This is a genomic window from Xanthomonas sp. 3498 (assembly GCF_014199795.1).
GTDB lineage: Bacteria > Pseudomonadota > Gammaproteobacteria > Xanthomonadales > Xanthomonadaceae > Xanthomonas_A > Xanthomonas_A rydalmerensis.
Map to the genome: position 1 here is coordinate 227,607 of NZ_JACHOH010000005.1, position 110,124 is coordinate 337,730.

General features: G+C 70.9%; 95 protein-coding genes and 1 pseudogene (1 of these 96 cut by a window edge). 59 read left to right on the forward strand and 37 right to left on the reverse strand.

All coding sequences use genetic code 11. From position 1 onward, the window contains the following. The 3 genes in view from GGR66_RS15555 to GGR66_RS15565 are tightly spaced (each overlapping or abutting the next) and all read left to right on the forward strand, a layout consistent with a single transcriptional unit that may run on beyond the window. Positions 1-384 carry the 3' end of an enoyl-CoA hydratase/isomerase family protein gene (locus GGR66_RS15555; protein WP_184448899.1) on the forward strand. It extends 804 nt beyond the left edge of the window, so only the last 384 of its 1,188 coding nucleotides appear in the window; its start codon lies off the left edge, out of view; it ends in the stop codon at positions 382-384. After that, positions 381-1,271, forward strand: coding sequence for a 3-hydroxyisobutyrate dehydrogenase (gene mmsB / locus GGR66_RS15560; protein WP_160969136.1), 891 nt, complete (start codon positions 381-383; stop codon positions 1,269-1,271). The genes GGR66_RS15555 and mmsB overlap by 4 nt, the downstream gene beginning before the upstream one ends. Further along, a complete protein-coding gene (locus GGR66_RS15565) occupies positions 1,268-1,930 on the forward strand; it encodes an epoxyqueuosine reductase QueH (RefSeq protein WP_184448900.1) in 663 nt (220 codons plus the stop codon). The genes mmsB and GGR66_RS15565 overlap by 4 nt, the downstream gene beginning before the upstream one ends. Positions 1,931-1,972: 42 nt before the next feature. Here GGR66_RS15565 and GGR66_RS15570 read toward each other — a convergent pair whose 3' ends face one another. Both GGR66_RS15570 and acs read right to left on the reverse strand, forming a co-directional pair. Next, complete coding sequence (locus GGR66_RS15570; RefSeq protein ID WP_010342764.1) at positions 1,973-2,638, reverse strand: response regulator transcription factor; 666 nt, start codon at positions 2,636-2,638, stop codon at positions 1,973-1,975. Between the two features lie 139 nt (positions 2,639-2,777). Continuing rightward, complete coding sequence (gene acs / locus GGR66_RS15575) at positions 2,778-4,721, reverse strand: acetate--CoA ligase (protein ID WP_184448901.1); 1,944 nt, start codon at positions 4,719-4,721, stop codon at positions 2,778-2,780. Between the two features lie 215 nt (positions 4,722-4,936). Here acs and GGR66_RS15580 point away from each other — a divergent pair, with 215 nt between their 5' ends. The 11 genes from GGR66_RS15580 to GGR66_RS15630 all read left to right on the forward strand — a co-directional run bounded on the left by GGR66_RS15580 (position 4,937) and on the right by GGR66_RS15630 (position 16,290). Beyond that, positions 4,937-6,349: a DcaP family trimeric outer membrane transporter gene (locus tag GGR66_RS15580; RefSeq protein WP_184448902.1), complete on the forward strand. Its 1,413-nt coding sequence runs from the start codon at positions 4,937-4,939 to the stop codon at positions 6,347-6,349. Positions 6,350-6,381: 32 nt separating this feature from the next. Continuing rightward, positions 6,382-6,699, forward strand: coding sequence for a DUF485 domain-containing protein (locus tag GGR66_RS15585; protein ID WP_184448903.1), 318 nt, complete (start codon positions 6,382-6,384; stop codon positions 6,697-6,699). Next, positions 6,696-8,426, forward strand: coding sequence for a cation acetate symporter (locus GGR66_RS15590; RefSeq protein ID WP_184448904.1), 1,731 nt, complete (start codon positions 6,696-6,698; stop codon positions 8,424-8,426). The genes GGR66_RS15585 and GGR66_RS15590 overlap by 4 nt, the downstream gene beginning before the upstream one ends. A gap of 182 nt (positions 8,427-8,608) precedes the next feature. Further along, positions 8,609-9,106 (forward strand): M35 family metallo-endopeptidase, encoded by a 498-nt coding sequence (locus GGR66_RS15595; protein ID WP_160969544.1) that lies wholly within the window; start codon positions 8,609-8,611, stop codon positions 9,104-9,106. A 123-nt stretch (positions 9,107-9,229) separates the two neighbouring features. Next, a complete protein-coding gene (gene yjjG / locus GGR66_RS15600; protein ID WP_184448905.1) occupies positions 9,230-9,913 on the forward strand; it encodes a pyrimidine 5'-nucleotidase in 684 nt (227 codons plus the stop codon). Positions 9,914-10,127: 214 nt separating this feature from the next. Beyond that, a complete protein-coding gene (locus tag GGR66_RS15605) occupies positions 10,128-11,564 on the forward strand; it encodes a coniferyl aldehyde dehydrogenase (protein ID WP_184448906.1) in 1,437 nt (478 codons plus the stop codon). Positions 11,565-12,068: 504 nt separating this feature from the next. Next, the gene (locus GGR66_RS15610; RefSeq protein ID WP_184448907.1) at positions 12,069-13,172 is read left to right on the forward strand and encodes a glycerophosphodiester phosphodiesterase family protein; all 1,104 of its coding nucleotides are present in this window, start codon (positions 12,069-12,071) and stop codon (positions 13,170-13,172) included. Between the two features lie 99 nt (positions 13,173-13,271). After that, entirely contained in the window at positions 13,272-14,156 is an 885-nt protein-coding gene (locus GGR66_RS15615) for a peptidylprolyl isomerase (protein WP_184448908.1), read from the forward strand. Positions 14,157-14,167: 11 nt separating this feature from the next. After that, positions 14,168-15,007 (forward strand): hypothetical protein, encoded by an 840-nt coding sequence (locus GGR66_RS15620; RefSeq protein ID WP_184448909.1) that lies wholly within the window; start codon positions 14,168-14,170, stop codon positions 15,005-15,007. Positions 15,008-15,085: 78 nt separating this feature from the next. After that, a complete protein-coding gene (gene xth / locus GGR66_RS15625; RefSeq protein ID WP_184448910.1) occupies positions 15,086-15,862 on the forward strand; it encodes an exodeoxyribonuclease III in 777 nt (258 codons plus the stop codon). Next, positions 15,859-16,290, forward strand: a complete 432-nt coding sequence (locus tag GGR66_RS15630) for a GFA family protein (RefSeq protein ID WP_184448911.1) — start codon at positions 15,859-15,861, stop codon at positions 16,288-16,290. Before xth ends, GGR66_RS15630 begins: the two co-directional genes overlap by 4 nt. 64 nt (positions 16,291-16,354) lie before the next feature. On the opposite strand, the gene GGR66_RS15635 is transcribed toward GGR66_RS15630, so the two are convergent. After that, positions 16,355-16,606: a GlsB/YeaQ/YmgE family stress response membrane protein gene (locus GGR66_RS15635; RefSeq protein WP_184448912.1), complete on the reverse strand. Its 252-nt coding sequence runs from the start codon at positions 16,604-16,606 to the stop codon at positions 16,355-16,357. A 129-nt stretch (positions 16,607-16,735) separates the two neighbouring features. Here GGR66_RS15635 and GGR66_RS15640 point away from each other — a divergent pair, with 129 nt between their 5' ends. From GGR66_RS15640 to GGR66_RS15690, 11 genes are all read left to right on the forward strand, one after another. Beyond that, entirely contained in the window at positions 16,736-17,377 is a 642-nt protein-coding gene (locus GGR66_RS15640; RefSeq protein WP_184448913.1) for a 4'-phosphopantetheinyl transferase superfamily protein, read from the forward strand. Between the two features lie 46 nt (positions 17,378-17,423). Then, the gene (gene rsmG / locus GGR66_RS15645) at positions 17,424-18,068 is read left to right on the forward strand and encodes a 16S rRNA (guanine(527)-N(7))-methyltransferase RsmG (protein ID WP_184448914.1); all 645 of its coding nucleotides are present in this window, start codon (positions 17,424-17,426) and stop codon (positions 18,066-18,068) included. A gap of 89 nt (positions 18,069-18,157) precedes the next feature. Further along, positions 18,158-18,955, forward strand: a complete 798-nt coding sequence (locus GGR66_RS15650; RefSeq protein WP_160969525.1) for an AAA family ATPase — start codon at positions 18,158-18,160, stop codon at positions 18,953-18,955. Next, complete coding sequence (locus GGR66_RS15655) at positions 18,955-19,875, forward strand: ParB/RepB/Spo0J family partition protein (RefSeq protein ID WP_160969523.1); 921 nt, start codon at positions 18,955-18,957, stop codon at positions 19,873-19,875. Before GGR66_RS15650 ends, GGR66_RS15655 begins: the two co-directional genes overlap by 1 nt. 36 nt (positions 19,876-19,911) lie before the next feature. Further along, complete coding sequence (locus GGR66_RS15660) at positions 19,912-20,220, forward strand: helix-hairpin-helix domain-containing protein (protein WP_017908743.1); 309 nt, start codon at positions 19,912-19,914, stop codon at positions 20,218-20,220. 40 nt (positions 20,221-20,260) lie between these two features. Next, the gene (locus GGR66_RS15665) at positions 20,261-20,986 is read left to right on the forward strand and encodes a suppressor of fused domain protein (protein WP_184448915.1); all 726 of its coding nucleotides are present in this window, start codon (positions 20,261-20,263) and stop codon (positions 20,984-20,986) included. A gap of 59 nt (positions 20,987-21,045) precedes the next feature. Continuing rightward, on the forward strand, positions 21,046-22,011 hold the full coding sequence (locus GGR66_RS15670) for an NAD-dependent epimerase/dehydratase family protein (protein ID WP_184448916.1): 966 nt from the start codon (positions 21,046-21,048) through the stop codon (positions 22,009-22,011). Positions 22,012-22,097: 86 nt separating this feature from the next. Then, positions 22,098-22,820 (forward strand): glycosyltransferase family 2 protein, encoded by a 723-nt coding sequence (locus GGR66_RS15675; protein ID WP_010342743.1) that lies wholly within the window; start codon positions 22,098-22,100, stop codon positions 22,818-22,820. 1 nt (position 22,821) lies between these two features. Then, a complete protein-coding gene (locus tag GGR66_RS15680; protein ID WP_152181456.1) occupies positions 22,822-23,163 on the forward strand; it encodes a lipid-A-disaccharide synthase N-terminal domain-containing protein in 342 nt (113 codons plus the stop codon). Between the two features lie 254 nt (positions 23,164-23,417). After that, the gene (locus GGR66_RS15685; RefSeq protein WP_184448917.1) at positions 23,418-23,897 is read left to right on the forward strand and encodes a transposase; all 480 of its coding nucleotides are present in this window, start codon (positions 23,418-23,420) and stop codon (positions 23,895-23,897) included. Between the two features lie 305 nt (positions 23,898-24,202). Beyond that, positions 24,203-26,017, forward strand: coding sequence for a DUF885 family protein (locus GGR66_RS15690; protein ID WP_184448918.1), 1,815 nt, complete (start codon positions 24,203-24,205; stop codon positions 26,015-26,017). 57 nt (positions 26,018-26,074) lie between these two features. Here the strand turns inward: GGR66_RS15690 and GGR66_RS15695 are convergent, their stop codons facing one another. From GGR66_RS15695 to GGR66_RS15710, 4 genes are read right to left on the reverse strand one after another with little or no spacing between them, the layout of a single operon-like run. Next, on the reverse strand, positions 26,075-29,284 hold the full coding sequence (locus GGR66_RS15695) for a CusA/CzcA family heavy metal efflux RND transporter (RefSeq protein ID WP_184448919.1): 3,210 nt from the start codon (positions 29,282-29,284) through the stop codon (positions 26,075-26,077). Positions 29,285-29,294: 10 nt separating this feature from the next. After that, positions 29,295-30,497: an efflux RND transporter periplasmic adaptor subunit gene (locus tag GGR66_RS15700; protein ID WP_184448920.1), complete on the reverse strand. Its 1,203-nt coding sequence runs from the start codon at positions 30,495-30,497 to the stop codon at positions 29,295-29,297. After that, positions 30,494-31,747, reverse strand: a complete 1,254-nt coding sequence (locus tag GGR66_RS15705) for a TolC family protein (protein ID WP_184448921.1) — start codon at positions 31,745-31,747, stop codon at positions 30,494-30,496. Before GGR66_RS15705 ends, GGR66_RS15700 begins: the two co-directional genes overlap by 4 nt. A 56-nt stretch (positions 31,748-31,803) precedes the next feature. Continuing rightward, positions 31,804-32,142, reverse strand: a complete 339-nt coding sequence (locus tag GGR66_RS15710) for a hypothetical protein (RefSeq protein ID WP_184448922.1) — start codon at positions 32,140-32,142, stop codon at positions 31,804-31,806. 301 nt (positions 32,143-32,443) lie between these two features. Between GGR66_RS15710 and rpmB the strand changes: the two genes are divergently transcribed. The 4 genes from rpmB (at position 32,444) to GGR66_RS15730 (ending at position 35,975) form a co-directional block, all read left to right on the forward strand. Continuing rightward, positions 32,444-32,680, forward strand: a complete 237-nt coding sequence (gene rpmB / locus GGR66_RS15715; RefSeq protein ID WP_160969509.1) for a 50S ribosomal protein L28 — start codon at positions 32,444-32,446, stop codon at positions 32,678-32,680. Positions 32,681-32,690: 10 nt separating this feature from the next. Further along, entirely contained in the window at positions 32,691-32,858 is a 168-nt protein-coding gene (gene rpmG, locus GGR66_RS15720) for a 50S ribosomal protein L33 (protein ID WP_169411268.1), read from the forward strand. 160 nt (positions 32,859-33,018) lie between these two features. Beyond that, positions 33,019-34,437: a cardiolipin synthase gene (gene cls / locus GGR66_RS15725; protein ID WP_160969507.1), complete on the forward strand. Its 1,419-nt coding sequence runs from the start codon at positions 33,019-33,021 to the stop codon at positions 34,435-34,437. A gap of 113 nt (positions 34,438-34,550) precedes the next feature. Beyond that, on the forward strand, positions 34,551-35,975 hold the full coding sequence (locus GGR66_RS15730) for an FAD-dependent oxidoreductase (RefSeq protein ID WP_184448923.1): 1,425 nt from the start codon (positions 34,551-34,553) through the stop codon (positions 35,973-35,975). Between the two features lie 185 nt (positions 35,976-36,160). Here GGR66_RS15730 and GGR66_RS15735 read toward each other — a convergent pair whose 3' ends face one another. Further along, positions 36,161-37,654: an MFS transporter gene (locus GGR66_RS15735; RefSeq protein WP_184448924.1), complete on the reverse strand. Its 1,494-nt coding sequence runs from the start codon at positions 37,652-37,654 to the stop codon at positions 36,161-36,163. A gap of 184 nt (positions 37,655-37,838) precedes the next feature. Here GGR66_RS15735 and GGR66_RS15740 point away from each other — a divergent pair, with 184 nt between their 5' ends. Both GGR66_RS15740 and uvrD read left to right on the forward strand, forming a co-directional pair. Further along, positions 37,839-38,720 (forward strand): LysR substrate-binding domain-containing protein, encoded by an 882-nt coding sequence (locus tag GGR66_RS15740; RefSeq protein ID WP_184448925.1) that lies wholly within the window; start codon positions 37,839-37,841, stop codon positions 38,718-38,720. A gap of 70 nt (positions 38,721-38,790) precedes the next feature. Next, complete coding sequence (gene uvrD / locus GGR66_RS15745; RefSeq protein ID WP_184448926.1) at positions 38,791-40,992, forward strand: DNA helicase II; 2,202 nt, start codon at positions 38,791-38,793, stop codon at positions 40,990-40,992. Positions 40,993-41,029: 37 nt separating this feature from the next. Here uvrD and GGR66_RS15750 read toward each other — a convergent pair whose 3' ends face one another. From GGR66_RS15750 to GGR66_RS15780, 7 genes are all read right to left on the reverse strand, one after another. Further along, positions 41,030-41,575: a hypothetical protein gene (locus GGR66_RS15750; protein ID WP_184448927.1), complete on the reverse strand. Its 546-nt coding sequence runs from the start codon at positions 41,573-41,575 to the stop codon at positions 41,030-41,032. 48 nt (positions 41,576-41,623) lie between these two features. Next, positions 41,624-42,130, reverse strand: coding sequence for a hypothetical protein (locus GGR66_RS15755; RefSeq protein ID WP_184448929.1), 507 nt, complete (start codon positions 42,128-42,130; stop codon positions 41,624-41,626). Between the two features lie 216 nt (positions 42,131-42,346). Continuing rightward, the gene (locus tag GGR66_RS15760) at positions 42,347-43,282 is read right to left on the reverse strand and encodes a YbhN family protein (protein ID WP_221236470.1); all 936 of its coding nucleotides are present in this window, start codon (positions 43,280-43,282) and stop codon (positions 42,347-42,349) included. Beyond that, positions 43,279-44,484 (reverse strand): cardiolipin synthase ClsB, encoded by a 1,206-nt coding sequence (gene clsB / locus GGR66_RS15765; RefSeq protein ID WP_184448933.1) that lies wholly within the window; start codon positions 44,482-44,484, stop codon positions 43,279-43,281. The genes GGR66_RS15760 and clsB overlap by 4 nt, the downstream gene beginning before the upstream one ends. Further along, complete coding sequence (locus GGR66_RS15770; protein ID WP_184448934.1) at positions 44,481-45,221, reverse strand: endonuclease/exonuclease/phosphatase family protein; 741 nt, start codon at positions 45,219-45,221, stop codon at positions 44,481-44,483. The genes clsB and GGR66_RS15770 overlap by 4 nt, the downstream gene beginning before the upstream one ends. A 119-nt stretch (positions 45,222-45,340) precedes the next feature. Then, the gene (locus tag GGR66_RS15775; RefSeq protein WP_184448936.1) at positions 45,341-47,278 is read right to left on the reverse strand and encodes a M61 family metallopeptidase; all 1,938 of its coding nucleotides are present in this window, start codon (positions 47,276-47,278) and stop codon (positions 45,341-45,343) included. A 459-nt stretch (positions 47,279-47,737) separates the two neighbouring features. Further along, complete coding sequence (locus GGR66_RS15780; protein WP_160969556.1) at positions 47,738-48,007, reverse strand: hypothetical protein; 270 nt, start codon at positions 48,005-48,007, stop codon at positions 47,738-47,740. Positions 48,008-48,245: 238 nt separating this feature from the next. Here GGR66_RS15780 and GGR66_RS15785 point away from each other — a divergent pair, with 238 nt between their 5' ends. The 3 genes from GGR66_RS15785 to GGR66_RS15795 all read left to right on the forward strand — a co-directional run bounded on the left by GGR66_RS15785 (position 48,246) and on the right by GGR66_RS15795 (position 50,320). Then, on the forward strand, positions 48,246-48,806 hold the full coding sequence (locus GGR66_RS15785; protein ID WP_184448938.1) for a sugar O-acetyltransferase: 561 nt from the start codon (positions 48,246-48,248) through the stop codon (positions 48,804-48,806). An 84-nt stretch (positions 48,807-48,890) separates the two neighbouring features. Next, the gene (locus GGR66_RS15790) at positions 48,891-49,337 is read left to right on the forward strand and encodes a universal stress protein (RefSeq protein WP_184448940.1); all 447 of its coding nucleotides are present in this window, start codon (positions 48,891-48,893) and stop codon (positions 49,335-49,337) included. A gap of 593 nt (positions 49,338-49,930) precedes the next feature. Next, complete coding sequence (locus GGR66_RS15795; protein WP_160969485.1) at positions 49,931-50,320, forward strand: hypothetical protein; 390 nt, start codon at positions 49,931-49,933, stop codon at positions 50,318-50,320. 154 nt (positions 50,321-50,474) lie between these two features. Here the strand turns inward: GGR66_RS15795 and GGR66_RS15800 are convergent, their stop codons facing one another. Beyond that, on the reverse strand, positions 50,475-50,768 hold the full coding sequence (locus GGR66_RS15800) for a DUF2782 domain-containing protein (RefSeq protein WP_160946949.1): 294 nt from the start codon (positions 50,766-50,768) through the stop codon (positions 50,475-50,477). 735 nt (positions 50,769-51,503) lie between these two features. Between GGR66_RS15800 and polA the strand changes: the two genes are divergently transcribed. Continuing rightward, positions 51,504-54,275, forward strand: a complete 2,772-nt coding sequence (gene polA / locus GGR66_RS15805) for a DNA polymerase I (RefSeq protein WP_184448942.1) — start codon at positions 51,504-51,506, stop codon at positions 54,273-54,275. A 520-nt stretch (positions 54,276-54,795) separates the two neighbouring features. Here the strand turns inward: polA and GGR66_RS15810 are convergent. The 4 genes from GGR66_RS15810 to GGR66_RS15825 all read right to left on the reverse strand — a co-directional run bounded on the left by GGR66_RS15810 (position 54,796) and on the right by GGR66_RS15825 (position 59,454). Continuing rightward, positions 54,796-55,062 (reverse strand): DUF2164 domain-containing protein, encoded by a 267-nt coding sequence (locus GGR66_RS15810; protein ID WP_160969481.1) that lies wholly within the window; start codon positions 55,060-55,062, stop codon positions 54,796-54,798. Beyond that, a complete protein-coding gene (gene hemF, locus GGR66_RS15815; protein ID WP_184448944.1) occupies positions 55,059-55,958 on the reverse strand; it encodes an oxygen-dependent coproporphyrinogen oxidase in 900 nt (299 codons plus the stop codon). The genes GGR66_RS15810 and hemF overlap by 4 nt, the downstream gene beginning before the upstream one ends. 75 nt (positions 55,959-56,033) lie before the next feature. Further along, positions 56,034-56,594: a hypothetical protein gene (locus GGR66_RS15820; RefSeq protein ID WP_184448946.1), complete on the reverse strand. Its 561-nt coding sequence runs from the start codon at positions 56,592-56,594 to the stop codon at positions 56,034-56,036. Between the two features lie 475 nt (positions 56,595-57,069). Continuing rightward, positions 57,070-59,454 carry a S9 family peptidase gene (locus GGR66_RS15825; protein WP_184448948.1) on the reverse strand — a complete coding sequence of 795 codons (2,385 nt, stop codon included), beginning with the start codon at positions 59,452-59,454 and terminating at the stop codon, positions 57,070-57,072. Positions 59,455-59,935: 481 nt separating this feature from the next. Here GGR66_RS15825 and GGR66_RS15830 point away from each other — a divergent pair, with 481 nt between their 5' ends. The 3 genes from GGR66_RS15830 (at position 59,936) to GGR66_RS15840 (ending at position 63,824) form a co-directional block, all read left to right on the forward strand. Then, the gene (locus GGR66_RS15830) at positions 59,936-61,336 is read left to right on the forward strand and encodes a cytochrome ubiquinol oxidase subunit I (protein ID WP_160970493.1); all 1,401 of its coding nucleotides are present in this window, start codon (positions 59,936-59,938) and stop codon (positions 61,334-61,336) included. Continuing rightward, positions 61,336-62,352: a cytochrome d ubiquinol oxidase subunit II gene (cydB, locus tag GGR66_RS15835; protein ID WP_160970495.1), complete on the forward strand. Its 1,017-nt coding sequence runs from the start codon at positions 61,336-61,338 to the stop codon at positions 62,350-62,352. The genes GGR66_RS15830 and cydB overlap by 1 nt, the downstream gene beginning before the upstream one ends. A 107-nt stretch (positions 62,353-62,459) precedes the next feature. Beyond that, positions 62,460-63,824 carry an AMP-binding protein gene (locus GGR66_RS15840; protein WP_184448950.1) on the forward strand — a complete coding sequence of 455 codons (1,365 nt, stop codon included), beginning with the start codon at positions 62,460-62,462 and terminating at the stop codon, positions 63,822-63,824. Between the two features lie 119 nt (positions 63,825-63,943). Here GGR66_RS15840 and GGR66_RS15845 read toward each other — a convergent pair whose 3' ends face one another. From GGR66_RS15845 to GGR66_RS15855, 3 genes are all read right to left on the reverse strand, one after another. Continuing rightward, a complete protein-coding gene (locus GGR66_RS15845) occupies positions 63,944-64,480 on the reverse strand; it encodes an AAA family ATPase (protein ID WP_184448952.1) in 537 nt (178 codons plus the stop codon). 198 nt (positions 64,481-64,678) lie between these two features. Next, positions 64,679-65,695, reverse strand: a complete 1,017-nt coding sequence (locus GGR66_RS15850; protein WP_184448954.1) for a pteridine-dependent deoxygenase — start codon at positions 65,693-65,695, stop codon at positions 64,679-64,681. Further along, positions 65,692-67,053, reverse strand: a complete 1,362-nt coding sequence (locus tag GGR66_RS15855; RefSeq protein ID WP_184448956.1) for an NAD(P)/FAD-dependent oxidoreductase — start codon at positions 67,051-67,053, stop codon at positions 65,692-65,694. Before GGR66_RS15855 ends, GGR66_RS15850 begins: the two co-directional genes overlap by 4 nt. 131 nt (positions 67,054-67,184) lie before the next feature. On the opposite strand from GGR66_RS15855, the gene xanC reads away from it, so the two are divergent. The 10 genes from xanC to fabG all read left to right on the forward strand — a co-directional run bounded on the left by xanC (position 67,185) and on the right by fabG (position 75,438). After that, positions 67,185-67,454: a xanthomonadin biosynthesis acyl carrier protein XanC gene (gene xanC, locus GGR66_RS15860; protein ID WP_003470209.1), complete on the forward strand. Its 270-nt coding sequence runs from the start codon at positions 67,185-67,187 to the stop codon at positions 67,452-67,454. After that, complete coding sequence (locus tag GGR66_RS15865) at positions 67,429-68,160, forward strand: ketosynthase (protein ID WP_160970503.1); 732 nt, start codon at positions 67,429-67,431, stop codon at positions 68,158-68,160. Before xanC ends, GGR66_RS15865 begins: the two co-directional genes overlap by 26 nt. Positions 68,161-68,214: 54 nt before the next feature. Next, the gene (locus GGR66_RS15870) at positions 68,215-68,964 is read left to right on the forward strand and encodes a lysophospholipid acyltransferase family protein (protein ID WP_184449017.1); all 750 of its coding nucleotides are present in this window, start codon (positions 68,215-68,217) and stop codon (positions 68,962-68,964) included. Positions 68,965-68,973: 9 nt separating this feature from the next. Then, on the forward strand, positions 68,974-69,261 hold the full coding sequence (locus GGR66_RS15875; RefSeq protein WP_017914445.1) for a hypothetical protein: 288 nt from the start codon (positions 68,974-68,976) through the stop codon (positions 69,259-69,261). Then, entirely contained in the window at positions 69,258-70,232 is a 975-nt protein-coding gene (locus GGR66_RS15880; RefSeq protein ID WP_160970505.1) for an acyltransferase, read from the forward strand. The genes GGR66_RS15875 and GGR66_RS15880 overlap by 4 nt, the downstream gene beginning before the upstream one ends. Next, complete coding sequence (locus GGR66_RS15885; protein ID WP_304943939.1) at positions 70,156-70,803, forward strand: LolA-related protein; 648 nt, start codon at positions 70,156-70,158, stop codon at positions 70,801-70,803. The genes GGR66_RS15880 and GGR66_RS15885 overlap by 77 nt, the downstream gene beginning before the upstream one ends. 100 nt (positions 70,804-70,903) lie before the next feature. Then, positions 70,904-73,261: an MMPL family transporter gene (locus GGR66_RS15890; protein ID WP_184448958.1), complete on the forward strand. Its 2,358-nt coding sequence runs from the start codon at positions 70,904-70,906 to the stop codon at positions 73,259-73,261. Between the two features lie 4 nt (positions 73,262-73,265). Next, a complete protein-coding gene (locus GGR66_RS15895; protein WP_184449021.1) occupies positions 73,266-73,700 on the forward strand; it encodes a phosphotransferase in 435 nt (144 codons plus the stop codon). A 96-nt stretch (positions 73,701-73,796) separates the two neighbouring features. Next, complete coding sequence (locus GGR66_RS15900) at positions 73,797-74,513, forward strand: MgtC/SapB family protein (RefSeq protein ID WP_184448960.1); 717 nt, start codon at positions 73,797-73,799, stop codon at positions 74,511-74,513. A gap of 187 nt (positions 74,514-74,700) precedes the next feature. Continuing rightward, the gene (gene fabG / locus GGR66_RS15905; protein WP_184448962.1) at positions 74,701-75,438 is read left to right on the forward strand and encodes a 3-oxoacyl-ACP reductase FabG; all 738 of its coding nucleotides are present in this window, start codon (positions 74,701-74,703) and stop codon (positions 75,436-75,438) included. 61 nt (positions 75,439-75,499) lie between these two features. Here fabG and GGR66_RS15910 read toward each other — a convergent pair whose 3' ends face one another. The 5 genes and pseudogenes from GGR66_RS15910 to GGR66_RS15930 all read right to left on the reverse strand — a co-directional run bounded on the left by GGR66_RS15910 (position 75,500) and on the right by GGR66_RS15930 (position 81,807). Further along, positions 75,500-77,176, reverse strand: a complete 1,677-nt coding sequence (locus tag GGR66_RS15910) for a tannase/feruloyl esterase family alpha/beta hydrolase (RefSeq protein WP_184448964.1) — start codon at positions 77,174-77,176, stop codon at positions 75,500-75,502. Between the two features lie 281 nt (positions 77,177-77,457). Next, positions 77,458-79,008, reverse strand: a pseudogene (locus GGR66_RS15915) (tryptophan 7-halogenase); the annotation flags it as partial. Then, on the reverse strand, positions 79,005-79,826 hold the full coding sequence (locus GGR66_RS15920; protein WP_184448968.1) for a glycosyltransferase family 2 protein: 822 nt from the start codon (positions 79,824-79,826) through the stop codon (positions 79,005-79,007). The pseudogene GGR66_RS15915 and the gene GGR66_RS15920, both read right to left, overlap by 4 nt. Continuing rightward, positions 79,823-80,599 carry a beta-ketoacyl synthase chain length factor gene (locus tag GGR66_RS15925; protein WP_184449023.1) on the reverse strand — a complete coding sequence of 259 codons (777 nt, stop codon included), beginning with the start codon at positions 80,597-80,599 and terminating at the stop codon, positions 79,823-79,825. The genes GGR66_RS15920 and GGR66_RS15925 overlap by 4 nt, the downstream gene beginning before the upstream one ends. Positions 80,600-80,607: 8 nt before the next feature. Continuing rightward, positions 80,608-81,807 carry a beta-ketoacyl-[acyl-carrier-protein] synthase family protein gene (locus GGR66_RS15930; RefSeq protein WP_184448970.1) on the reverse strand — a complete coding sequence of 400 codons (1,200 nt, stop codon included), beginning with the start codon at positions 81,805-81,807 and terminating at the stop codon, positions 80,608-80,610. Positions 81,808-82,024: 217 nt separating this feature from the next. Here GGR66_RS15930 and GGR66_RS15935 point away from each other — a divergent pair, with 217 nt between their 5' ends. Together GGR66_RS15935 and GGR66_RS15940 are read left to right on the forward strand one after the other, a co-directional pair. Next, positions 82,025-82,285 (forward strand): YcgL domain-containing protein, encoded by a 261-nt coding sequence (locus GGR66_RS15935; RefSeq protein ID WP_160970521.1) that lies wholly within the window; start codon positions 82,025-82,027, stop codon positions 82,283-82,285. After that, positions 82,278-85,595, forward strand: coding sequence for an ankyrin repeat domain-containing protein (locus GGR66_RS15940; protein ID WP_184448972.1), 3,318 nt, complete (start codon positions 82,278-82,280; stop codon positions 85,593-85,595). Before GGR66_RS15935 ends, GGR66_RS15940 begins: the two co-directional genes overlap by 8 nt. A 301-nt stretch (positions 85,596-85,896) precedes the next feature. Here the strand turns inward: GGR66_RS15940 and GGR66_RS15945 are convergent, their stop codons facing one another. Together GGR66_RS15945 and GGR66_RS15950 are read right to left on the reverse strand one after the other, a co-directional pair. Then, positions 85,897-87,786, reverse strand: a complete 1,890-nt coding sequence (locus GGR66_RS15945; protein WP_184448974.1) for a S8 family peptidase — start codon at positions 87,784-87,786, stop codon at positions 85,897-85,899. Between the two features lie 64 nt (positions 87,787-87,850). Then, positions 87,851-90,196: a YadA-like family protein gene (locus GGR66_RS15950; protein ID WP_184448976.1), complete on the reverse strand. Its 2,346-nt coding sequence runs from the start codon at positions 90,194-90,196 to the stop codon at positions 87,851-87,853. 210 nt (positions 90,197-90,406) lie between these two features. On the opposite strand from GGR66_RS15950, the gene GGR66_RS15955 reads away from it, so the two are divergent. Next, positions 90,407-91,762 (forward strand): HAMP domain-containing sensor histidine kinase, encoded by a 1,356-nt coding sequence (locus GGR66_RS15955; protein ID WP_184448978.1) that lies wholly within the window; start codon positions 90,407-90,409, stop codon positions 91,760-91,762. Between the two features lie 51 nt (positions 91,763-91,813). On the opposite strand, the gene GGR66_RS15960 is transcribed toward GGR66_RS15955, so the two are convergent. Continuing rightward, a complete protein-coding gene (locus GGR66_RS15960; RefSeq protein ID WP_184448980.1) occupies positions 91,814-92,524 on the reverse strand; it encodes a response regulator transcription factor in 711 nt (236 codons plus the stop codon). Positions 92,525-92,645: 121 nt separating this feature from the next. Between GGR66_RS15960 and GGR66_RS15965 the strand changes: the two genes are divergently transcribed. Together GGR66_RS15965 and zwf are read left to right on the forward strand one after the other, a co-directional pair. Then, positions 92,646-94,436, forward strand: coding sequence for a glycoside hydrolase family 15 protein (locus tag GGR66_RS15965; RefSeq protein ID WP_184448982.1), 1,791 nt, complete (start codon positions 92,646-92,648; stop codon positions 94,434-94,436). Beyond that, positions 94,433-96,226: a glucose-6-phosphate dehydrogenase gene (gene zwf, locus GGR66_RS15970; protein WP_184448984.1), complete on the forward strand. Its 1,794-nt coding sequence runs from the start codon at positions 94,433-94,435 to the stop codon at positions 96,224-96,226. Before GGR66_RS15965 ends, zwf begins: the two co-directional genes overlap by 4 nt. A gap of 471 nt (positions 96,227-96,697) precedes the next feature. Here the strand turns inward: zwf and GGR66_RS15975 are convergent, their stop codons facing one another. Next, positions 96,698-98,527: a monovalent cation:proton antiporter-2 (CPA2) family protein gene (locus tag GGR66_RS15975; RefSeq protein WP_184448986.1), complete on the reverse strand. Its 1,830-nt coding sequence runs from the start codon at positions 98,525-98,527 to the stop codon at positions 96,698-96,700. Positions 98,528-99,142: 615 nt separating this feature from the next. Between GGR66_RS15975 and GGR66_RS15980 the strand changes: the two genes are divergently transcribed. The 4 genes from GGR66_RS15980 to GGR66_RS15995 all read left to right on the forward strand — a co-directional run bounded on the left by GGR66_RS15980 (position 99,143) and on the right by GGR66_RS15995 (position 103,281). Next, positions 99,143-101,839, forward strand: a complete 2,697-nt coding sequence (locus GGR66_RS15980) for a bifunctional acetate--CoA ligase family protein/GNAT family N-acetyltransferase (RefSeq protein ID WP_184448989.1) — start codon at positions 99,143-99,145, stop codon at positions 101,837-101,839. A gap of 14 nt (positions 101,840-101,853) precedes the next feature. Next, positions 101,854-102,264: a hypothetical protein gene (locus tag GGR66_RS15985; protein WP_160968397.1), complete on the forward strand. Its 411-nt coding sequence runs from the start codon at positions 101,854-101,856 to the stop codon at positions 102,262-102,264. 113 nt (positions 102,265-102,377) lie between these two features. Further along, complete coding sequence (locus GGR66_RS15990; protein ID WP_184448991.1) at positions 102,378-102,758, forward strand: VOC family protein; 381 nt, start codon at positions 102,378-102,380, stop codon at positions 102,756-102,758. A gap of 172 nt (positions 102,759-102,930) precedes the next feature. Continuing rightward, positions 102,931-103,281, forward strand: coding sequence for a hypothetical protein (locus GGR66_RS15995; protein ID WP_184448993.1), 351 nt, complete (start codon positions 102,931-102,933; stop codon positions 103,279-103,281). A 93-nt stretch (positions 103,282-103,374) separates the two neighbouring features. On the opposite strand, the gene GGR66_RS21245 is transcribed toward GGR66_RS15995, so the two are convergent. The 3 genes from GGR66_RS21245 to GGR66_RS21255 form a co-directional block, all read right to left on the reverse strand. Beyond that, positions 103,375-103,716: a hypothetical protein gene (locus GGR66_RS21245; protein WP_255421724.1), complete on the reverse strand. Its 342-nt coding sequence runs from the start codon at positions 103,714-103,716 to the stop codon at positions 103,375-103,377. A gap of 186 nt (positions 103,717-103,902) precedes the next feature. After that, on the reverse strand, positions 103,903-104,043 hold the full coding sequence (locus GGR66_RS21250; RefSeq protein WP_255421725.1) for a hypothetical protein: 141 nt from the start codon (positions 104,041-104,043) through the stop codon (positions 103,903-103,905). Beyond that, the gene (locus tag GGR66_RS21255; RefSeq protein ID WP_255421726.1) at positions 104,034-104,720 is read right to left on the reverse strand and encodes a hypothetical protein; all 687 of its coding nucleotides are present in this window, start codon (positions 104,718-104,720) and stop codon (positions 104,034-104,036) included. The genes GGR66_RS21250 and GGR66_RS21255 overlap by 10 nt, the downstream gene beginning before the upstream one ends. 737 nt (positions 104,721-105,457) lie before the next feature. Here GGR66_RS21255 and GGR66_RS16005 point away from each other — a divergent pair. Together GGR66_RS16005 and GGR66_RS16010 are read left to right on the forward strand one after the other, a co-directional pair. Further along, positions 105,458-106,021: an excalibur calcium-binding domain-containing protein gene (locus GGR66_RS16005; RefSeq protein ID WP_184448995.1), complete on the forward strand. Its 564-nt coding sequence runs from the start codon at positions 105,458-105,460 to the stop codon at positions 106,019-106,021. Positions 106,022-106,106: 85 nt separating this feature from the next. After that, on the forward strand, positions 106,107-106,487 hold the full coding sequence (locus GGR66_RS16010; protein ID WP_160968402.1) for a hypothetical protein: 381 nt from the start codon (positions 106,107-106,109) through the stop codon (positions 106,485-106,487). 7 nt (positions 106,488-106,494) lie between these two features. Here the strand turns inward: GGR66_RS16010 and GGR66_RS16015 are convergent, their stop codons facing one another. Together GGR66_RS16015 and GGR66_RS16020 are read right to left on the reverse strand one after the other, a co-directional pair. Further along, complete coding sequence (locus GGR66_RS16015) at positions 106,495-107,235, reverse strand: DUF6065 family protein (protein ID WP_184448997.1); 741 nt, start codon at positions 107,233-107,235, stop codon at positions 106,495-106,497. A gap of 79 nt (positions 107,236-107,314) precedes the next feature. After that, a complete protein-coding gene (locus GGR66_RS16020) occupies positions 107,315-109,324 on the reverse strand; it encodes an acetyl/propionyl/methylcrotonyl-CoA carboxylase subunit alpha (RefSeq protein WP_184448999.1) in 2,010 nt (669 codons plus the stop codon). Positions 109,325-110,124: the final 800 nt, after the last annotated feature.

Sequence of the window (110,124 nt, forward strand, 5' to 3'; positions counted from 1 at the left end):
CACCCCACGCTGGACGCGGTGGTGGCGGCGATCGCCGGCCTCGACGTCACCGATCCGTGGATCGCGACGGCGCAGGCGACGTTGGCGGCCGGCGCACCGGGTTCGGCACGGCTGGCCTTCGAGCTGCAGCAGCGCGCCGCATCGCTGTCGTTGGCCGAGGTGTTCCGCCTGGAGTACACCGTCGCCTTGCACTGCGCCGCGCATGGCGATTTTGCCGAAGGCATCCGCGCGCTGCTGATCGACAAGGACCGCGCCCCGCACTGGCAGCCGGCCACCCTCGAGGCCGCGTCCGCCGCGTGGGCGCGCGATTTCTTCCACGCGCCCTGGCCGCCGCAGGCCCACCCCCTGGCCGATCTCGGCCGCCACACGGAGACCCGCGCATGAGCCGGATCGCCTTCATCGGTTTGGGCAACATGGGCGGCCCGATGGCCGTCAACCTGGTCAAGGCCGGGCACGTGGTCCGCGTGTTCGACCTCAACCCCACCGCCCTCGCGGCCGCGGCCGCCGCGGGCGCGCACGCGGCCGATAGCGCGGTGGCCGCGGTCGCCGAGGCCGAGGTGGTGATCTCGATGCTGCCGGCCAGCCGTCATGTCGAAGACCTGTTCCTCGGTGCGCAGGGGCTGCTCGCGCACATTCCCGCAGGCGCGCTGCTCATCGACAGCAGCACGATCGCTCCCGCCTCCGCACGCGCGCTGGCCGCTGCGGCCGAGGCCCGCGGCCTGCAGCCGCTGGATGCGCCGGTGTCCGGCGGTACCGCCGGCGCCGCCGCCGGGACCTTGACCTTCATCGTCGGCGGCCCCGCCGCGACCCTGGAGCGCGCGCGGCCGGTGCTGGAGGCGATGGGCCGCAACATCTTCCACATGGGCGAGGCCGGCGCCGGGCAGGTCGCCAAGCTGTGCAACAACATGGCACTGGGGGTGATCATGGCCGCCACCGGCGAAGCGCTCGCGCTGGGTGCCGCGCATGGGCTGGATCCGGCGGCGCTGTCGCGGATGATGGCGGTCAGCACCGGCCGCAGCTGGGCCACCGAGGTCTGCAACCCGTGGCCGGGCGTGCTGGAACAGGCGCCGGCCTCGCGCGGTTACAGCGGCGGCTTCGGCAGCGACCTGATGCTCAAGGACCTGGGCCTGGCCGCGGAAGCGGCGATGGCCACCGGCGCGGCGATCCCGCTCGGCGAACTGGCGCGCAACCTGTACGCGCTGAATCGCCGCCAGGGCCGCGGCGGCCTGGACTTCTCCAGCGTCGTGCAACTGCTGGCGGATTCGCCATGAGCAATGTCCGCGAGCGCCTGACCCTGCCCGGCGGCGGCGGACGCCTGCTGCTGCACTCGTGCTGCGCGCCGTGCTCGGGCGAGTTGATGGAGTCGTTCGTCGCATCCGGCATCGACTACACGGTGTTCTTCTACAACCCCAACATCCACCCGGCCAGGGAATACGAACTGCGCAAGCAGGAGAACATCCGCTTCGCCGAACAGCATGGCGTGCCCTTCGTCGACGCCGACTACGACACCGACAACTGGTTCGCCCGCGCCCGCGGCATGGAGAACGAGCCCGAACGCGGCATCCGCTGCACGATGTGCTTCGACATGCGCTTCGAGCGCACCGCGCTGTACGCGCACGAGCACGGCTACGCGGTGATGACCAGTTCGCTGGGCATTTCGCGCTGGAAGGACATGCGCCAGATCACCGACAGCGGCATCCGCGCGGCCGCCCCGTACCCGGCGCTGACCTACTGGGACTACAACTGGCGCAAGCAAGGCGGCGCCGCGCGCATGGTCGAGATCAGCAAGCGCGAGCGCTTCTACCAGCAGGAATACTGCGGCTGCGTGTATTCGCTGCGCGACACCAACCGCCATCGCCGCGCGCAGGGCCGCGAGCGGATCAAGCTCGGCGTGGTGTTCTATGGCGACGAGGACGGGACATCGGGCTGAGCGTGGCCTGCAGGCCGGGGCGTGCGCGCTCCCGGCGGCGGCTCAGTCCTCTTCCGGCGGCAACACGATGGCGTCGCTGTCGATGGCCAGCTTGCCGGCCAGCAGCACCGCCTGGGTGCGGTTGGTGACGCCGAGCTTGCGCAGGATCGCGGTGACGTGCGCCTTGATGGTGGCCTCGGACACGCCCAGGTCGTAGGCGATCTGCTTGTTGAGGCTGCCGGCGCCGAGCATCTGCAGCACCCGGAACTGCTGCGGGGTCAGTTCGCGCAGGCGTTGCCCGACCTCGCGCTCGGCGCGGTCGGTGGGCGGCACGTTGTGCGCCTCCGGCGGCGCCCAGTGTTCGCCGTCCAGCACCGTACCCAGGGCCAGGCCGATGGTGTCCGAGTCGGCCGACTTGGGAATGAAGCCGAACGCACCGTGGTCCAGCGCGCGCCGCATCACCGTCGGCTCCTCGCGTGCGGACACCACCACCACCGGCAACTGCGGATGCAGCGCGCGCATGTGCACCAGCGCGCTGAAACCCTGCGCGCCGGGCATGTTGAGATCCATCAGCAGCAGATCGGCATCGGCGTGGCGATCGGCCAGCGCGTACAGCGCCTCCACGCTGTCGGCCTCGTACAACTGCACCCCGGGCATCACCCGCTGCACCGCCCCACGCAGCGCCTCGCGGAACAGGGGATGGTCGTCGGCGATCAGCAGGGTGGGCATGGGGCGCGGATTCGGGATTTGGGATTGGGGATTCGTAGAGCAACAGCAACAGCGGAGCGTGACGTCGTCAGGAGATTGGACACGGACAGGGGACCGCTTTGGCGAATCCCCAATCCCGACTCCCGAATCCCGGCGCGCGTCAGCGCGTGAGTCGTTCGTTCACCAACGAATCCACCACCGACGGATCGGCCAGAGTCGAGGTGTCGCCGAGTTGGTCGGGGGCGTTCTCGGCGATCTTGCGCAGGATGCGGCGCATGATCTTGCCCGAGCGGGTCTTGGGCAGGCCCGGCGCCCACTGCAGGTGGTCGGGAGCGGCGATCGGGCCGATCTCCTTGCGCACCCAGGCCACCAGCTCCTTGTGCAGGGCCTCGCTCGGCTGCTCCTCGGCGACCAGGGTCACGTAGGCGTAGATGCCCTGGCCCTTGATGTCGTGCGGGAAGCCGACCACCGCCGCTTCCGCCACCTTGGGGTGGGAGACCAGCGCGCTCTCCACCTCGGCGGTGCCGATGCGGTGGCCGGAGACGTTGATGACATCGTCGACGCGGCCGGTGATCCAGTAGTAGCCGTCTTCGTCGCGGCGGCAGCCGTCGCCGGTGAAGTAGCTGCCCGGGTAGGTGCGGAAATAGGTGTCGATGAAGCGCTGGTGGTCGCCGTAGACGGTGCGCATCTGCCCCGGCCAGGAATCGCGCAGCACCAGGTTGCCCTCGGTGGCGCCTTCCCGGATCTCGCCGTCGGCGCTGACCAGCGCCGGCTGCACGCCGAAGAACGGCAACGTCGCCGAGCCGGGCTTCAGGTCGATGGCGCCGGCCAGCGGCGTGATCAGGATGCCGCCGGTCTCGGTCTGCCACCAGGTGTCCACGATCGGGCAGCGGCCGTCGCCCACCACGTCGTAGTACCAGCGCCAGGCCTCGGGATTGATCGGCTCGCCGACGCTGCCGAGCAGGCGCAGGCTCGTGCGCGCCGTCTTCTTCACCGGCGCCTCGCCTTCGCGCATCAGCGCGCGGATCGCGGTCGGGGCGGTGTAGAAGATCGTCACCTGGTGCTTGTCGATGACTTCCCAGAAGCGCGACACGCTCGGGTAGTTGGGCACGCCTTCGAACATCAGCGCGGTGGCGCCGTTGGCCAGCGGCCCGTAGACGATGTAGCTGTGGCCGGTGACCCAGCCGACGTCGGCGGTGCACCAGTAGATGTCGTCCTCGCGCAGGTCGAACACGGTCTCGTGGGTGTAGGCCGCGTACAGCAGGTAGCCGGCGGTGGTGTGCAGCACGCCCTTGGGCTTGCCGGTGGAGCCGGAGGTGTAGAGGATGAACAGCGGATCCTCGGCGTTCATGCGCTCGGGCTCGCATTCGGCCGGCTGGGTGTCGACCACGTCGTGGAACCAGCGGTCGCGTGGGGCCTGCATATCCACCGCACCACCGGTGTGGCGCACCACCAGCACGGTTTCCACGCTGGTGGTGCCGGGCAGCTTCAGTGCCGCGTCCACGTTCGCCTTCAGCGGGATCTTCTTGCCGCCGCGCAGGCCTTCGTCGGCGGTGATGATCAGCTTGCTGCCGCAGTCGATCACGCGGTCGGCGATCGAGTTGGGCGCGAAGCCACCGAACACCACCGAGTGGATCGCGCCGATGCGCGCGCAGGCCAGCATCGCCACCGCCGCGTCCGGGATCATCGGCAGGTAGATGGTGACGCGGTCGCCCTTCTGTACGCCGAGCGCGCGCAGCGCGTTGCCGAGCCGGCACACGCGTTCGTACAGCTCGCGATAGGTGACGCGGTAGGACGGCGCGTCCGGGCTGTCCGGCTCGAACAGCAGCGCGGTCTTGTCGCCGCGGGTGGCCAGTTGCCGGTCCAGGCAGTTGACGCTGGCGTTGAGTTCGCCGTCGTCGAACCAGCGGATATGGAAGTCGTCCAGGGCGAAGCTGACGTCCTTGATCCGGGTCGGCTTCTTGAACCAGTCCAGGCGCTCGGCCACCTTGCCCCAGAACGCCTCCGGCTGTTCCACCGATGCCTTGTACTGGGTCTGGTACTGGGTCTTGTCGACCCGCGCCCGGGCGGCGAACTGCGGATCGACGGGATAGAGATCGGCCATGGTTCCCTCTGCAATGAACGGGGCGCCGCATGCGGCGGCGCGTCAATGCGAAGTGTGCCGCATCCGGCGTTAAGCGCACACGCGCGGGGCCTTAGACGATGGTCGTAACTCAGCCGACGTTCGACTAATGGCCAATAGGCGCGGCCAGCGCGGTCGCGCACGCTGCGGTTCGGCCGCGCCTGTGCGTGCGGCGATCCATTATTCGGGAGGGAGTAATGAGCAACCGCATCGCATCCTTGGCGCGTCGCCCGTTGGCGGCCGCGCTGTTGGTGGCCCTGGTCGCGCCTGGCGCGGCCTTCGCCCAAGGCAAACCCTCGGCGCGCGAACAGGCGCTGGAGACCCGCGTGGCCGAGCTGGAGCGGCAGGTACAGCAACTGCTGTCCGCGCAGCAACAGCAGCAGGGGCAGATCGCGCAGACCCAAACCGAGGTCGCCGCGGTCCGCTCGACCCAGGCCGCACCGCCGCCGCCCGCCCCGGCACCGCCGGCCGGCAAGGCGCCGATCCAGGTCACCACGATCACCCCGGGGGCCACGCCCGGCACCACCTTCAAGGTCGGTGGCTTCATCAAGGCCGACTTCCTGGCCACCCGCACCGGCGACGGCCAGCTCGCCGACGACGCCACCGGCCGCGCGCTGTACCTGCCCGGGCAGACGCCGGTGGGCGGCGCCAAGTCCGGCACCGACTACAACGCCCACGCCAAGTTCTCGCGGATCAACTTCGGCGTGGACAGCGTCACCGACGGCGGCAACAAGGCCGGCGCGCTGGTGGAGCTGGATTTCTTCGGCAATTCCCTGGGAACTCAGACCGCCACCAACACCTACGGCGCCACCCTGCGCCATGCCTACATGTACTGGAACCACTGGCTGGCCGGCCAGACCTGGTCCAACTTCATGGATCCGGCGGCGCTGCCGGAAGCGGCCGACTTCATCGGCCCCACCGATGGCGTGGTGTTCGTGCGGCAGGCGCAGGTGCGCTACACCAACGGCGGCTTCAGCATCGCCCTGGAGAATCCGGAAACCACCCTGTACACGCGCAGCGTGGCTGGCGTGGTCAGCACCACCAGCTCCGACCGCGGCGCGCTGCCTGACCTGACCGTGCGCTACGGCTGGAAGGGCGACTGGGGCAGCTTCGGCGTCGCCGGCGTGGTCGGCCAGCAGAAGGTCGACAACCGCGCCACCGGTGCCGACGCCAGCAAGGCCTCCGGCGGCCTGACCCTGGGCGGCAAGTGGGTGGCCAGCGACAGCGACAGCCTGTTCTACCAGCTTACCGGCGGCGAAGGCATCGGCCGCTACATCGGCCTGGGCATCGCCCAGAACGCGGTGTACGACGCCGCCGACCGCGACCTGGACACGGTCGGGGTGGTCGCCGGCTATGTCGGCTGGCGCCACGCGTTTTCGCCCAAGCTGCGCACCAACCTGATCTACGCGCGCAGCGACTACGACAACGACACCGCGCGCACCGGCCTGGGCGTGACCAAGAGCGTGCAGAGCATCCGCGGCAACGTCTTCTACTCGCCGTTGCCCAAGGTCGATATCGGTGCCGAGCTGATGTACGGCAAGCGCGAGATCGAAAGCGGCGCCAAGGGCGACATCACCCGCCTGCAGTTCACCACCAAGTACAGCTTCTGATCCGCGCCGCGGCCACTTTCCGGAGTCACCACATGACCCTCTCCAACGACGCGCTGATCGCCAAGATCGACGTCAATCCGAAGTACCACGCGCTCAAGCGCCAGCGCAACGCGCTGGGCTGGACGCTGACCATCCTGATGTTGCTGGCCTACTTCGGCTTCATCGGCCTGATCGCCTTCGACAAGGCGTTCCTGGCCCAGCCGATGGGCAGCGGCGTCACCACCATCGGCATTCCGATCGCGATCGGGGTGATGGTCTTCACCATCGCCATCACCGCGATCTACGTGCGTCGCGCCAACACCGTGTACGACCAGCTGACCGCCGACATCCTCGAGGACGCCCGCCAATGAGCAAGCACCTGCGCTTCCTTCTGCTGCTGCTGGCCGCGCTGCTGCCGGCCGGCGCGGCCCTGGCCGCGGGCGGCGATGTCGGCCAGACCGACAAGCAGCCGACCAACTGGGTGGCGATCGGAATGTTCGCCTTCTTCGTCGCCGGCACGCTGTGGATCACCAAATGGGCGGCGAAGAAGACCCGCTCGGCATCCGACTTCTACACCGCCGGCGGCGGCATCACCGGCTTCCAGAACGGCCTGGCGATCGCCGGCGACTACATGTCGGCGGCCTCGTTCCTGGGCATCACCGCGGCGGTGATGACCAACGGCTACGACGGCCTGATCTACGCCATCGGCTTTTTGGTCGGCTGGCCGATCCTGACCTTCCTGATGGCCGAGCGCCTGCGCAACCTCGGCAAGTACACCTTCGCCGACGTGGCCGGCTACCGTTTCGCGCCGACCGCGATCCGCAGCTTCGCCGCCTCCGGCACGCTGGTGGTGGTGCTGTTCTACCTGATCGCGCAGATGGTCGGCGCCGGCGCGCTGATCAAGCTGCTGTTCGGCCTGGACTACTGGGTGGCGGTGAGCCTGGTCGGCGTGCTGATGATGGTCTACGTGCTGTTCGGCGGCATGACCGCCACCACCTGGGTGCAGATCATCAAGGCGGTGCTGCTGCTGACCGGCGTGACCTTCATGGCCGTGGCGATCATGTGGCACTTCAACTTCAGCTTCGAGGCGCTGTTCGCCGAGGGCGTGCGGGTGAAGACCGCGGTGGCGGCCAACGGCGGCGCCTCGCCGGAAGAGGCGGCCAGTGCCGGCTTGTCGATCATGGGCCCGGGCGGCTTCGTCAAGGATCCGATCTCGGCGATCTCCTTCGGCATGGCGCTGATGTTCGGCACCGCCGGCCTGCCGCATATCCTGATGCGCTTCTTCACCGTCCCCGACGCCAAGCAGGCGCGCAAGTCGGTGCTGTGGGCCACCACCTGGATCGGCTACTTCTACATCCTGATCTTCATCATCGGCTTCGGCGCCATCGCCCTGGTGCTGACCAACCCGCAGTTCGCCGACGTCGCCACCGGCACCATCCACGGCGGCAAGGGTGCGGCCAACATGGCGGCGGTGCTGGTCGGCAACGCGGTGGGCGGCAACGTGTTCATGGGCTTCATCTCCGCGGTGGCCTTCGCCACCATCCTGGCGGTGGTCGCCGGCCTGACCCTGTCCGGCGCCTCGGCGGTGTCCCACGATCTGTACGCCACGGTGATCAAGAAGGGCAATCCGGCCCCGGGCTCGGAGCTGAAGGTGTCGCGCGTCACCACCATCGCGCTGGGCATCATCGCGGTGCTGCTGGGCATCGTGTTCGAGAAGCAGAACGTGGCCTTCATGGTGTCGCTGGCCTTTGCCATCGCCGCCTCGGCCAACTTCCCGGTGCTGATCCTGTCCTTGCTGTGGAAGGACTGCACCACCCGCGGCGCGGTGATCGGCGGCTTCCTGGGCCTGATCTCCTCGCTGGTGCTGACGGTGCTGTCGCCGTCGGTGTGGGTGGACACGCTGGGCAACCCGACCGGCTCGGCGCCGTTCCCGTACACCTCGCCGGCGTTGTTCTCGGTGACGATCGGCTTCGTCGGCATCTGGCTGTTCTCGGTGCTGGACCGCAGCGCGCAGGCCGGCAAGGAACGCGCCGCGTTCAAGGCGCAGCAGATCCGCGCCGAGACCGGGCTGGGCGCCTCGCGCGGGTCGGGTCACTGAGCCATCGACACGGCGGTCATCGACAGGACGCCGGCCTCGTGCCGGCGTCCTGCGTTGGAGCGATCGTGACTTTTTGGCATCAGTATCTGCGCCTGCCGATCTGAGGCGCTGACCGAGTGCCGGCTCGTGCTGGTCGCCGCACGCTTGCGTCACGGCCACGTGGCCGATGACGAGGCAGAACGATGACACGCCCATTGAATCCACAGGAATTCCAGGTTGCCGACAAAGCGCTGGCAAACGCCGTGGCCCTCTGCAACCACGTCCTCGGGCTGTCCGATCAGGCGCTCGCCGGCCTGGTCGGCAAGCACTTCGACAGCCGCGGCACCCCCGCGCATCTGGACGGCTACCGTCGAGACTACCGACAGATCGTCGAGGCGCTGCAGCGGCTGGACCGCAAGGCCGCGTTCGAGTTCGACGAGCACGAGGCCGAGGACACGATCGCGTACGTGTGGCCGAACAATCCGCAGCGGATCTACCTGTGCGCGGCGTACTTCACCCTGGATGCGGTGGAGCAGGCGGGGACCCTGGTTCACGAGGCGTCGCACTGGGCGGTGGTGCGGGGCACCGACGACCATGCCTATGGCGAGCGGCAGGTCCGGGCGCTGTCCTATACGCTCAAGCGCAACACCGCCGATGCCTACGAGTTGCTGGTCGAGGACCTGGCACGGACGGGCGGATGACGGCGCCAGGCGGCAGCGCAGTGCTGAGTTGCCGCACACGACGCCGGCCCGAGGGCCGGCGTCGTCGTCTGCACGGCGAGGTGGCGCTACCATGAGCGCCCGCCGCCTTCGTCGTGCCGCCACATGCGCTACCGCTGGATCCTGTTCGACGCCGACGACACCCTGTTCCACTTCGACGCCTTCGCCGGCCTGCAGCGCATGTTCGCCGGCTACGGCGTGCAGTTCGGCGAAGCCGAGTACGCCGCCTATACCGCCTGCAACCGGCCGCTGTGGGTGCAGTACCAGAACGGCGCGATCACCGCGCTGCAATTGCAGCAGCGCCGTTTCGCGGACTGGGCGCAGCGATTGCAGACCGCGCCGGAAACCTTGAACACCGCCTTCCTGGCGGCGATGGCCGAACTGTGCACGCCGCTGGACGGTGCGGTGGATCTGCTCGACGCCTTGCGCGGGCGCGCGCGTCTGGGCTTGGTCACCAATGGCTTCGGCGCACTGCAGAACGCGCGCCTGCAACGCACCGGCCTGCACGATCGCTTCGAGGTCATCGCCATTTCCGAGGTGGTGGGCGTGGCCAAGCCGCACCCGGGGATCTTCGCGCACGCGCTGGCGCAACTGGGCGATCCGCCGCCGGCGCAGGTGCTGATGGTCGGCGACAACCCGCAGGCGGACATCGGCGGCGGCCTGGCCGCGGGCCTGCACACCTGCTGGTTCAATGCGCACGGCGCGGCGGCGGCGGAGGGCATCGTGCCGCACCATGAAGTCGCCTCGCTGGCGCAGTTGCAGGCGTGGTTGCTGGAAGAACCGGCGTAGCCGGAGCACAGCGTCTCGCGTGCCCAGCTCCATCGGGCCGGGACTGAAGTCCCTCCCACAGGTGGCACTTCAGTCCGCGGCGATGCTGGCGCGCCCCTTGTGGGAGGGACTTCAGTCCCGACGCGACCCGCTGTGAAACCTCAGGGTCTCGGTCGTGCCGCTGCCCTGCGACTGACGCGCACGACACCCGCAACCGCCATCGTATAGTGCGCCCATGCCGACCCCCGTTGCCGATGCCGCTTCCGCCGACACGCCGCTGGCCGCCCTGCCAGTCACCCTGCAGCGCCTGCGCGCGGCCTGGCAATCGGCCAAGCCGGAGCGGACGCAGCGCCGCGAGGACCTGCTGCGCTTGCGCGCGGCGCTGAAGCGGCGGCTGCCGGAGATGGCCGATGCCATCGCCGCCGATTTCGGCCACCGTTCGCGCCATGAATCGCTGCTCGCCGACGGCATGACCGTGCTTGGCGAGATCGACCACCTGCTGCGCCACCTCAAGCGCTGGATGCGCCCGCAGCGGGTCGGCGCCGGCTGGCGGCTGTGGCCGGCACGCGCGGAAGTGCGGCCGGTGCCGGTCGGCGTGGTCGGGGTGATCGCGCCCTGGAACTACCCGGTCAACCTGGCGCTGATCCCGCTGGCCACCGCCATCGCCGCCGGCAACCACGTCTACCTGAAACCCTCCGAGCACACCCCGCGCAGCGCGCAGTTCCTGCAGTCGCTGCTGGCCGAGGTGTTCCCGCCGCAGCGCGTGGCGGTGGCGCTGGGCGGTGCCGAAGTGGCGTCGGCGTTCGCCGCGCTGCCGCTGGACCACCTGGTGTTCACCGGCTCCACCGCGGTCGGGCGCAAGGTGATGGCGGCCGCCGCCGCCAACCTGACCCCGCTGACCCTGGAACTGGGCGGCAAGTCGCCGGCCATCGTCTGCGCCGACTACCCACTGGAACAGGCCGCCGCGCGCCTGGCCACCGGCAAGTGGTTCAACGCCGGGCAGACCTGCATCGCCCCGGACTACGTGCTGATCGACGCCGGCCGCGAGGCGGCGCTGGTGCAGGCGCTGCGCGCGCAGGTGCTGGCGCGCTACGGCGATTTCGCCAGCGCCGAGGACTACACCCGCATCGTCAACGAGGGCCAGTACCGGCGCCTGCGCAGCTATCTGGACGATGCCCGTGCGCGCGGTCTGGAGGTCATCGAACTGGCCACGGTGGAGCGCGAACGTGCCGAGCGCGAGCGGTTGATCGTGCCCACGCTAGTGCTGCAGCCGGGCGACGACGCGCTGCTGATGCAGGAGGAGATCTTCGGCCCGATCCTGCCGGTGCGCAGCTACCGCTCCCTGGATGCGGCCATCGCCGAGATCAACAGCCGCGACCGGCCACTGGCGCTGTATCCCTTCAGCCACGACCGTGCGCGGATCGAGACCATCCTGCACGCCACGATCGCCGGCGGGGTCACCGTCAACGACAGCCTGCTGCATTTCGCCGCCAACGCGCTGCCGTTCGGCGGCATCGGCCCCAGCGGCATGGGCGCCTATCACGGTCGTGCCGGCTTCGACGCCTTCAGCAAGGCGCTGCCGGTCCTGTGGCAGTCGCGCCGCGCCGGCAGCGACCTGCTGAAACCGCCGTATGCGCGGATCGCGCGCATGCTCTCGTTCCTGGTGCGGTGAGCGGGGCGCAGCCGACGTCCAGGTGCGGGTGCAGGGCGGGGCGATTTGGCTTCACCGCGACAGCCTGGCCGGTAACGCCTCGTCACGGCTGAAGCCGCTCCCACAACGTAACCACGTGTCTCGCCATGTCGCGGCAACAGCGGCGATGACTGGAGGCGTGCTTCAGCCGCGACCGGCACGTCCTCGATGCAGCTAGCGCGCTCCCGACGGCAGCGCGCGCACAAGGCGGTGTCCGAACTCCCGCCACCAGGGCCCATCGCGGGACCGAAACTGCACCAAATCGGGGCGCAGTCCACAGTCCCGCACCGGGTCGCACCATGGAAATAAATAATTCACAGTAAGTTATTAGGTTCTCGCCCGACGCCGCCGCCGATCACGGTGGCTCAGGCTCCTGCGCGAGACGTCCGTGCGGAGCGCAACACACGAGATGCCGCCATGCGTCGACCTGACCGGCGCTCGTCCCCCCCGTGTCTCCCCCTTTCCTTCAGAACCGGACGCAGCCCAATGAAGATCGCATTCGTTCCCTCGCCCCTGGCGCGCGCCTGCCGCGTGCTCGGCGCCCTGGTGACCCTGGCCGTCGTGCCGCAGCTGGCGATGGCCAACTGCAACGACACCGTCGGTACCAAGATGAGCAACATCCTGTTCGGCGACAGCAGCGGCGACAGCGTCGTGCTGGCCCACCGCGGTCTGTGGGGCAAGTACGGCAACTTCCCCGACATGCCGGAAAACTCGCGCGGTTCGCTGCAGCTGGCCAACGACCAGTGCATGGACGGCGTGGAGCTGGACATCAAGATGACCAGCGACGGCGTGCCGGTGGTGCTGCACGACTGGAACCTCGGTCGCACCACCAACGTGTGGACCAGCCGTGCCGGCGAAACCAAGTACGACCCGATGAGCAACCAGGGCTACAACCCGTCGATCACCGTGACCCCGTGGTCGGTGGTCAGCGGCCTGTTCCTGCTGACCCCCGACCGCCGCACCACTACCGGCTACCACGTGCCGCGCGTGGACGAGCTGTTCTCCTACTTCAAGCAGCACGGCCTGAAGACCCCGATCGTGTTCGACATCAAGGACGCCGCCTCGGTGCGTGCGGTGTCGCGTGCGGCCGATGCCGCGTTCTCGGTGGGTGCGTCCAACTTCGTCGCGGCCAAGGTCAATGCCACCCTGTACCCGAGCCGCTCGGCGTTCCGCGCCGACACCACCAGCATGGTCGGCATTCCGGTGTTCACCACCAACATGCTGACCAAGATCAATGTCGACAACGCCATATCGGCCTGGAGCGATACCAAGGAGGCGATGGAGATCAACGTCAAGCAGCTCGGTGGCCTGCTGCAGGGCCAGGCCGACCGCGTGCGCGAGCGTGGCGTGCGCGTCGGCGTGTTCCAGGCGATTCCGGACAGCCCGCTGGCCGGGAAGTTCTACCAGAACAGCGGCGCCTGCTGCTATCAGCTGTCTGACCTCTATTTCTCCTACTCCGGCGGCCGCGACACCGCCGACAACCGTGGCGATCTCAACTTCATCGTCAACCAGGAGGCGTTCAGCCTGATCACCTCCGACGACCCGAAGGCGGCGATCGCGTACCTGAAGGCGCGCGGCAAGCACGACTGAGTCCTTGCAGGTCCTGGCGGCCGGCCCCGTGTCGGCCGCCTCGTTGCGGCCGCGACGCTCCGGCGTCGCGTGCCGCCCTCTTCACTCCTGGAGAAGCGCATGTCCCTGTCTTTCGCAACGTCCGCCGTGGCCAGGTCCATCACCCTGGTCACGTGCGCGGTGGCCGCGTTCGCCGTCCTGGCCGCGCCGGCCGCCGAGACCGCCACCGCCGATCCGGTGGTGCTGCGCGTCGGTGCGCAGCAGTTCACCGCCAGCGAATACCGCGCCCTGGCCGGCGACGCCACGCGCGGCGACGCCGGCATCGACGACGCCTCCGTGGTGCGCCGCTTCGCCGACCGCGCCATCCTGCTCGACCAGGCCCGGCAACAGCATCTGCAGGACGACCCGGTGGTGGCCGCGCGCCTGCGCCGCGCCGCCGATGCGATCCTGGCCGAGGCCGCGCAGGCGCGGCTCGGCGCCGACGCGCACATCGACGAGGCGATGCTGCGCCGGCAGTTCGCCGCGCATCCGGACGACTACACCGAGTACCACCTGCGCCACCTGTTCGTTGCGCTGCACCCGCAGGGCGGGCCGCGCAGCGGGCACATCCTGACCGAGGCACAGGCGTTGCAGCGCGCCGAGGCGCTCAAGCGCCAGCTCGATGGCGGCGCCGACTTCGCCACCCTGGCGATGCACGAGTCCGACGACACCGCCACCGCCGGCGAGGGCGGGCAGCTGTCGCCGACCTTCGGCCGCTATCTGGCCGATGCGTTCGATGCGCCGATCCGCCAGCTGGCGGTGGAGCGGGTCTCCGCGCCGGTGCGCGGACCCGACGGCTATCACCTGATCCGCCTGGATGCGAAGACCGCGGCGCGCTTCGAGGCGGTGCGCGGGCAGATCGACCTGCAGTTGCGCGAGCAGGCCGCGGCCGACGCCATGCAGCGCCTGCGCCAGGCGCAGCCGATGGCGTTCGACCGCGACGCCTACACGGCGGCGGCGCACTGAGCATGGCGGCGATGCGGCGTGCGCTGCTTTGGTTCGGCGGCGCGGTGGTGGTGGGGGTGGCCGCGCTCACGCTCGCGGCGAAGCTGATACAGCCGACGGCCGCGCCGGCCGTCGCCGCGAACAAGGCGCAAGCGCCGGCGCTGCCGCGGTCTGCAGCATCGTCGCCGCTGCCGACGTCCGCGACCACGCCGCCCGGTACGGCACTGGCGGCCGGCACCAGCGAGGCGCAGCGCCTGTCCGCCATCGCGCTGCTGGCGCTGGATTGCCGGCAACGCGCGCAGGCGCCGCCGTCCCGTCCGGCATTGCTGCCGGGCGCAGACGCCGAGGACGCCGCGGCCGCTGCGGCGAGACGGGCGGCCGAGCGGCAACGTCTCGCCGCCTGCCGTGGCGTTGCCGGGCTCGATGCCGCGCAGGTCGAGGCGATGCTGCGCAGCGCCGCGGCGCGCGGTGATGCCGATGCGCAACGCCAGTTGCTGGCGCAGCGGGTGGCGCAACTGCTCGCGCGCGCCGGCAGCGTCGACGCGGACGGGCACCGCACGCCGCTGTCGGCCGCCGACGAGCACGATGCCGAGGACGTGGTGACGCAACTGGAAGATCGCGCGCTGCATGGCGACCGCACGTCGATCGACGCCTTGGCGCAACTGCTGCGCGCGCCCTGGCTGGCGGTGGCCGATCCGCCGTACGCCGCGGCCTGGCAACTGGCCGCGCGGCAGGCGCCGGAGCGGCCGTTCCCGCCGCCGGACCAGGCGCTCGGTGCCGAGGAGCTGCTCGACGGCTTGAACGAGGCGCAGCGGCAGCAGGCGCTGAACCTGGCGCCTGCGCTGTTCGCGCAGTGCTGCGCGCGGCGCTGAACGGCCTGGTGCCCGCGGTTTGGCCGCCGCGGCGGCTGCGGTCAGAATAGCGGCCGGCTTCCCCGTCCCGGATTTCCCTTGAAGATCGCCAGCTGGAACGTCAACTCGCTCAACGTGCGCCTGCCGCACCTGCAACAGTGGCTGGCCGCGTTCGCGCCGGACGTGGTCGGGATCCAGGAGACCAAGCTGGAAGACCACAAGTTTCCCGACACCGCGCTGGCCGAGGCCGGCTACCGCAGCGTGTTCGCCGGGCAGAAGACCTACAACGGCGTGGCGATCCTGTCGCGCCTGCCGATCAGCGACGTACAGATCGGCGTGCCGGGCCTGGAGGACGAACAGAAGCGCGCCATCGCCGCCACTGTCGGCGACCTGCGCATCGTCAATCTTTACGTGGTCAACGGCCAGGACGTGGGCACCGACAAGTACGCCTACAAGCTGCGTTGGCTGGAAGCGGTGCACGCCTGGCTGGCCGACGAGCTGCAGCGGCATCCGCGGCTGGTGGTGCTGGGCGACTTCAACATCGCCCCGGACGCGCGCGACGTACACGATCCGCTGGTGTGGAGCGACAACCACATCCTCACCTCCACCGCCGAGCGCGGCGCCCTGCACAAGCTGCTCGCGCTCGGCCTGCACGACGGCTTCCGCCTGCACCACGCCGACGGCGGCATCTTCAGCTGGTGGGATTACCGCCAGGCCGGTTTCCGCCGCGACCTGGGCCTGCGCATCGACCTGACCCTGGTGTCCGAGGCGCTGAAGGCGCGCACCCGCGGCGCCGGCATCGACCGCGAGCCGCGCAGCTGGGACCGCCCCAGCGACCACGCGCCGGCCTGGGTCGAGCTGGAGCCGGCGGCATGAGCGAGCGCCATGTGCGCCGCTGCATCGACAAGGTCGGCGACACCGCGATCGCGCCGCTGCATCGGCTCAGTTGCCACTGCGGTGCGGTGCAGATCGACCTGGAACTGCCGCACGGCATCGTCGACCCGCGCCGCTGCAACTGCTCGCTGTGCCGGCGCCGCGGCGCCATCGTCGCCTCGGTGCCGCTGGCGGCCCTGCATGTCCGCCAGGGCGAGCAGGCGCTGCGCTTGTACCAGTTCCACACCCACACCGCGCAGCACTACTTCTGCGGCACCTGCGGGATCTACACGCATCATCGGCGCCGCTCCGATCCCAGCCTGTACGGCTACAACGTTGGCTGCCTGGAGGGCGTGGACCCGTACGCGCTGACCATCGCGGTGCCGGTCGAGGACGGCGTGCGGCATCCGGCCGACCGCGCTGCGCCGTGAGCCGGGCCGAAAACGCAAAACGCCCGGCGAACCGGGCGTTTGCGCAAGCGGCGAGGGCGCTGCGTCAGCGCGCGCGGCCGCGGGTGAACAGGTTGACGATCGCCAGCAGGATGATGGCGCCGATCAACGAGTACAGGAACGTCCACAGGGTGATCGCCTGGTTGATGCCGCCGCCGAACAGCCAGCCGGCGATCATCGCGCCGACGATGCCGACCACGATATTCAGGATGATGCCCTGCTGTGCGTCACGGCGCATGATGATGCTGGCCAGCCAGCCCACGATGCCGCCGACGATCAACCAGATGATGATGCCCATGCGTCAGACTCCTCGGTTCGGTCCGCACCAGAAGCGGTGGGGTGGGCGCCATTTAAGGAGCGCCGCCGTGAAGCGGCCGTATAACGCCGGAGGCACCGCGCAGTGGCCATTACAGTTTGTGGCGACGGCGTGAGCGAGTCCGCACCCCCGCCTGTCGCCGTTGCCGCCGAAGCACCGGACTGGCGTGTCGGCCCGGTGGCGCTGTGGTTGCGCCTGCATCCGCCGCGCACCTCCGGCGAGGCGCAGGCGCGGCGCCTGCTGGCCGGCGAGCTGGCGGTGCCGGCGGCGCAGCTGCCGCTGCGCCGCGACGCCCGCGGCCGGCCCGGGCTGCACGCACCTTTGGCGCACGTCGACACCGGTTGGAGCCACAGCGGCGACTATCTGCTAGTGGCGGTCGCCACGCACGCGCGGCTGGGCGTGGACATCGAGCGCCAGCGGCCGCGGCCGCGCCTGCTGGAACTGGCGCAGCGCTTCTTCCACCCTGAGGAGGTCGCGCTGCTGGCCGCGCTGGCGGCGCCGGAACGCGAGGCGGTGTTCTTCCGCCTGTGGTGCGCCAAGGAGGCGCTGCTCAAGGCGCACGGCCACGGCATCGCCTTCGGCCTGCACCGGCTGCGCTTTGCCGAGGACGCCAGCGGCTTGCTGCGCCTGGTCTGGTGCGACCCGGGGCTGGGCGCGGCCGAGGCCTGGCACCTGTACGAATGGGAGGCCGCGCCCGGCTATCGGGCTGCGCTGGCCTGGTGCGCGGAGGTGCCGGTCGAGACCGCGTCCTAGCGCAGCGCGCGTCTCGGGCAGCGGCGCCACCTGCGATAATCCGCCGATGACCGATGCCTCTCTTCCCGATTCCGTCCGCCTCGCGCTCGAGCAGGGCCTGCACGCGCAAGGCCTGGACGCTGCCGCGCTGGCGCCCCCGCTGCTGGCCTACCTGGCGCTGCTGACGCGCTGGAACCGCACCTACAACCTGACCGCGATCCGCGACCCGCACGAGATGGTGACCCGCCATCTGCTGGATTCGCTGGCCATGCAGCCGTTCGCCCAGGAGGGCGCGCTGGCCGACCTGGGTACCGGTCCCGGACTGCCCGGGATCCCGCTGGCGATCGCGCGGCCGCAGTTGCGGGTGACCCTGGTGGAGAGCAACGGCAAGAAGGCGCGGTTCCTGCGCGAGGCGGTGCGCCAGCTGCGCCTGGACAACGTGCGGGTGGCCGAGTCGCGCGCCGAGGCGCTGGACGAGCCCGGCGCCTACGACCTGCTGACCGCGCGCGCGCTGGATACGCTGGCCGGCATCGTCGCCGTCGGCGGCCACCTGCTGCGCCCGGGCGGGCGGCTGCTGGCGATGAAGGGCGTACGCCCGGACGAGGAGATCGCCGCGCTGCCGCCGGGCTGGGTGGCGCCGACGGTGCACCCGCTGCAGGTCCCCGGCCTGGGGGGCGCCGACCGCCACCTGGTGGTGGTCGAGCGCGGTTGAGCGGCGGCCGCGGCCGGCCCCGATTTCCGCCATGGGGGGCTGTGACCGCATAATGCCCGGTCCCACCCCATCGCCGACGAGGCTCCCGCATGGCCCGCATCATCGCCATCGCCAACCAGAAGGGCGGCGTCGGCAAGACCACCACCGCGGTCAACCTGGCCGCGTCGCTGGCGCGGCAGTCGCAGCGCGTCCTGCTGGTGGACCTGGACTCGCAGGGCAATGCGACGATGGGCAGCGGCATCGACAAGCGCGAGCTGGCTGCCTCCACCTGCGACGTGCTGCTCGGCGAGAGCAGCGCCGAACAGATCCGGGTGACCGCGCCGGAGGGCTTCGACCTGCTGCCGGGCAACATCGATCTCACCGCCGCCGAGATCCAGCTGATGGACCAGCCGGCGCGCGAGCAGCGGCTGAAGACCGCGCTGGCGCCGCTGCGCGAGGCCTACGACTTCATCCTGATCGACTGCCCGCCGGCGCTGTCGCTGCTGACCCTGAACGCGCTGACCGCCGCCGATTCGGTGATCGTGCCGATGCAGTGCGAGTACTACGCGCTGGAAGGACTGACCGCGCTGCTGGAAACCATCGAGGCGCTGCGCGCCGAGCTGAACCCGGCGCTGGAGATCGAAGGCGTGCTGCGCACCATGTTCGACGTGCGCAACAACCTGGCCAACGCGGTGTCGGCGGAGCTAACCAACCACTTCGGCGACAAGGTGTTCCGCACCATCGTGCCGCGCAACGTGCGCCTGGCCGAGGCGCCCAGCCATGGCCAGAGCATCGTCGGCTACGACCGCACCTCGCGTGGCGGCGTCGCCTACCTGGGACTGGCCGGCGAGATCGTGCGCCGCCGCAACGAACGCAATCGGCCGGTGCCGGCCATGGAGACGTACTGATGAGTGCCAAGCCCCCCGCCCTCGGAGCGAAGAAGCGCGGCCTCGGCCGTGGCCTGGAAGCGCTGCTGGGGCCGAAGGGCGCGGCCGCGCCGGCGCCCACCGCCGAGCTGCAGCCGGGCGAGAGCCTGCGCCGCCTGCCGGTCGGGCAACTGCAGCCGGGCAAGTACCAGCCGCGCCAGGAAATGGACGAGGCCAAGCTGCAGGAGCTGGCCGAGTCGATCAAGGCGCAGGGCGTGATCCAGCCGATCGTCGCCCGCGAACTGGCGCCGGGCAGCTTCGAGATCGTCGCCGGCGAGCGCCGCTGGCGCGCCTCGCAACTGGCCGGCCTCAGCGACGTGCCGGTGGTGGTGCGCGAGCTCGACGACCGCACCGTCATCGCCATGGCGCTGATCGAGAACATCCAGCGCGAGGACCTCAATCCGCTGGAAGAGGCGCAGGCGCTGCAGCGGCTGATCGACGAATTCTCGCTGACCCACGCCGAGGCCGCCGAGGCCGTCGGCCGCTCGCGCGCCTCGGTGTCCAACCTGCTGCGCCTGCTGGAACTGCCGCCGGCGATCCGCGCGCTGCTGGAAGCGCGGCGCCTGGAGATGGGCCATGCGCGTGCCTTGCTGACGCTGTCGCCGGAGCTGGCCAGTCGCCTGGCCTCCGACGCCGCCGACCAGGGCTGGTCGGTGCGCGAGGTCGAGCACCGCGCGCAGCAGTTCGCCGCCGGCAAGGTGCCGAGCAACCGCAAGGCCAAGCCGGCGCGCACCGCGCCGCAGGCCGACATCGCCTCGCTGGAGACCGAGCTGTCCGAGTCGCTGGGGACCAAGGTGTCCATCGCCCACGGCCGCGGCGGCAAGGGCAAGCTGGTGATCCACTACACCGACCTGGACACGCTGGACGGCGTGCTCGAGAAACTGCGTCCGCGGCAGGCCTGAGCGCCGCCGCCCGCGTCCGCCAGGACCGCCTCCGCCATGCATCCCAGTAAGGTCGACCGCCACCATCTGCTGCGCCTGACCGACCTGCCCAACGTCGGGCCGGCCTGCGAGAAGGACCTGCGCCTGATCGGCATCCGCGTGCCCGCGCACCTGCAGGGCCGCGATCCCTACGATATGTACGCGCAGCTGTGCCTGCGCACCGGCGTGGTCCACGACCACTGCGTGATCGACGTGTTCCTGTCCATCGTGCGCTTCATGCAGGGCGAGACGCCGCGCCCGTGGTGGGAATTCAGCAAGGAGCGCAAGGCGGCGCTGGCCAAGGACGCGCCGCTGACCTTGCGCTGAGGCCGCGCGCCGCGGCGCTGGCCAGCAACCGGAGCATTGCATGAGCAACGAGGACACGCAGATCAGCCCGGGCGGTAGCCCGATCCTGCAGCATCGCGAGGAAAAGCCGTTCGCACCGGCGCGCGGCGACTCCTGCATCGAGCAGATCGGCGCGCACATCGAACGCCACCTGGGGTCGGTCGCCGGCGTGCTGCACGAGATCATCTCCGACACCGTGCACCTGGACGTGCACGTGGTGCCGGCGACGGCGGAAGCGCCGTACCTGCGGCTGGTGACCTCGGGCATGAGCGACCTGCCGATGGTCCTGCCCGAGGGCGTGGAGGCGCCGCGCTTCATGGAGCTGATGCTGACCCTGCCGCCCGACTGGCCGATCACCCAGGACGACTTCCAGGACGAGCGCCACTACTGGCCGGTGCGCCTGCTCAAGACCCTGGCGCGACTGCCGCACAAGTACGACACCTGGCTGGGGTTCGGCCACACCGTGCCCAATGGTGACCCGGCCGAGCCGTACGCGCCCGGCGTCGGCTTCGACGGCGCGATCGTGCTGCCGCCGGTGAGCACCCCGGAGGCGTTCGCGGAGCTGGTCATCGATGCCGACAAGACCATCGCGTTCATGACCCTGGTGCCGCTGTATCCGGAGGAAATGGCGCTCAAGCTGAAGAAGGGCGCCGAGGCGCTGCTGGACCGCTTCGACGCCAAGGGCCTGCAGGACGTGATCGACCCCGCCCGGCCCAATGTCGCGCGCAAGCGCTTCGGGCTGTTCTGACCCGCTGCTCCGCCCCCGCGCCCCGCGCACGCCGTTCCACGCTTTCCAGGATCTCCGCCATGCCCATTCTCGTCACCGGCGCCGCCGGCTTCATCGGCGCCCATACCGTTCGCGCGCTGCGTGCCGCCGGGCAACTGGTGGTAGGCCTGGACAACTACAACGACTACTACGACCCGCAGCTCAAGCACGACCGCGTTGCCGCGCTGTGCGCGAACGCGGACATCCGGACCCTGGACCTGACCGATCGCGACGGCCTGGCCGCGCTGTTCGACGAGGTGCAGCCGACCCGCGTGGTGCACCTGGCCGCGCAGGCCGGAGTGCGCTATTCGCTGCAGAACCCCTACGCCTATGTCGACAGCAATCTGGTCGGCTTCGTCAACATGCTGGAGCTGTGCCGGCACCGTGGCGTGGAGCACCTGGTCTACGCGTCCAGCAGCTCGGTGTACGGCGATTCGGCGACGCCGCCGTTCTCCGAGGACCAGCGCATCGACCAGCCGCGCTCGCTGTACGCGGCGACCAAGGCCGCCAACGAGCTGATGGCGCACACCTATGCGCAGCTGTACGGCCTGCGCGCCACCGGGCTGCGCTTCTTCACCGTGTACGGCCCCTGGGGCCGCCCGGACATGGCGCCGCTGCTGTTCAGCCGCGCGGTGCTGGCCGGGCGCCCGATCGAGGTGTTCAATCACGGTCGCATGCGCCGCGACTTCACCTTCGTCGCCGACATCGTCGCCGGCGTGCTCGGCGCCCTCGAACACCCCTCCACCGAGCCGGTGCCGCACCGCGTGTTCAACCTCGGCAATCACACCCCGGTGGAACTGGAGCACTTCATCGCGGTGATCGAGGCCGCCGCCGGGCGCAGCGCCCAAAAACAGTACCGACCGATGCAGCCGGGCGACATGATCGAGACGATGGCCGATACTGCACGGGCCCAGGCCGCGTTCGGCTTCGATCCGAGCACCCCGATCGAGGTCGGCCTGCCGCAGGTGGTGGCCTGGTGCCGGGAGTACTTCGGCGCCGCCGCCTGACGCTTCATCCGCGGATCATCGGTCCGCGGCACAATGCCTGCCGCTTTTTCCCCCACGCGCGCCCCGCGCCCAGCCTTGCCGAATCCATGAGCCAGCTTTCCCTCTCCGTCGTCGTCCCGGTGTTCAACGAGCGCGACAACGTGCCGCCGCTGGTCGCCGAGATTGTCGCCGCGCTGCGTGGCACGATCGATTTCGAGATCGTCTACGTCGACGATCATTCGCGCGACGACACCCTGGCGGTGCTCGAAGGGCTGAAGGCGTCCACGCCGGAGCTGCGCGTGCTGCACCACGTCAGCCAGAGCGGGCAGAGCACGGCGGTGCGCAACGGCGTCAAGGCCGCGCGCGGGCTGTGGATCGCCACCCTCGACGGCGACGGCCAGAACGACCCGGCCGACATTCCCAAGCTGCTGGCCGCGCGCCAGGCAGCCGAGCCGCTGGTCAAGCTGTTCGCCGGCTGGCGGGTGTCGCGGCAGGATTCGGGCAGCAAGCGCTGGGCGTCGAAGTGGGCCAATGCGATCCGCGCACGCATGCTGCGCGACGACACCCCTGACACCGGCTGCGGCATCAAGCTGTTCGAGCGCGAGGCGTTCCTGGACCTGCCGTACTTCGACCACATGCACCGCTATCTGCCGGCACTGATGCAGCGCGCCGGCTGGCAGACCCTGAGCGTGCCGGTGAACCATCGCCACCGCACCTCGGGCGTGTCCAAGTACAACAACCTCAACCGCGCCCTGGTCGGCATCCGCGATCTGCGTGGCGTGGCCTGGCTGATCGCACGCAGCCGCCGCACCGCGGTGCAGGAGCGCTGAGATGGACGCGCATTTCCTCAACGAACCGATCCAGGCGCTGTACTGGACCGGGCTGCACGTCACCGGCTGGAAGCTGATCGGCTACGTCGGCGCGCTGATGTTCGGCGGCCGCTGGCTGGTGCAGTTCGTCGCCTCCAAGCGCGCCGGCAAGCCGGTGATTCCGCGCCTGTTCTGGTACATGAGCGTGGTCGGCAGCCTGATGACGCTGAGCTACTTCATGTTCTCGGCCAAGCAGGACTCGGTGGGCGTGCTGCAGAACCTGTTCCCCGCCTTCACCGCGTTCTACAGCCTGTACCTGGACATCAAGCACCGCGGCTGGCACCGCGACCGCGCCTCGCATTGAGCGCGGCGCGCCGGCGCGGCATCGCAGACGGCGCGTAACACCTTCCGATCGCGACCGGCCCTCTCGTAGGAGCGGCTTCAGCCGCGACCCGGACCCTGCCGCCCTCAGTGGCAAGGATCACGGCGCAGACACCGCGGCAAGCACGCGCCCCGCCGTTGCCGGCACCAATCCGACATGGATTCGCGCACTATTCCGACAAGCGCGCCAGTCAAGCGCCGCTGTTGCCATGGTGCGATGAGCTGGATGCTGGTGCCATGCACATCGAACCAACCAAAGGCCATCGCGCGTTGCGCGCTGGACGCCATGGCGACACGGGGCAGCTCTACTTGCTGACCGCTGTGACGTTCGAGCGCGCGCCATTGTTCGCGGATTGGCGGTGCGCCCATGCGGCTGCGGCGTGCCTGGCAGAGCGAAGCAGCTGGCCCGGTGCTCGCCTGCTGTGCTGGGTGTTGATGCCCGACCACTGGCATGGCCTGATCGAACTACATGCCGCCATGACGTTGGCGCAGGCCATGCAGCGGGCCAAGGGGCGGTGCGCCCGCGCAGTGAATCTCGCGCGCGGTCGTGGCGGCTGTGTCTGGTCGCGTGGCTTCCATGATCATGCGCTGCGGCGCGACGACGATGTCCTGCGTGTTGCCCGTTACATTGTGGCTAATCCATTGCGTGCCGGCCTGGTGCCGCGTCTGGGCGACTATCCGTATTGGGATGCGGTATGGCTGACTTCTCCTTCGTGAAGTGGCAGTCGCAACCGAAGCCAACGGTGGAGGTGCATGTGTATCGGTGGTCTCAGGGGCTTCTAATCGGTGGGGAAGGCCCACTGTAGGAGCGGCTTCAGCCGCGACCGGCATTGTCGGTAACGCCCGTCGCGGCTGAAGCCGCTCCTACGAATGACGACATGCCACGTTGGTTCCGGCAAAGAGCGGGTTATCAGATACCTTACGCCGTCACCGCATCATCGCTCCACACAGGACTTCCGGCCCACCCGCCAAGCAGGGTGGGGATGCGATGATCGACGATCCGTTCCTGCCCTGTGCCGCCCATGCCGATGTTCGCCAAGACCCCACTGGCCGCTTCCCTGCTCCTCGCGTTCGCCGTCGCTGCGCCCGCGCTGGCCGCACCGCCGGCGTCGCCGACGTCCGGCGCAGTGCCGGCCACGGCCGCTGCCAGCGCCGCCGATGCGCGCTTCCAGGCCATCTACGAGAAGGAGTGGGCCTGGCGCCAGGCGCAGCTCGGCCAGGCCGACGAGGACAGCGACAGCAGCGGCGACAACCGTCGTCTGCCCGACGTCGGCGCCGCCGCGCAGGCAGCGCGCTTGCAGGTGTGGGAGGACGTGCTGCGGCAGTTGGACATGCTCGATGCGGCCCAGCTTTCGCCGGAGAACCAGGTGAACCTGGCGGTGTACCGGCCGCAGGTGGAGAACCTGGCCGCCTCGGTGCGGCTGCGCGCCTACGAGATGCCGTTCAACTCCGACAGCGCGTTCTGGTCGGACCTGGCGTTCATGGCCCGGCGCAACCTGCGCACTGCAGACGAGTACCGCGCCTATATCGCGCGGCTGGAGGACGTGCCGCGCTACTTCGCGCAGCAGACCGACAACATGCGCGCCGGGCTCAAGCGCGGCTTCAGCGTGCCGCGTGCGGTGCTCGATGGCCGCGACGGCGCCATCGCCAATGTGGCCGAACTGAAGGATCCGACCGCGGCGGTGCTGTACACGCCGTTCAAGCAGATGCCGGCGCAGATTCCCGCCGCCGAGCAGGCGCAGCTGCGCGCGCAGGCGCAGGCGGCGCTGCGCGACAAGGTGATCCCGGCCTACGCGCAGCTGCTGACCTTCTATCGCCAGGAGTACATGCCGCAGGCGCGCACCACGCTGGCCGCCGAAGCCCTGCCCGACGGCAAGGCCTTCTACCGGCAGCAGATCCGTGAGTACACCACGCTGGACATGGACCCCGAGCAGATCCATCAGCTCGGCCTGCGCGAGGTGGCGCGGATCCAGAAGGAGATGGACGCGATCATCCAGCAGGTCGGCTTCCAGGCGCCGGCCGGGCAGAAGACCTTCCCGGCGTTCCTGCAGTTCCTGCGCACCGATCCGCAGTTCTACGTGAAGACCCCGCAGGAGCTGCTCGATCGCGCCGCGTGGATCGCCAAGCGGGTGGATGGCGAGGTCGGCAAGTTCATCGGCACGCTGCCGCGCGGGCGCTTCACCATCGTGCCGGTGCCGGCGGACATCGCCCCGTTCTGGACCGCCGGCCGCGGTGGTGTCGGCACCTACTGGCTCAACACCTACGACCTGCCGTCGCGGCCGCTGTACAACCTGCCGGCGCTGACCCTGCACGAATCTTCGCCGGGCCATTCGCTGCAGGGCGCGCTGGCCGAGGAACAGGGCGCGCAGCCGGCGTTCCGCCGCGAGAACTACATCTCCGCCTACGGCGAGGGCTGGGCGCTGTACACCGAGAAGCTGGGCAAGGAGATGGGCATCTATGCCACGCCCTACGAGGACTTCGGCCGGCTCAGCTACGAGATGTGGCGCGCCTGCCGTTTGGTGATCGACACCGGCGTGCACCACAAGGGCTGGACCCGCGCGCAGGCGCAGGCCTATCTGCGCGAGCGCACCGCGCTCAGCGAGCACGAGGTCACCACCGAGGTCGACCGCTATATCTCCTGGCCCGGCCAGGCGCTGAGCTACAAGCTCGGCGAGCTGACCATCCTCGACCTGCGCGCCGAGGCCGAGCGCGAACTCGGCCCGGACTTCGACATCAAGTCCTTCCACGACGCGGTGCTGCAGCAGGGTTCGGTGCCGCTGCCGGTGTTGCAGCAGCAGATCCGCGCCTACATCGCCGCGCGTAAGAAGAAGGCCTGACGTCCGCCGCGCGGGCCGGCGCCGCTTCCCGCGGGAAGCGCGCCAGCCTGTGCGGGATCAGCCGGCCACGCGCGGCCCGGCGATGCGCGCGGCGAACGTCGGCAGCACCAGCAGGGTCAGCGCGGTGGCGGTGAGCAGTCCACCGATCACCACCGTCGCCAGCGGTTTCTGCACCTCCGCCCCGGCGCCGCTGGCGATGGCCATCGGCAGGAAGCCGACGATCGCCACCAGCGCGGTGGTCAGCACCGCGCGCAGGCGGCTGGCCGCGCCGTCGATCGCGGCCTGCCACGGCGCCTCGCCAGCCTGGCGGCGCTCGCCGATGGCCTGCATCAACACCAACCCGTTCAAGGTCGCCACGCCGGACACGGCAATGAAGCCGACCGCCGCCGAGACCGAGAACGGCATGCCGCGCAGCAGCAGGGCGAGGATGCCGCCGACCAGCGCCAGCGGCACGCAGCCGAACACCAGCAACGCTTCCCTGGCGTTGCGCAGGGCCATGAACAGCAGGCTGCCGATCAGCAGGAACACCACCGGCACCACCATCGCCAGGCGCCGTTCGGCACGCTGCAGGTTCTCGAACTGCCCGCCCCAGCGCAGGTAGGCGCCCGGCGGCAGCGCTACTTCGGCCACCGCCGCCTGCGCTGCGGCGACGAAGCCGCCCAGGTCGCGACCGCGCACGTTGGCCTGCACCACCACGCGGCGGCTGCCGTTGTCGCGGCTGATCTGGTTCGGTCCTTCGCTGACGTCGATGCGCGCCACCGAGGACAACGGAATCGCCTGCCCGGCCGGCGTGGCGATCGGCAGTGCGGCCAGCTGGTCCGGATCGTTGCGCGCGGCGTCGTCCAGCCGCACCACCACGTCGAAGCGGCGGTCGCCCTCGAAGATCCGCCCGGCCGCGGCGCCGCCGATGCCGGTACTCACCGCCTCGCTGACGTCGGCCGCGGTCAGCCCGAGTTGCGCGGCCGCGACGTGGTCGATGCGCACGTTGAGCGTGGGCAGGCCGGCGACCTGTTCCACCCGCACGTCGGCGGCGCCGGGCACCGCACGCAGTTTCAGCGCCACCTGGTCGGCGGTGGCGCGCAGGCGCTGCATGTCGTCGCCGAACACCATCACCGCCAGGTCGGTACGCACGCCGGAGATCAACTCGTTGAAACGCAGCTCGATCGGTTGGCTGAACTCCACGCCGTTGCCCAGCTGCTGTCCGGCCAGTTGTTCCAGGCGTTCCACCAGCGCTTCCTTGTGCAATGCCGGATCGGGCCACTGCGCGCGTGGCTTCAGCATGATCAAGCTGTCGGAGATGTTGGTCGGCATCGGGTCGATCGCCGCCTCGGCGGTGCCGGTGCGCGAGAACACCGCCGCCACCTCAGGCTGCCGGGCGATGGCCGTCTCCAGTGCCAGCTGCATCGCCAGCGACTGCTCCAGCGAGGTCGAGGGCACGCGCAACGCCTGCATCGCCACGTTGCCTTCGTCCAGCGTCGGCATGAACTCGCGGCCCAGCAGCGCGAACGCGCCGACGCCCAGCACGCCCACCAGCGCCACGCCAGCGGCCACCGTGCGCGGACGCGCGACCGCGCCGCCGATCAGCGGTTGCAGGCGCCGCCGCAGCCAGCCGATCAACCAGGTCTCGTGCTCGCCGGCGTGGTCCGGGGCCGCATCGGCGCGCGGCGCCGGCTCGCGCACCAGCAGCGCGGCCATCGCCGGCACGAGGGTGAAGGAGAACAGGAACGCGCCGACCAGGGCCAGCATGAAGGTCGCCGCCATCGGCTGGAACGTCTTGCCCTCCACGCCCTCCAGGGTGAGGATCGGCGCGAACACCAGCAGGATGATCAACTGCCCGAACGCCGCCGGCCGCGCCATCTTGCGCGCCGCCTCCGCCGCCACGCCCAGCCGCTCGGCCGCGGTGAGGGCGCGGCCCAGCGCGGCGCGGCGCTGGCCCAACAGCAGCAGCGTCGACTCGACCACGATCACCGCGCCGTCGACCAGGATGCCGAAGTCCAGCGCACCCAGGCTCATCAGGTTGCCGCTGATGCCGAAGCGCTGCATGCCGATCACCGCGAACAGGAACGACAACGGGATCACCAGCGCGGCGATCGCCGCCGCGCGCAGGTTGCCCAGCAGCAGGAACAGCACCACCACCACCAGCAACGCGCCTTCGGTGAGGTTCTTGGCCACCGTGCGGATGGTGGCGTTGACCAGCACGCTGCGGTCCAGCACCGGCATGGCGACGATGTCCGGCGGCAGCGTGGCGTTGACCTGCTGCAAACGCGCGGCCGCGGCCTGTGCCACGGTGCGGCTGTTGTCGCCGGCGAGCATCAACGCCGTGCCCAGCACCGCCTCGTGGCCGTTGCGGCTGGCCGCGCCCAGGCGCGGTGCGCGGCCGGTTGCGACCTCGGCCACGTCGGCCACACGGATCACCACGCCATTGCGGGTGGCCACCGGCGCCTGGGCGAGATCGTCGGCGCCCAGCGCCAGGCCGTCGGCACGCACCACCAGGCCTTCGCCGGCGCGCTGCACGAAGCCGGCGCCGGCCTGCACGTTGGCGCGCTGCAGGGCCGTCACCAGATCGGCCAGGCCCAGGCCATGTGCGGCCAGCCGCGCGGTGTCCGGATGCACGGCGTATTCCTTGACGTAGCCGCCGATCGTGTCGACGCCGGCCAGGCCTGGGCTGGAGCGCATCTGTGGCGCGATGATCCAGTCCTGCACGGTGCGCAGGTAGGTGGCGCGTTCCTGCGGGGTGCGCAGCAGTTCGCCTTCCGGCGTGCGGTAGACCGCGCCGGCCTGCCAGCCTGCCGCGCCCGGCCGCGCCAGCCGGGCCGGGTCGAACGCGGTGAAGTCCACCGTCCACATCAGCACCTCGCCCAGGCCGGTGGTCACCGGCGACAGCCGCGGCGTCACGCCGTCGGGCAGATCCTCGGCCGCCTCGCGCATGCGCTCGGCCACCTGCTGGCGGGCGAAGTACAGGTCGGTGGCATCGCTGAAGATCGCGGTGACCTGCGAGAAGCCGTTGCGCGACAGCGAGCGCGTGGTGACCAGGCCGGGAATGCCGGCCAGCGCCGTCTCCAGCGGATAGGTCACCTGGCGTTCGATCTGCTCGGGGGTCAGCGCCGGGGCGACGGTGTTGAGCTGCACCTGGCGGTTGGTGATGTCCGGGACCGCGTCGATCGGCAGCCGGCCCAACTGGTAAAGGCCCCAGCCGGCGATCAGCGCGGCCAGGAACAGCACCAGCCAGCGCAGGCGCACCGCCGTGTCGATGATGAGAGTGAACATGGTCGCCTCCTCAGTGGCCGTGCTCGGCGTCGCCCTTGGCCAGTTCGGCCTTGAGCAGGAAGGCGTTGCGGCCGGCGATGCGTTCGCTGCCGCGCAACCCGTCGAGGATCTCGATGCGGTCGCCGGCGCGGCGTCCGGTCAGCACCGGCTGCGCGCGGAAGCCCTCGGCGACGGCGACGAACACCGCGCTGCGGCCTTCCACGGTCTGCACCGCGTCGGCCGGCACGCTCAGCGCGGTGTCCTGGCCTTCGGTGACGACCACCGCCGACACCGGCGACCCCGCCGGCGGCAGCGGCGCGGCGACCGGCATGGCGCGGATCACCGCGGCACCGCCCGGGGCGCGCAGGTCGGCGGTCGCCGCAGTGACCGTGGCGGCGAAACTGGCGCCTGGCGCGCTCACCTCCAGCGTCGTCCCCGGTGCGACCTGCGCCGCCAGTGCCGGCGGCGCGGCGAACACCAGTTCGTTCATGGCCGGATCGGTGACCTCGGCCACCACGCTGCCGGCCGCGACCACGCTGCCCGGGGTGACCTGCACCGCGCCGACCCGCCCGTCCAGCGGGCTGACGATGCGCACGCGGCCGCTGGCGTCGGGCGCGCCGTTGGCCGCAGCCTGCGCCTGTGCCGCCGCGGCCTGCGCACGCGCCGCCACGGCCCGCGCATGCGAGCTTTCCAGCTCCTGGCGGGCGACCACGCCCTGTGCGACCAGGGTCTGGTCGCGCGCATGCGCCAGTCGCGCGGCCTCGGCCTCGGCGCTGGCGGCCAGCGCATTGGCGCGGAACACCGCGGCCTCGCCGCTGACCACGATCGCCAGCGGCTGCCCACGGCGCACCGTGCTGCCGGGCGCGACCAGCACGCGCTCGACGCGGCCGGTGATGCTCGCCGCCACCGCGGCGCGCGCGCCCACCGCCGGTTCGACCCGGCCGGCCAGGCGGGTCGATGCGCCACCGCCGCGGCCGACCGCGACCACCTCGATCCCGGATGCGGCGCGTTGCTGCGGGGTCAGCCTTACCGTATCGCCGGCATCGGCATCGGCATCGGCATCGGGCGTGTCGGCGCGCTCGCGCGCGGCGTCCTCGCGTTCAGTGCCATGGCCGTGGGCATCGTCGGCCGCCGGGGCGGCCTGCTTGTCGCCGGCGCACGCGGCCAGCAGCAGTGCCAGCAGGAGCCCCAGCAGCAGGCAGCCGGCGCGGAAGATCGGACGGGGCAGGTTCATTGGACCTCCATGAACGGCGCGCGCCCTTCCAGGCGGGCCAGTTCGATTTCTGCCGTGACCCGCGCCAGCCGGGCGTCCACGGCGATGCCGCGGGCGGCGATGAGCGCAGCACGGGTGCTGCGCAGTTCCAGTTGTGCGATGCGCCCGGCATCGAAGCCGATGCGGGCCAGGCGATAGGCCTCCTCCGCGGCCGCCACGCCGTCGTCGGCCGCGCGCGTGCGGCTACCGGCGGCCTTCAGCGTGGCGAGCGCGGCCAGGCGGTCGGCGGCGCTGGCGCGGCGTTGCTGGTCCAGCCGCGCCTCGGCCGCGCGCTGTTCGGCGCTGGCGGCACGGATGCCGCCGCGGTTGCGGTCGAACAGCGGCACGCTGAGGCTGACGCCGAGCGTGTAGGCGTGGGCGCGGTCTTCGCGGAAGCGCGTCTGCCCGGCGGTCAGGCTCAGGTCGGGCAGGGCGCGCTTGCGCTCCACCTCGACCAGGCGCGTGGCCGCCTCGGCCTCGGCGCTGGCGATGCGCACCGGCAGCGCCGCCGCCTCGCGCGCGCGCGGCAGTGGTGGCGCGCGGTCGAGCAGGCCGGCGTCGATGGACTGCACCGGCGTCTCCAGCAGGGCGATCGCGGCCAGGCGCGCCAGCGCCGCGTCGCGGAACGCCTGCGCCTCGTCCACGGCGGCGCTGGCATCGGCCACCTCGCTGCGCGCCTGCACCGCACGCAGCTGCGGCTCGCGGCCCTGCGCGACCATCGCGGCCATGGCCGCCGCATCGTCGCGGGTCAGCGCCAGCGCCTGTTCGGCCAGGGCGGCGCGGCGCAATGCGGCCTCCGCCTGCGCGTAGGCCAGCGCCAGTTCGCCGGCGGCATCGCTGCGGCTTTGCGCGCCGCGCAATGCAGCGCTGTCGGCCTCGGCGCGGGCCGCGCGCACGCGTGCGCCGCGCTGGCCCCAGAGCTCCAGCGGCTGCGACAGGCTGAGTGTGGTTTCGGCCCGGCCCGTGCCGGCATAGGCGCCGGTGCCCCAGGCGTTTTCGGTGGAGTAGGACAGCGACGGGTTGGGCAACGCCCGGGCCTGGTCGGCGCGTGCGTCTGCGGCCTCGGCCAGCGCCGCGCCCACGCGGGTGCCGGGCAACTGGTCGAGGCGTTCGAGCAAGGTGTCGTAGGAAGGGGCGATCTGCGCCATCGCCAGCGCGGCCGGGGCCAGGCCCAGCAGCACGGCGACGACCCGCCCGGCCGCGCGCGGCGGCCGACGTGTCGGAGTCGACATGAAGAAATTCCAGAGGTGAGGGAAACGGAAACCCGCGATCGCGGGACACGCTCAACTCACGCTCGGGGAGGTCGCTTCAATCCGTCCTGGACGAGACCGTCGGGTGCGGCCTCGCCGGCCTGCATCCAGCGCGCCGGTCGTGGCGCGCCGAGCACGGCGAGGGTGCTCGCCGGCAGGCTCAGATTCGAGTGGTGGCAATGATTGTGGCTGCAGCTGCCGGCGTGCTTGCCGTCGCTGTCGTCGCCATCGGCATGCGCCGCGGCGGGCGTGTGCACGGCGTCGGCGGACTCCGGCTCCAGCGCGCAGGCCAGCGCATCGGCCACCGGCACGACCACGAATGCCGCCAGCAGCAGCATCAGCAGGGAGGTACGCAGTGGTCGGAACAGGCGGCGCATGAGCGGGGCAGGCTAGCAAGCCGATTCGGCCGGATACAATAGCAACGCCTGCCTGGTCCAGCGGCCCGGACCCGCACACCGTGCCCGGCCCCTGTGGACAACTTGCACAAGTGCTTGATCGCCTGCATAATGCGCGGCTCGCTGTGCCCGGCTCCGGTCGGAACGGCGGCCGGATGCGCGATCTCCGGCCGGCCTCTTGCAGCGTAACCGCTTGATTTCCCACGTCGCGTGGTGGCCGCAGGGCTGCCGGGGCCGCCGTCTCCCAGGCTATGGGCGACTCAAACTACTATCGAGGTGCGCAATGTCCCGCGTATGCCAAGTGTCCGGCAAGCGTGTGCAGACGGGTAACAACGTCTCCCACGCCAACAACAGAACCCGTCGTCGCTTCCTGCCCAACCTGCACGAGCGCCGCTTCTGGGTCGCCAGCGAGAACCGCTGGGTCAAGCTGAAGGTTTCCGCGCACGCGCTGCGCACCATCGACAAGAACGGCATCGACAGCGTTCTGGCTGAGCTGCGTGCGCGCGGCGAAAAGGTCTGAGGAGTAGAGCATCATGGCAGGCAAGCGCGATAAGGTCCGTATGATTTCCTCGGCCGGTACTGGCCACTTCTACACCACGGACAAGAACAAGAAGAACACCCCGGGGAAGATGGAATTCCTCAAGTACGATCCGGTCGTGCGCAAGCACGTCCTGTACAAGGAAGGCAAGATCAAGTGATCGGCTGATCCTCGGATCGCTGCTCACGCTGGACACGGAACCCGCCGCAAGGCGGGTTTCGTGCGTCTGGGGGCATGGAAAAACCCGCCGTTGATGCGGCCATGGTTGCGTTTGTCGGCGCAGTCCGCAGAATCGGGCGACCTGGGTTGCGAGGATCGCGATGCTGCCGGTCTGGTTGGAAGGCACGTGGCTGCTGGCGCTGGACTGGTTGATCCGGCTGGTGGCGCTGTTGTGGATCCCCACCCGCACCACGCCGGGCGCGGCGCGCAGCTGGCTGCTGCTGGTGGGCTTCGTGCCGTTGCTGGGGCTGCCGCTGTACCTGTTGCTCGGCCACCCCTGGCTGTCGCGCGAGCGCATCCGCCGCCAGGCGCTGGCCTCGCAGGTCATCCGCGAGCAGCAGGTGCCGCTGACCGCGCTGCGCTGGGCGCCGCCGGCCGACACCGTGGTCGCCGAGGTGGTGCCGCTGGTCGAGCGCCAGGGCGACTTCATGCCGACCCACGGCAACAGCGTCGAGCTGCTCGACCGCTATGCGTCCTCGTTGCAGGCGCTGATCGACGACATCGACGCGGCGGTCGAGCGCGTGCACCTGCTGTACTACCTGATGTTCGACGACGCGGTCGGCGATGCGGTGAGCGCCGCGTTGCTGCGCGCCGCCGCGCGTGGCGTGCACTGCCGGTTGCTGCTGGATGCGCGCGGCGGTCGTCGTGGCCTGTGCCGCTACCGCAGGCGCCTGCACGCGGCCGGGGTCGAGGTGCAGGCGCTGTTGCCGGGCGGGCTGCGCTGGCGCCGTAGCGGCCGCATGGATCTGCGCAACCATCGCAAGATCGCGGTGATCGACAACCGCGTCGGCTACATCGGTTCGCAGAACCTGGCCGAGCCGCAGTTCGTCCCCGGCCATCCCAATCGCGAACTGGTGGCGCGGGTGCAGGGACCGGTGGTGGCGCATCTGGAAGCGGTGTTCGCCAGCGACTGGTTCATCGAGACCGGTCAGCGCCTGAGCGTGGTCGCCCCGGCCTCCATCCACGGCGGCGGCGTCGCCACGCAATTGTTGCCCAGCGGGCCGGCGTACCCGTTCGAGAACGCGCGCGACACGGTCAACGCGCTGATCCACCTGGCGCGGCGGCGCATCGTCATGGTCACGCCGTACTTCGTGCCGGACGAGGCCACGCTCAGCGCGCTGCGCATCGCCGCGCTGTCCGGGGTGGACGTGCAATTGATCGTGTCCGAGAGCAACAACCAGCGGCTCACCGCCTGGGCGCAGGAGGCCTATTACGACGAACTGCTGCGCAGCGGGGTCAAGATCGCGCTGTACCGGCCGTGCTTCCTGCACGCCAAGCACCTGAGCGTGGACGAGGGCATCGCCCTGGTGGGGTCGATCAACCTGGACATCCGCTCGTTCGCGCTGAACGCCGAGGTCGGCATGCTCTGCTACAGCGCCGCGGTGGTGCAGCGGCTGCGCGCGGTGGAAGCCGACTACCTGGCCGATGCGCGGGTGCTGACGCTGCAGGACTGGCGCAAGCGGCCGGCCTGGCGACGCAGCCGCGAAGGTATCGCGCGCCTGGCCGATGCGCTGATGTGAAGCGCATGCCGATGACAGGCGCATGACGCGCTCATGCGCGATCGGTGCCGGCACATGCGCGACGGTTCTCAGCCACGGGCCGGGCCGGTGGGGGCTTCCCTTACAATCGCCGCATGAATGAGCTTGTGCCCAGCGAACCGGCCGACGACGACTGCGATATCGCCATCGTCGGCGGCGGCGCGGCCGGCGTACTGGTCGCGTTGCAGTTGCTGCGCCGGGCCGGCACCCCGCTGCGCGTGCAACTGATCGAGTCGCAGCCGGCGCTGGCGCAGGGCGTGGCCTATGCAACGCCCTGCGCCGAGCACCTGCTGAACGTGACGGCCGGGCGCATGAGCGCCTTCGTCGAGGCACCCGACGATTTCCTCGACTGGCTGCAGCAGCAGGCGCTGTACCCGCAGCTGTCGCGCGGCGAACTGGCCGAGGCCTACGTGCAGCGCCGCCATTACGCCGCCTATCTGCGCGCGCGCCTGCTGCAGGCGCAGGCCGCCGGGCCGGGGCGTCTGCAATGGCGCCAGGCGCGGGTGCTGGCGTTGCACCCGCAGCCGACGGGCGGACAACGCCTGCAGTTGCACGAGGGTGGCCAGTTGCATGCCGGCGCCACCGTGCTGGCGCTGGGCAACAGCCTGCGCCCGCTGCCTGCGCGCGGCGCCCCCGGTCTCGATGCGCCGGCGCGAGTGGAGGCGTGGGATTACGCGCAGTTGCAGGCGATTCCGCGTGAGGCGACGGTGTGCATCGTCGGCTCCGGGCTGAGCATGGCCGACAGCGTGCTGACCCTGCTGGCCAACGCGCACCGTGGCCCGGTGCACGTGGTGTCGCGGCATGCGTTGTTGCCGTTGCCGCACGCCGCGCATGGCGCGCCGGCCGACTTCGATGCGCAGGCGCTGCTGGCGATGCCGCTGCGCCAGCGGATGCGCGCGCTGCGCCGCCACGCCGCCGCGGCGCAGGCGCAAGGCCAGCCCTGGCAGAGCGTGATGGACCGGGTGCGGCCGCTGAGCCAGGCGCTGTGGCAGTCGCTGTCGGTGGTCGAGCAGCGCCGCTTCCTGCGCCACGTGGTGCGCTACTGGGACGTGCACCGCCATCGCATCGCCGCACCGGTCTTCGCGCAACTGCAGGCGATGCGCCGGGTCGGCCAGTTGCGCCTGCACCGCGCGCGGTTGGACACGGTGTTCCCGGTCGGCGCCTGCGTGCAGGTCAACGGCACGGGCGCCGATGGCGTGCCGCTGCAGCTCGATGCGCACTGCGTGATCAACGCCACCGGCGTCGAACTGCGCGCGCAGACCATGCGCAATCCGCTGCTGCATCAGTTGCTCGGCTGCGGCCATGCGCAGCCGGGGCCGCACGGCATCGGCGTGGGCAGCGCCGCCGACGGGGCGCTGCTCGACGCCGACGGCCGCGCCACGCCACGCATCCGCGTGCTCGGCAGCCTGCGCATCGGCAGCCTGTGGGAAAGCCTGGCGATCCCCGAGCTGCGGGCGCAGGCGCAGCAGACCGCGCAAGCCTTGCTGACGTTGGAGTTGCCGGTCGCCGCCGTGCATTGAGCGCCGCGGCGCATGCCGGCCGCCGTTGCGCGCGGCGCAGCCGCGACCTCCTTTTGTAGGAGCGGCTTCAGCCGCGACCCGGGATTTCGGGAAAGCCCGTCGCGGCTGAAGCCGCTCCTACAGGGACAGGACCTTCGCGTCGTTTCTAGCCGCGACCGGCATTGCCGGTCCTGCAGGCGGGTCTCCTATCGCGATCCGCGGCTTCCCTCCACCGCGTCCTGCGGCGTGCGCCCGAGCAGCACGCAGATCGCGATCGCCGCCAGCGCGGTGATCGCCGCCAGCACCCGGATCAGCGTGCCGAAGGCCGCGGCGTAGGCCAAGCGCAGTTGCGCTGCGGACAACGCGCCTTCCTGTAAGGATGCCGGCAGATCGCCGGCGACCAGCCGCTGTGCGGTGTCCGCCAGGGCCGCGTGCGGCAGCAGCGGCGCAAGCGCGGCCAGGCGCACTTGCAACAACGTCGCCAGCAAGGCCGCCACGCTGGCCAGGGCGATGCCTTCGCCGGCCACGCGCAAGGTGCCGAACAGGCCGGCGGCCATGCCGGCGCGTTCGGTCGGCACCACGCTGACCGACAGTGCATCCATCAGGCCCCAGGGTAGGGCGGTGCCGGCACCGATCAACAGCAGCGCCGGCAGCGCCTGCGCCGGTGGCCGCGCGCCCAGCCAGCACAGGCCGGCCGCGGCCACCGCCAACCCGGCCGCGGACAGCCTGGCCGGGGCGATGCGCTGCGCCAGTGCGGCAGCCAGGCTCGGCACCAGCAGCATCGGCGCCGACAGCGCCAGCAGCGTCAGCCCGGCGCTGGCGGCCGGCGCGCCATCCACGCCGATCATGCGCAGCGGCAGCAGCACCAACAGCACCACGTAGCTGTAGCAGGTGGCGACCGGCAGCAGCTGCACACCGACGAAGCGCCTGTAGCGGAACAGGCTCAGGTCCAGCAGCGGATGGCGGCGGCGCCGTTCGATCCGCACGAAAGCGAGCAGCAGCAGCGCGGCGGCACCGAGCAGGGCCAGCGTCGCGGCGCTGCTCCAGCCGCTGTGCGGCCCCTGGATCAGGCCGGCGGTGAACAGCGCCAGCGCCGCGCTGAAACACAGCGCGCCGGCGCGGTCGGGCGGCCCCGCGGCCGGAGCGCGCGAGGCGGGCAGCCAGCGCGCGGCCAGTGCCCACGCCAGTGCCGCGACCGCGGCCACGCCGAAGAAGATCGCGCGCCAGCCCAGCCGTTCGCTCAGGGCGCCGGCGGCCAGTGGGCCGAACGCCAGGCCGGTGCCGAAGGTGGTGCCGAGCAGGCTGAACGCGCGCGTGCGCGCCGCGCCGGTGTACAGCTGCGCCAGCGCCGCGGTGCCGGCGGCGAGCGCGGCGGCGGCACCGACGCCTTGCAGCGCCCGCCACAGGTCGATCGCCGCGACCGAGCCGGCCACGGCCACGCCCAGGCTGGCGATGGCGAACAGTGCCAGGCCGCCGAGGAACACCCGACGACGTCCATGCCGATCGGCGAGCGCGCCCGCGGCCAGCAGCAGGCTGCCGAAGCTGAGCATGAACGCGTTGGTGATCCAGGCCAGGGCCAGCGCGCTGCCGCCCAGGGCCGCGCCGATCGCCGGGGTGGCGACGGCGCCGCCGGAGAAGTTCAGCGGCAGTGCCAGGGCGGCCAGGCACACCGCGGCCAGGGCGGCGCCGCGGCGCGGCACGGGAGTGGAGCGGGAGGGCGAAGCGGAGGTTGAAGCGGAGGTTGAAGCGGAGGTTGAAGCGGAGGTCATCGGAGCGACTCTTGCGGCGGAGATCGGGACGCCACTAGAGATACCGAGGCGGCAATCCGCGAAAAAGGCCGCAGTCCTCCGCGCTTTGCGGAATGAAACGCTCTAATATCCCGGCATGGACCGCCTCACCGGCATCGTTGCCTTCGTCCGCACCGCCGAACAGCGCAGTTTCGTCGGCGCCGGCCGCGTGCTCGGCATCTCGGCCTCGGCGGTGGGCAAGAGCGTGGCCGCGCTGGAGCGCGCGCTCGGCGTGCGCCTGCTGCAGCGGACCACCCGACGCATCGCGTTGACCGCCGAGGGCGCGCTGTTCCTGGAGCATTGCCAGCGCGTGCTGGCCGACCTGCGCGAGGCCGAGGATGCGCTGGCGCAGACCCGGCAGGCGCCGCGCGGACGGCTGCGGGTCGGCCTGCCGACCATCGGCTACCGCTTCCTGGTGCCGCTGCTGCCCGAGTTCCGCCAGCGCTATCCGGACGTGGAACTGGACCTGGCGTTCGACGACCGCGTGGTCGACCTGCTCGAACACGGCCTGGACGCGGTGATCCGCAGCGGCGTGCAGGCCGACTCGCGGCTGCTGGCGCGGCGCCTGGGGCCGTTCCGTTTCTGTCTGTGCGCCGCGCCGGACTACCTGCGCCGCCGCGGCATGCCGCAGACCCCGGCGCAGCTGGCCGCGCACGACGGCGTGCTGTTCCGCGTTCCCGGCACCGGCAAGCCGCAGGACTGGCCGCTGGCGGAACCGGCGCCGCTGCCGCCGGCGGTGCTCACCTGCAACAACATGGAAGCGGTGCGCGCGGCGGCGATCGCCGGCATGGGCATCGCCTGCATGCCGGCGTTTCTGGCCCGGGACGCGCTGGCCGACGGCCGCCTGCAGTCGGTGCTGGGCGCGCACATGGCCGACGGGGGCGCGTTCTTCGTGGTGTGGCCCTCGAGCCGGCAACTGTCGCCGAAGCTGCGCGTGTTCGTGGATTTCCTCGCCGATCGGCTGTTCCGCGCCGACTAAAGCGATGCCGCACGCCGATCGGCGCGCGCTGTCGCAGCCGCTGCGCCGCTGCACCGGCTAAAATGCGCGGGTGGATGTCTCTCATTTGCTCGACGATCTGAACCCCGCCCAGCGCGAGGCCGTTTCCGCACCGCCCGGCCATTACCTGGTCCTGGCCGGCGCCGGGTCCGGCAAGACGCGCGTGCTCATTCACCGCATCGCCTGGCTCAACGAAGTCCAGCGCGTGCCGGTGCACGGCATCTTTGCGGTCACCTTCACCAACAAAGCGGCCGGCGAGATGCGCCAGCGCACCGACCTGCAATTGCGCAACGGCAGCCGCGGCATGTGGATCGGCACCTTCCACGGCCTGGCGCACCGGCTGCTGCGCCTGCACTGGCAGGACGCGAAACTGCCCGAGAGCTTCCAGGTGCTCGATTCGGATGACCAGCTGCGGCTGGTCAAGCGCGTGGTGCAGCAGCTGGAGCTGGACGAGGGCAAGTTCCCGCCCAAGCAGATCGTGTGGTGGATCAACCAGCAGAAGGACGAGGGCCGCCGCGCCCAGCACATCCAGCCGGAGCCGCGCGACGAGTGGGTCACCACCCTGCGCAACGCCTATGCGCTGTACCAGGAGCGCTGCGACCGCGCCGGCCTGGTCGACTTCGCCGAACTGCTGCTGCGCGCGCACGAACTGCTGCGCGACACCCCGGCGCTGCTGGCGCACTACCGCGCCCGCTTCGGCGAGATCCTGGTCGACGAGTTCCAGGACACCAACGCCATCCAGTACGCGTTCGTGCGCGTGCTCGCCGGCGACAGCGGCCACGTGTTCGTGGTCGGCGACGACGACCAGGCGATCTACGGCTGGCGCGGGGCCAAGGTCGAGAACGTGCAGCGCTTCCTCACCGATTTCCCCAGCGCGCAGACCATCCGCCTGGAGCAGAACTACCGCTCCAGCGCCAACATCCTCAACGCCGCCAACGCGGTGATCGCGCACAACCCCGACCGCATCGGCAAGCAGCTGTGGACCGATTCGGGCGATGGCGAGCCGATCGACCTGTACGCGGCCTACAACGAGGTGGACGAGGCGCGCTACGTGGTCGAGCGCGTGCGCCAGTGGGTGCGCGACGGCGGCAGCTACAGCGAGGCGGCGGTGCTCTACCGCAGCAACGCGCAGTCGCGCGCGTTCGAAGAGGCGCTGATCGCCGAACAGGTGCCGTACCGCGTCTACGGCGGCATGCGCTTCTTCGAGCGCGCCGAAATCAAGGACACCCTGGCCTACCTGCGTCTGGTCGCCAACCGCGCCGACGATACGGCGTTCGAGCGTGCGGTGAACACGCCGGCGCGCGGCATCGGCGACCGCACCCTGGACGAGGTGCGGCGGCTGGCGCGCGCGCAGTCGCTGTCGCTGTGGGCGGCGGCGCAACAGGCCGCGCAGCAGGGCGGCGAACTGGCCGCACGCGCGCGCAACGCGCTGGGCCAGTTCCTGGGCCTGATCGAGCAACTGGCCGCGGAAGTGGCCGGGCTGCCGCTGCCCGAACAGATCGACCAGGTACTGGCGCGCTCCACCCTGCGCGAGCACTGGAGCAAGGAGAGCCGCGGCGGGCTGGATTCGGAATCGCGCACCGACAACCTCGATGAACTGGTGTCGGTGGCCTCGCGCTTCGTCCGCGCCGACGGCGACGAGGACGCCGACGAAGGCCGCCAGGCGATGACCGAACTGGTCGCGTTCCTGGCCTATGCCTCGCTGGAGGCCGGCGAAGGCCAGGCCCAGGCCGGCGAGGAGGGCGTGCAGCTGATGACCCTGCACTCGGCCAAGGGCCTGGAATTCCCGATCGTGTTCCTGGCCGGCATGGAAGACGGCCTGTTCCCCAGTGCGCGTTCGCTGGAAGAGAGCGGGCGCCTGGAGGAAGAGCGGCGCCTGGCCTACGTCGGCATCACCCGCGCCCGCCACAAGCTGGTGCTGAGCTATGCCGAATCGCGGCGCATCCACGGCCAGGACAACTACAACGTGCCCTCGCGCTTCCTGCGCGAGATCCCGCGCGAGCTGCTGCACGAAGTGCGGCCGAAGGTGCAGGTGTCGCGCAGCGCATCGCTGGGCGCGCCGCGCAGCATGGGACACGGCGTGATCGAGGCGCCGGCGGTCAAGCTCGGCGCCAACGTGCAGCACCCCAAGTTCGGCGGCGGCGTGGTCATCGACTACGAAGGCAGCGGCGCGCACGCCCGCGTGCAGGTGCAGTTCGACGAGGCCGGCGCCAAGTGGCTGGTGATGGCGTACGCCAATCTGACGGTGCTGTAGCCGCGGCGACGGCGCTGCGCCAGATGCCGCGCCGCACTCAAGGCGTGCGCTTGTGGGCGATGCAGATGCCGTCGTTGCCCGCGTTTTCAGCCTGATTGCACAAGGTCCAGCAGCGTTGCGCCGGCCGGGACCAAGCGGTGGCGATGCGCTCGCATTGGGTGATGGCATCCTGCAGGTCGCTGGCGGATTGCCACCCGCATTCCATCGTGGGCAATGAAACGTGAGGTTCGCTGATCGCAGTGTCGCCCACTACCAGAATTGCGCGCCGCCCCTGGTTTTCCCGAAAGAACGTCGCTGCCTGCTGCGGCGATGCACACTGCAACAGCAATGCGGCGACCTCATTGCGGTAAGCGATGATACGCAGCGCATCCGGGCGGTAGTCCAGGCGCGCCGCACCACGATCCACGCAGATCCTCGCACCGTCGGCAGGCGATGCGACCAGTTGCCGATCCTGACCCCGTGTCGTTGCCGAACACGGCATCCCGATCCAGACCGGCGGCGGCTCGCTGCGCGAGGTGTGCGACGGCGCTCCCGCCGCGCCGCATCCGCCGAGCAGGCTTGCCCAGATGGCCGCGGCTGCCATCGTTCGCAGCCTGCGTTTCGATGTGTGAGGCCTTAGCTTGCGCATGCGTCAGCGCGACGACGGCGTGGCAGACGCCACGACCCGGGTGAAGTAATTGGTGCGCATCGTCGGCGTGCCGTCCGGCGCAAACGCGGACACGGTCTCGGTCATCGAGCGTCCGTCCGCGGCGACGGTGTAGATGCGGGTCGAGGCCACGCTCCTGTCCTTGGACAGCATCATCACCAGCACGTTGGGCGCGGGCATCTGCAGCGCAAAGACATCTGCCTCGAAGTTGTTCTTCACTAGCGTGGCGCGGCCATCGAGCGCGGCGATGCCTTCGTCATGCATGGTGCCGCCGCCCTGTTCGGCGATGTCGACCTTCACCGCCCACTTGCCCTTGTCCGCCTCGCTGAAGCGCAGGGTGACGGCCTTGGGCCGATCCTTGGGGAGCCCGATCCAGGCGCGCCACGTCCACGGCCCAGTGCCGAGCAGGGGCGAGGGCGCAGCAGGTGCGGCGGATGCTGACAGAGACGGCGGCAGCAGCGTCGCGAGCGTGACGACGAACAGCAATTTCATGCGACCTCCCGGAAGTGAGCGGCGATGAGCACAACCAATGGTGTGTGTGCTGCGCGCGTTCGCTCGGTCGACCGTGCCGGGGGTGCCGAAGAGCGCGTCCGTGCGGCGGCGTGACCGTCCTGCGCCAGGACGCGTGCGCTGCGACGCTAGCACCGGTGGCGTACCGCAACAAGTGCGGTAGTCACCGGTCTGGATCCGGTGCGTGCATGGCTTCGCTCAGCCCGCGCCGCGCCGTCGCCGCGCCTCCAACACCGCGTAGCCGGCGCAGGCGAGCAGCAACGGGCCGAGGTAGTAGAAGGCGCGGTAGGCCAGCAACGCCGCCAGCAGCTCCGCTTGCGGCGCCTGCGATCCCAGCAGCGGCAGCACCACCGCCTCGAGTACGCCGATACCGGCCGGCACGTGCGCGATGGCGGTGGCCACGGCCGCCGCCAGCAGTGCGCCGAGCACCGAGGTATAGCCGACACCGGCCGGCATCAGCACGTACAGCAGGGCGCCCATCAGTGCCCAGTTGCCGGTGCCCAGACCGAGTTGCAGCAGGGCCAGCGGCAACGGCGGCAGGTGCAGGACATGGCCGCGCACCTGCAGGGTGTGCCCATGCGCACGCTGGCAGCCGATCAGATACGCCAGCACTGCGGCCAGCATCGCCGCGCCGAACCACGGCAGCGCCGCACCACTCAGTGGCCACTGCGCCGGCATGCGCAGGCGGCCGCTGACCAGCAACACTCCGGTCAGCAGCAGATAGCCCATCCAGTTGGTGGCGATGGCGAAGCCGATGACGCGACTGATCGTCGCCAGGCCCAACCCGGTGCGGCCGTACAGGCGGTAGCGGATCGCGGTGCCGCCGATCAGCGCACCGATGTTCAGGCTGAAGGCGTAGGCGATGTCCGCGATCGCCATGACCCGCGGCGTCGCCACCGCATGCGCCGCGTAGCGACGCGCGGCCAGGTCGTAGCCGCCGTACAGCAGGTAGCTGGCCAGGCTCAGTCCGGCCGCGGCGGCCAGGGTGCCGGTACCGTAGCCGGCCAGGGTGGTGCCGACCTGCGCCCAGTCCACCGTGCGCGCCGCGCGTACCAGCAATACCGTCACCAGCACCAGGAAGGCCAGATAGGCGAAGCGGCGCAGCATGCGCCAGCGCGGACGCGCACGGCTCATGGTGCGTGCCGATTGCGTCGCAGCACCGCGGTGCGCGGCGTGCGCGCTGGCAATCGGCTGGCCCACTGCGGCACGTTGCGCAGCACGTGGAACAGCAGCGGCCGCAGCAGCGGTTGCCAGAAGCGCCCGCGCGGTACCTGTGCCGGCACGACTTGCCGGCAGTGCCGCTGCATCAGCCGCTGCAGGCGCCCATGCAGGTCGCGCGCGAAGGCAGCGTCGCGGATCACCAGGTTGGCTTCCAGGTTCAGCGCCAGGCTCAGCGGATCCAGGTTGCTCGATCCCACCGTGCTCCAGTGGCCGTCGATCACCGCGACCTTGCCGTGGAACGGGCGCTCGCAGTATTCGAAGATCTGCACGCCGGCGTCGACCAGATGCCGGTACAGCGCGCGTGCGGCGAACAGCGCCAGCGGCGTGTCCGGTTGTCCCTGGAAGATCAGCTTCACCGCCACCCCGCGGCGCGCGGCGGCGCACAGGTCGCGCAGGAAACCATAGCCGGGGAAGAAGTACGCATTGGCGACCACGATCTCCTGCCGGGCGCCGCGGAACGCCTGCCGGTAGGCGCGCTCGATGCTGCGCGAGCGGCCGGCATTGTCGCGCGGCAGGAAGCACACTTCGGCCTCGCCAGCGGGCGGCACATCGACCTGCGCCTGCGGCACCCAGCCGGCACCGGTGCCGTGCGTGTCCTGGGTCCGGCGCACGAACGCGACCATGTCCGCCACCACCGGGCCGTGCACCTCCACCGCGTAGTCCTGCTTGGCCTCCGGTCCGAAATCGGCCAGGTGATCGGCCGACCAGTTGATGCCGCCGATCATGCCGATCCGCCCGTCCACCACCAGCAGCTTGCGGTGCATGCGCCGGAACACATTCAGGCGCACGCCGAGCAGGGTCGGCTGATGGTCGAACAGGCGCAGCTCGGCGCCGGCTTCGGTCAGTTCGCGCACGAACCCGGGCGAGAGATCCGGCGAGCCGAACGCGTCCACCAGCAGGTGCACGCGCACGCCGCGGCGCGCGGCGGCGACCAGGTGGTCCTTCAGCGCCAGGCCGACCTTGTCCTCGAACCAGATGAAGGTCTCCAGCAACACCTCGTGCCGGGCCGCGTCGATCGCGGCGAAGGCGCGCGGGAAATACGCATCGCCGTTCTCCAGCAACTGCAGGCGGTGGCCCTGGCGCCAGCGCGTGTCCCGGTTCGCCGCGCGGTTCACAGCACGATCCTGGCATGCAGCGGGGCGTGGTCGGACAGGTGCGACCACGGGCGGCCGGTCAGCACCCGCGCGGCCTCGATGCGCACATTGCGCAGGTAGATGCGGTCCAGCGGCAGCAGCGGCCAACGCGCCGGGAAGCTGCGCGCCACGCGTCCGTGCAGGTGCGCGAAGGCCTCGGTCAGGCCATGCCGCTGCAGCAGCGGATGCCCGCGCTGGCGCCAGTCGTTGAAGTCGCCGGCGACGATCAGCGGCGCCTGTGCCGGCAGTTCGGCGATCAGCGCGCCGAGCAGACCGATCTGCCGACGCCGGTGCGCCTCGCGCAGGCCCAGGTGCACGCAGATCGCATGCAGCGCCACGGCATGCCCGGGGATTTCCAGCACTGCATGCAGCAGCCCGCGGTGCTCGTGGCCGGCGATGGAGACATCGCGGTTGACGAAGGAGGCGATCGGGAAGCGCGACAGCAGCGCGTTGCCGTGGTGCCCGTGCGGATACACCGCATTGCGGCCGTAGGCGAACTGCGGCCACAGCGTATCGGCGAGGAATTCGTACTGGCTCTGCGCTGGCCAGTCGGCGTGGCGGCCAGCATGCACCTGATGCTCGCCCAGCACCTCCTGCAGGAACACCAGGTCCACGGGCAGGGCACGGATCGCCGCGCGTAACTCCGGCAGCATGAAGCGCTGCTTCAGCACGCTGAAGCCCATGTGCGCATTGATGGTCAGCAACTCGATCGCAGGCATGCCGGGGCAGGACGGAAATTACGCCTGCCATTGTCGCCAGCGTCCGCGTGCGGCGTGTGACGGTGTCACCTCGCGCACCTGCCGCCGCTGCATTGCCAGCAGCGGCGGCGAGCGTGTGCTCAGCGCCGTGCGGCGATGATCTTGCTCAGGTAGTCCGGCGTGCCCTCGACCCGCACCAGGTGCGGATACTGCAGGCCGTCGTGATAGTTCACCGGCACGTCGCGCACGCCGCCCTGGTACTTGAGCGTCAGCACGATCGGCGCGCTGCCGCCCTTGGCGTCGGCGATGGCCTGCTTGAGCGTGTCGCGGGAGTAGTCCTGGCCGTTGACCGCGAGCACCGTGGCGCCACTGCTGACCCCGGCCTTGAACGCCGGGCCGTCCCACAGCACGTCGTTGATGCTGGCGTCGTCGTTCATCACCAGGCCGATCGACCAGGCGAAGTTGTAGCGGTGCCGCGCCGACTGGTGGCGGCCGTCGTACTGCTTCTCGAATGCGCTGGGCTGGTCGGTGTACACCAGCTTCCAGCCGCTGGCCTGCAGGCCTTCCAGCAGCGGCGGATCCACCTGGTACACGCGCCGGTTGATGTAGTCGGCCCAGTCGTAGTGGACCACGCCGTCGAGCGCGGCGACGACGTCGTCGAAGGTGTAGGTCTTGACCGCGAAGCTGCCGTCGTCGACGCCGAAGAACGCCTTGGCCACGTCGTCCAGCGACTTGCGCCCGCCGCTCATCGCACGCAGCTTGGCATCCACCGCCAGCCACACCATCTGCCCGCCGCTGTAGTAGTCCTCGCTCATCTGCCAGCTGCGGTAGGGCAGCGGTGCGCGGTGCGCGGCGGTGGGATCGTTGGTGGTGTCCTCCAGCGAGCGCCAGCGGAAGCCGGCGCGGTTGCGGTCGTAGTTGGCCGCGGTCATCGCCAGCGCGTCGCGGAACTGCTGCGGCGTCCACATCCCGGCGCGCGCGGTCAGCACATAGCCCCAGTATTGGGTCTGGCCCTCGTACACCCACAGCAGCGAGTCGCCCATCGGCACGTTGAAGGTGGGCGTCCACAGGTCGGCCGGGCGCCGGAACTTGCCGTTCCACGAGTGCGTGTACTCGTGCGCCAGCAGGTCGCGGTCGGGCGCGTTCTCGTCCCAGGCGCTGAAGTAATCGGCGCCCAGCCCGTTCTCGCTGGACTGGTGGTGCTCCAGGCCGTTGCCGCCGAGCACGTCGGACAGCGAGAACAGGAAGTCGTAATGCGCGTAGTGGTGCGAGCCGAACAGCTTGATCGCCTGCACCGGCAGGTTGCGGTGCACCTGCAGCTGCTCGGCGCTGATGTCCAGGAACCGCGGCGCGTCGGCGACCACGTCCAGATGCACCGGCGCACCGCCGGCCGGGGTCAGGTCCACGCGCTTGAAGTAGTGCCCGGCGTAGATCGGCGAGTCGACCAGCGTGGTGAAGTCCACCGGCTTGAAGGTGGTGGTGGCGCCGTCGCGGCTGGCGGTCTCCAGCGCCGTGCCGAACTCCCAGCCGGCCGGCAGGGTCACGCTGGGCGTCACGGTGATGCCGCGGGTGTCGTGGCCGGCCGGGTACAGCGCCACCTTGTTCCACTCCAGCTGCAGCATCTTGTCGGTCATCTCGAAACCGTCGTCGCGCGGCGACAGATACTGGAAGCTGGCGTCGATCGCGCTCACGCCCTGCGGCACGTCGACGTGGAAGCTGTACACGTCGAAGGTGTCGCGGCGCCACGGCAGGGGCTTGCCGTTGGCGGTGAGGGTGAGGCCGGCCAGCATCGCCACCGGCCCACTCGGCGAATGATCGCCGGGGATCCACTGCGGGTACTGCAGGGTCAGCCGCCCGGCGCTGACCGGGATGGTCTCGTGCACGCGGTAGATGCCCTGGCGCACGTCGCCGGCGTCCACCTGCAGGGTCAGGGTGCCGGGGTAGGGCGTGTCCTGCGGCGCCGGCACGTCGGGCGCGCGCACCACCTGCGCCTGCGCGGCGCCGGCGAGCGCCAGGCCGATGCCGAGGACCAGCGCCCGATGGGCGCGACGGGAGGCGGGGAAAGCGGTGGCGGACATGCGCGGCTCCGAGGCAACATGAGGTACGGAAGCGCGGAACGTTAGCACTTGCCGGCATCGCCGGCGTACCGGGTCTGCCTGGCCGCGCAAGCGCCAGGCGATGCCGTTCATGCGGGCACCGGGTGGGCTGATGGCGGTCGGGGCGCGGGGTGCAAAATGACCTCGGCGACCTGTTGCATCGCCAGCGGCTGAGTTGTTCTTGGTCCGCGGCGGCCACAGCGGTGCCTGCGGGCGATCGGTCGCCCGGATCGCGCAGACCGGGAAGGCGTCCTCCATGCCGACCGTGGTCTTGTGAGAGCGGCTGCAGCCGCGCCGCGCGGTGATTGAACTTGCGATCACACCCTCAATGGAACCGGCGTTTTGCTCGAGGACACAGGCATGCCCCGGCAAGGGCATGCGTTCGATGCCAGGCGGCGCGGTCGATCGTCTGTACGCCGCCGTGTCCGTGTCGTCGCGCGACTAGTCCTTCAGCGCCCCGTCGCTCGGATCGCTGGCGGCATAGGTCGAGGTCGGCAGTTCCGCAGCGTGCGGATGCCGCAGCGCCTCGCGCAGCGGCGCCGGCAGATGTTCGACCGCCAGGATCACCTTGCCGAAATGCACGTCGCGCACCGCGCTCGACGGCACCACGAAATCGCCGCCATTCTCGATGTTGATGACAAACGTCGCACCGCCGTCGCGCACTTCGCGCACCGCGCCGACACCGACCTCGCCGTCGGCGACGAAGACCATCTGACCTGCTTCCACACGCTCGGACATCGCGCACCGCCTTGTCTGGGAGAGAGCCCGCGCGGCCAGGCATGGGCGGCACGGTCGTTCGATCATCGGCTGCATGTGTGTTGCTGGACGGTGAATGCCGCGTGGCCTGCAAGTCACGACGTCGCCGCGCCGCCCGCGTCGTGACCAGGCTACGCGCCGTTACGCAGCGCGATGCGATCATGCCGGCTCGACCGATGCCTGGGAGGGCAGAATGCGAAGCGAGAAAGAGAAGATGCTGGCCGGCGAGGCCTATCGGCCTAACGACGCGCAGCTGCAGGCCGAGCAGGACGCGGCCAGTGCCTGGATGCTGCGCTACAACGCGGCGCTGGCCGAGCCGCCGGCGCGTCGGCACGCGCTGCTGGTCGAGGGACTGGGTTCGGTCGGACACGGCGCGGTGGTCCGGCCACCGTTCCATTGCGACTACGGCTACAACATCCATCTCGGCGAGGACGTGTTCCTCAACTTCAACTGTGTGATCCTGGACGTGGCGCCGGTGCACATCGGTGCCGGCACCCAGATCGGGCCGGCGGTGCAACTCTATGCCGCCGATCACCCGCGCGATGCCGCGCAGCGCGCCGAGGGGCTGGAACTGGGGCGGCCGCTGACGATCGGGCGCAACGTCTGGATCGGCGGCGGCGCGATCGTGCTGCCGGGGGTGACCATCGGCGACGACGCGGTGATCGGCGCCGGCAGCGTGGTCACCCGCGACGTGCCCGTCGGCGCGCGCGTGGCCGGCAATCCGGCACGCCTGCTGAAGCCGCACAGCGACTGAATTTGATCCGGGTCAAGGAAGGCGCTGCGGATCGGGTGTGCAATGCTCTCCCAGCCGCCGCGCGCGGCGTCACCGGAGCACCCCATGTACCAGCGCATCCTGATCGCCATCGATGGTTCCGAGTTGTCCGCCAAGGGCTTGCAGCAGGGACTGGCGCTCGCCGCCACGCTCGGCGCGCAGGTGGATATCGTCACCGTGTCCGAGCCGTGGGCGATGGGCATGTACGACGCCATGGGGTGGAGCGTGGGCTACGAGGCCAGCCCCGAATACCGCCAGGACCGCGAAGCCGGCGCGCAGAAGATCCTGGCGCCGGCGCTGGCCGCCGCGGCGGCCACCGGGGTGACCGCGCACGGCCGCCACGTGCTCGACCGCTACGCCGCCGAGGGCATCATCGACATGGCCGCGGCCTGCAACAGCGACCTGATCGTGATGACCTCGCACGGCCGCCGCGGCATGAGCCGGGTCCTGCTCGGCAGCCAGACTGCGGAAGTGCTCGCCAACAGCCAGGTGCCGGTGCTGGTGATCCGCTGAGGCGTTGACCGGCCCACGCCGGGGGCGGCGCGGGCGCTGAAAGTTCAAGGCCCGCGTTCGGTGGTTGCCGGCGCTGCGGCGTCGTCGCGCACCGTGCACAGCGATCAGGTGGTGGTTGACCAGGCAGGTGACCGCTACCGCGAATGACGCCTCGCGGCGCGGCGCAAGCCGCCGCGATGCAATTGCCCACGCATGGCTTCCGCCGCGTCCGGCCTCCTGTCGTCGCCAAGCACCGATCGCGTTGCTTCCGGCGCGCATCATGCTGCTGCCCAGGGACGTCGATTGCGTGCGTCGCAGCCATGGCGCGACCGCGACCCGTTCGCGCCGTAGCGCGTCTTCTCTCGGCCACGTTTCCCTGCGAGCGCGTGTCATCGCGCCCTCCCCGCAGGATCAGGCTTGCGCCGATGGTCCGCTGTGCCGCACGCGGCGACGCTGTTCCCGCCGGTTCCGCCGCGACCATTCATAGGCCTGGATCCGCACGCGTTCGAAGGGAAGCGTGGCGGTTGTCATGCGCCCACGAACGCGGCGGACGACGGCGCATGGATCGGCGCGGCGCCGCCGGCGCTCATCACACACGACTGAGGAGAACGTGCATGACCATCAACACCGAAGGCTATTACGTCAACGGCGGCAAGTGGAAACTCGGCGCCGAAGGCCAGATCACCGGCCAGGGCAAGCAGCAGCACTCGGAGATCGGCGTTTACAACGCGCTCGGCAAGAAGGCCGCCGCGGGCCCGTACCTGATCGTGCAGGATGCCTTTCCCTGCGCCGTCTGCGATGCCACCTTCAAGAAGCAGGCGCTGCCGGTGCTGGTCAAGGTGACCGCGAACAACGGTTCCTACTCGGCCGACCAGGGCCTGGGCCTGAGCCCGCCGGCCAGCATCTATCCGTACTACCTCTGGTACCACAAGGGCACAAAGACCGCCGGCACCGCGACCGCACCGGCCGGGTTCCCGGCGATTCCGGCCTTCGCCGACGTCTAGGAGGCGGCTGTTGGGTTGCGGCCAGCGCATATGCCTGGCCGCGCCTGGTTTGGGCTGTCGGCGGGCTTGCGACGTTTGCGGTTGTCATCCGGCCGTCGTCGGATGCGCACGCATGCCGCAGCGCGCTGCCGTTCCGCAGCGCGCTTGGCATGTGTCACCAGCTGTAGAGCTTCCAGTACACCGGCGACACATTGTCCTTGCTGCCGTCCACTTCCATATGGCCGTCGCCGTTGCGGTCGTACAGGTAATAGGCCGGGCCGCGCGCCGGCGTCACCTTGACCATGCGCAACTGGCCGCCCACCCGGTACTCGTCGACGGTGTCGCCGTTCTCCATCTTGCGTTGGGTCGTCTCCGCGCCGCGTACGTCCACCGGCGCGCCATCCGGGCCAAGGCCGGTGGAGGCGCAGCCCGCCAGCAGCAACAACGGGACCAGGATCAGGGCTTTCATGACGGTGTTCTCCACGGGTAGGGCATGACGCAGAGTATGCGCCGAGTAGTCGCATGCGGTGTGCGAATGGCAAGGGCGGATGGCAGGCTTGTGTGTCAAGTCAGCGAGTCGCTTTGCGCCGGACCCTCACCCCAACCCCTCTCCCGGTGGGAGAGGGGCTTTGGCTTGTCCTTCTCCCCTCGGGAGAAGGTGCCCCGCAGGGGCGGATGAGGGTACGGGCGCAGCCGCGTGGAGCAAGTCAGCGCGTCGCTTCGCGCCGACCCTCACCCCAACCCCTCTCCTGGCGGGAGAGGGGCTTTGGCTCTCCCTTCTCCCGTCGGGAGAAGGTGCCCCGCAGGGGCGGATGAGGGTACGGGCGCAGCCGCGTGGACCAAGTCAACGCGTCGCTGCGCGCCGGACCCTCACCCCAACCCCTCTCCCGGGGGGAGAGGGGCTCTGGCTTGTCCTTGTCCCATCGGGAGAAGGTGCCCCGCAGGGGCGGATGAGGGTACGGGCGCAGCCGCGTGGACCAAGTCAGCGCGTCGCTTCGCGCCGACCCTCACCCCAACCCCTCTCCCGGTGGGAGAGGCGCTCTGGCTTGTCCTTCTCCCCTCGGGAGAAGGTGCCCCGCAGGGGCGGATGAGGGTACGGGCGCAGCCTCGTGGACCAAGTCAGCGAGTCGCTTCGCGCCGGACCCTCACCCCAACCCCTCTCCCGGTGGGAGAGGGGCTACACGCCACAGCGTAGAATTGGCCGATGAGCCGATTAGTCCTGATCGACGGGTCCAGTTACCTGTATCGCGCGTTCCACGCGCTTCCGCCGCTGACCAATGCCGCCGGCGAGCCCACCGGCGCGCTGTTCGGCGTGGTCAACATGTTGCGCGCCACCCTCAAGGAGCGCCCCGAGTACGTGGCCTTCGTGGTCGATGCGCCGGGCAAGACCTTCCGCGACGACCTGTACCCGCTGTACAAGGCCAACCGGCCGCCGATGCCCGACGAACTGCGCGCGCAGGTGGAGCCGATGTGCCAGATCGTGCATGCGCTGGGTATCACCATCCTGCGCGAGGACGGGGTCGAGGCCGACGACGTGATCGGCACGTTGGCCCTGCAGGGCGCCGGCGACGGCCTGGACGTCACCATCTCCACCGGCGACAAGGATTTCGCCCAGCTGGTGCGCCCCGGCGTGCAACTGGTCAACACCATGAGCGGCAGCCGCATGGATTCGGACGCGGCGGTGATGGAGAAGTTCGGGGTCTGGCCGCACCAGATCGTCGATCTGCTGGCACTGATGGGCGATGCCATCGACAACGTGCCCGGGGTGGAGAAGTGCGGCCCCAAGACCGCCGCCAAGTGGCTGGCCGAATACGGCTCGCTGGACGGGGTGATCGCCCATGCCGACAGCATCAAGGGCAAGATCGGCGACAACCTGCGCGCGGCGCTGGAGCGCCTGCCGCTGAACCGCGAACTGGTCACCATCAAGACCGACGTGGCGCTGGCCGGCGGGCCGCGCACCCTGGGCCTGCGCGAACAGGAGCCGGAGCAGCTGCGCGGCCTGTACCAGCGTTATGGCTTCACCCAGGCGCTGCGCGACCTGGACGGCGGCGTGGCCGCGCCGGAAGCCGCCAGCGAGGCCACGCCCAGCCTGCGCGGCACTGCCGCCGGCTATGCCCGGGCCGCGGCGCCGGCCGCCGATACGGCGCTGGACCCGGCATTGGCCGCCAAGGGCGACTACACCGCGGTGACCACTCCCGAGCAGTTCGAGGAACTGCTGGTGCGCCTGCGCGCCGCCGACGGCTTCGCCTTCGACACCGAGACCGACGCGCTGGACGCGATGCGCGCCAACCTGGTCGGCCTCAGCTTCGCCACCGAGCCGGGCCGCGCCGACTACCTGCCGCTGGGCCACGACTATCCCGGTGCGCCGGTGCAACTGGACCGCGCGCTGGCGCTGGCGCTGCTCAAGCCGCTGCTGGAAGACCCGGCCAAGGCCAAGGTCGGCCAGCACGGCAAGTACGACCTGCACGTGCTGCGCCGCCACTGCGTGGAGGTGCGCGGCTATGCCGACGACACCATGCTGGAGAGCTTCGTGCTCAACTCCACCGCCAGCCGCCACGACATGGACTCGCTGGCCAGGCGCTACCTGGGCTACGACACGGTCAAGTACGAGGACGTGGCCGGCAAGGGGGCCAAGCAGATCGCCTTCTCGCAGGTGGCCATCGACGATGCCACCCGCTACGCCGCCGAGGACGCCGACATCACCCTGCGCCTGCACCGCACCCTGTCGGCGCAGCTGGACGCCGAGCCGGCGCTGGCGCAGGTCTACCGCGACATCGAGATGCCGCTGGTGCCGGTGCTGGCGCGGGTCGAGGCCAACGGCGTGTGCGTGGACATCGCCGAGCTGCGCAAGCAGAGCCAGGACCTGAGCCAGCGCATGCTGGCCGCGCAGCAGAAGGCCACCGCGCTGGCCGGGCGCAGCTTCAACATGGATTCGCCCAAGCAGCTGCAGGCGGTGCTGTTCGACGAACTGAAGCTGCCGGCGGTGTTGAAGACCCCCAAGGGCCAGCCCAGCACCAACGAGGAGGCGCTGGAGGCGATCGCCGACCAGCACGAGCTGCCGCGGGTGATCCTGGAGTACCGCGGCCTGGCCAAGCTGCGCAGCACCTACACCGACAAGCTGCCGGAGATGCTCAATCCCGACACCGGCCGCGTGCACACCAGCTACCACCAGGCGGGCGCCGCCACCGGCCGGCTGTCCTCCTCCGATCCCAACCTGCAGAACATCCCGATCCGCACCGACGACGGCCGCCGCATCCGCCGCGCCTTCGTCGCCCCGCCCGGGCGCAAGCTGATCGCCTGCGACTATTCGCAGATCGAGCTGCGGATCATGGCCCACCTGTCCGAGGATCCGGGCCTGCTGCGCGCCTTCGGCAGCGGCGTGGACGTGCATCGCGCCACCGCCGCCGAGGTGTTCGGGCGCAAGCTCGAAGAGGTCACCGGCAACGAGCGCCGCGCCGCCAAGGCGATCAACTTCGGCCTGATGTACGGCATGAGCGCGTTCGGCCTGGCCCGCAACCTGGGCATCGGCCGCGGCGAGGCGCAGGACTACGTGGCGCTGTACTTCAGCCGCTACCCGGGTGTGCGCGACTTCATGGAGCGCATGCGCGAGCAGGCCCGCACTCAGGGCTACGTGGAGACCCTGTTCGGCCGCCGCCTGTACCTGAACGACATCAACGCCCGCCAGCAAGGCCTGCGCGCCGGTGCCGAGCGCGCTGCGATCAACGCGCCGATGCAGGGTACCGCCGCCGACATCATCAAGCGCGCCATGGTCGGCGTGGACGCCTGGCTGCAGGACCACCGCGACCGCGCGCTGATGATCCTGCAGGTGCACGACGAACTGGTGTTCGAAGCCGATGCCGACTTCGTCGACACCTTGCTGCCGGAAGTGACGGGGCGGATGTCCGCCGCGGCGGAGCTGAAGGTCCCGCTGGTGGTGGACAGCGGCGTGGGCGACAACTGGGACGAGGCGCATTGACCGCCCGGGTCCTGGACATGCTCCAGGACCCGGCCTGGTGTTGCGGTGTGTTGCGTAGACAGCGTGCGCGTCGCCCGCTGCGAATGGAATCCGGTTTTCGGACGGATTATCCCGCCAGTGATTTTCGCTTTCCCATTCGCGCTGTTTTTTTGACCCGATCGCGCGCTGAAAGCCCTGAAATGCCAACTGGCGTCACACCCTGAAACACCCGGCACTGCAGCGTTTGAACGGAATTTTGACGCGGTGTATTTCGGGCGAAGTTTTGGGAATGAATCCGTCCTTAATCTGACAAATTTTTAACTTAAATCTTCACGAACGAGCAAGGTGGGAAATGTTCTTATATCCCTCGACAGGCGCAATACCTGTCGCGGATCTCCTCCCATCCCCTGGAGCAGATCCAGGAACGGCGACTCCTCCCCAAGTCTCCGTTCCCTGGCCCCGCCGACCTCCCCCTGGTCCGCGGGGCTTTTTTATGCCCGCAGTTTTATTGACGCCGCGCCGGCGGCGTGCGCTGCCGTGCTCAGCGGCGCGCGTCGGTGGGCTGTTGCAACTGGTAGAGCGCGTCGTCCAGGGTATCCAGCTGCGTGGCCAGCAGCGCGCGGGCATCGTGCAGGCCGCGGTTGTAGTAATGCGCGCCGATGCGCTCGGCGACGAAGTCGAGCAGGAATTCGGCCTCGAACGCGCCGACCTGCTGCTGCAGCTCGGTGCGCAGGTAGGCCTGCAGTTGTTCGGCGATGGCGCGCTTGTCCTCGCGGCCCAAAACGGCAGTGCGCGCTGGCGTGCTCATGCCAGCCAGTCGCGCGGCACCAGGTACTCGGCCAGGCGCGCCTCGGCGCTGCCCGGTTCGGGCTGGAAGCCGTATTCCCAGCGCACCCGCGGCGGCAGGCTCATCAGGATGCTCTCGCTGCGGCCGCCGCTCTGCAGGCCGAACAGGGTCCCGCGGTCGTAGACCAGGTTGAATTCGACGTAGCGGCCGCGCCGGTACAGCTGGAACTCGCGCTCGCGCTCGCCCCAGGGCAGGCCGCGGCGGCGTTCGACGATCGGCAGGTAGGCGTCGAGGAAGCCGTCGCCGACCGCGCGCTGGTAGGCGAAGTCGCGCTCGAAATCGGCATGCAGGTCGTCGAAGAACAGGCCGCCGACGCCGCGGGTCTCGTTGCGGTGCTTGAGGAAGAAGTACTCGTCGCACCAGCGCTTGTGCGACGGATAGCGGTCTTCGCCGAAGGGCGCGCACAGGTCGTGTGCGGTCTGGTGCCAGTGGCGGGCGTCTTCGTCGAACGGGTAGTACGGGGTCAGGTCGAAGCCGCCGCCGAACCACCAGGCCACGGTGGCGCCATCGCGCTGCGCTTCGAAGTAGCGCACGTTGGCGTGGGTGGTGGGGATGTACGGGCTGAGCGGGTGGAACACCAGCGACACCCCGACCGCGCGCCAGGAGGCGCCGGCCAGTTCCGGGCGGTTGGCGCTGGCCGAGGGCGGCAGGCGGGTGCCGGCGACGTCGGAGAAGCCGATGCCGGCCTGCTCGAACAGCGCGCCGTCGCGCAGGATGCGGGTACGGCCGCCGCCGCCCTCCGCGCGCTGCCACAGGTCTTCGGCGAAACGGGCCTGGCCGTCGGCGGCCTCGACCGCCGCGCAGATGCGGTCTTGCAGGTCAGTGAGATAGTCGCGGACACGGTCGAAGGTATGCATGCCGCCATTCTAGAAGCTGCCTGTGTCAGGCGTCAGCGCCGGGCTGCGCGGACCGCGCAGGCCGGTCGGCGTGCGTCAGCGGTGGAACTCGGCGCGGATCGCGGGGCGGCACAACTGGTAGACCAGCCAGCCGTGCAGGCCGGCGAAGACCAGGGCGGTCAGCGCGCCGCTGACCATGAGGGTGATGCGGCTCAGGGCCAGGTCGTGCTGGAGCTGTTGCGGGTCGAAGGCGTGCTGCGGCGCCCAGGCCTGCAGCAGGTCGAGCAGTTGCCATAGCAGCGGCAGCACCGCGAAGTTGGCTGCGGCGGTGACCACCAGGAACACGATGAAGGCCCGCCGCGCCCAGTCGCGCCGCTGCAGCAGCGCCCACGACGCCGCAGACAGGCCCGCGGAAAGCAGCGCCGACAGCCAGGACAGCGCCAGCGCATGGGCCACGCACCACTGCAGCAGCGGCGGCAACGGCAGGCCGGCCTGGCGCAGCACGCCCTCGATCGCTCCGTCCGGCAATGCCATCAGCAGCAGCGCCTGGCCCAGCGAATACAACAGCGACAGCACCCCCAGCAGCAGCGAGAGCTTGGCCATCGCATCGATGGTCTGGTTGCGGGCGGCGGTCAGGGGCAGCGGCGGGGGCGGCATCGGCGGTCCTTCGGGGAGGGGCGGCGCTGGTGCCATCGCGCCGGCGGCCGTCCGGCAAGGATAGGGACGACGGACCAGGGCGCAAGCCGGGTGGTGCGCGAGGGGGGGAGGCCGCGCGCATATGCTGAGCGCGCGGTCTTTGTCGCGATACGGTCAGGGCAAGGCGGATGCGGTGCCGCCAGGAGCGGCGCCGACAGCAAGATCGTGCCGGTGTTGCTCGGGCCGGACGCAGCGGCGGCCAACGCCGCCATGCCACGGGCATCACCGGGCCCGGGCAGCTGTGGGCGCTCGCGTAGGAGCGGCTTCAGCCGCGACTGGGCATTCGCGGTAACGCCTCGTCGCGGCTGAAGCCGCTCCTACGGGACGGCGTGATGCGTGGCGGACGCCGGTGGTTGGCGGGGTCCTGCGGGCGCCGCGCGGTGGCTCCCGGGCGCCTGCCGCACGTCGATGGCAGGCGCCTCGGCGTGCGGCAGGCTCAGCGCAGCTCGCGCTCGAACAGCTTGAGGATGCGCTTGTACTCGTCCAGCCAGGAATCGGCGCGGGTGAAGCCGTGCTTCTCCAGCGGGTACGGCGCGATCTCCCAGTTGTCCTTGTGCAGCTCGATCAGCTTCTGGGTCATGTCCACCGAGTCCTTGAAGAACACGTTGTCGTCGACCATGCCGTGGGCGATCAGCAGGTGGTCGCGCAGCCCGCTGGCGTACTCGATCGGCGAGGAGGTGCGGTAGGCCTCCGGGTCCAGGTCCGGGGTGTTGAGGATGTTGGAGGTGTATTCGTGGTTGTACTGGCTCCAGTCGGCCACCGGGCGCAGTGCGGCGCCGGCCTTGAACGTGCCGGGGCTGCGGAACAGCGCCATGTAGGTCATGAAGCCGCCGTAGGACCCGCCGTAGATGCCGGCGCGGCCGCGGTCGCCCTGCTTGCTGTCGACCAGCCAGTCCAGGCCGTCCAGGTAGTCCTCCAGCTCCGGATGGCCCATGTCGCGGTAGATCGCGGTGCGCCAGTCGCGGCCGTAGCCGGCGCTGGCGCGGTAGTCCAGGTCCAGCACGATGTAGCCCTTCTGCACCAGCAGGTTGTGGAACATCTGCTCGCGGAAGTACGGGGTGTAGCGCGACGACACGTTCTGCAGGTAGCCGGCGCCGTGCACGAACATCACCACCGGATAGCGCTTGCCCGGCTCCGGCTGCGCCGGACCGTAGTACTTGCCCCAGACGGTGCCGGCGCCGTGCTTGGACGGCACCTGCACGAACTGCGGCTGCACCCACTGGCGTGCCTTGAACGCCGCGCTGCGGGTGTCGGTGAGCACGCGCGCGTTGCCGCCGGCGGCCGGCAGCACCGCCAGTTGCGGCGGCAGGTAGGGGCCGGAGTAGTGCACCAGCAGCTGCTGGCCGTCCGGCGACAGCGCGAAGTCTTCCACGCCGTCCAGCGAGGTCAGCTCGGCGACGCTGTCGTTGCGCAGGTCGAGCTTGCACACCTCGTAGTCGCCCGGCCACTTGCGGTTGCACAGAAACAGGAAGCCCTGGCCGTCGGCGCTGACCACCGGCGCGGACACTTCCCACTTGCCGGAGGTGCGCTGGCGCGGCTTCTCGTTGCCGCGCTGGGTGTACAGGTGCGAATACCCTGACTGCTCGGACAGCAGCCACAGCGTCTGGTTGTCCGGCATCCAGCCGAAATCGTTGAAGCTCCAGTTGATCCAGGCCGGATCGGTCAGGCGGTGGCGCGGCTGCAGCACCGCCTTGTCCAGGTCGACGCTGGCGATCCAGCGGTCCTTGTTGTCCACCGCGCGCAGCAGCACGGCGACGTTGCGGCCGTCCTCGCTCCAGTGCATCGAGGCGCCGCTGCCGTCGCCGTCGGTTTCCACGCGCACCGCGCGCGGGCCCTGCAGCGGCTCCTGCTTGGCCGCCTTGCGCAGCGCCGCCAGCGGATCGGTGCCGATGCCGGGCAGCACCGACAGGTCGAGCTTACGCGCGCTGCCGGCCACCGCATCGACCAGCCACAGGGTCTGCGCCACCGGCGAATTACGCCCGACCAGGGTGCGCGCTTCCTGGAACTCGGCGTAGCCGGATTCGGTCACGTAGCGCGGCATCTTGCTGTCGCGGCCCTCCTCGGCGCCTTTGGCGTGGGTGACCACCAGCAGGTGGCGGCCGTCCGGCGACAGCGCGCTGTCGTCGACCACCACGTCGTCGCCCAGGTACACCGGCGCCGGCGCGCGGCTGCTGTCGGCGCGGCGCCAGGCCTGCTCCTGCTGGCGCAGCAGTTCGCGCTGCGCGCGATCGCGGGCCAGGGTCTCCAGGGTGCGCAGCTGCTGGTCGCGCAGCACGTCGGGCTTGGGTGCAGCGTCGGGATCGCGCTCGGCCTTGAGCACCGCGGCCTGCTGCACGCCGCCGCCGGGGCTCCAGCGGTACCAGTCGTTGCCGACCCGCCACAGCGCACCGCCATCGGTGGTGAACTGCGGCCGCGCCGCGGCCTGGTTGCTGCGGGTCAGCTGGGTCAGCGCGCCGCTGCGCAGGTCGCGCAGGAACACGTCGCCGTTGCGCACGAACAGCATGCGCTGGCGGCGTGCGTCGTAGACCGGATTGGCCGCGTCCAGGGTGCTGCGCTGCGCGTCCTCGACCCGCTGCGCGGCGCCGCCGTCGACGCCCTGGCGGTAGGTGTCGCGCACCGGGCTGCCGGTGCGCTTGAGCTGGTACTGCACCTGGTGCCCGTCCCAGGCCCACCAGGCGTCCTCGACCGGCGGCCCGATCCAGTCCGGATCGGCCATGGCCTGCTCGATGGTCAGCGGGGCGGGGGCATCCTGGGCCGCGGCCAGCGGCGGCAGGCAGGACAGGGACAGCAACGCAACAGCGCTCAGGGCGAGACGACGCATCTGGAATTCCGGGCGAACGGCAAACCGCAAGCGTAGCAGCCACCAGGGCGGCGGCGATTGCGCCATCGGTCATGGGCGGGTTGCGGCAGGGCGATCCGGGCGCGTCGCTGCCGTGTATCGCAATCCGGCCATGGCAGCGCCAATTCAGGGAGCGGCGCCTGCTCGAGGTCGCCGATTATGCTGTCGGCACTGCCGGCTTGCGCTGGCAGTCCTGCCGCAACTGCATCGGTGTGATGCAGACGCGGTCCGCAATTCGCAGCGCGTTGCACGCACGTTTCTGCCACGTGCGCCGCTACGCTGGATCGGCGCCGTTGGCGTCCGCCCGATCGCGTGAGTGTCGTTGTGCTGGACGTGCCTGGGTGCATGCGCAATCCCGCACCGCAGCGGCTGCAACAAGACGCCGCTGCGACAAACCGTCACATCCCATTTCGCCGCGCCGCACCAACAATAGGCATCGTTTCCGCTGCCTCAGGCGCTACTCATGGACGCCCTGCTGCTGTCGCGCATCCAGTTCGGATTCGTCATCAGTTTCCACGTGCTGTTCCCGGCCTTCACCATCGGCCTGTCGAGCTGGCTGGCGTTCCTGGAATGGCGCTGGCTGCGCACCCGCGACACGGTGTGGCGCGATCTGTACTTCTTCTGGCTGAAGATCTTCGCCGTGTCCTTCGGCATGGGCGTGGTCAGCGGCATCGTGATGAGCTTCCAGTTCGGCACCAACTGGGCGGTGCTCAGCGAACGCGCCGGCAACATCCTCGGCCCGCTGCTCAGCTACGAGGTGCTGACCGCGTTCTTCCTGGAGGCCTCTTTCCTGGGGGTGATGCTGTTCGGCTGGCACAAGGTGCCGGAGAAGCTGCACTTCCTGGCCACCTGCCTGGTCGCGATCGGCACGCTGATCTCCACGTTCTGGATCCTGTCGGCCAACAGCTGGCTGCAGACGCCGGCCGGCTACGCCGTGGTCGAGGGCGTGTTCCAGCCGGCCAACTGGCGCGAGGTGATCTTCAACCCGTCGTTCCCGTACCGGCTCACGCACATGGTGCTGGCCGCGTTCATCACCACCTGCTTCGTGATCGGCGGCGTCAGCGGCTGGTACCTGCGCCGCGGCGAGCATCTGGACGCGGCCGGGCGCATGCTCAAGCTGGCGGTGGCCTTCGCCGCGATCGCGCTGCCGCTGCAGATCGCCGCTGGCGATGCGCATGGCCTGAACACGCTCGAGCACCAGCCCATCAAGGTGGCGGCGATGGAAGGGCACTGGCACGGCGAGGCGCCGGGGCAGGGCGTGCCGCTGGTGGTGTTCGCGGTACCCAACGAGGCCGCCGAGCGCAACGACTACGAAGTCGCCATTCCGCGCCTGGGCAGCGTGATCCTGACCCATACGCTGGATGGCGAGATCGCCCCGCTGACCTCCGTGCCGGCCGACGAGCGGCCGCCGGTGAAGCCGGTGTTCTACGCGTTCCGGGTGATGGTCGGGCTGGGCATGGCGATGTTGCTGCTGGCACTGGTGTCGCTGTTCTTCTGGTGGCGCGGCACGCTGCTGCGCCGGCGCGTCCTGCACCTGGCCTGGAACGCAATGCTGCCGGCCGGGTTCGTGGCGCTGGTCGCCGGCTGGTTCGTCACCGAGATCGGGCGCCAGCCGTACGTGATCTACGGCCTGCTGCATACCCGCGACGCGGTCAGCCCGGTCAGCCCGGCGATGGTGTGGATCTCGCTGAGTGTGTACGTGCTCGCCTATGCGCTGGTGTTCGGGTTCGGCAGTTGGTACATCCTGCGCATGCTGCGCCACGGGCCGCTGCCGCACGAGCCGGCGCCGCGCATGCAGGAGGGCGACAAGACCCCGGCGCGGCCGCTGTCGGCGGCCGACGACGACATCGAGGAGACCCGCTGATGGACATGGCGACCGTATTGCCGGTGATCTGGTTCGGCGTGATCGGTTTCGGCGTGCTGATGTACGTGCTGCTGGATGGCTTCGTGCTCGGCCTGGGCATCCTGGCGCCGTTCGCCGAGGACGAGGACCAGCTCGATCTGATGATGAATACCGCCGCGCCGATCTGGGACGGTAACGAGACCTGGCTGGTGCTGGGTGGCGCCGGCCTGCTGGCGGCGTTCCCGAAGGCCTATGCGATCGTGCTGTCGGCGCTGTACCTGCCGGTGCTGATGATGCTGATCGCGCTGGTGTTCCGCGGCGTGGCCTTCGAGTTCCGCTTCAAGGCGCGCAGCTCCAAGTACCTGTGGGGCTGGGCGTTCGCGCTGGGCTCGCTGTGCGCGGCGTTCTGGCAAGGGGTGATCCTGGGCGCGCTGGTGGAAGGCATGCCGCTGCAGGACGGCAAGTACCTGGGCGGGGTGCTGGCCTGGTTCAGCCCGTTCTCGATGCTCACCGGCGCGGCGGTGGTGTTCGGCTACGCGCTGCTCGGCGGCAGCTGGCTGATCCTGAAGACCGAGGGCGCGATGCAGCACATCGCCCGTACCCTGACCCGGCCGCTGGTGCTGGTGGTGGTGGTGTTCATGGGCCTGGTCAGCGCCTGGCTGCCGTTCCTGGACTCGCGGATCATGGCGCGCTGGTTCCACGACGGGAACTTCTGGTGGCTGTCGCCGGTGCCGCTGCTGGTGCTGGTCAACGCGGTGGCGCTGTGGCGCGCGGCGATGGCGCAGGGTCGCGATGCGCGCCCGTTCGTGCTGACCCTGTGCTTCTTCGTGCTCGGCTTCTTCGGCCTGGTATTGGGCATCTGGCCGAACATCGTGCCGCCCGGGTTGACCATCTGGGAAGCGGCCTCGCCGCCGTCCTCGCAGGGTTTCGTGCTGGTCGGGCTGGCGGTGCTGCTGCCGGTGATCCTGGGCTACACCGCGTGGTCGTACCGGGTGTTCCGCGGCAAGATCACCGCCGACACCGGCTACCACCACTGACGGCGGCCGCCGCGGCGGCCGGCCGGCTTGCCAGCGGCGGCGGTGGCGGCCAAGCTACCGGCTTCCCGCGCCGTGCGGGTCATCGCCCGCCCGAGCCGCCGCCCCGCATGTCCGCCGTTTCCTCCGAGATTCCCGCCGCGCCCCTGCTGCACCCGCTCGCCGTCGGCGACGCGCACCGTCCGCTGGCCTTCGCCAACGGCGAGCACATCGATCTGGCCACCTTTCTTGGCCACGTGCGCGGCCTGGCCGCAGTGCTGCCGGCCGGCCGGCATGCGCTGAACCTGTGCGAGGACCGCTACCGTTTCATGGTCGCGTTCTGCGCGGTGGCGCTGCGTGGGCAGACCTCGCTGCTGCCGTCCTCGCGCGCGCCGGCGGTGGTGGCCGAGGTGCAGCGCACCCATGCCGACTGCTATTGCCTGGGCGACCTGGCGCTGGCCGAGCCGCCGCCGCGCTACTGGCAGTTGCCGGACGTCTTGCCGTCGCTGGACGGGCCGATGCCGCAGCTGGCCGACGATGCGCTGGTCGCGATCGGCTTCACCTCCGGCAGCACCGGCGTGCCCAAGCCCAATCCCAAGACCTGGGGCAGCTTCCTCACCAGCACCCGCCAGGACCTGCTGGCGCTGGTCGGGCTGTGGCCGGACACCGCGGTGCCGCAGGTGGTGGCGACGGTGCCGCCGCAGCACATGTACGGCATGGAGCTGTCGATCCTGCTGCCGCTGGTGACGCCGCTGGCGGTGCACGCCGGGCGCCCGTTCTTTCCCGAGGACGTGGCCCGCGCGCTGGCGCAGTTGCCGGCGCCGCGGCTGCTGGTGACCACGCCGGTGCATCTGCGCGCGCTGGTCGAATCCGGCGTCGCCCTGCCGCCGCTGGCCGGCATCGTCTCGGCCACCGCGCCGCTGGCGCAGGAGCTGGCCGCCGCCGCCGAGGCGCGCTTCGGCGGGCAGGTGCGCGAGATGTTCGGCTCCACCGAGACCTGCGTGTTCGCCAGCCGCCGCACCGCCTGCGAAGTGCCGTGGACGCCGTTGCCCGGCGTGCGCGTGGCGCCGCAGCCGGACGGCACCCTGGTGCACGCGCCGCATCTGCCGCAGCCGGTGCTGCTGGCCGACCTGATGGAAGTGGACGCCGACGGCCGGTTCCAGGTGCGCGGCCGTCAGGCCGACCTGCTGGAGATCGCCGGCAAGCGTGCCTCGCTGGCCGACCTTACCCGGCGCCTGCTGGCCCTGCCGGGCGTGGTCGACGGCGCGATGCTGCAGCTGGAGCCGGAACCCGGCCAGGCGGTCGGCCGCATCGCCGCCGTGGTGGTCGCGCCGACCCTGGACGAAGCCAAGATCCTGGCCGCGCTGCGCCGCGAGCTGGACCCGGTGTTCCTGCCGCGCCGGCTGCGCCTGCTCGACGCCCTGCCGCGCAACGAGACCGGCAAGCTGCCGCGCGATCGGATGCTGGCGCTGTTGGCTGGAGAGCGCGACGCCTGAGGCGCAGGCAGGTTGCATCGGTCACCAGGCCGATCGGATTGTCGACCCGTTAGGACGGGCTGCGCATGATGGAGCCTGTGTGTGCCAGGCGTCGCTCGCGTTCGAAGCGACGGCTCGCTTCACTCGGACAAGCGTCTCGACACCTCGGCGACGAGGCGCTCCACGTCCACCGGCATGCGCGTATCCACCGCGACGACGGCTCCTAGCCCGACCGGTCCGGCGTACTCGGCGAGCATGTCCGGCGGCAGTGCTTTCAACGGATGCGCTGCGTGATGCGTGCTGGCCGCGGCGCGCTCCCGAAAACGTCGGGCGGTTTCGTCGGGGCCGCAGTCGCAGTGCACTTCGACGATGACGGCGTCCAGGCTGACCAGTTTGTCGCGTTCGTACGCGCTGCGCGGCCGGAAGTTGGCTTCCAGCACCGCCTGCGGCGCATGGCGCGCCAGCGACCAGAGCAGTTCCATCGCCGCGCCGCCGATCCGGCGCGATGCGGCCAGATCGCCGCCGCTGTCGCCGAGGGCGTCGGTCAGGGTTTCCTTGATGACATCCTTGCAGAACAGCGGAAATCCGAGCCGTTCGGCGAGCGGGACCGCCAAGGTGGTTTTCCCTGCGCCAGGCGCACCGGACACGATCACGATCTTGCGGCGACTGTCGGACATGGCATGCCAGTGCAAAAGGTCTGGAACGGGCGCCACCGATCATCCGGCGACGCGACTTGGAAATCGGTGCGCGTCTTTGCAAGCGGCGAACCGCGGCAGCAGTGATGGCCTAACACCTCGCAGCGTTCGACGCCTGATCGAGCCAACCGCAGCGCCGGCGCGGCGATGGCGAGCTCGCGCACGCAGCGACGCGCTGCCTCAGCCGTGCACCCCGTCGATCTCCACCGCCAGTTCGTCGCGGCAGATCACCGCATGCAGCAGCAGGCGCGGCACGCGGTCGCCGAAGCGGGCGTCGAGGGCATTGGCGACCAGCGGCAGGTCGGCGGCTTCGCGCACGTAGACCTTCAGGCGGGTGCCGTCGCCGAACTGCGGCGGCAGGTCCGGGGCGTGGCTGCGGGCGGCTGCCAGCAGGGCGTCGAAGTTGGCGAAGGTCTCTTCCAGTTGCGCCAGCAACTGGCCCTGGTGCATGGAGGCGTGGCCGACCACGCTGGCGGTGCCCGACAGCAGCAGCGGCATGTCGCTGCCGGCCGGCGGCAGCATCGCGCGGGCGAAACTGGGCGGCTGCGGGCCGTACTGGCGCGGGTAGCGGTAGGCGCTGACCTGGCGCGGGTTCTCCAGCGGGGTGCCGGCCTGCGCGGCGGCCAGCCAGTAGATCTGCATCACCCGCGCGTCGTCGCAGCGGCCGACCGCGGTCGCCGCGGGCAGCTGGGTGGCGTCGAAATCGCCCAGCCCGCGCGCGCGGCCGACGCAGAAGCGCCGGTAGCGCTCGCGGTCGCCGCTGCCCAGGGTGATCGCGTCGAGGTAGTTCCAGATGCGCAGCAGGCGCGGGGTGGCGCTGCCGGACACGAAGGCGGTGATCTGCGCGTAGGCGAGCGCGGCGGCTTCCTCGATGTCCAGGTCGACCTGGCGTTCGTCGATCTCGATGACGCCGAACTGCAGGCGGCCGTCGCTGGCCCAGGCGATGTCGCCGTCGCGGCCGCTGTGCACCGGGGCGTCGGTACGCCATACCTCGAGCATGCGCGGACCGTGCGGCTGCAACGGCACGCGCAGGTAGCGTGGGTCGTCGTGATAGGGCGCAGTCTCGCCGAAGCCGAACACCGCCAGCACCCGGTCCTCGCCCAGCAACGGGCTCGGGTCGGTCTCGGCGATGTAGTCCACCTGCAACTGCGGATGGCCCTGCGTGTGGTGCGGAAACTGCAGGTGCGGGCGGCTCATGGGGTGGTGTCTCCGTGCAAGGTGTCGCCGTGGAACGATTCGCGGGCCTGGCGGCGGCGGTGGCGCCAGGCGCGCCAGGCCCGCGGCAGCATCGCCACCGCGGACAGCGCATAGATGGCGCGGAACACGCGCAGGCGGCGCAGCACCGCGCGGTTGTCGAAGACGTCGCCGGCGAGCATCGCCACCACCGCCTGTTCCACCTGCAGCACGTTGCGCGGCTGCGCGAACAGCTCGCGCATGGTCGGCGAGGTGAAGCGGTAGATGAACCACTTGAACTCGTCCAGGCCGCCGCGCAGGTGCCGTTCCAGGCGCCGCTGCAGCCGCGCCTCGCTGGCCGGCTCGCGCAGCACCGCGTCGACCATGGCCGCGCCGCGCTCGGCGCTGTGCATGGCCAGGTACACGCCGGAGGAGAACATCGGGTCGACGAAGGCGTAGGCGTCGCCGAGCATCAGCCAGCGCGGCCCGCTCATGCGCGTGCATTCGTAGGCGTAGTTGCCGGTGGCGTGCACCGGCGCCACGCGCTGCGCGCCGGCCATGCGCTCCACCACGTCCGGATTCAGCGCCAGGGTGCGCAGCAGGAACGCCTCGCTGTCGCAGCCCTGGCGGGTCTTCATGTACTCCGGGTCGCACACCGCGCCCACGCTCATCACATCGTCGGGCAGCGGGATCAGCCACATCCAGCCGTGCGCGTGGCGGTAGATGCTGATGTTGCCGGCGTCCTCGCCCGGGCGCCGCGCCACGCCGCGGAAATGGCTGAACAGCGCCGCCGACTGGTGCCGCGGGTTGGACCGCTTGAGCTTGAGCTTGTTGCCGAGGAAAGTGTCGCGGCCGCTGGCGTCGATCAGGTAGCGCGGCCGGTAGTGGCGCACGCCATCGGCGCTGCGCGCCTGCACCGTCGGCGTCTCGCCGTCCAACTGCACTGCCTCGACCCGGATGCCCTCGTGCACGTCGGCGCCGACTGCGCGCGCATGCGCGAACAGCACGCGGTCGAAGTCGGCGCGCGGCACCTGCAGCGCGAAGTCGGACTGCGCGCCCAGCGCGTGGGCGAAACGGAAGGTGTTGTAGCCGCCGGCATCGTTGGGGAAGTCGGCGCCGAGCTTGAGCACGCCGATCGCCCGCACCTGCTCGAGCACGCCCAGCCGCTGCAGGATCGGCATGTTCATCGGCAGCAGCGATTCGCCGATGTGGAAGCGCGGGTGGTGGTCCTTTTCCAGCACCGTCACCCGCCAGCCGCGTTGCGCCAGGACGATCGCCGCCGCGCAGCCGGCCGGCCCCCCGCCGATCACCAGCACGTCGGGCGTGTCTGCCGCGGCGGCGCTTGCGGTGGGGGGAAGGGAAGCAACAGCGGGGGACGTCATCCTGAGGGAACCTGCGGGCGCAACGGCGGGGCGAAACGGCATGATAGCGTGCTGTTCGCGGGCCGATGGTTGCGCCGCAGCGCCCGATGCACCATCTTGTCGCACCCGTCCTTTCGCCTGGAAGCCCCTGGATGTCTTCGCAAACCGCCGCCGAACGTGAACTGGCCGAGCTGCTGGTCGAGAGCCTGAACCTGGAAGACGTCCAGCCCGGCGACATCGATCCGGAGGCACCGCTGTTCAATACCGGCCTGGGGCTGGACTCGATCGACGCTCTGGAACTGGCGCTGGCGATCAGCAAGCGCTACGGCTTCCAACTGCGCTCGGACAACGACGAGAACCGCCGCATCTTCGCCTCGCTGCGCGCGCTGTCGGCGCATGTCGAAGCCAACAAGACCAGCTGAGCCGGCCGACGCCGCGCCCTGGGCGCTGGCCCTGGGCGTGCTGCTGGCGCTGGCCTACTCGCCGCTGGCGCACTGGGCTAACGCCGCGCACCGCCCGGATCTGGCGGTGCTGGCCGGGGCGGCGCTGGTGCTGATGGTGCTGGTGGAGCCGATGGCGCGCTGGCGGCCCTGGGCCTGGGCGTTGGCCATCGCCGCGACGGCGGCGCTGGTGCCGCTGTGGCGCTCGCCGCACGCCCTGCTGCTGCTGGCCGCGCCGCCGGTGCTGTTCACCGCCTGGGTGGCCTGGTTCTTCGGGCGCAGCCTGCAGCGCGGGCGCACGCCGCTGATCACCCGCATCGTCGAGGCCCTGTACCGGCAGGCCGGCATGCCGATCACCCCGGAGCAGTTGCGCTACACCCGCCGCCTGACCCTGGCCTGGACCCTGCTGCTGGTGGGGCTGACCCTGCTCAACCTGCTGCTGGCGCTGTGCGCCCAGCCCAGCGGGGTGCTGGCGCAGTTGGGCCTGGCCGCGCCGCTGCCGATCAGCGACGCGCGCGCCTCGCTGTTCGCCAACCTGCTGGGCTACGGGGTCATCGGCGGCTTCTTCGTCGGCGAGTACCTGATGCGCGGGCGCTGGTTTCCGCAGCGTCCCTACCGTAATCTGCCCGACTTCCTGCACCAGCTGGCGCGGCTGGGGCCGGTTTTTTGGCGCGATCTATTGCGCTGACGCGCGAAGTGCAGGGGACGCTAGGTCGTGCAGATCATCAAGGAAAACACCAAGTTGCCGCAGGCAGGGATGCCCTCGCGCATGGTTTGGGCCGTGTGGAACGCCCTGCAGCTGGTATTCACCCTGGCGTTCACCGCGCTGGGCATCGTCGTCGCGCTGGTGCTGCTATGGCTGACCGGGCCGCGCCTGCCGTTGCGCATGGGCGCGCGCTTCTGGGCGCCGGTGCTGCTGTTCGGCGCCGGTGCGCGGCTGCAGGTGGAGGGCCAGGAGCGGGTGGACTGGTCGCGCAACCACCTGTTCGTCAGCAACCACCAGTCGATCATCGACATCTGCGCGCTGTTCATGGCGCTGCCGGTGCCGCTGCGCTTCCTGCTCAAGGACGAGATGCTGAAGGTGCCGTTCGTGAACTGGTATGCGCGTGCGACCGGCATGCTGTTCCTGGACCGCGACAGCCGCCGCGCCGGGGCGATGATGCGGCGCGAGGCGGCGGCGCTGCTGCGCCGTGGCCAGGACCTGTGCCTGTTCCCGGAAGGCACCCGCAGCCGCAGCGGCGCACTGGCCGACTTCAAGGCCGGGCTGCTGCAGGCCGCGATCGACGCGGGGGTGGACGTGGTGCCGGTGGCGCTGGACGGGGCGGGCAAGGTGCTGCCGCCGACCAGCCTGTTCCGGGTCCGGCCCGGCGTCATCCGGGTGCGGATCGGCGTGCCGATCCGGGTGAACGGCGAGGACGGCCCGCTGAACCGCCAGGAATTGACCCAGCGCGCGCACCAGGCCGTCCGTGCGATGCTCGAACCCAGGATATGAGTCGCCCGTATGCAATTCGTCGTACCGCATGATCATCCCAGCCTGCCCGGCCACTTCCCGGGCCGCCCGGTGGTGCCCGGCGTCGTGGTGCTGGACCACGTGCTGCAGGCCGTCGAGGCGGCGCACGGCGCGCGCGCGCCGCTGCGCCTGCCGCAGGTGAAGTTCGTGCAGCCGCTGTTTCCCGGCCAGCCGGCGCGGGTGGAACTGGACGGCGCCGCGCCGCGCTGGCGCTTCCGCGTGCTGCGCGGCGAGGACCTGCTGGTCAGTGGCGAACTGAACGCCGAGGCGGCGCCGTGAGCGCCGGCTGGAAGCAGCGCCCGGAAGGCGGCGGCCGCTTCGCCCTGTGGCTGATCCGCAGCATCGCCCGCTACGGCGGCCGTGCCGTCGGGCGCCTGCTGCTGTATCCGATCACCCTGTACTTCCTGCTGGTGCGCGGCCCGGAGCGGCGCGATTCGCGGCACTACCTCAGCCGCGTGTTCGACCGCCCGGCCACCTTGCTGGAAGTGGCGCGGCACATCCACACCTTCGCCTCGACCATCCTCGACCGGGTGTTCATGCTGTGCGGGCAGATGCACCGGTTCCGGGTGGACATCCGCGGCCTGGACCAGTTGCACACGCAGATGGACCGCGGCCGCGGCGTGCTGATCTTCGGTTCGCACCTGGGCAGCTTCGACGCGCTGCGGGTGCTGGCCACCGAGCGTCCGGACGTGCAGGTCAAGGTGGTGCTGGACAAGGCGCACAATCCGGCGATGACCGACCTGCTGGGCGCGCTGAACCCGCAGCTGGCCGCCAACATCATCGACGCCGGCATGGACAGCACCTCGATCGTCATGGCGATCAAGCAGGCCGCCGACGAGGGCGCGCTGGTCGCGCTGCTGGTGGACCGGCCGCGCCCGGAGGATCCGGCCTTGCCGGCCGCCTTCATCGGCCAGGGCGCGCTGTTCCCGACCTCGCCGTGGCTGATCGCCGCCGCGCTCAAGGTGCCGGTGGTGCTGGCGTTCGGCCTGTACCGCGGCGGCAACCGCTACGAGCTGGTGTTCGAGACCTTCAGCGAAGGCCTGGACCTGCCGCGCCGGCAGCGCGCGCCGGTGCTGGCCGCGCTCATCCGCGATTACGCCGCCAGGCTGGAGCATTACACCCGCTCCGCGCCCTACAACTGGTTCAACTTCTACGACTTCTGGAACAACCGCCATGCCGATGCGCCGCACCTTGCCGTGGATGCTGATACTGCTGTGCAGCGCCGCACCGCTGTGCGCCGCATCGCCTGAGGCGCCGGACGCCGACTGGATCCTGCAGAAGCTGGCGCGGCCGGCGCCGGTCAGCACCGCTTTCGTCGAACTGCGCGGCTCGGCGCTGCTGAAGACCCCGCTGCGCGTGCAGGGCGAGTACCGCCGCCCGGACGCGCAGACCCTGGTGCGCGAGGTCACCGCGCCGTACCACGAGACCACCACCCTGCGCGGCGGCGAAGCCACGCTGGAGCGCGACGGCAAGCCGCCGCGGCGCTTCTCGCTGGCGCGGGTGCCGGAACTGGCCGGCCTGCAGAGCGGCTTCGGCGCGCTGCTGTCCGGCGACCGCGCGCTGCTGCAGCAGCAGTACACCATCAGCAGCACCGGCACCCGCGAACGCTGGCAACTGGAGCTGCAGCCCAAGGACCCGGCCGTGGCCGCGCACGTGCGCAGCCTGCGCCTGTACGGCCGTGGCGCCGAACTGCGCTGCATCGAGACCATCCCGGCCAAGGGCGATGTCCAGCGCACCCTGCTGGCCGGTGCTGCGCAGGCTGCCGGTACACTCGTCGACGGGGCTGCACTGACCGCGCTGTGCCACGGCGACGCGGCGTGAACCACGCATCAGATGATGGGCGCCGGCAGCGCGCTGCCGGGCTGACGGCTGCGCGTGCCGCCGCTGATCGCGCAGGGCAGGCATGCATGGGAACGCGGCAATGAAGCGTGCCCTCAGTTCGAAGATGCGCATCTCGCTGGCGCTGCTATGGCTGGCGCTGCTGACCGTGGCCGGGATCTGGCTGGGCAATGCGCTGCAGGTGTCGGGGGACTTGCGCAAGTTCATGCCGGAAGCCCGCACCCCCGCGCAAAAACTCCTGCTCGACGAACTCGGCGAAGGCCCTGGCTCGCGGCTGCTGCTGATGTCGCTGTCCGGGGCCGATCCGGCCACGCTGGCGCAGCAATCGCAGGCGCTGCACGCCGAACTGGTCGCGCAGCACGATGTGTTCGAACTGGTCGCCAATGGCGCCGATGCCGGCCTGGACGCGATCCCCGCGCGCCTGCTGCCGTACCGCTACCTGCTCAGCGACAGCTTCGACGCCAGGCCGCTGGATGCGCCGACCCTGCGCGATGCGCTGCAGGCGCGGCTGCAGGACCTGGGCTCGCCGGCGGCGGCGATGGTGGAGCCGCTGCTGCCGCGCGACCCGACCCTGGAGGTGCTGCACCTGGCCGAGAGCCTGCAGCCGGCCGGCGGCCCGCAGCAGCGCGAGGGCGTCTGGTTCGACCGCGCCGGCAAGGACGCGCTGCTGGTGGCGCAGACCCGCGCCGCCGGCTTCGATCCCACCGGCCAGCAGCGTGCGGTGGACGCGATCCATGCCGCCTTCGCCAAGGTCTCCGCGGGTAGCGCGAGCAAGCTGACCCTGACCGGTCCGGGCGCGTTCTCGGTGGAGATCGGCGGGCGCACCCAGAACGAGGCGCAGTGGATCGGCACCCTGGATACGGTGGGGCTGATCGTGCTGCTGCTGGTCGCCTACCGCAGCTGGAAGATCCCGGTGCTGGGCGTGCTGCCGCTGGCCAGCGCCGGCCTGGCCGGGCTCGGTGCGGTGGCGCTGCTGTTCGATGGCGTGCACGGCATCACCGTGGCGTTCGGCTTCACCCTGATCGGCGTGGTCCAGGACTATCCGATCCACCTGTTCAGCCACCAGCGCCCGGGCCTGGATCCGCGCGAGAACGCGCGCCATCTGTGGCCGACCCTGGCCACCGGTGTGGTCTCCACCTGCATCGCCTACGTCACCTTCCTGTTCTCCGGCGTGGACGGCCTGCGCCAGCTGGCGGTGTTCACCATCGCTGGCCTGCTGGTGGCGGCGCTGACCACGCGCCTGTTGCTGCCGGCGCTGATCGATCCCTCGCCGCGCGACCATGCCGATTCGCCGATGCTGGAGCGGCTGTGGCGCGGCATCGCGCGGCTGCCGCGGCCGCGCTGGTCGCTGCTGCCGCTGGCCCTGCTGGCGGCCGCGATCATCGTGTTCGCGCCGGGGCCGTTCTGGCAGAACGACCTGTCCAAGCTGACCCCGGTGCCGGCCGATGGCCTGGCCCGCGACGCGCACCTACGCCAGGAACTGGGCGCGCCCGACGTGCGCTACGTGCTGGCCCTGCCGGCCGCGTCCGCCGACGCGGCGCTGGTCGCCTCCGAACGCCTGCGCCCGCGCTTGGACGCGTTGGTGGCGCAGGGCGAGCTGGCCGGCTACGACATGGCCGCGCGCTACCTGCCCAGCGCCGCCACCCAGCGCCGGCGCCAGGCCGCCTTGCCCGATCCGGCGCAGGCGCAGGCGATCACCGCCGCCGCGGTGGCCGCCACGCCGTTCCGCGCCGACGCCTTCGCGCCGTTCCTGGCCGACCTGCAGGTCGCGCGCACGGCGCCGCTGCTGACCGCGCGCGCGCTGCATGGCACGCCGCTGGCGACCCCCGTCGGTGGCCTGCTGCTGGAGCGACCGGATCGCACCACCGCACTGGTGTCGCTGACCGGGCTGCGCGATCCGGCGCAGCTGGCGCGCGCGGTGCAGGGCAGCGGTGCGCAACTGCTGGACCTCAAGGATGCCTCCGAATCGCTGGTCGCCGCCTACCGCGGCCGTGTGCTGGCCGCGCTGGGCGTGGCCGCGGTGCTGCTGGCGCTGACCGTGGCGATCGCCTTGCGCACGCCGCGGCGGATCGTGCGCGTGCTGCTGCCGATGGCGCTGACCACGCTGCTGATCCTGGCGATCCTGCGCGGCTGCGGCGTCGAACTGAACCTGTTCCACCTGATCGCGCTGATCCTGGCCGCCGGGCTGGGCCTGGACTACGCGCTGTTCTTCGACCACGCCGGCGACGATCGCGCCGACCAGTTGCGGACCCTGCATGCGCTGATCGTGTGCAGCCTGATGACCTTGCTGGTGTTTGCGCTGCTGGCCGCTTCCAGCATCCCGGTGTTGCGCGCGATCGGCAGCACCGTGGCGTTGGGCGTGCTGTTCAATTTCGTGCTGGCGCTGCTGATTTCGCGCGAGACCGCCAGCGAAGCCGAGGAGACCCGCCATGCACACTGAGCCATTGCACGGACGCGACGCCATCGCCGCCCTCGTCCCGCACCAGGGCCTGATGTGCCTGTGGGAGGAGGTGGTGGCCTGGGACGCGCAGCGCGTGCGGCTGCGCAGCGGCGCGCATCGCCAGGCCACGCATCCGCTACGCAGCGGCGAACGCCTGCGCGCGTTGCACCTGTGCGAGTACGGCGCGCAGGCGATGGCGGTGCACGGCGGCCTGCTCGGCCGTGCCGCCGGCACGCCGGTGCGGCCGGGCATGCTGGTGGCGCTGCGCGGGGTGCAATTGCACGTCAGCGAGCTGCAGGACCTGGCCGGGCCGATCGAAGGCGAGGCCGAGGTGCTGCTGCAGGCCGACGACAGCCAGCAGTACGCCTTCCGCATCACCCATGCCGGGCAACTGCTGGCCGAGGGCCGCGCCACGGTGGTGCTGGGCGCGGCCGGCTGAGCCGGCGCCTGCCGCCGGCGTCAGGGCGCCGCAGCACGGGTGTGGCAAGGTAGCGCCACGTCGATCGCGACGGGATGGGAACAACGGAGCTTGTTGATGCGGTCCATCGAAACCTTCCATGCCGCCGCGTTCCTGGACACGGTGGTCAGCCTGGTGGCGGCGTTCCTGCTCGGCACCCTGATCGGCGCCGAACGCCAGTACCGCCAGCGCACCGCCGGCCTGCGCACCAACGTGCTGGTGGCGCTGGGCGCGGCGGCGTTCGTGGACTTGGGCATGAGCATCGCCGGCAGCGCCGAGGCGGTGCGGGTGATCTCCTACGTGGTCTCGGGCATCGGCTTCCTCGGCGCCGGCGTGATCATGAAGGAAGGCATGAACGTGCGGGGGCTCAACACCGCCGCCACGCTGTGGTGTTCGGGCGCGGTCGGCTGCTGCGCCGGCGCGGACATGCTGGCCGAGGCCGCGCTGCTCACGGTCATGGTGATCGGCGGCAACACCTTGTTGCGGCCGCTGGTCAACGCGATCAACCGCTTCCCAATCACCGCCCAAGCCACTGAGATGCACTATGCGGTGCGCCTCACCGTGGCGACGTCCGCCGTGCCCGAACTGCGCGAGCGCCTGGTCGAGGAACTGGAGGCGGCCCACTACCCGGTGAGTGCGGTGGACCTGATCGAGCGCGGCGACGAGCAGACCGAGCTGGTGGCTTCGCTGGTCAGCAGTGCGGCGCACCCGGACGAACTGGATGCGGTGATCGCGCGGCTGGAACGCAAGGGCGAGGTCGTGCACGGCACCTGGGAAACCAGCACCCGCGACTGAGTCGAACGGCCGCGGGGCGGCCGCAGGCGCTGGCTATGCCGGTGCGACATCGCGATTGATGCGCGCAGCGCCGCGGCGCCGCCGGCGGCTGCGGCAGCGAGTACCCATGGCGCAACGCGTCCGGGTTTGCTCTACGATGGCGGCCCCTTGTCTGCGGCCGCCGCCGGTCGCCAGCGGAGCCTTGCCGATGACAGCTTCCTCTTCTTCGCGTCGTGCCCTGGTCACCGGCGGCAGCGGCGATCTCGGTGGCGCGATCTGCCACGCCCTGGCCACGCAGGGCCTGCACGTGATCGTGCACGCCAATGCCAACGTCGCGCGGGCCGCGGCGGTGGTGGAGGCGATCGTCGCCGCTGGCGGCAGCGCCGAGGCGGTGGCGTTCGACGTGGCCGACGCGCAGGCCAGCGCGCAGGCGCTGGCGACGTTGCTGGAGGCCGGGCCGATCCAGGTGTTGGTCAACAACGCCGGCATCCACGACGACGCGCCGATGGCGGGTATGACCGCGGCGCAGTGGCACACCGTCATCGACGTGTCGTTGCACGGCTTCTTCCACGTCACCCAGCCGCTGCTGCTGCCGATGGCGCGCACGCGTTGGGGCCGCATCGTCAGCGTGTCCTCGGTGGCGGCGGTGCTGGGCAACCGCGGGCAGACCAACTATGCCGCGGCCAAGGCCGCGCTGCACGGCGCCAGCATGTCGCTGGCGCGGGAAATGGCCAGCCGCGGCATCAGCGTCAACGTGGTCGCGCCGGGCGTGATCCAGGGGGCGATGGCCGAGAGCGCGTTCCCGCCGGAGGCGATCAAGCAGATGGTCCCGGCCGGGCGCACCGGCAAGCCGGAGGAAGTGGCCGCGCTGGTCGCCTTCCTGTGCTCGGACGCGGCCGCCTACATCAACGGCCAGGTCATCGGCATCAACGGCGGCATGGGCTGACCGCGCCAAAGACGACGCGGCTGTCGCGCCGCCACGCCGGCGGCGCAACGGCGATCCGCGCTCAGCGGCAGACGAAGCTGGACGCTGCCTCCACGTCGCCGCCGACGTAGCGCGCCACCTGCGGATACGGGCACAGCGGCCGGCTGCGCTGGCTGCTCCAGCTGGCCGGCACCTCGTTGTTGGGCGCGGCGCTGCCGCTGCCGCGTGCGTTGGCGACGATCGCGGCCGGCGCCTGGCCCTGCTCGACCCAGGCCACCAGCGGGGTCAGCGCATCGAACTGGTCGGTGGCCGGTCCGCCGGCGCAATGGGCCATCGCCGGCACCGCGAACAGGCGCGCGTAGCTGGCGGCGTCGGCATCGGCCGTGCGCAGGCGGTCGTACCAGGCCGCGGTGTCGGCGAAGGAGAAGATGCCGTCGCCGGTGCCGTGGTAGATCAGCAGCTTGCCGCCGCGCGCCTTCAGCGTGGTCAGCCGGGTCTCGTTCGGCGGGGTCATGTACGACCAGGCGGATTCGCGAAAGGCGCCGGACGTGGCGAAGATCTTCGGCGCGTCGCGGTCCATGTCGAACTGCAGCGCGTACCGCTTCAGGTCTTGCAGCATCGCCGGGTCCTCCGGCGGGGTGACGAAGCCGAAGGCCACCGATCCGGGCACCAGGGTCAGCGAGGCGTCCTGCCGCCAGCCGGCCCAGTCGCCGCTGGCGATGCCCGGGTCGTAGGGGAAGGGTGCGTACAGCGGCGTTCCGGCGCTGTTGCGCACGCCGGCGTGGATGGCGACCAGCGCGCGCTTCTGCGCCGGAGTCAGGCATTGGCCGGTGCGCCCGGCGCTGCCGCAGGTGGCGACGTCGCGGTTCAGGTCGAAGCGGCGCTGGCAGGCGAGCACGTCCTGCACCATGCCGTCGCGCACGCCGTCCAGCGCATCGCAGGTGGCGACGATGCGCTCGGCCACCAGGCTGCGCTCGGCCGCGTTCAGGCCGCTGCGCGTGTCGCTGCCGCCGGCCAGCGCCGCCAATTGTTGGGCCGCGGCCAGGTCCGCGATCGCCGCCTTGGGCAGGTGGAAACCGGGGTCGCCGACCAGGATGCCGTCGTAGTCCTGCGCATCGCGCGCGGCGGCGACCATGCCGTGGCGGCCGCCGTTGGAGCAGCCGCCGAAGTAGCTGTAGTCCGGCGCCTTGCCGTAGGCGATCTGCACCACGCGCTTGGCCATCGGGGTCAGCGCCTGCACCGCCTGGTAGCCGTAGTCCAGCCGCGCCTGCGGGTCGCGGCCGAACAGCGGGTTCTGCGCGTTGCTGTGCCCGGCATCGGAACTGATGACCGCAAAGCCCATGCGCAGCGGGTTGTCGCGCTCGCCGCCGCCGCCGATCTCGCCGAGCGCGGGGACCACGTTGCCGTCCAGGCCGCCATTGGCCTGGTAGAAGAAGCGTCCGTTCCATGCGACCGGCAGGCGCATCTCGAAGCCGATCGCATAGGACTGGCCGTCCGTGCCGACGCGTTCGTGCATCAGCCCGGTGATCTGGCAATGCGCGCCGATCGGTTGGCCGCCTACCTGCAGGGCGCCGGCGGCCACGCTGCGCACCGCGGTGAAGCGGGTGCCGGGATAGGCGAGCCGGCCCGCCAGCGCGTCGCACGACTGCTGCAGCGGTGCCGGCGACGCCGGAGCACGCTCGGTCGTCTGCGCGTGTGCGGTGGAAGCGGTGGCCAGAGCGGCCAGGGGAAGGGCCAAGGCGAGCAGCGTGGAGCGCATGCGGTTCTCTCCTGAAAGGCGCGGGCGCGGCGGGCCTGTGTCGCGCCGGCGGCGCGGGGCGTCAACCGCGGTGCGTGCGAAAACGCGAATGTACGGGCGATATTCGCCCCATGTGACGCAGGCCGCGTAATTGCGGCGCCCGCTGGCGGCGCGCGGCGCTGTGCGGAGCGCGCGTTGTTGCAGGGCGGCATGGCCCTGCGCGTGGATCAGGCGGCGTCCGCGTACCAGTCCGGCGACAGCACAGGCAGCGGCGTCTGCGCCTCGCGGCAGGCATCCAGCAGGCCGTGGTCGGCCAGCGCCGGATGCTGCTGGCGGGCGCGGGCCAGGATTTCCCCGGCCAGTTCCGCCATGCGCGCGACATTGCCGTGCAGGCGGGCGACGAAGGCCGCGTCGTCCAGCCGGTCGCTCAAGGCGCGGTTGAGTTCGTGGAACCAGCCGATCAGGTACTGGTCCAGCAGGCGCCCGTCGGCCACCGCCGCGGCCTGCACGCGATTGGCCGCGCCCCAGTCGCGCAGCAGCGCCTGCACGCCCAGGTTGAGCGCGCTGGCGTGCTGCAGCGCCGGGCGCAGCCGGCCCAGCACCGCCAGGTCGGCGATGCGGTCGGTGCAGTACAGCGGCGCCAGCAGCGACCAGTAGTAAGTGTAGTCCCAGATCACCTTGACCGGCATCACCTGGGCGTCGCCGAACAGCGGGTACTGGTCCTGGTAGAGGGTCATGGTGTTCTCGTAGAACGAGAAGTACAGCTGCTGGTACAGCTCGGCGTAGGGCGCGATGTCGCGCCCGGCACGCTCGCGCCCGATCAGCTCGCAGATATAGGTATTGCTGATGGCGATGAAGTCGCTGCCCGGCGAATAGAACGGGTCCAGGAACACGCCGGCTTCGCCGGTCAGCGCCCAGCGCTGCGCCGAGAACACCTGCTTGCAGCCGTAGGAGAAGTCGCGCAGGAACAGGAAGTCCTGCACCGTGTGCTCGCTGCGCTCCAGCGTGCTGGCCACCTGCGGCTGGTGCGTGCGCAGCCAGTCCATCGCCTTGGCGTGGGTGTTCATGGTCTCCAGCGGATGCATGGCGGCATCGCAGACGATGCCCAGCGAATGCGCGCCGGAGGACAGCGGGATCAGCCAGAACCAGTAGCCGGGGCCGCACATGTGGTTGGTCGAGCGCCAGCGGTCCGGCGGCGTGCAGCGCTGCAGCCAGGCGCTGTCCTGCGACCAGCCGTTGGGATCGACCAGCCCGTCCACCCGCCACCACACCGCATTGGCCTGGTGCGCGTTGTCCTGCGCCAGGCCGAGCTTGCGCTTGAGCAGGCCGGCGCGGCCGCTGGCGTCGATCACCCAGCGCGCCTGCAGGCGGGTTTCGGCGCCGTCGCGGCCGTAGCGCACGCAGTGCTCGCCATCGTCCTCGGCCAGGTCGACGCCGCGCACCGTGCTGCCGTCGAGGAACTCCACCCCCAGGGCGCGCGCGCGTTCGCCGAGGAAGTTCTCGAAGCGGCCGCGGTCGATCTGCCACGACGGGGTAGGCAGCAACTGGCTCACCCCCAGCTCGGTGCACTGGTCGATGTCGGCGCGCCCGTCGGAGAAGAAGAAGCGGAAGCCGAACTTGCGGATCTGTTCGGCGTCCAGGTGCTCGCGCAGGCCCAGCACCTCGGCGAAGTAGTGCGCGCCGATCTCCACCGAGGATTCGCCGACCTTGAAGGCGGCCTCGCGCACGGGATGCGCGCGCCGTTCCAGCACGCGGATGCGCAGCTGCGGGTCGCGCTGGCACAATTGCAGCGCCAGGGTCAGTCCGGCCAGTCCGCCGCCCAGAATCGCCACATCCGCCTGCGCTGCATTCATGTCGTCTTTTCCTTGCCGACGGCCAGGGGTGCCGTGTCGAGGGTGCCGTCGACGTCGTCGATCAGCACCGGGTTGGCGCGGGTGCGCCGGTACTCGCGCACCACGTGCCCGTAGGTCCACACCTGCACGATCACGTGCGAGGTGATCTTCCACAGATCGCGCACCAGCCGGAAGTGGCTCTTGCGGAACGTGCCGGGAGTCTGGCTGGCGTAGCGGGTCTCGATCGGCACCGCCACCACCCGCGCGCCGGCCTGGCGCGCGGCCGAGATCAGCAGCTGTGCCTCGAACACGAAGCCTTCGCCGGGCACGTCGGGCAGGGTGTAGACCGACTGCGGGTACAGGCGCTGGCCGCTCTGGCTGTCGACCAGGCGGAAGCCGCAGCCCCAGGCGATGCCCCAGTCGCCGAAGTCGTTGCCGATGCGGCGGATCGGCGGCTGGCTGGCGCGCTTGCGCAGGCGCGCACCGACGATCACGCAGCCGGGGTGGCGGTTGGCCGCGGCCAGCAGCCGCGGGAAGTCGGCGGCGCTGTGCTGGCCGTCGCCGTCCATGGTCATCACCGCGCGCGCGCCCTGGCGCTGCGCCTCGGCGAAACCGCTGCGCAGCGCCGCGCCCTTGCCGCGGCGCTGCGGGTGGCGCAGCAGGGTCACCGGCAGGTCGGCGATGCAGTCGCTGGTGCCGTCGTCGGAGCCGTCGTCGACCACGATCACCCGCGGGCAGTGCGCCAGCGCGTCGCTGACCACCTCGCGGATGCGCAGCCGTTCGTTGAGGGCCGGAATCAGGATCGTGGCGTCGGCGGCGGTCAGTGGCGTGCGGCTCATGCGCGCAGCTCCACCTGCAGGCAGCGGCCGCCGCCGGCATCGAGCGTGCAGCCGCTGCCACCCAGCGCCAGCGCGTCGAACAGCGGCAGCATCGGTGCCATCGCATTGCCCGCGGCATGCCGTGCCAGCGGGCCGTCGCCGATCGGTGCGGTGCCGTCGCGCAGTTGCACCTGCAGCTGCGGCTTGTCGTCGCGCGTGCCGGCGCTCAGCACCAGCGCGCCGCCGAGCAGGCCCTCGCTGCGCGCGATGCGGCCCAGCGCGCCCACCGAGCGGCTGTCGTAGCCGACCAGCAGCACCGCGTCCTCGCCCGCGGCCAGCTGCGACAGCGCTTCCAGCAGGCCCTGCGCGAAGCTGCCGCTGTGCGCGCTGATCGCGGTCGCCGCGGCGGTGGCGCCGGCGCCGATGGTCCAGTAGCCGGCGGCGGCGTTGTGCACCGAGTTGTGGAACTTGGTCGGCGAGATCGCCAGCGGCTCGCTGGCCAGGGTGGTGCACATGTAGTCGGTGATCGCCAGGTCGCCGTGGGTGGAGGTGAACACCGACGGCAGCGTGGCCGGGTCGCGGCCGGCGTCCTGGCAGGCGGCCAGCGCCGCGTCCAGCGACACCGCCACCGTGTCCGGCGCGCGGCGGCGCTCGTTGGGCGCCAGCAACTGCGGCGACGGCCGTGCCGGCGTCTCCAGCAGCGCGCCGTCGCCGCGCGCGAACGCCTGCGCCAGCGCCCACCCGGGCAGCCCGGGCGCCCAGAAACCGATGCCTTCGATCGTCGCGCGCAGCATGGGCGTGCTCATGCGCGGCCGAACAGCAGCGAGCAGTTGTTGCCGCCGAAGCCGAAGGAGTTGTTCATCGCGTAGCGGACCTGTGCATGGGCGGTGGCGAAGCGGATCTGCGGGCCGCAGGCGGGATCGGGCAGTTCGCTGTTGAGGGTGCCGGGCAGCAGGCCGTCGCGCAGCGCCAGCAGCGCGAACACCGACTCGACGATGCCGGCGGCGCCGAGCGTGTGCCCGGTCCAGGCCTTGGTCGAACTGGCGTGCAGGGTCGGCGGGAACAGCGCCGCCACCGCGGCGGCCTCGACGCTGTCGTTGGCCGGGGTCGCGGTGCCGTGCAGGTTGAGATAGCCGACTTCGGCCGGCTCCACCCCGGCGCGCTGCAGCGCACCGCGCATCGCCAGGCCGGCGCCCAGCCCCTGCGGATGCGGCGCGGACATGTGGTGGGCATCGCTGGATTCGCCGTAGCCGCACAGCAGCGCCTGCGCCGGCGGCGCATCGGCGGCATCGGCGCGTTCCAGCAGTGCGTAGCCGCCGGCCTCGCCCAGCGACAGCCCGACCCGGCGCACGTCGAACGGCCGGCACGGTTCCGGCGACACCACCTGCAGCGAGTTGAAGCCGAACAGCACGCTGCCGCACAGCGTGTCCACACCACCGACCAGCGCCGCGTCGACCACGCCGGCGGCGATCAGCCGTGCCGCCTGGGCGAATACCTTGGCGCTGGACGAGCAGGCGGTGGCGACGGTGATGCACGGCCCGCGCAGGCCGGTGGCGGCGCGCACGAAATCGCCGAGCGAATGCGGGGTGTGCACGATCGGCCGGTCCAGGTCGGCAGGCAGGCGCGGGCCGTCCGCGTCGTGCTCGAGCCGGGTATAGGCCTCCTCGCTGGCACCGATGCTCGAAGTGGAGGTGCCCATCACCACCGCCACCCGTTCGGCGCCATGCCGCTGCGCCGCGGCGGCCACGGCGGCGGCCATGCCGTCCTGCTGCAGGGCCAGCCAGGCCAGGCGGTTGTTGCGGCATTCCCACGCGGCCAGGGCGTCCGGCAGCGCGGCGGTTTCCAGCCCGTCAACCCGGCCGATCCAGCATTCCAGCGGTTGCGGACCGAAGTCGTTGCGGCGCAGCCCGCTGCGGCCCTCGCGCAGCGCCGCGGCCTGGGCCTGCAGTCCGCTGCCGAGCGCGTTGGTCGCGGTGTAGGCACGGATTGCCACGGGAGCCATGCGGGGCGACGGGGACGCTTCGGTCACGCGGTATTCCATACAAGGTCAATCAACGGAGTATATCGACGCATTCGGTCATGCCGTGAAACGCCCGCAATGCGAACGTGAATAGCGCTCCGGCCCGGATCCGTTCAGCGCAGGGCCGGCGTGCGCTTTCGCCGCTGGCGCATTTCCTCCACAATCGCTTGCCTTTCCACGCCAGGCGCACGCCACGGGCATGCAAGCCTACGTCTACAAAAGCCAACGCAAGCCGGACACCTATCTGTATCTCGCCGCCCGCGACGACTTCGGCCGTCTGCCGTCGGACCTGCTGGCGTCGCTGCAGCCGCTGGCGTTCGTGCTCGAGGTGGCCTTGACCGCCGAGCGCACGCTGGCCCGCGCCGATCCGGCCGCGGTGCGCGCCAACCTCGCCGGCTGCGGCTTCCATCTGCAATTGCCGCCGCGACTGCCCGGCACCACCGATCGACACGATGACTGACTCCTTTCTCCGCGCGCGTGCGCCGATGCTCGCCGCCGCGCTCGGCGCGGTGCTGGCGCTGGCCGCCGGATTCGGCCCGCTGGCCGCCGCGCTGGGCGCATGGCTGGCGCAGCCGGCGTTCGCGCTGGCGCTGTCCTGGCACCGCGGCAGCCGGCCGCGTCCGCGCGCGGCGCGCGAGCTGATCGGCGCGGCGGCGCCGCTGCTGGTGCTGTGGGCCGGCGGCATGGCGCTGGTCGCGGTGCTGGTGGCCTGGCCGCTGGCGGCGCTGCACGACAGCGGCAGCCTGGCCGCGGCGCTGGCGCTGAGCGTGGCCGCCAGTGCCGCGTTGCTCGGCCTGTGGCGGACCTGGCCGCTGTGGCACGGCAGCGACAGCGAGGGCGGCCCGCTGGGCGCGCGCTGGCACACGCTGGCGCAGCAGGACGTGCAGGCCTGGCGCGGGCTGGCGGTGGCCGCGCTGGTGCTGGTGCTGGCCGGGCTCGGCGTGGTGCTGGCCTGGCCGGGATTGCTCGCCGAGGCCGCGCGCTGGCCGCTGGCGCTGGCCTATGCGCTGCTGTCGCCGCTGCTGCATGCCGGCCTGCAACGGGTGGCGCCGCCGCAGGCGCTGACCCCGCCGGTGTCCTCCGCCGACCTGTTCGCCGAACTCAGCGCCACCGCCGCGCCGCGCGCGGACGAGCCGCCGCCGGCGCAGGACGAACTGCATGCGGCGCTGTACGACGCCGCCCGCGGTGGCCGCGTCGATCGCGCGCTGCAGTTGCTGCAGGCCGGTGCCGATCCGCACGCGCTGCCCGCCGCCGAGTGGCGCGACCAGCGCAGCCTGCCGGTACTGGCCGCGGTGCTGCCGGACCTGCGCCTGCTGCGCGAACTGATCGTGCGCGGCGTCGACGTCAATCGCCCGCACCTGGGCATGACGCCGCTGCTGGCCGCCACCCGCGACAGCTGGCATGGCCGCCCGGAGGCGGTGATGACCCTGCTCGCCAACGGCGCCGACCCGCGCGCCAGCGACGGCGACGGCAACACCCCCCTGCATCACGCCGCGCGCAGTTCCGATCCGGGCGTGGCCGCGCTGCTGCGCGACGCCGCCGCCGAACTGGACGCGGCCAACCGCGACGGCCTGACCCCGCTGGCGGTGGCCTGCCAGGTCGGCAACTGGCGCATGGCCAAGTTCCTGCTCGAGCGCGGCGCCAAGCCCGAACCGGCCGAGGCCAGCCCGGTGCTGCTGGCCGCGGCCGGCACCGAGGAAGACGATCCGGCCGGCGTGCAGTTGCTGCTCAAGCACAAGGCGCGGGTGGACGCGCGCGACCGCCAGCGCCGCAGCGCGCTGCACGAGGCCGCGCAGGCCGGCCACGTGGAGATCGTGCAGGCCCTGCTTGGTGCCGGCGCCAACCTGGAAGCGCGCGACGCGCTGGGCCGCACGCCGTGGCTGGAAGCCGCCCGCCACGGTCGTGTGGCGGTGCTGGAACGGCTGTTGCCGCACAAGCCCGACCTCACTGCGGTCGATGGCGACGGCCGCAACGCGATCCTGCTGGCCTGCACTGCCGACCACGTCGCCACCGGCCTGATCCGGCGCCTGCTCGACCTGGGCGTGGCGCCGGCGCAGCCGGACCAGAGCGGCCGCCGCGCGGTCGACCTGGCCGCCGAGGCCGGGCGCTGGGCGATCGTCTCCGCGCTGGACCCGGACTACCCGCTGCCGGCCGCGGTCAGCGACGGCCAGGGCGAGACCGGCCCGGCCGGCCTGCCCGACCGGCCACCGCTGGAACTGCTGCGCGAGGGCCTGCAACTGGGCCAGCCGCGCGACGGCCTCGCCGCGCTGGCGCGGCTGTGTGCGGCCGAGGAACTGGGCGCGCTGCTGCACGATGCGCCGCTGGCGTTGAACGCGCAGGCGGTGGACTGGCTGCTGGCGCACGGCGCCGAGCCGGAGGTGCTCGATGCCTGCGGCGACACCCCGATGTTCGCGCTGCTCTCGCGCGGCGTGGAGGCGGTGCCCAGCCTGCAGGCGATGCTGCGCCACGGCGTGTCGCCGGCCGGCCGCGGCGGCCTGACCCGGCTGCTCGCCGCCTGCGCCCAGCACGATCACGCCTCGCGCGCGCTGGAACAGTTCGCGCTGGAACTGCTCGAGCGCGGCGCCGATCCGTTCGCGCCGTCGCCGGCCGGCGACCCGCCGCTGTCGCTGGCGGTGCGGCTGGGCTGGCTGCGGCTGCAGTTGCAGTTGCTCGAACGCGGCGCCGACCGCGAGGCGCGCGACAGCCACGGCATGACCGCGCTGCACCTGGCCGCCGCGCTGGGCCGCGAGGCCTCGCTGAAACTGCTGATCCAGCAGGGCGCCTCGCCGGATGCGCGCGCCGCCGACGGCCAGACCCCGCTCGGCGTGGCCCTGGCCAGTGGCCGCCGCGACCTGGCCGACTGGCTGGACTGGCGCACCTGGCCGCTGCCGCGGCGCCCGCTGCGCGAGGCCGACGTGCCGGCCGCGGCGATGGTCGGCGACGCCGAGGCGATCCGCCGGCTGATCGATCTGGGTTTGCCGGTGGATGCGGTGGACGCGCAGGGCTGCACCGCGCTGCTGCGTGCCGCCGGCGGTGGCCATGCCGCGGCCGTGAAGCTGCTGCTGTCGCGCGGCGCCGATCTGCAGCACGCTGCGGCCAGCGGCGCCACGCCGCTGTCGGCGGCGGTGAGCATGCGCCAGACCGAGATCGTCGCCGCCCTGCTGCAGGCCGGCGCGCAGATCGAACACCGCCTGCCGGGCGGCGTCACCGTGCTGATGCTGGCCTGCGCGCTGGGCTTGCCGGACATCGCCGCGCGGCTGCTGGCCGCCGGCGCCGACGTGCATGCCGGCGACGCCCAGCAACTGGCGCCGCTGCACTGCGCCGCGCTGTACGGCTTCACCGCGCGCGACAAGACGCGCCTGCTGGCCCTGCTGGACACCTTGCTGCTGGCCGGTGCCGAGGCCGACCGCGGCTCCGCCGGCGGGGTGACGCCGCTGCTGTTGCTGCTGGGCGCGCGCGCCGAGCCGGGCACGGCCTGCGAGGAGCCGGTGGTGCTGGCCGGCGTCGAGCGCCTGCTCGACGAGGAGGTCAGCCTGGAGGTGCAGGATCCGCGCGGCTTCGGCCCGCTGCACCTGGCCGCGTTGCACGGCCTGCCGCTGCTGGTGCAGCGCCTGCTGCGCGCCGGTGCCGATCCGGAACTGCGCGATACCTTGAATCGCACCCCGCGCGAGATCGCGGTGATGCGCGGTTTCGTCGACGTCGCCGGGCAGTTCCAGCCGGCGCTACCGGGGGTGTCGTCGATGGCCCGCTTCCTGCGCGAAAGCCGCTAGCGCTCTTCCTTCTCCCACCGGGAGAAGGTGGCCCGGAGGGCCGGATGAGGGTAGGGCGCCGCCTCGTGTCGCCCTTGCACCGCGCCTTGTGCCGCACCCTCACCCCAACCCCTCTCCCGGTGGGAGAGGGGCTTGCGGCATCGCGCGGCATCGGCGTGCGCCACCAAGCAAAAAAAATGCCCGCCGGAGGGCGGGCGAATTGCGTCATGGTGGGCACGTCGCTGCTTTCGGAACCGCTGCGGGAGGATGTCCTCCCGCGCACGGTGCGCGGCGGCGAACGGCGCCGCCGCGCGATCGGGCCTTACTGCCGGCCGACCACGGTCAGGCCGCTGTAGCTGCCGCTCAGACGCACGTAGTAGGTCGTGGCGCTGGACGGGGTGAGGCGGACCGTCTGGGTGGTGGTGCCGGGGCGGGTGGAGCGGGCGTCGGCGCTGCTGCTGGTCGGCACCTTGCCGGCCGACACGTACATCGCCACGTTGCCGGTGCCGCCGAAGGTCATGAAGCTGACCGTGCTCCCGGCCGCGGCCTGGAAGCTGTACAGCGCGTCGCCGCCCTGGCTGCTGAGGCCGCGCATCTCGACCTTGTTGGTCATCGTCTTGGTCGGCGGCACGCAGCTGCTGTCCGACGGATCGCACGGCGGGTTGGTGACCATCTGCAGCAGCATGTCCACGTCCAGGATGCCGGTGCCGATGGGGGTATTGGTGGCGATGGCGACCGGGAACGGCCGCGCACTGGCGCGCAGCAGCTCGCGCATGCCGGTCCAGGTGAACGGGGTCTTGGCGATGCTCTGCACCAGCGCCACCGCCGCGGCCACGTGCGGGGAGGCCATCGAGGTGCCGGCCATGCCGCCGATCTGCCAGTCGCTGGTCGGGCTCTGCGTGCCGCCGTTGATCACCTGGAAGATGTAGCCGCCGGGGTTGCCGTCGACGTCGCCGCCGCCGCCCGGCGCGGCGAGGTCCACGCGGGTGCCGTAGTTGGAGTAGCTGGCGCGGCCGCCGTTGATGCGCGAGGCGCCGACGCTGATGACGCCGCTGCACGAGGACATGGTGTAGGTGCCGGCATCGGCATTGGAGTTGCCTGCGGCGACCACGATGATGGTGCCCTTGGCGTTGATCTTGTCGATCGCGTCCTGGTAGAGCTGCGGGCAGCTGTCCGGGCCGCTGCTGCCCAGGCTCATGTTGATCACTTCGGCCGGGTTCGGGTTGGTCGGCAGGCCGTCCACCGGCAGGCCGGCGGCCCACAGCATGCCGTCGGCGATGTCGCTGCCGAAGCCGCCGCAGGAACCGAGCACGCGCACCGGCAGGATCTTGGCGTCGTAGGCCAGGCCGGCGGTGGCCAGGTTGTTGTTGGTGACCTGGGCGATGGTGCCGGAGACGTGGCTGCCGTGCCAGGAGCTGTTTTCCGGTGCATTGCCGCTGGCGCCCAGCGGGACGCAGTAGTCGGCCTCCACCCAGTCGCCCAGGTCGTCGCCGCCGGGCGCGCGGCCATCGGTGGCGCGGCGCGAGACACGATGGTCGGTGATCATGTCGTAGCCCGGCAGCACGTTGGCGGCCAGGTCGGGGTTGTTCTTGACCACGCCGGTGTCGACCACCGCCACCACCACGCCCTTGCCGGTGGAGCGGGTCCAGCCCTGCTCGGCGTTGACCCCGCCGACCGCGTTGTTGAAGTTCCACTGCAGCTTGGCGTAGGCCGGATCGTTGGGGGTGGTGGAGGCGGCGGCCGCGGCGACGGCCGGTCCGCGCACGCTGGCCTCGTCCAGGCGCTGGTACAGGCGGTCGACCTGCACCGATTCCACCGACGGGTCGGCCTTGAGTTCGTTGATGAAGGCGGCGCGCTCGCTGTCGCTGAGGTGGCGCGAGGTCTGCACCACGTGCCAGCCCGGTACCGCCATGTCACGCAGCACCTTGGCGCTGACCGCGCTGCGTAGGGTCAGGCCATTGCTGCTGATCTGGGCGCGCTGCATGCCGCTGCGCGCCACCGCGCTGCTCAGGGTGGTGGCGAGCATGCTGCGCGCCTGGGTGCCGCCATCGCGGGTCTTGACGATGAAGCGCTGGCCCAGGTCGTTGGCGCTGGCCGATTGCGGCACCGGGCCCTGCACGCCGCCCAGGGGGATGGTGGGAGTGGCCGCCTGCGCGCCACCGGCGAACAGGATGGCGGCGAGGGCAGCGGCGAGGGTGTTGGAAGACATCATCTGCGGATCCTGGAAGAGAGAGGAGAGAAGGAGAAAACCGCGGCGCACGCGGCGCCGCGGTACGTCACAGATCGATACCCACGCCGATGCCGGCCGAGGACTCGCCGCTGCTGAAGGCGCCGCCCAGGCTGAACGAGGCGCGCTCGCCGATCTTGCGGGCGTAGCCGACCGACAGCGCCTGCTGCCCGCCCTGGAAGCCGGCACCGACCGACACGCGCCCGCGCGGGCTCTGCGTGCCGGCGGCGTTGACCGCCATGTTGAGCATCGCCGCGCTCATCGCGCCGAGCTTGTCCATGCGCCGGTCCATGCCGTCCAGGCGATGCTCGGTGTCGGTGCGCAGCTGGTTGAAGCTGTCGTCCAGCGCGGTGATGCGGGTGTTGGTGTAGGCGTTGGCGCTGCTCAGGGTGGCGTTGTTGCCGGCGCGCATCTGCGCCACGTTGACCGCGTCGGTGTCGGCGCTGCCGGCGGCGACGTTGGCGACCTGACGCTCGTTGCCGGCGCTGCCCACCGACACCGTGTTGGCGCGATCGGCGACCGAGCCCTGGCCCAGTGCCACGGAGTTGGCGGCACTGGCCGAGGCGCCCTGGCCGAGCGCGGTGGCCGAGGCGGCCGAGGCACTGGCGCTCTCGCCGACCGCCACCGCATTGGTCGCCACCGCGGCGACGCGGGCGTTGGCGCCGACCGCGGTGCTGCCGTCGGCATTGACCTGGGCATTGCCGCCGATGGCGGTGTCGTTGGGGCCGTAGGCCAGGGCCTGCGCGCCCATCGCCAGGCCGTTGTTGCCGTTGGCGGTGGCCCCGGAGCCCACGGCCACGGCGTTGGTGCCGGCACCGGTGCTGGGGGCGCTGGCCGCCCCGCCGCCGTCGCCGATGCTGATGCCGCCCGACCCGCCGATGGTGTTGAGGCGGTTGCCGAAGCCGGTCAGGGCGGTGTCGAGCGCGCCCATCGCCGAACCCAGGTCGGTGTAGTGGCTGCCCTGCACCAGGTAGTTGCCGCCGATCAGGTTGCCGTTGGCATCGACCACGCTGCCGGCGCCGAACGCGGCGGCGACGTTGCGCAGCTGCGCCAGGTTGACCGCATCGGTGTCCATGGTGCCGGCAGCCAGATTGGTGAGCTGGCGCTCGGCGCCCGCCGTGCCGATGGACACGGTGTTGTCGCGTTCGGTGATCGACCCGGCGCCCAGCGCCACGCTGTTGTTGGTGATGGTCAGCTTGCCGTCGACGAACTGCGAGTTGCCCACGCGCGCACCGGCGCCGATCGCGATCGAATGGTCGCCGAACACGTCGGCCTTGGTGCCGATGGCGATGCTGTCGTAGAACATCACCGGCGTATCGAGGAAGAAGTTGCCGTTCCACACCGTCGCCGCGCCGAGCGCCAGGCTGCGGGTGCCACCGGCCCAGGAGCCGTTGCCGAGCGCGGTGGAGCCGGTGCCGAGGGCTAACGCGGCCGGCCCGACCGCGGTGGCGTCGTCGTTCTGCGCGAACGCGCTGGGGCCGAGGGCCACGCTGTGGGTGCCCCAGGCGCGGGCAGCGTTGCCGAAGGCGGTCGCCCACTCGGCGGTGGCCTGGCTCTGCGCGCCCACTGCCACGGCGGCGTACTGGTTGGCCAGCGCGGTGGAGCCCACGGCGAGGGTGCGGTTCGCGCTGGCCTCGGCCAGTGCGCCGACTGCGGTCGCGTTGTAGGCGGTGGCCAGCGCGCCGCCGCCCAGCGCGGTGGACAGCGGACCGGTGGCCTGGGTGGCCTGCAACTGCATGCCTTCACTGCTCAAGCTGTCTTCGCCCACGTCGACGATGCCGCCGACGGCGACGCTGGAGCGGTCGCTGGCGATCGCGCCGGCGCCGGCGGCCACGTTGAACTTGCCGCTGGCCTGGGCGCCGGCGCCCAGCGCGGTGGCGGCCATGCCGGTGGCGGAGGTCTGCTGCAGGATCTTCACGCCGCCGGACAGGTACGAGTAGTCCACGTCGAGCATGCCGCCGACGGCGGTGGTGGAGATCTCGGTGGCCAGGCTGTTGTGGCCCACCGCCAGTGCGTGGTCGGCATAGCCGACCGCACCGCCGCCCAGCGCCATGGCGCCGGTGCCGACCGCCGAAGCGGATTCGCCGGCGGCCAGCGCTTCGTCGCCTTCGGCGTCGGCGCCGGCATTGCTGTTGGCGCTGCCGGTGGCCTTGAAGTAGACGCTGGGGTCGTAGGTGTCCGCGGTCGGGGTCGCGTTGGCGTCGGTGGCCGTGGCGTCGGTGCCGGTGGTGGTGGCGGGCTGGGCGGTGCCGGCCGCCGCGGTCGCCGCGGCGGTGGGCGTCTGCGCCATGGCCGTCGAGGTCAGGCACAGCGCGCAGGCCAGGGCCAGGGTGCTGTAGGCGCGGGGAATCGGATGACGGGCGGCGGTGCCAAGGGGGGAAGTACAATCGTTCATGGCGATCTCGGGCTGGGAAACGGCAGGGCAGAAGGCGACGTCGGCGGCGCGTGTGCGCCTCCGTATCGGTCAGGAGTGGTCTGGATGTCGCGCCGTCGTCCCCGGGCGCGCTCCGTCATACGAACTTAGGCCCGCCGTCACCGGCTTGTCACCCGCAAGTTCTCGCATGATCATCACAGGATTCTCACTGAACGGGCTGGGCACCGCGGCATGAAGGCGTTCTGGAACTGGTTGGGCCGCGCGCCGCTGCTGGACGAGGTGGATCGGCGTAATGCGCGGGTGATCCAGCTGCTGCTGTTGTTCCTGGCGGTGACCATTCCCGCCACGATCGCGGTCGCGGTGGTGCTTGCCTGGCCGCAGTTGCGCGGGCAGCCGCTGCCGCCGGGCATGCTGATCTCGTTGGGCATGAGCCTGCTGATCGGCGTCTGCGCGGCGATCGGCTTCGTGCGCGTGCGCCATGGCGCCTTGCGCGGCGGCGTGCGGCTGTTGCTTGGGGCGATGCTCGGCTCGCTGCTGGTCAATGCCGCCATCAATGGGTTCCAGCGACAACTGCCGGACCAACTGGCGCAGATCCTGGCGCTGATCCTGGCCGGCCTGGTGCTCGGGCGCCGCGCGCTATGGGTGACGTTCGCCGCCCTGCTGCTGATGCTTGGCGTCGGCGTCGGCCATGACGCACTGCTGGAACTCGCCGATGCGCCCGCACAGGCGTTCTTCAACGTGCTGCCGGTGCTGTTCAGCTACCTGCTGGTGGCACTGCTGCTGGACCGCACCACCGAGGCGCTGCGCGAAAGCCTGCGCGAGTCCAACGCGCGCGGCCAGCGCCTGCAGCAGGAAATGCAGGAGCGCGAACGCGCGCAGACCCAGCTGATCCACGCGCAGAAGCGCGAGATCACCGAGCGCATGGCCAGCGGCCTGGCCCACGACTTCAACAACATCCTGGCGGTGATGTCCGGCTTCGCCGCCGCGCGCCACGACGACGACCTCGCCAGCGACGCGCAGCGCATCGCGCAACTGGAGGACAGCCTGGCCGCGGTGGAGACATCGGCCGAGCGTGGCATGACCATCGTGCGCCGGCTGCTGCGCTTCAGCCGCCGCGATGCCGAGCATGTCGAACGCTTCGACGCGGCGGTGGCGGTGGAGGCCCTGCAGCCGATGCTGCGGCAGTTGCTGGAAGCGCGGATCGTGCTGCGCTGTGCGCTACCGGCGACGCCGGCGCCGATCCGCTTCGAGCGCAGCCAGTTTGATTTGATGCTGTTGAACCTGGCGTCCAACAGCCGCGATGCGATCGCCGACCGTGGTCATTTCGACATCGCTGTGTCCAGCGAGGACGACACCACCGTCATCGAGGTCGCCGACGACGGCCACGGCATGCCGGCGGAGGTGGCCGCGCAGGTGTTCGAGCCGTTCTACAGCACCAAGCCTGCCGACAGCGGCACCGGACTGGGCCTGGCGGTGGTACGCGACCTGGTGGTGCGCGCTGGCGGCCGCATCCAGGTCGACAGCACGGTGGGCGTGGGCACGCGTTTCCGCATCGTGTTGCCGCATGCCGATGCGGCGTCGGCGTAGCGCCTGGCTCCACTGCCCGTGCAGCGTGGCGCGCGCCAGCGAGGGCGCGCGCTAACCGGCGGGATCGAAGATGTAGCCCTTGCCGTGCACCGCCGCCAGCGGCAGCGGCTCGCCGCAGCGGCGCTGCACCTTGCTGCGCAGGCGGTGCACCATCGAATCCAGGCGGTGCGCGTCGAAGTCGTAGACGCGGTCCGTCAGGGCGGCGATCAATGCCTCGCGCGCCACCAATAGCCCCGGTTGCTCGAGCAGGCGCAGGCACAACCGGCGTTCGCTGCCGGTCAATGCGGCGGCGGCGCCGGCCGGCGACAGCAGGCACCAACCGTCTTCGCTCACCTGCCAGCGCCCGCGCGCCGGCGCCGTGGGCGGGCGCCCGCTCACGCGCCGCGCCAGGCTGTGCAGGGTCGCGGCCAGCAGGTCGATTTCCACCGGTTTGGACAGGTAGGCATCGGCGCCGCCGGTCAGGCCGCGGATGCGGTCCTCGGTCTGGCCGAGGCTGGTCAGCATGACGATGCCGATGTCCGGGTACTGCTGGCGCAGCGCGCCGGCCAGGGTGAAGCCATCGGTGTCGGGCAGGCCGACATCCAGCACCACGATCTCGGCGCCGTCGCGCTGCACCCGCTGCTGCAGTTCCGCGCCGGTGCCGCAGCCATCGGCGGCGAAGCCGAAGCGGCGCAGGCCCGGTACCAGGATGCGATCGCGCAATATCGGATCGTCCTCCAGGACCAGAGTGCGCAGGGCGGCGGCAGTGGGATCGGAAGTCATGCGCAGGCGCAGTGTAGCGGCAGCCGGCCGCTTGCGCGCGCCTGAACGGCACCGCGCGGCGATTACGCAACGCAAACACCGGCGCTGGCAGACTCGCCGCTCCCCCGTCCCGGCGCCCACGATGGCCTCGCGAATCGAAGACTACGCCATGCTCGGCAATTGCCGCAGCGCGGCCCTGGTGGACCGTTGCGGCTCGATCGACTGGCTGTGTCTGCCGCGCTTCGATTCCGATGCCCTGTTCGCCGCCCTGCTCGGCGAACCCGACCACGGCCGTTGGGCGATCGCGCCACAGGGCGCCTTCACCAGTACCCGCGCCTACCGCGACGGCAGCCTGGTGTTGGAAACGCGGTTCGAGACCGACACCGGTGCGGTGGCGCTGCTCGACTTCATGGTCGCCAGCCACGACGAGGTGACGCACAACCACGTGGTGCGGATCGTGCGCGGCCTGCATGGCAAGGTGCCGCTGCGCATGCAGCTGCAGTTGCGCTTCAACTACGGCCGCACCATCCCCTGGGTCTCGCAGATCGACGGCGGCCTGCAGGCGGTGGCCGGGCCGGACCAGATCGCGTTGCGCAGCCCACAGACCATGCAAGGCCATGGCTTCGCCACCGAGTCCGAGTTCGTGCTGGAGGCCGGCGAGAGCACCTGGTTCGTGCTCAGCCACGGCGCCTCGCACCTGGAACTGCCGCCGTTGCTGGAACCGGAACAGGCGCTGGCGCAGACCGAGGCGTTCTGGCATGGCTGGTCGCACCGCTGCCTGGATGCCGGCCCGTGGACCGAGGCAGTGCGGCGCTCGCTGGTGGTGCTGAAGGGCCTGAGCTACCTGCCCACCGGCGCGATCGTCGCCGCGCCGACTACCTCGCTGCCCGAACGCCTGGGTGGCGAGCGCAACTGGGACTACCGTTTCTGCTGGCTGCGCGATGCGGTGTTCACCCTGACCGCCTTGCGTGCGGCCGGCTACTTCGACGAAGCCGCCGCCTTCCATGGCTGGCTGCAGCGCACCGTGGCCGGGTCGCCGGACCAGTTGCAGGCGCTGTACGGCATCGGCGGCGAGCGGCGCATGTCCGAATGGGAGGTGGATTGGCTGCCCGGTTATGAAGGCGCCTCGCCGGTGCGTGTGGGCAATGCCGCGGTCGGCCAGTTCCAGCTCGACGTCTATGGCGAGGTGATCGCCGCGTTCCACCGCGGTCACCACGAGGGCATGGCCTCGGCGGTGCATGGCCGCTCGCTGGCGCGGCAACTGCTGGAGGTGCTGGAAGAGCGCTGGCGAGATCCGGACGAAGGCATCTGGGAAATCCGCGACAAGCGCCAGCACTTCGTGCATTCCAAGGTGATGGCGTGGCTGGCCTTCGACTGCGGCGCGCGCGATGGCGTCACCGACGCCGATGCCGCGCAACGCGCGCACTGGCGCGCGCTGGCCGACGAGATCCATGCGCAGGTGCTGGCGCAGGGCGTGCACCGCGACGGCTATTTCGTGCAGAGCTACGGCAGCGAGCGCCTGGACGCGGCCACCCTGCTGATCCCGCTGGTCGGCTTCCTGCCGCCGGACGATCCGCGCGTGGCCGCCACCGCCGACGCCATCGCCGAACGCCTGAGCATCGACGGCCTGGTCGAACGCTACCGCGCCGATGACGACAGCGGCGACGGCCTGCCGGCCGGCGAGGGCACCTTCATCGCCTGCAGTTTCTGGCTGGTGGAGAACTATGCGCTGCTCGGCCGCCGCGAGCAGGCGCAGGCGCTGTTCGAACGCTTGCTCGGCCTGTGCAACGACGTCGGCCTGCTGGCCGAGGAGTACGACCCGCGCAGCGGCCGCATGCTCGGCAATTTCCCGCAGGGCTATTCGCACGTGGCGCTGGTCCACGCGGCGCTGCGCCTGCATGGCTTGATCGGCGAACAGGACACCCATCCATGAGCGATGCTTCCCAGACCACTCCTCCCTGCCTGATCGTGGTGTTCGGCGCCCGCGGCGATCTGACCCGCCGCCTGGTGCTGCCGGCGCTGTACAACCTGCGCCACAGCGGCGCGCTGCCCGAGGAGTTCGCGGTGATCGGCGTGGACCACGGTGCGGTCAGCGAAGTGGCGTGGCGGCGCATGCTCGGCGATGCGATGCGCGGCCTGATGGCCGACCGCGACGCCGAGTTCAAGGCCGACGGCCTGGACGAGGAGGTATGGGGCTGGCTGCGTTCGCGCCTGCACTACCTGCGCGGCGACTTCAACGATGCCGGCACCTACCGCTCGCTGGGCGCATTGCTGGACAAGATCGGTACGCAGTACCGCACCGGCGGCAACGTGCTGTTCTACCTGGCCACCGCGGCGCGCTTCTTCGCCCCGGTGATCGAGCAACTGGGCGCGGCCGGGCTGGTCAAGCAGAGCGCCACCGGCGGCTGGCGCCGGGTGATCGTGGAGAAGCCGTTCGGCCACGACCTGCAGAGCGCGCGCGAGCTCAACGCCATCGTCGGCCGCGTACTCGACGAGGACCAGGTGTTCCGCATCGATCACTTCCTTGGCAAGGAAACGGTGCAGAACATCCTCGCGTTCCGCTTCGCCAACGGCCTGTTCGAGCCGGTGTGGAACCGCGACCGCATCGACCACGTGCAGATCACCGCGGCCGAGACCATCGGCGTGGAAGGCCGCGGCGGTTTCTACGATCCCACCGGCTGCCTGCGCGACATGGTGCCCAACCACCTGTTCCAACTGTTGGCGATGATCGCGATGGAACCGCCGGCCGCGTTCACCCCCGCCGCGATGCTGCGTAGGCGGGCCGAGGTGATCGAGGCGGTACGGCCACTGAGTCCTGCCGACGTGGTGCGTGGCCAGTACGCCGCCGGCGCGATCGGCCGCAACGCCGTGCCCGGCTACCGCGAGGAGGACACGGTGCCGCCGGATTCCAATACCGAGACCTACGTGGCGATGAAGCTGCAGGTCGATACCTGGCGCTGGGCTGGCGTGCCGTTCTACCTGCGCACCGGCAAGCGCCTGCGCGAGCGCACCACCGAGATCGCGATCCGCTTCAAGCCGGCACCACTGGCGCCGCTGCGCAGCGCCGAGATCGGCGGCTATGGCCCCGACTGGCTGGTGCTGCACATCCAGCCCGACGAGGGCATCTCGCTGCAGTTCGACGTCAAGCGTCCGGGCGCGCGGGTCAGCCTGGCGCCGGTGCGCATGGATTTCCGCTACCGCGACTGGTTCCCCAAGGAATACACGGTGGGCTACGAACGCCTGCTGCAGGACTGCATGCACGGCGAGGCCGGCTTGTTCCAGGACGCGACCATGGTCGAGGCGGCCTGGACCATCGTGCAGCCCATCCTCGACGCGTGGCAGACCTCGGCCGACGAAACCCCGCAGTACCCGGCCGGCAGCGCCGGCCCGGCTGCGGCCGATGCGCTGCTGGCGCTCAACGGCGGCCACACCTGGCGCACCCTGACCGCCGGGCGCCGCCCGCCGCCGCGTCGCCCGCCGGAGGCCGGCGCCACCACCGAAACCCGGCCGGTGACGCCGGCGCCGAAGCGCAGCGCGGCCAAGCCGGCCAGTGCCTCAGCCTCTGCCGCGCCGCGCAAGGCGAGCAGGAGCAAGGCCGCCTCGGCGCCGGCGAAGACGCCGGCACCGAAGAAGGTGGCCAAGAAGGTCGCGAAGAAAGTTGCAAAAAAAGCCGTCAAGCGCGCGGCCAGCAGCACCGCGCAGCGTCCGGCGCGCCAGCGTTGAGGCGGTGCCCCGGGCGCTGGCGTGAGCGCCAGTGCTCGGGGATGCCTCCATCTCAGCAGGAGCGGCACAGCGACGGCGGCTGGAGCCTGCAGTCGGGGCTGAAGCCCCTCCCACAAGGGAAGGATTGGTGGCGTGCGGACACAGCGCGCTTACCGAGCATTGGCCTTGGCGAACCGGCACACCCTGCCTGGTCCTAGCGTCCCTTTGTCGCCAGCAAAAGCGTCACCGCCGCGGACGCGTTCGACTGTCATTGTGGGAGGGGCTTCAGCCCCGACGCGACCATGCCGGATGACGCCCGCACCATGTCGCAATCCGGGTGCAGCTTGGCGATTGGTCGGTCTCCCCATCGCGACCCGGTCGCGCACGGCGGTGGCGTGTGCGCGGTGATCGGCCGCGACGCGACCGCACACCGCATCGCACGCCAGCAACACTGCAGACCCTGCAGCCCTGGTCACGCCCAAACCGCCAACATCAACCGCGCGGTTGCTCCGCGCCGGTCGCATCCGCCGGCCCCACCGTGGGATCGTTGACGTCGGCCTCGAACAGCTTGGTCAGATCGGCGCGCGCCGCGCGTGCGGTCTGCACCAACGCGGCATCGTCGTCGTAGACCAGGTGCTGGGCGCGCAGCAGTTGCGTGTCGTGCTCGCGGAAGCGGGCGATGCGGTCGCGCGCGGTCGCCGGGTCCAGGCCGAGACCGAGCAGCACCTGCTCGCTCAGCTCCAGGCTGGAGGCGAACACTTCGCGGAACGGTTCGGCGCCCAGGTCCATCAGCCGCCACGCGTGCTGGCGGTTGCGTGCGCGCGCCAGCACCTTGGCGGTGGGGTAGAGCCGGCGGATCAGTCGGGTGGTCTTGATGTTGGTCTCCGGGTCGTCCATCGCCACCACGAAGATGCGGATGCCGTCGCTGCCGGCCGCGCGCAGCAGGTCCGCGCGGCTGGGGTCGCCGTAGTAGATCTTGTTGCCGAAGCGGCGCAGGTCCTCCACCGTATCCGGATTGTGTTCCAGCGCCACGAACGGGATGCGCTGCGCGGTCAGCAGGCGCGCCACGATCTGGCCGAAGCGGCCCATGCCGGCGATCAGCACCTGCGCGCGCTGCGCATCCACGGTGTCGTACTGCTCCGCCGGCAACTGCGGACGCTTGCCCTTGCCGGCCTCGCTGGCGCCGAGCAGGCGCTGCATGCCGATCAGCAGCAGCGGCGTCAGCGCCATCGACACGCCGACCACAGCCACCAGGCGGTCGTGGGTGGCGTCGTCGAGCAGGCGCACCCGCTGCGCCTCGGTGAACACCACGAAGGCGAACTCGCCGCCCAGCCACAGCAGGCTGCCCAGCAGCAGCGCGCTGCGCCAGGGCAGGCGCAGCACGCGGGCGATACCGGCCAGCAGCGCGAACTTGACCAGCAGCAGCGTGGCCACCGCCCCGGCGATCAGCCACGGCTCGGCGACGATGCGGTCCAGGTCGATGCCCATGCCCACGGCGATGAAGAACACGCCCAGCAGCAGACCCTGGAACGGCTCGATCTGTGCCTCCAGTTCGTGGCGGAACTCCGAATCGGCCAGCAGCACGCCGGCCAGGAACGCCCCCAGGCTGGGGCTGAGCCCGGCCTTCTGCAGGAACCAGGCATTGCCCAGCACCACCAGCAGCGCGCTGGCGGTGAACACCTCGGGCATGCGCGTGCGCGCCACCGTGCGGAACAGGTGGCGCAGCACGAAGCGTCCGCACAGCACCACCACCGCCAGCGCGCCCAGCGCCTGGCCCACTTCCGACCAGGTCAGCGTGTCGTTCTTGGCGCCGCCGAGCAGCGGCACCGCCGCCAGCAGCGGGATCGCGATCAGGTCCTGGAACAGCAGGATGGCGAAGCCGAGCCTGCCGTAGTCGCTGTTGAGCGCCTTGCGCTCGGCCAGCAGCTGCAGGCCCACCGCCGTGGACGACAGCGCCAGCGCCAGGCCGATCACCAGCGCGCTCTTCCAGTTCAGACCCATGCACAGCGCCAGCGCGCCCAGCGGCAGCGCGGTCAGCGCGACCTGGGCGCTGCCGGCGCCGAACACCGCATGCCGCATCAGCTTCAATCGCGCTGGCGACAGCTCCAGGCCGATCAGGAACAGCAGCATCACCACGCCGATTTCGGCCGCGTTGAGGATGCGCTCGGTGTCCTGCACGAAGCCCAGCCCGTCCGGCCCCAGCACCACGCCCGCGGCCAGGTAGGCCAGCACCGCGCCCAGGCCCAGGCGCTTGAACACCGGCACCGCGATCACCGCGGCCAGCAGCAGCACCAGCGCCAGTTCCAGGCCGCCGCTATGCACGAGTCGTCTCCATCGCCGCATTATGCGGCCGCCAATGCGACCGTCTGCTGACCCGGGCCATGTGGGCGCGTGTTTGCTGAGCTCGGCGAAGCCGAGCAGTCGAGGACGGATGGGCGGCGGTGCTGGGGGCCTTTCCGTGGAGGAGGAGGTCGCCTCCTGGATCAGGGCGCTGTGCTGGCGCGATCGCCTCGCCTGTGGCTCGGTCGCGTCGCGACTGAAGGGCGCCTCGAATAAGGACGAGAGGCACACGCGTAGGAGCGGCTTCAGCCGCGACCGTGTCTTATCGGTAGAGCCTCGTCGCGGCTGAAGCCGCTCCTACGAGACAGCGCGATGCGCCGCAGAAACCGTGATTCGAGGTGTCCTGAAACGCTCCCCCCAAGGAGGTCTGCTGCCGGCGGTGCCGCTCCTGATCCAGCAGCACACGCGAGCCATGAGCACCGGGCGGCCGACCGGAGTCCTTGTGGGAGGGGCTTCAGCTCCGACGCGCGAACGCCGGAATCGCGACAGTGCGCACTATCGCCGACCGCGCGGTACGGTGCGCCGCAAGACCCGGATCATCCCCGCGCCGCGGCCAGCCGTGTACCGTTAGCGCATTCGCTCGCCTCTGCCGCCGCCATGAGCACCTATCACCTGCAGTCCGTGTTCCGCCCCGCCTCGGTCGCCATCGTCGGCGGCAGCCCGCGCGAGCGCTCCGCCGGGCGCGCGGTGGTGCGCAGCCTGCGCGCGGCCGGGTTTCCCGGGCAGATCGGCTGGGTCAGTCCGCGCTACCGCGAGATCGACGGCGTGCCCACGGTGCGCCGGCTCACCGACCTGCCGTGGGTGCCGGACCTGGTGGTGATTACCGCGCCGGCGCGGATGGTGCCGCGCATCGTGTCGATCGCCGCGCGGCGCGGCGTGGCCGCGGCGATCATCCTCACCGCCGGGCTCGGCAGCGGACCGGGATCGGCCGCGGCGCGGGTGGAGAGCGCCGCGCGCGCCAAGGGCCTGCGTATCCTCGGCCCGCACTGCCTGGGCGTGATCGCGCCGCATGCGCGGCTCAACGCCAGCATCGCCGCGCACTGCCCGCAGCCGGGCGACCTGGCGCTGATCTCCGAATCCAGTGCCATCGCCGCGGCGCTGGTGGAATGGGGCGTGGCGCGCGCGGTCGGCTTCTCCGCGGTGGTCTCGCTGGGCGACGCGCTGGACGTGGACTTCGCCGACCTGCTCGACTACTTCGCCACCGACTACCGCACCCGCGCGATCCTGCTCTACGTCGAACACATCCGCGACGCGCGCAAGTTCATGTCCGCCGCGCGTGCCGCCGCGCGCGCCAAACCCGTCGTCGTGGTGAAGTCGGGCCGGCAGTTGCGCATCGATCCCAACGCCGACACCCATGTGCAGGCGCTGGCCAGTTCCGATGCGGTATACGGCGCCGCGTTCGCCCGCGCCGGCCTGCTGCGGGTGCGCGCGCTGGACGAACTGTTCGCCGCAGCGGAGACGCTGGGCCGGCTCAGTACCTTCCCGGGGCGACGCCTGGCCATCCTCAGCAACGGCGGCGGCGTCGGCCGCCTGGCGGTGGATACGCTGTCCGATCTCGGTGGCACCCTGGCGGCGCTATCGGCGCCCACCCAGCAGCGGCTGGAGCAGGCGTTGCCGCAGGAGTGGTCGCACAGCAACCCGGTGGACATCGTGGTGGATGCCGACGGCGAGCGCTACGCCGCTGCCGCCGGCGCGCTGCTGGACGATCCGGAGAACGACGCGGTGCTGGTGGTCAACGTGCCGACCGCGTTCACCTCCTCCGCCGACGCGGCGCAGGCGCTGACCCGCATCCTCGGCCAGCGCCCGCGCCACCACCGCGACAAGCCGGTGTTCGCGGTATGGCTGGGCAACGACGAGAGCGCCACCGCCACGCTCAATGCCGCGCGCATTCCCACCTACGCCACCGAGGCCGACGCGGTGCGCGGCTTCATGCACCTGGTGCGCTACCGCGAGGCGCAGGCGGCGCTGATGGAAACGCCGCCGAGCCTGCCCGACGATTTCGCCTTCGACGCCGCGGCCGCGCGCGGCATCGTCGACGCCGCGCTGGCCGCCGGGCAGACCTGGCTGGACCCGCTGGCGACCACGCGGCTGCTGGCCGCCTACGGCATTCCCACCGCGGCGGTGGCGCACGCCGCCGACGCCGAGGCCGCGGCGCAGGTGGCCGCACCGATGCTGGCGCAGGGCTCGGCGGTGGCGGTGAAGATCCATTCGGCTGATATTCCGCACAAGTCCGACGTGGACGGCGTGCGCCTGAACCTGGTGAGCGTGGAGGCGGTGCGCGATGCGGCCGAGGGCATCCTCGCCCGCGCGCGTGCCGCGCGTCCGGAGGCGCGCATCGACGGCGTGCTGGTGCAGCCCTCGCTGCTGCGGCCGAAGGCGCGCGAGCTGATCGCCGGCATCGCCGACGATCCCACCTTCGGCCCGGTGATCGTGTTCGGCCGCGGCGGCACCGCGGTGGAGGTGATCGACGACAAGGCGCTGGCGCTGCCGCCGCTGGACCTGCGCCTGGCCCACGAACTGATCGGCCGCACCCGCGTCAGCCGCATCCTCAAGGCCTACCGCGACGTACCCGCCGCCGACGAACGCGCGGTGGCGATGGTGCTGGTGAAACTGGCGCAACTGGCCGCCGATCTGCCGGAGATCCGCGAACTGGACATCAACCCGCTGCTGGCCGACCGCGATGGCGTGATCGCGGTCGACGCGCGGGTGGCGGTGGCGCCGTCGCGGCGCCTGCACAAGGGGCGCGGCCATCCGCGCTTCGCGATCTTCCCGTACCCCAAGGAGTGGGAGCGGCGCATCGTGCTCAACGACGGCAGCGCCGCGCTCGTGCGCCCGGTGCGGCCGGAGGACGACGCGCTGTTCCGCAGCTTCTTCGCCCGCGTCACCGACGAGGACCTGCGCCTGCGCTTCTTCCAGGCGGTCAAGCATTTCAGCCACGAATTCATCGCGCGCCTGACCCAGCTCGACTATGCGCGCTCGATCGCGCTGGTGGCGATCGAACCGCGCAGCGGCGACATGCTCGGCGCGGTGCGCCTGCATGCCGACGCCGATTACGACCGCGGCGAGTACGGCATCCTGATCCGCTCCGACCTCAAGGGCCACGGCATCGGCTGGCAGCTGATGCGGATCATGATCGAGTACGCCGGCTGGCTGGGCCTGAAGATGGTCGAAGGCCAGGTGCTGCGCGAGAACCGCACCATGTTGGCGATGTGCCAGCAACTCGGTTTCAAGGCCACGCCGGATCCGGACGACGCCACGCTGATGGACGTGGCGTTGCCGGTGACGCAACACTGAAGGGCGGCACTGCGATGTCGACGTTCTCGCCCAGCCTCCTGAAGCCGCGCCACGCGATCCTGTCCGGCCTGCCGGATGCCGCCTCGCTGGAGATCCTGCTGCACCCGTTCCTGCATGCCGGCGAAATCGTGGACACGTCGATCCGCCTGGACGGCATCGCGCTGCCCTCGCTCAGGCTCGGCGACCTGGCCGGCAAGCGCTTCGACTTCCCGCGCAACCCGCAGGACGGCTATATCGATGGCTCGCTCTACCTGGCGGGCGCGCACCACCCCGTCGACGTCGAGACGCTGACCTTCAACCTCGCGCGCGACGGGCAACTGACGCTCGTGGTCAAGGGCATGTACGCGTTCGACGTCGAAGGCCTGGATGACCTGGGCGCGGTGCCCTTTACCCTGGCGGCACGGGTGAGTTCGTGCGCGTTGTGAGTGGGCCTGCACGCGCCTGTACAGCTTCGTCCTGATATCACCGCCCATCGCATGAAACGCTTCATCGCCGAAAGCATTGGTCCCCGTCCGATAGCCAATCTCAGGAGCCTTCCATGTCGTTCAAGCCAGAACGCTACACCTCGGTCTCGCCGTATCTCATCGTCGACGGTGCACAGCGGACCATCGATTTCCTGGTCGCGGTGTTCGATGCCGAAAAGTTGCGGCAGATTCCCGGCGAGGGCGGCCTGCTCGCCCATGGCGAGGTGCGCATCGACGACACCGTGCTGATGTTCTGCGATGCGGTGGACGGTTGGCCGCCGGTACCGGCACATGTGCACGTCTATGTGCACGACGTCGACGCGACCTACCAGCGTGCGCTGGCCGCCGGTGCCACGGCGGTGCAGGCGCCGATGCAGAAGGACGATCCCGACCGGCGCGGCGGTTTCCGCGACGCCGGGGGCACGACCTGGTGGGTCGGGCAGCAGATCGACTGAACGAGCGTGACGCGCCAGGACGAGGTCGCTCGCAGTGCGCACTCCGCCGCGTGCGGTCAGCCCCTCGGCACGCCATCGCCATGAGCGCACCGCGTTGCTCTGTTGGTGCTGCTATTGCATGCTGCTGCGATCACCGATCGCAGGCGCCGCGTTGGTGCCCAGGGAGTCCACCATGAACCATCTGCGACGCGCCATCGTCTACATCACCTTCGTGTTGCTGGTGATGGTCAATTTCCATGCGTATTCGTCGTCGATGTTCCTGTACAAGGGCATCAACCACTTTCTCCAGCGGGACGCGGTGATCGTGTACGAGACGCAGGATCGGTCCAGTGGCGACGCGGTTCCAGTGCTGGACCGGCGTGGTTCGCCTACGGGCCGGGCCGTGGAAGTCCTGGTGCACAACAGTGCCTACGACTCCCTGCGCTCGCTGCCGATCCTCAATGTGCAGGTGGTGCTGGCGGCGTTCCTGGCCTATGGCCTGATCGATGCGGTGACCTGGTGGCGCAGGCAGCAGAGCGCCTGACGCCGGTCCATCGGCACCAGTTTTGTCGCGTCCGGTGAAGGCCTTGCCTGCCGGCGCCGTGGGCGGTGCGCGGCAGGCAGGGCATTGCCGCGCTTATTCCTGGTCCTGGTTGCTCGGCCCGCGCTCGACCGGATACACCGTCGGCGGCGGCGTGGTGGACTGCATCAGCTTCAGCGGCGTCTTGCTCTGCTCGCACAGGTTGCCGCCGCGGACGAACACGCCGTCCTGGGTGCATTTCCATTCGTAGAAGTTGGCGATGCCGCCGGCCAGCTGCAGGCTGTAGTCGGTGCTCTTTGCCGCCGCGTCGAACGGCTGCCCGGCCGGAATGTTCTGGAACCAGCGCATCCATTCCTTGGAGCCGACCGGCGGGATCTTTTTCTGGTCGGTCTGGAAGGTCGGGTTCATCGGCGAGAGCTGCGGCGACTCGGCGGTCATGTGGCAGCTCATGCAGGAACTGACCGGATTGTCCACCGGGCCGTTGAGGCGGCCGTTCCAGCCCAGGTGGGTCGGCGGCAGTTCCGGCTTGGCGTTGATCGCCGATTGCAGGATGCGCGGATTGATCCGGGTCCGGGTCGGCTGCTTGTTGGTGTAGTCGTCGCTGCTGTTCTGCGGATCGTTGCCTCACATCACGCCCACCGGCACCAGGTTCTGCCAGCCGGGCTTGCCGCTGACCGCGCCGTTGTACTGGAAGGTGCCGAAGATCCAGCCGGTACCGGGAATGCGGCTGTCGCGCACGGCGAAGTCCATCTGGATCAGCGCCACCTTCTTGACGTGCGGTCGGTGGAACCGTAGCTGTTCGGCACCCAGGCGTTCCACAGCACCGGGTTCTGCAGGAACGGCACCTGGCTCAGGTCCACGTCGGCGAACAGCGCCTTGCACACCACGGTGCCGTCGCGGAAGGTGTTGGGCTTGGTGGTGAAGCTGGGATCCGGATTCTGCGGATCCTTCCACACCTGGCCGAAGGTATAGCCCCCGACATCGTTGTAGATGCCGACCGCGAAGGTCTGGCCGGAGGTGAGCTGGGTCGGCGCCAGTTGCTTGGCCTGGATCGGCGCTTCCTGGGTCAGCCCGTGCACGCCTTCGCGGCCGTGCGGGCCATAGTGCTGCCAGGGGGCGTGGTACCAGCGCCGTAGCTTGTTGTTCTGCACGTACCAGTCGCTTTCGACGTTGCCTTCCAGGCAGTAGGTCTTTACCGCGTCGGCATAGCCGCGCCAGGTTTCGAAGTTGTTGGTCAGCGGTCGGGGCAGTTTCTGGAAGAAGCTTGGCAACGGGCCGCTGGGCGGCTGCTGCGGATAGTCCTGGCTGAGCTGGAACACCGGCCCTGTATAGGTGGATGGCGGCGCGTAGCCGAAATCCGGAAACCGCCCTGCGGAGGCGGCGCCGCTGGCGAGAGTCAGCGCGGTGGCGATGGCGAGAATGCGCGGATGGGGCAGGTGCATGATGGACCTCCGGTCGTGTGCGTCGGTGCGTGCGGACGATGCCGCGTCCTGTGTCCGGACATCCCCTGGCCCCGGACCGGCCGCACGCCCGCGCTGCTGCGCGGCCGCGATGAGGGACTCCCGCCGTGCCACAGGCACGCGCATGCATCCGGCTGCGCGCGCAGACGAAGCGAGAGATGCATTGGGAGGTGCAGCGTCCACTTCCGCCGCGCGGACGCGGCGGCGAAGCTGTGGAAGCGGCGATGCGGTGGAAACGGCCTAGCGGACCGAAGACATGTCCACGTCGCTCTCCTGACCCCGTGTGGAAGGCAACTGCGCTGAAGGATCGTGTTGCGTCGAGCGTGGGGGAAACGCGCGGGCCCGGCAGGCAGCATCGGGGGACGAATGCTGCGGGGGCGGCGCCATGCGGCGGCCGCGATGCCGGGTTGCGCGTCGATCGCCAGCGCCGCGCGGTGTGCGGGCGTCGGCGTTGCTCGACGCTTCGGACTCTAGCGAGCGCCGCGCAGCCGGTGGTAGACAGTTGCGCCCGCCGACGCTGCGGCAGCAAGCGGACGGCGGGTCATGCCAACGCAGCCGGGCCTGCATGCAGCGGTCGCGGCAGGCCAGCGCGGATACTCCGGCCGTGGCATGCTGCGCGCGGGGCTGCGCTGGCGGGAGCGGGCAGGCGCGGTGGGGACGGTGGACGCACCGGGCACGGCGGCGTCCACCGCGGCGATGCACTTTCTTGCGGTGACGCCATGCGTACGCACGGGACCTTGATTCAGTGGGACGAGGAGCGCGGCTGCGGCCGGGTGCGCTTGGCGCATCGCGAGACCGAAGCCGAGGTGCAACGCGCGGCGTTTCCCGACGACGGCGTGCCCCCGCGGGTGGGCGAGCTGATCTCCTTCGACCTGGAGCACGACGCGCAGGGGCGGCCGCGGGCGTTGCGGGTGATGCGGCCCGGCCGTGCGCCGGCGGTGCAGGCGCGCGCGGTGGCCGCACCGCGCACGCGTCGCGGCCGCTGGCTCGGCGTGCTGATGCTGCTGGCGGTGCTCGCGCTCGCCGCCTACGCGGCGCTGCGCTTCGTGGCGGCCCCGCAGGCAGCCACCACAGCGCCACCATCACCCGCTGCGCCAGCCGCCACTGCGCACGCCTCGCCGGCGACAGCGCCCGCGTTCCAGTGCGACGGTCGCACGCATTGCGCGCAGATGACGTCCTGCGCCGAAGCGATGTACTTCCTGCAGCATTGCCCGGGCGTGGAGATGGACGGCAACCGCGATGGCGTGCCGTGCGAGCGGCAGTGGTGCCGCACCGCGCATTGAGCGCCTGCAGCCGAGCGCTGCGCGCAGTCTTGACCGGGCCGTGATCCGCCCTCGGCTACGGTCGACGATTGCCCGCAGGTGACGCATGACCGAGCCACGCCTTCCCCCCGCCAAGACCCGCGCGCTGTCGCTGGGCCTGTTCGTGTTCGTCGCGGTCTTCGCTGCCATCGTCTGGTCGCTGCTGCGGCCTTACGGTTCGGTGTACTTCTTCCCGGTGCATTTCCTGGTCGGGCTGGGCCTGCCGTTCCTGTTCTATGCGCTCGGCGCCAATCGCGCCGCGTTCCTGGCCGGATTGGGGCTCACCGCCATCGTCCTGGTGCTGTTCAATCTGTGGGGCGACCAGGCCGGCGGCCTCGGCCCGCGCGTGTTCGACTGGGCGCATGCCGTTGCCGGGGGCCTGGGCATGCTGTTGGCCTACGGCGTGTTCCGCCTGTCCACGCGCGTGCGCCAGCGCCACCCGCGCTGAGCCGCCCTCACGCCACGTCGTCGCCGCGGGTGAACGGTGCCAGCCGCAGTTTCACCCGGTGCTCCACGCCGGCCGGGCACTGCCCCGGCGCCGGTCCGCGGAAGTAGCTGCGCTGCCAGCCTTCGCGGCTGGCGTTGGAGTCGGGCTGTTCCAGCTCGTGCAGGAACTGCCCGCGGCTGCGCATCCATTCCTGGTGCTCGCGTTCCAGTTCCGGCGTTTGCGACAGCGGCTGCCAGCTCGGCTCGGTCTCGGCCAGGACGCGGCGCTGCACCGGGAAAAAGTGGCAGAACGGCTCGCCGGCCTCGAACCGCACCCGGCCGGGGCGGGTGAACTGCCAGTTCATGGTGAAGGTGTACGGGCTCCAATCGGTCTCGATCAGCCCGGTAAGCCCGGCGATGCCGTCCTTGGGCCGGTTCACCGGCGCAGTGACGTACAGATCCACGCCTGCCTCGGTGCGGAACAGGCACGGCACATGGAAGGTGAGCACGCCGTAGCCGAAGTGGCTGACTGCCGGCGCGTGCGTGCCCGGCGGCGGCTGCACGCGCAGGTCGTCGAGCGCGTTGCCGCCGTTCCACTCGGCCTCGAACGCGGTCTGGCACAGCAATTCCCAGCCGTGCGCGTTGGCGATGTCCAGCGGCAGGCAGCGGTAGGCGTAGCGCTCGGCGGTCTGGTCCATCCACGGCCGCTCGCGCGGCGCCGGGCGCACGTCCAGGGTGTGGCCGTCGAGAACGTGGGCAGTGAGTTTCATGGCGCAGGCACGGCGAAGGACCAGCGCCGAGTGTGACGCCTTGCCGCGGCCTTGGCGACCGCGGCCTGGCGCGTGCCGCTTAGGCCGCGTCGAAATCCAGCAGCGCCACGCCGTCGCCGACCAGCTCGCCCTCGCGCACGCGGAAGCCCTGCACCGTGCCGTCGGCCGGCGCCTGCAGGGTGTGCTCCATCTTCATCGCCTCCAGCACCAGCAGCGGCGTACCGCGGCGCACCTGGGTGCCGGGCGCGACCAGCAGGGCGACGATGCGCCCCGGCATCGGCGCGGTCAGGCCACCACTCTCCACCGCCGGCTGGTCGGCCTCGGCGACCGGGTCGTGGCGTTCGAACAGGTAGCCGTGGCCGTCGACGAACAGGTGTAGCTGCGTGCCGGCGAACACCGCCTCGGCCTGCACCCGCTGCGTGCCGAGAAACGCGGACAGGCGGCCGTCGCGCAACTGGCCGCTCGCCTCGAGCGCGTCCTGCGCCTGCGCGTCGTGGATCCGCCAGCCGCCCGCGTGCGCGGTCAGGTGCAGCGTGCGTTGCGTCTCGCCATGCTGCAAGGTCAGCGCACGCGGCGCCAGCGCACCCAGCCGCCAGCCGTCGCGCAGGTCCCACGGCGACTGCGGATCGGCAGCCTGCGCGGCCGGCGCTGGCTCGTGCAGTTGCCAGGCCAGTGCGGCCAGGCTCCACAGCGCGTCGGTGGTCGGGGTGGGGATATCGAACAGGGCAGTGTGCTCGCGCTCGATCAGCGCGGTGTCCAGATCCGCCTGCGCGAATGCCGTGGTGCCGACCAGGCGCTGCAGGAACGCGGCATTGGTCGATACGCCCACCACCTGGCACGCGGCCAGCGCCGCCTGCATGCGCCGCAGCGCGCGCTCGCGGGTCGCATCCCAGACGATCAGCTTGGCGATCATCGGATCGTAGTGCGGGCCGATCGTGTCGCCCTGCTCGACGCCGGCATCGACGCGGGTATGCGCATCGGCGGCGGGCAGGCGCAGGTGCTGCAGCGTGCCGATCGAGGGCAGGAAGCCGCGCGCCGGGTCTTCGGCGTACAGCCGCGCTTCCAGCGCATGGCCGCGGATCGCCAGTTCGTGCTGGCGCTGCGGCAGCGGCTGGCCGGCGGCCACGCGCAACTGCCACTCGACCAGATCGGTGCCGGTGATGCACTCGGTGACGGGATGCTCCACCTGCAGGCGGGTGTTCATTTCCATGAAGTAGAACGCACCATCGGGCGCGACGATGAACTCCACCGTGCCGGCACCGACATAGCCGACCGCGCGCGCGGCCTCCACCGCGGCCTGGCCCATCGCCGCACGCCGCGTTTCGTCCATGCCTGGCGCAGGCGCTTCCTCCAGCACCTTCTGGTGGCGGCGCTGCACCGAGCAGTCGCGCTCGAACAGATACACCAGCTCGCCGTGGCTGTCGCCGAACACCTGGATCTCGATGTGCCGCGGCCGCAGCACGTACTTCTCCACCAGCACGTGCGCATTGCCGAACGCGGCCTGCGCCTCGCGCTGGCAGGCGGCGAGCGCGGCGGCGAAGTCTTCGTCGCGATCGACCCGGCGCATACCCTTGCCGCCGCCGCCGGCGCTGGCCTTGATCAGCACCGGGTAGCCGATGGCCGCGGCCTGTTCGCGCAGGAACTCCGGATCCTGCTGCTCGCCGTGATAACCGGGCGTCAGCGGCACCCCGGCCGCCTGCATCAGCGCCTTGGCCGCGCTCTTGTCGCCCATGGCGCGGATCGCCGCCGGCGGCGGCCCGATGAACACCAGCCCGCGCGCGGCGCAGGCCTCGGCGAACTCGGCGTTCTCGGACAGGAAGCCGTAGCCGGGATGGATGGCCTGCGCGCCACTGCGCTGCGCGGCCTCGAGGATGCGCTCGCCGCGCAGGTAGCTCTCGCGTGCTGGCGCGGCGCCGATGTGCACGGCCTCGTCGGCCAGGCGCACGTGGCGGGCATCGTGGTCGGCATCGGAGTACACGGCCACGGTGGCGATGCCGAGCTTGCGGCAGGTGGCGATCACCCGGCAGGCGATCTCGCCGCGATTGGCGATGAGGATCTTGTCGAAGGTCGGCAGGTCGGGGGTGGCCATGGTCGGGTGCCTGGAAAAGGGTTAGAGGTGTTGCGCTTGCGGTGCGCAGACGCGCGCAAGAGTTGCGTTGGAGGTGCTCAACCGGAGCAGCCGTAGCGATAGCGGTTGCGGCCGCCGTTGCACTTGCCTTTGCTGTTGCTGTTGCTGTGCTTTGGCTGCTGCCCCAGCTTTTGATTTACCGGGTTCCCTTCCGAAGCGGCGGCCAGCGCGGGGAAAAACCCCGAAGGGGCGGCGCACAGGGACGTGCGCCGTCCGCGGCAGGGGCAGGGCTCGCCGGAAAAAGGCGAAGCACTGCTTCGCCCCGGCGGGCGGGCTGGCGCCGTGAGGCGACTGCCCCGGACTTGGCTGCGAAGCAGACAAGCCCCTTCCGCGGATCCCCGGGCTGGACGCGGACCCGGAGCGCGCAGCGCGGAGGGCGCGAGGCAGGGCGCGCTTTCTTTTGGTTACCTTTTCTTTGCGCGAGCAAAGAAAAGTAACTCGCCCGCAAGGGCGAAAGCCTTTGCTGTTGCTCGAAGTTTGTGTGTCAGGCGAGAAGGTCTGTAGGAGCGGCTTTAGCCGCGACAGGCAGAATGGACTCGCGCTGTCGCGGCTAAAGCCGCTCCTACAATTCAGCGGCCGCCGCCGTAGCAGCAAGTGCAAGAGCAAAGCTTTCGCCTTGCGGCGAGTTACTTTTCTTTGCTTGTGCAAAGAAAAGTAACCAAAAGAAAGCACACCCCGCAGCGCGCCCTCCGCGCTACGCGCTCCGGGTTCGCAGCCACGACGGGCATTTTTCGACGGCACATCCATGTGCCGGCGAAAAA

What these genes read in the sequence shown, in the direction of transcription:
- mmsB (WP_160969136.1), top strand. Translation starts at nt 381, where the DNA reads ATGAGCCGGATCGCCTTCATCGGTTTGGGCAACATGGGCGGCCCGATG.
- GGR66_RS15565 (WP_184448900.1), top strand. Translation starts at nt 1,268, where the DNA reads ATGAGCAATGTCCGCGAGCGCCTGACCCTGCCCGGCGGCGGCGGACGC.
- GGR66_RS15570 (WP_010342764.1), bottom strand. Translation starts at nt 2,638, where the DNA reads ATGCCCACCCTGCTGATCGCCGACGACCATCCCCTGTTCCGCGAGGCG.
- acs (WP_184448901.1), bottom strand. Translation starts at nt 4,721, where the DNA reads ATGGCCGATCTCTATCCCGTCGATCCGCAGTTCGCCGCCCGGGCGCGG.
- GGR66_RS15580 (WP_184448902.1), top strand. Translation starts at nt 4,937, where the DNA reads ATGAGCAACCGCATCGCATCCTTGGCGCGTCGCCCGTTGGCGGCCGCG.
- GGR66_RS15585 (WP_184448903.1), top strand. Translation starts at nt 6,382, where the DNA reads ATGACCCTCTCCAACGACGCGCTGATCGCCAAGATCGACGTCAATCCG.
- GGR66_RS15590 (WP_184448904.1), top strand. Translation starts at nt 6,696, where the DNA reads ATGAGCAAGCACCTGCGCTTCCTTCTGCTGCTGCTGGCCGCGCTGCTG.
- GGR66_RS15595 (WP_160969544.1), top strand. Translation starts at nt 8,609, where the DNA reads ATGACACGCCCATTGAATCCACAGGAATTCCAGGTTGCCGACAAAGCG.
- yjjG (WP_184448905.1), top strand. Translation starts at nt 9,230, where the DNA reads ATGCGCTACCGCTGGATCCTGTTCGACGCCGACGACACCCTGTTCCAC.
- GGR66_RS15605 (WP_184448906.1), top strand. Translation starts at nt 10,128, where the DNA reads ATGCCGACCCCCGTTGCCGATGCCGCTTCCGCCGACACGCCGCTGGCC.
- GGR66_RS15610 (WP_184448907.1), top strand. Translation starts at nt 12,069, where the DNA reads ATGAAGATCGCATTCGTTCCCTCGCCCCTGGCGCGCGCCTGCCGCGTG.
- GGR66_RS15615 (WP_184448908.1), top strand. Translation starts at nt 13,272, where the DNA reads ATGTCCCTGTCTTTCGCAACGTCCGCCGTGGCCAGGTCCATCACCCTG.
- GGR66_RS15620 (WP_184448909.1), top strand. Translation starts at nt 14,168, where the DNA reads ATGCGGCGTGCGCTGCTTTGGTTCGGCGGCGCGGTGGTGGTGGGGGTG.
- GGR66_RS15630 (WP_184448911.1), top strand. Translation starts at nt 15,859, where the DNA reads ATGAGCGAGCGCCATGTGCGCCGCTGCATCGACAAGGTCGGCGACACC.
- GGR66_RS15635 (WP_184448912.1), bottom strand. Translation starts at nt 16,606, where the DNA reads ATGGGCATCATCATCTGGTTGATCGTCGGCGGCATCGTGGGCTGGCTG.
- rsmG (WP_184448914.1), top strand. Translation starts at nt 17,424, where the DNA reads ATGACCGATGCCTCTCTTCCCGATTCCGTCCGCCTCGCGCTCGAGCAG.
- GGR66_RS15650 (WP_160969525.1), top strand. Translation starts at nt 18,158, where the DNA reads ATGGCCCGCATCATCGCCATCGCCAACCAGAAGGGCGGCGTCGGCAAG.
- GGR66_RS15655 (WP_160969523.1), top strand. Translation starts at nt 18,955, where the DNA reads ATGAGTGCCAAGCCCCCCGCCCTCGGAGCGAAGAAGCGCGGCCTCGGC.
- GGR66_RS15660 (WP_017908743.1), top strand. Translation starts at nt 19,912, where the DNA reads ATGCATCCCAGTAAGGTCGACCGCCACCATCTGCTGCGCCTGACCGAC.
- GGR66_RS15665 (WP_184448915.1), top strand. Translation starts at nt 20,261, where the DNA reads ATGAGCAACGAGGACACGCAGATCAGCCCGGGCGGTAGCCCGATCCTG.
- GGR66_RS15670 (WP_184448916.1), top strand. Translation starts at nt 21,046, where the DNA reads ATGCCCATTCTCGTCACCGGCGCCGCCGGCTTCATCGGCGCCCATACC.
- GGR66_RS15675 (WP_010342743.1), top strand. Translation starts at nt 22,098, where the DNA reads ATGAGCCAGCTTTCCCTCTCCGTCGTCGTCCCGGTGTTCAACGAGCGC.
- GGR66_RS15680 (WP_152181456.1), top strand. Translation starts at nt 22,822, where the DNA reads ATGGACGCGCATTTCCTCAACGAACCGATCCAGGCGCTGTACTGGACC.
- GGR66_RS15685 (WP_184448917.1), top strand. Translation starts at nt 23,418, where the DNA reads ATGCACATCGAACCAACCAAAGGCCATCGCGCGTTGCGCGCTGGACGC.
- GGR66_RS15690 (WP_184448918.1), top strand. Translation starts at nt 24,203, where the DNA reads ATGCCGATGTTCGCCAAGACCCCACTGGCCGCTTCCCTGCTCCTCGCG.
- GGR66_RS15695 (WP_184448919.1), bottom strand. Translation starts at nt 29,284, where the DNA reads ATGTTCACTCTCATCATCGACACGGCGGTGCGCCTGCGCTGGCTGGTG.
- GGR66_RS15700 (WP_184448920.1), bottom strand. Translation starts at nt 30,497, where the DNA reads ATGAACCTGCCCCGTCCGATCTTCCGCGCCGGCTGCCTGCTGCTGGGG.
- GGR66_RS15705 (WP_184448921.1), bottom strand. Translation starts at nt 31,747, where the DNA reads ATGTCGACTCCGACACGTCGGCCGCCGCGCGCGGCCGGGCGGGTCGTC.
- GGR66_RS15710 (WP_184448922.1), bottom strand. Translation starts at nt 32,142, where the DNA reads ATGCGCCGCCTGTTCCGACCACTGCGTACCTCCCTGCTGATGCTGCTG.
- rpmB (WP_160969509.1), top strand. Translation starts at nt 32,444, where the DNA reads ATGTCCCGCGTATGCCAAGTGTCCGGCAAGCGTGTGCAGACGGGTAAC.
- cls (WP_160969507.1), top strand. Translation starts at nt 33,019, where the DNA reads ATGCTGCCGGTCTGGTTGGAAGGCACGTGGCTGCTGGCGCTGGACTGG.
- GGR66_RS15730 (WP_184448923.1), top strand. Translation starts at nt 34,551, where the DNA reads ATGAATGAGCTTGTGCCCAGCGAACCGGCCGACGACGACTGCGATATC.
- GGR66_RS15740 (WP_184448925.1), top strand. Translation starts at nt 37,839, where the DNA reads ATGGACCGCCTCACCGGCATCGTTGCCTTCGTCCGCACCGCCGAACAG.
- GGR66_RS15750 (WP_184448927.1), bottom strand. Translation starts at nt 41,575, where the DNA reads ATGGCAGCCGCGGCCATCTGGGCAAGCCTGCTCGGCGGATGCGGCGCG.
- GGR66_RS15755 (WP_184448929.1), bottom strand. Translation starts at nt 42,130, where the DNA reads ATGAAATTGCTGTTCGTCGTCACGCTCGCGACGCTGCTGCCGCCGTCT.
- GGR66_RS15760 (WP_221236470.1), bottom strand. Translation starts at nt 43,282, where the DNA reads ATGAGCCGTGCGCGTCCGCGCTGGCGCATGCTGCGCCGCTTCGCCTAT.
- GGR66_RS15770 (WP_184448934.1), bottom strand. Translation starts at nt 45,221, where the DNA reads ATGCCTGCGATCGAGTTGCTGACCATCAATGCGCACATGGGCTTCAGC.
- GGR66_RS15775 (WP_184448936.1), bottom strand. Translation starts at nt 47,278, where the DNA reads ATGTCCGCCACCGCTTTCCCCGCCTCCCGTCGCGCCCATCGGGCGCTG.
- GGR66_RS15780 (WP_160969556.1), bottom strand. Translation starts at nt 48,007, where the DNA reads ATGGTCTTCGTCGCCGACGGCGAGGTCGGTGTCGGCGCGGTGCGCGAA.
- GGR66_RS15785 (WP_184448938.1), top strand. Translation starts at nt 48,246, where the DNA reads ATGCGAAGCGAGAAAGAGAAGATGCTGGCCGGCGAGGCCTATCGGCCT.
- GGR66_RS15790 (WP_184448940.1), top strand. Translation starts at nt 48,891, where the DNA reads ATGTACCAGCGCATCCTGATCGCCATCGATGGTTCCGAGTTGTCCGCC.
- GGR66_RS15795 (WP_160969485.1), top strand. Translation starts at nt 49,931, where the DNA reads ATGACCATCAACACCGAAGGCTATTACGTCAACGGCGGCAAGTGGAAA.
- GGR66_RS15800 (WP_160946949.1), bottom strand. Translation starts at nt 50,768, where the DNA reads ATGAAAGCCCTGATCCTGGTCCCGTTGTTGCTGCTGGCGGGCTGCGCC.
- polA (WP_184448942.1), top strand. Translation starts at nt 51,504, where the DNA reads ATGAGCCGATTAGTCCTGATCGACGGGTCCAGTTACCTGTATCGCGCG.
- GGR66_RS15810 (WP_160969481.1), bottom strand. Translation starts at nt 55,062, where the DNA reads ATGAGCACGCCAGCGCGCACTGCCGTTTTGGGCCGCGAGGACAAGCGC.
- hemF (WP_184448944.1), bottom strand. Translation starts at nt 55,958, where the DNA reads ATGCATACCTTCGACCGTGTCCGCGACTATCTCACTGACCTGCAAGAC.
- GGR66_RS15820 (WP_184448946.1), bottom strand. Translation starts at nt 56,594, where the DNA reads ATGCCGCCCCCGCCGCTGCCCCTGACCGCCGCCCGCAACCAGACCATC.
- GGR66_RS15825 (WP_184448948.1), bottom strand. Translation starts at nt 59,454, where the DNA reads ATGCGTCGTCTCGCCCTGAGCGCTGTTGCGTTGCTGTCCCTGTCCTGC.
- GGR66_RS15830 (WP_160970493.1), top strand. Translation starts at nt 59,936, where the DNA reads ATGGACGCCCTGCTGCTGTCGCGCATCCAGTTCGGATTCGTCATCAGT.
- cydB (WP_160970495.1), top strand. Translation starts at nt 61,336, where the DNA reads ATGGACATGGCGACCGTATTGCCGGTGATCTGGTTCGGCGTGATCGGT.
- GGR66_RS15840 (WP_184448950.1), top strand. Translation starts at nt 62,460, where the DNA reads ATGTCCGCCGTTTCCTCCGAGATTCCCGCCGCGCCCCTGCTGCACCCG.
- GGR66_RS15845 (WP_184448952.1), bottom strand. Translation starts at nt 64,480, where the DNA reads ATGTCCGACAGTCGCCGCAAGATCGTGATCGTGTCCGGTGCGCCTGGC.
- GGR66_RS15850 (WP_184448954.1), bottom strand. Translation starts at nt 65,695, where the DNA reads ATGAGCCGCCCGCACCTGCAGTTTCCGCACCACACGCAGGGCCATCCG.
- GGR66_RS15855 (WP_184448956.1), bottom strand. Translation starts at nt 67,053, where the DNA reads ATGACGTCCCCCGCTGTTGCTTCCCTTCCCCCCACCGCAAGCGCCGCC.
- xanC (WP_003470209.1), top strand. Translation starts at nt 67,185, where the DNA reads ATGTCTTCGCAAACCGCCGCCGAACGTGAACTGGCCGAGCTGCTGGTC.
- GGR66_RS15865 (WP_160970503.1), top strand. Translation starts at nt 67,429, where the DNA reads ATGTCGAAGCCAACAAGACCAGCTGAGCCGGCCGACGCCGCGCCCTGG.
- GGR66_RS15875 (WP_017914445.1), top strand. Translation starts at nt 68,974, where the DNA reads ATGCAATTCGTCGTACCGCATGATCATCCCAGCCTGCCCGGCCACTTC.
- GGR66_RS15885 (WP_304943939.1), top strand. Translation starts at nt 70,156, where the DNA reads ATGCCGATGCGCCGCACCTTGCCGTGGATGCTGATACTGCTGTGCAGC.
- GGR66_RS15890 (WP_184448958.1), top strand. Translation starts at nt 70,904, where the DNA reads ATGAAGCGTGCCCTCAGTTCGAAGATGCGCATCTCGCTGGCGCTGCTA.
- GGR66_RS15900 (WP_184448960.1), top strand. Translation starts at nt 73,797, where the DNA reads ATGCGGTCCATCGAAACCTTCCATGCCGCCGCGTTCCTGGACACGGTG.
- fabG (WP_184448962.1), top strand. Translation starts at nt 74,701, where the DNA reads ATGACAGCTTCCTCTTCTTCGCGTCGTGCCCTGGTCACCGGCGGCAGC.
- GGR66_RS15910 (WP_184448964.1), bottom strand. Translation starts at nt 77,176, where the DNA reads ATGCGCTCCACGCTGCTCGCCTTGGCCCTTCCCCTGGCCGCTCTGGCC.
- GGR66_RS15920 (WP_184448968.1), bottom strand. Translation starts at nt 79,826, where the DNA reads ATGAGCCGCACGCCACTGACCGCCGCCGACGCCACGATCCTGATTCCG.
- GGR66_RS15925 (WP_184449023.1), bottom strand. Translation starts at nt 80,599, where the DNA reads ATGCTGCGCGCGACGATCGAAGGCATCGGTTTCTGGGCGCCCGGGCTG.
- GGR66_RS15930 (WP_184448970.1), bottom strand. Translation starts at nt 81,807, where the DNA reads ATGGCTCCCGTGGCAATCCGTGCCTACACCGCGACCAACGCGCTCGGC.
- GGR66_RS15935 (WP_160970521.1), top strand. Translation starts at nt 82,025, where the DNA reads ATGCAAGCCTACGTCTACAAAAGCCAACGCAAGCCGGACACCTATCTG.
- GGR66_RS15940 (WP_184448972.1), top strand. Translation starts at nt 82,278, where the DNA reads ATGACTGACTCCTTTCTCCGCGCGCGTGCGCCGATGCTCGCCGCCGCG.
- GGR66_RS15945 (WP_184448974.1), bottom strand. Translation starts at nt 87,786, where the DNA reads ATGATGTCTTCCAACACCCTCGCCGCTGCCCTCGCCGCCATCCTGTTC.
- GGR66_RS15950 (WP_184448976.1), bottom strand. Translation starts at nt 90,196, where the DNA reads ATGAACGATTGTACTTCCCCCCTTGGCACCGCCGCCCGTCATCCGATT.
- GGR66_RS15955 (WP_184448978.1), top strand. Translation starts at nt 90,407, where the DNA reads ATGAAGGCGTTCTGGAACTGGTTGGGCCGCGCGCCGCTGCTGGACGAG.
- GGR66_RS15960 (WP_184448980.1), bottom strand. Translation starts at nt 92,524, where the DNA reads ATGACTTCCGATCCCACTGCCGCCGCCCTGCGCACTCTGGTCCTGGAG.
- GGR66_RS15965 (WP_184448982.1), top strand. Translation starts at nt 92,646, where the DNA reads ATGGCCTCGCGAATCGAAGACTACGCCATGCTCGGCAATTGCCGCAGC.
- zwf (WP_184448984.1), top strand. Translation starts at nt 94,433, where the DNA reads ATGAGCGATGCTTCCCAGACCACTCCTCCCTGCCTGATCGTGGTGTTC.
- GGR66_RS15980 (WP_184448989.1), top strand. Translation starts at nt 99,143, where the DNA reads ATGAGCACCTATCACCTGCAGTCCGTGTTCCGCCCCGCCTCGGTCGCC.
- GGR66_RS15985 (WP_160968397.1), top strand. Translation starts at nt 101,854, where the DNA reads ATGTCGACGTTCTCGCCCAGCCTCCTGAAGCCGCGCCACGCGATCCTG.
- GGR66_RS15990 (WP_184448991.1), top strand. Translation starts at nt 102,378, where the DNA reads ATGTCGTTCAAGCCAGAACGCTACACCTCGGTCTCGCCGTATCTCATC.
- GGR66_RS15995 (WP_184448993.1), top strand. Translation starts at nt 102,931, where the DNA reads ATGAACCATCTGCGACGCGCCATCGTCTACATCACCTTCGTGTTGCTG.
- GGR66_RS21245 (WP_255421724.1), bottom strand. Translation starts at nt 103,716, where the DNA reads ATGACCGCCGAGTCGCCGCAGCTCTCGCCGATGAACCCGACCTTCCAG.
- GGR66_RS21255 (WP_255421726.1), bottom strand. Translation starts at nt 104,720, where the DNA reads ATGCACCTGCCCCATCCGCGCATTCTCGCCATCGCCACCGCGCTGACT.
- GGR66_RS16005 (WP_184448995.1), top strand. Translation starts at nt 105,458, where the DNA reads ATGCGTACGCACGGGACCTTGATTCAGTGGGACGAGGAGCGCGGCTGC.
- GGR66_RS16010 (WP_160968402.1), top strand. Translation starts at nt 106,107, where the DNA reads ATGACCGAGCCACGCCTTCCCCCCGCCAAGACCCGCGCGCTGTCGCTG.
- GGR66_RS16015 (WP_184448997.1), bottom strand. Translation starts at nt 107,235, where the DNA reads ATGAAACTCACTGCCCACGTTCTCGACGGCCACACCCTGGACGTGCGC.
- GGR66_RS16020 (WP_184448999.1), bottom strand. Translation starts at nt 109,324, where the DNA reads ATGGCCACCCCCGACCTGCCGACCTTCGACAAGATCCTCATCGCCAAT.